The sequence below is a fragment of the Agrobacterium genomosp. 13 str. CFBP 6927 genome (genome assembly GCA_900012615.1).
GTDB lineage: Bacteria > Pseudomonadota > Alphaproteobacteria > Rhizobiales > Rhizobiaceae > Agrobacterium.
This window is the reverse complement of the sequence record LT009756.1, coordinates 1970484-2083933: the sequence shown is the minus strand read 5'-3', so window position 1 is coordinate 2083933 and position 113450 is coordinate 1970484. Positions and strand designations below refer to the sequence as shown.

The window sequence follows — 113450 nt, the reverse complement described above, 5'->3', positions numbered from 1 at the left end:
CGGCAAAGCAGATCACCTCGCGCTCGGGGAACAGATGCTTGGCGGCGACCGCCGCCGGCAGGCCGTAACCCATCGAGCCTGATGTCGGGGCCGATTGCGTGTTGAAGCGACGGAAGCGGTGGAAGCGGTGGACCCAGGTGGCATAGTTGCCCGCGCCATTGGTGAAGATCGCATCCTCGGGCACATTGGCCTCGATCCAGTCCATGATCGGACCCATCTGCACAGCGCCGGGGCCGGTCTTCGGCGGGGTGGACCAGGTGAGATAGGCCGCATGCATGGCGGCGGTGCGATCCGCCCATGCATTTGCGGAAAGCGTAAGCGAGGAGAGGGCGGCAACGAAGTCATCCGGTGCGGCGCATATCGCCAGATCCGGCCGATAGACGCGGCCAAGCTCTTCGGCTTCCGGATAGATATGGACGAGTTTCTGCGACGGGTAGGGGATGTCGAGCAGCGTATAGCCGGAAGACGGCATTTCGGAGAGGCGACCGCCGAGAAGCACCACGAGATCGGCCTCCTTGATCTCCTTCGCCAGCGCCGGATTGATGCCAATGCCGACATCGCCCGCATAGGAGGGGCTCAGGTGATCGAACAGCATCTGGCGGCGGAAGGAACAGCCGACGGGCAGCTTGTTTTTTTCCGCAAAAGCCTTGAAGCCCGCGACGCTTTCCTCGGACCAGCGCGTGCCGCCGATGATGAAGACCGGGCGCTTCGCCTCATCAAGCATTTTTGCGAAGGCGGCGATCTGTGACGGGCCGGGATGCGCTTCGACCGGAGTATAGGGCTTTGCCTTGGGCGCTTCGACCTCTTCCACCAGCATGTCTTCGGGCAGCGTCAGCACCACCGGGCCGGGGCGGCCGGAGGTTGCGACGGCAAAGGCGCGGGTGACGAATTCGGGAATGCGGCGGGCGTCGTCGATCTCACCCACCCATTTGGCGAATTCGGTGAAGGCGCGGCGATATTCCACTTCCTGAAACGCCTCGCGCTCACGGGCCTCGCGCTGCACCTGGCCGATGAAGAGGATCATCGGAATGGAATCCTGCCTTGCGATGTGCAACCCGGCCGAGGCGTTGGTTGCGCCCGGTCCGCGGGTCACCATGCAGATGCCGGGTTCGCCGGTCAGCCGACCCCAGGTGTCGGCCATCATGGCGGCGCCGCCTTCCTGGCGGCAAACCACGGTTTCGATGCCGCTTTCATAAAGCGCATCCAGCACGGCGAGATAGCTTTCGCCCGGAACGCAGGAAACGCGGGAGACGCCATTGGCCTTCAGCGCTTCGACGATCAATTGCCCGCCTGTTCTTTTCATTCCGGCTGCAGTCATGGCGTCGTGGTCCTTTCGATGTTTTCCAGTTCGGCCAGCACCTGCGCCTGATGTTCGCCGAGCTTGGGGCTCGGGCGTTCATAGCGCAGCGGCGTTTGCGACATGATAATGGGTGTGCGGACACCGGGGATGACGGTGCCGTCTTCCGCCTCCAGATCGACGCGAAGACCACGGGCTTTCACCTGCGGGTCGGCGAACATTTCCTCGATGGAATTGATCGGCCCGGCGGGGACGGCGTTCTTTTCGCAGGCGGTCAGAAGATCGCGCTTCTGCCATTTCAGCGTTTCGGTGGAAACGATCTGCCGGACTTCCGTTTTGTGGGCCACGCGAGCCTTGTTCGTCGCGTAACGTTCGTCATCGGCAATCGCGCCGATGCCGAGAATGGTGCAGAGGCGGCGGAACTGGCCGTCATTGCCGACCGCAAGGATCAGGAAACCATCGTCCGTCGGCACCACCTCATAGGGGGAAATATTCGGGTGGGCGTTGCCGAGCCGAACGGGCGGCTTGCCGGAAATCAGGTAATTCATGTTCTGGTTGGCGAGCACGGCCGATTGCACATCGAGAAGCGCCATGTCGATATGCTGGCCTTCGCCGGTGCGGATGGCGTGGATCAGCGCCGCCTGAATGGCTGACACGGAATAGATGCCGGTGAAAATATCGGCAACCGCCACGCCCGCCTTCATCGGCTGGCCATCCGCTTCGCCCGTGATAGACATGAAGCCGGACATGCCCTGCACGATATAATCATATCCGGCGAGATCGGCATAAGGCCCGGTCTGGCCGAAGCCGGTGATGGAGCAATAGATCAGTTTCGGATTGAGCACTCTCAGGCTCTCGTAGTCGAGGCCATATTTGGCAAGCCCGCCGTGCTTGAAGTTCTCGATGACGACATCGGCGGTGCGCACCAGCCGGCGCACCAGCTCGCAGCCCTCGGGCGTTTTCAGATCGGCGACGATGGAGCGTTTGCCGCGATTGGTGGCGTGGTAATAGGCGGCGGAGAGGTTTTCTCCATCATCGCTTTCGACGAAGGGCGGTCCCCATGCGCGGGTATCGTCGCCGCCCTCGGGGTTTTCGACCTTGATAACGTCAGCACCCATATCGGCCAGCATCTGCCCAGCCCAGGGACCGGCCAGAACACGCGCCAGCTCGATGACGCGAATGCCTGATAGCGGCGGTTTCCTGTTCGGCATGTCGGTCATCGGTCCCCCGGTATTTTGTGTCTGCCGGTTTATAGACCGCTGCTTGCCCCGCCGCATGTGATTTTATCTCATGGACTTATTCCGTTTCGGCAAAGGCCCCTCAATCGCCGACGATGCGGCCGCACCAGGCGGCAAAATCCGCCGCGACGGGTTGCCAGCCGATTTCGTTGAGCGTCTCGTGCCGCATGCCCTTGTAGATCGTGTGCTCGACATGGCTGAAACCCGCCTCGCGGAAACGCTCCGCCAGCCAGACGATCTCTTTGCCGTCATTGGTCGCCGCGTCCTGGTCGCCGCTGACGAGCAGAAGCGGCAAGGCTTTTGGCAGGCGCTCGATGAGTTTTGGTGCGCGATAGGAGAGTTCGAAGACATCCTGCCACAGGGAAACGCTCGCCTCGAACTGGCAGAGCGGGTCTTCCACATAGGCGTCCACCGCCGCCCTGTCGTGGCTCAGCCAGTCCGCATGGGTGCGTTTTTCCGGCATTTTCGCATTCCATACGCGGAAGGTTGCCTTCGGCAGAATGGCGCTCGGCACATCCGAGCCTTTCAGCATCTTTTCGAGACGCAGCAGAACCTGCGCGACACGGCCCATGAGGCCGGGATTGAGATTGGAATTCCAGATGGAGAGGCCATCGAAGGCATCCGGGTGACTGACGGCGGTGTTAAGGGCCACAAGGCCGCCCATGGAATGGCCGAACAGGATTACCGGCAGGCCGGGATGTCTTTCGCCGACCATCCGCCGCATCGCCATGACATCGGCGACGACCTTGCTGGCCCCGTCTTTCCAGGCGAAGCGACCGAGAGGCGCGTCGGCAGCCTTCGTGCGGCCATGGCCACGGTGATCGTGCGCATAGACTTCAAAGCCCTGCTTCGACATGACGTCGGCAAGACGGCGATAACGCCCGGCATGGTCCACAAGCCCATGGCAGATCATCAGCACGCCGCGCGCCGGGGTAAGAGCGGAGGGCTGGTGGCGAAAGGCGATGGAAGCGCCGGAGGGGGGCTCCAGCCTTTCAATCCGGCCGAAGGCGAAGTCGTCCGTCGTGTCGTTCGTTATCGCGCCTGCCATAATGTCCCTTGTCATAATCATGGGGTCATAATCGTGCCAGAGGTTGCCCCAAGGTCCTATTTACCCTACATAGCGGCAAATTTCCCGATACGTACTCTTAAAAATCCGATGTGGAGCATTCGCTACAATGGCACGTCAATTCATCTATCACATGGCCGGGCTGAACAAGGCCTATGGCGCGAAGAAGGTTCTGGAGAACGTTCATCTCTCCTTCTACCCCGACGCCAAGATCGGTATCCTCGGCCCGAACGGCGCCGGTAAGTCGACTGTTCTGAAAATCATGGCCGGTCTCGACAAGGAATATACCGGTGAGGCCTGGCTGGCCGAAGGTGCTACGCTCGGTTATCTCGAGCAGGAGCCGAAGCTCGACGAAAACAAGACCGTGATGGAAAACGTCATGGAAGGCGTGGCGAGCAAGACGGCCATCGTCGACCGCTACAACGAATTGATGATGAACTATTCCGACGAAACGGCGGATGAGGGCGCGAAGCTTCAGGACATCATCGACAGCCAGAATCTCTGGGACCTCGAAAACCAGGTCGAGATGGCCATGGACGCGCTGCGTTGCCCGCCCGGTGACTCGGCCGTAACCGGTCTCTCGGGTGGTGAACGCCGTCGTGTGGCGCTCTGCCGTCTGCTGCTGTCGCAGCCGGACCTGCTGCTGCTCGACGAACCGACCAACCACCTTGACGCGGAAACCATCGCCTGGCTTGAAAAGCACCTGCGCGATTACCCCGGCGCCGTGATGATGATCACCCACGACCGCTACTTCCTCGACAACGTCACGGGCTGGATTCTCGAGCTCGACCGTGGCCGCGGCATTCCTTACGAAGGCAACTACTCCGCTTACCTGCAGGCGAAAGCCAAGCGCATGCAGCAGGAAGCCCGTGAAGACGCCTCGCGCCAGAAGGCCATCAGCCGCGAAAGCGAGTGGATCGCCTCCAGCCCGAAGGCACGCCAGACGAAATCCAAGGCGCGTATCAAGGCCTATGACGAGCTGGTGGAAGCAGCGGAAAACCGTCGTCCCGGCGATGCGCAGATCGTTATTCCGGTTGCCGAGCGTCTCGGCCGCGTGGTCATCGAGGCCGAGAACCTCACCAAGTCCTATGGCGATCGCGTACTGATCGAAAACCTATCCTTCAAGCTGCCGCCCGGCGGCATTGTCGGCGTCATCGGTCCGAACGGTGCGGGTAAGTCCACGCTGTTCAAGATGATCACTGGTCAGGAAAAGCCCGATAGCGGTTCGGTCACGGTTGGTGAGACGGTACAGTTGGGTTATGTCGACCAGAGCCGCGATACGCTGGCGGGTGACAAGACCGTCTGGGAGGAAATCTCCGGCGGTAACGACATCATCAAGCTCGGCAAGTTCGAAGTGAACTCGCGCGCCTATTGCGGCGCCTTCAACTTCAAGGGCGGCGATCAGCAGCAGAAGGTCGGCAATCTCTCGGGTGGTCAGCGTAACCGCGTACACCTCGCCAAGATGCTGAAGGCCGGCGGCAACGTTCTGCTGCTCGACGAACCGACCAACGATCTTGATACGGAAACGCTGGCAGCGCTCGAAGAAGCGCTGGAAGCCTTCGCCGGTTGCGCCGTTATCATCAGCCACGACCGCATGTTCCTCGACCGCCTGGCCACCCACATCCTCGCTTTCGAGGGTGACAGCCATGTGGAATGGTTCGAAGGCAACTTTGAAGACTACGAAAAGGACAAGGTTCGCCGCCTCGGCCCGGAAAGCATCAAGCCCGGCCGGGTGAGCTACAAGCGCCTGACGCGCTGATCCCTTTCCAGATCTCTCAGAAAGGCCCGCCGCAAAGCGGGCCTTTTTCCGTGTAATAAGTAGACATGATCGTGTCCAACGACACTTTACGCTTGCATCGAACGCCACATCGACATAAAGATATCTTTATATCTTGATTAGCTTGCGAGGCGCGGCAGAGTGGCGTTCGGTCTGGACAAATTGGTGGATCTTCTGAAGGCGGCGGGTGAGCCCACGCGCTTTCGCTTGCTGGCGCTTTTGGCGGCCGGCGATCTGACTGTCACCGATCTTACCGAAATTCTCGGCCAGTCGCAGCCGCGTATCTCCCGTCATCTCAAGCTTTTGACGGAAGAGGGGCTGATCGAGCGTTATCAGGAAGGCGCCTGGGCCTATTTCCGTTTGCGGCAGGATGGCGAGCCCGCCATTGTTGTCCGGCAGCTTCTTGGCGCCGCGTCGCCCTCCGATGCCGTTCTCCAGCGCGACAGCGAGCGGCTTGCAACCGTCAAGCGGGTGCGGGCGGAGCGGGCGCAGGATTATTTCAGCCGCAACGCTTCCGCCTGGGACGAGCTTCGCCGCCTGCATGTCAGCGATGAGGCCGTGGAAGGTGCACTCCTGAAGCTGGTGGGCACGACGCCCATCGATTCGCTTCTCGATCTCGGCACCGGCACCGGGCGCATCCTGCAGCTTCTGAGCGGCATCTATCGCCGGGCGATCGGCGTTGATGCCAGCCGCGACATGCTTTCGGTGGCGCGCGCCAATCTCGACAAGGCGGGCGTGGTCAATGCATCCGTGCGCCATGGCGATATTCTCAATCTGCCGCTGGAAGGCCAGGATTTCGATCTGATCGTTATCCATCAGGTTCTGCATTTCCTCGACCAGCCGGAGATTGCGCTTTCCGAAGCCGCGCGCATGTTGCGTCCGGGCGGGCGGCTGATCGTCATCGATCTGGCGCCGCATTCCTTCGAATATCTGCGTGACGAGCATGCGCATGTGCGGCTGGGCTTTTCGCATCCGCTGATGGAAGAGTGGCTGAAGAAGGCCGGGCTTTCTCTGGAGCGCGCTGTCGATCTTCATTCTGAAAAAGCGTCCGACGAAGCACTGGATGTTACGATTTGGGTTGCCCGTGACCAGCGGCTGCTGATGGCAGACGATGTGGTGCAAGAGGCCGTTTTACTTGCTGCCGGGAGGGCATGATATGTTGAGGTCGGAAACCGCGCGCCAAAATGGCGATATCCGGTTATCTTTCGAATTTTTTCCGCCCAAGAATCCCGAGATGGAAACCCACCTCTGGGAAACGGTCGCCGAGCTTAAAAAATGGAATCCGGATTTCGTGTCCGTCACCTATGGCGCCGGTGGTTCTACCAAGGCGCCGACGCTGGATGCGGTGCGGCGGATGATCGGTGACAGCCATCTGTCGACTGCTGCGCATCTGACCTGCGTGGATGCCAGCCGTGACGACGTGCATCAGGTCATTGAAGAGTTTCGCAATGCCGGCGTTCGCCATTTCGTGGCGCTGCGTGGCGACCCCTCCACCGGCATCGGCACGGCCTACAAGCCGCATCCGGAAGGTTACGAGAACGCTGCGGCTCTGGTGAAGGGCCTGCGCGAGATCGGCGATTTTGAAATTTCCGTATCGGCCTATCCGGAGAAGCATCCGGAAAGTGCAAGCGAGGCTGTTGATATCGACATGCTGAAGCGCAAGGCGGACAATGGCGCGACCCGGGCGCTGACACAGTTCTTCTTCGATAATGACGTGTTCGAACGCTATATGGAGCGGGTGACGGCTGCGGGCATCACCATTCCGGTGGTTCCGGGCATCATGCCGATCCAGAACCTCACCCAGCTCAAGCGTTTCGCCGGCCGCTGTGGTACGAGCGTTCCCGGTTTCCTGGATGAGCGTTTCGAAGGCTATGACGACGACCTTGAAGGGCGCGCCCGTGTGGCGGCCGAGGTCGCTGCCGAGCAGATCGCCGATCTTCAGCGGCGCGGTGTCAACGAATTCCATCTCTACACCATGAACCGTGCGCCGCTGGTCGATGCGGTGCTTGAAAATCTCGGTCTGGAGCGTCTGCGCCGCAGCGCAGCCTGACTTCACACAGCAGATTACCGACATGAAAAAAGCGCAGGTCCCGTGGGGCCTGCGCTTTTTAAATTCGTGTCATCTACGGTTCTTAATTGCGTTTGGTCTTCACGTCTCGTCAGATGAAAAGCATCATCGCTACGAACAAAAACGCCAAACCGACTGCCAAGGCATTGAGAGATTTTGTAAGTCCCATGGGTGCCTCCTGTTGTTGACAGGTTCGATAATATGACCGTTTTGTGGCAGTTGAAAAGCGGTTTCTGTGATGCGGTGCAGCACGGTTTGCGGCGGAGTAAAAAAGTAATTTCTGCAAGTTATTGAAAATAAATATTTATTTTCCAATCACGCAGTGCTTCATATCTTTAAAAAAAGTAAATGACCGGGGTGTTATCCCCAGTCATCCGGTCGAGATTAACGATTTCGCCCTGATTCCGGCCGATAGATTAAGGGCCGGTATGGGACGTTAAGACAGGTTAAAGCGCCTGCAGAAGGGCAGTCGACGGCCAGCCATCCGCGGGGATGCCGAGGCGCTGCTGTTCCTTCTGGATGGCGACGCGGGTACCGGAACCCAGGATGCCATCCACTTTGCCGACATTGTGGCCCCGCGCTTCGAGCTTGGTCTGAAGCTCCTTCATCGTCGCGTCATCGAAGCCGGGCTCTGGATTGCCCTTGTTGTAGACGGGGGAGCCCATCAAGCGGGTGGCAAAATAGGCGGCGGAGGTCGTGTAGATGAACGACTGGTTCCATTCCAGATAGATGTTGAAATTCGGATAGGTGATGAAGGTCGGTCCCTTGCGTCCCTGCGGCATGATGAGGGCTGCGGGCAGGGCGGCAAAATTCCTGTTGCCGTCGCGCGGGGTGACGCCCAGCGCGAACCAGTCACCGGCGGTGAGCGGACCGCCGAGGCCGGATTTTTCCCAGGGCAGATTTTCCGGCACGGAGACTTCCTGGATCCAGGGCTCACCCTTCTTGAAACCGAGATGCTGGATGAACTTTGCGGCCGTCAGGATCGCATCCGGCCCGCTGCTCTTGACGTTGATATGCCCATCGCCATCACCATCAACGCCGAAAGCGATGATGTCCTTGGGCAGCATCTGCACCTGACCGATTTCACCGGCCCATGCGCCGGTATTGGCGGCGGGGTCGAGGTCGCCATGCTGGACCATTTCGATCAGCGCCAGCAGCTGCGGACGGAAGAGTTCCGGACGGCGGCAATCATGCGACAGGGTCACCAGCGCGTTGCGGGTGTTGAAATCACCCTGAACGGCGCCGAAATCGGTTTCCATCGCCCAGAAGGCGGCGATGACGCCGGCCGGTACGCCGAATTCGTTTTCGGCACGGGCAAAGGTCGATGACAGCTCCTGAAGCTTCTTGCGGCCGATATCGAGACGGGCCTGGCTGACGGTGCGCTGGGAGAATTCCAGGAAGGTCTGGCGGAAGACGCCCTGGGCGCGGTCACGCGAAAGCACTTTCGGGTCGATCTGCGCGCCGGCAAGCGCCTTCTGAATGGCGTCGGCTGGAATGCCCTTGGCCGCGGCATCTGCTTTCACGCCCTCGAGAAATGCGCCGAGATCACCGCCGCAGGCCACCTGCTTGGGATCCTCAGGCGAGGCAACGGGTGGCGTGGCGAAAGCCGAGCTGGAAGACAGAAGGGAGAGAGCGGCGGCAAAAAGGATGCTGCGCGACCGGAACGTGGGCATGGGAATTTCCTCAATAGGTTGTTGGCCCGCTTTACCCATATGTTTGCGACAAAAAAACGGACCGAGCGATCTGACGTTGCAGAACAACGCCGATTTTTCGAATGTGTTGCTTCTTGGCCGTGTTTATTTGGCGGAAGCGATCCATTTGCGCCAATTTTTCTCCGAGCCGGCAAAAACATTGATGTCTGTGGGGCCGTTGACGCCCGGCACGACACCGGTGGCCGTATATTGCCAGAAGGCCCATTGCCGGTCTTCGTAGATTTTTGCCGGATGGGCCGCGACGGAGCGCACCCAGAAATGGTAATTTTTGAACTGGCCGACGAGATTGTCGCGGTGGAAGTCAACCGAAGTATAGATGATCGGGCGCTTGCCGTAATGCGCTTCAAGGCGGTCGAGGAAACGCTGCATCTCAGCGCGAACGATACCAGGTGCCGGGCGTGTCTTGCAGGTTGGAGAGGACGGGTTCCACTCCACGTCGAGAACCGGAGGCAGCGTGACGGCTTCCTTCGGCACGTTGCTGATGAACCAGTCGGCCTGCGCGTCCGCCGTCGAGCAGAAATAATAGAAATGATAGGGCGCGTGCAGGATGTCCGCCGCTGCGGCGCTGCGCCAATGGTCACCGAATTTGGGATCGATACGGTCGGACCCTTCCGTCGCCTTGATGAAGACGAAGGAGACCCCGGATTTGCGCACGGTGCGCCAATCGACATCGCCATTCCATTTGGAGACGTCGATGCCGTGCACCTCATGGCGGTGCGGGTTGTTCATGCCGAAATCCTGCGGGTCGGTATCGGCGAATTTCGGCTTGGAAACGGACGCGGTTTCAAGCAGGTCGTAGCTCGTGGACGTGCAGCCGCCGATCAACAGCAAAGCCGACAGTAGTGCCGATAAACGCAGCCGCATTGGAACCCTGATGAAAGTGTTGTTGCCCATCCCGCAACCGCAAAATGGCGCGGCGCATCTCCCGATTTACCCATAACATGGTAAACAAACTGATATGGCAAGGGGCAATGGCCCTTTTCGGCTCTGCAAGCTGCTGGTTTTGAAGCGATTTAGGCTTCTCTGGCTGCAAAGACAGCAAGGCGCTCGACATGCGGAGCTGCGTTGGCAGCGCCACGCCTGCTCTAACGGAGGCGCGGAAATTTCTGAGGAGAATCAGGCGTCGGCGAGGATGCGGCTGATTTTCGGCTGTGTTTCTGCGACCGGGAGCGTGATGACGGCCCGCCAGGCATAACCCCGGGCGATCTCTTCGAATTCGAGATCGCCATCAAAGCGGCCGGCCATATTGGCGAGGACATAGCGAAGATTGGCGCGGGGCGTGACGTGAAAACGGGTGAGCCATGCCTGCAACAGCGAGCGGAACCACTTCGGCAATTGTTCCTGCTGGCCGAAATCGACGATGTGCAGGGAACCGCCGGGCTTGAGCGCGGTAAGCGCCTGTTCAATCGCCTTTTCCCAATCCGGTATCATCGACAGCGCATAGGGGATCATGACGCGGTCGAAACCATCGGGCTCGCCGAATTCGGCGGCGCGGAAGGCGGTGGCGTCGGCCACGCGCAGAATGGGGCGCTCCGCCTTGCCGGCAAAATTCTCGGATGCGGTCAGCAGCATTTCCGAGGAAATATCGAGGCCGAACAGTCTCGCCTGCGGAAACTTTCGGCTGGCCAGAAGCAGGTTACGGCCGGTGCCGCAGCCGACTTCGAGCAATGTGCCGCCTTTCGGCACGTCCAGGCTCGAAATGGTTCGGTCACGGCCCAGAAGATAATATTTGCGGGTAATGTCGTAGATATGCCGCTGGTGGCGGTACATGCGGTCCATCAGGCCCGCATGGGCTTCATCTGCAAGGCTCACATTCTCGCCGACGGTTTTCATGCCATGGCCCTCTGATAGATATGGAAGCCGCCATAGATGGCCGAACGGTCCATGACGTTCAGCTCCTGGGAGCGCTCCTCGAGATAGACCCACTGGTTGCGGATATCCGCAGAAAGCCGGCCTTCGATGACACTCTTTTCGGCGGCTGTGCGGAAGATGACGCGCGCACCGGGAGCGGCGGTACGGCTGATCTGCGACCACAATTCATTGAGCTGCACATCCGTCATCCAGTCCTGCGCGTCGAGGAGGATATAGCGATCGACAGCGCTTGCCGGCTTCTTGGAAAGAAGCTCGGTATAGGTGGCGTGATGGACAGCGACGCGGGCGGTGTTGTTGCGGATCGTCTCGTAATATTCCGGCTTGAGATAAGCGGGCAGGGCGCCTTCATGCGGCTCCGGATAACGGCGTGCAAAGGCCTGCCAGGCGAAATAATTGTCGCTGAGCGGGAAGTTGCAGGCGAGCTTTTCCAGCCGCTCCTTGAGCACGGAGGCAACCGTGCCATCATTCGAAAGGCTTGCCAGTTCGTCATATTGCCGGGGCGGAATGCCGAGACCGAAAAGCGAGCTTTTGCGCTTCGTCAGCCAGCGCACCACCGGCTTGTCGAACAGGGGAGCAACCTTGCTGTCGAAAAACTGGCGCTGTTCGGCAATCGAGCGGCTCTGGGCCATTTCCGTGAGCTTGACGCCGTGCAGGCGCGCCATCAGGTGGCCGGCGCCAATGAAACGGCCAAGCAGGCCGGTACGGTAGATATTCCTGTCGAAGACCGCGATGCGGCGACGGCCGGACAGCGTGCGCTTCGACCAGTAGCCCTTGGTGGTGTCGTCGAGATGCTCGGCGATGAAGCGGTCATAACCACGGCTGTTGCTGCGCGTATTGGCGCGGCCGAACTGGCGCACAACGTCCTGATGGGCGGGCAGGTGGCGGAAGGCAGCCAGCTTCAGCTTGTTGAGAGCGATGTGATGCGGGTTCAGATCCACCACATCTATGCTTGCCGGGTTGCGGGAGAGATAGGCCAGCATGTTGCAGCCACCCGAGCCGATGGTGACGATGCGGTGGCCTTCGCCAAGCTCCATCGCTTCCATGTCGATTTCCGGGTCTTCCCAGATCTGCGGATAAACGAGGCCGGAAAAGAGAACGCCGAAGAACCGTTCGGAGAGACCGCTTTTCGAGAGTGCCTTGTGCTGGAGCAGTGCGGACTTCAGTTTTGTGTTTTTGCTGAAGCCGGTCTTGGGTGCCGCACTCGTCATATGTTCCACCTCTCAGTCGATTGAGAGGCGTCTACAGCCGTGACGCTACAGTTTGATGACAGGGGCTGTGGGTGCCGATCTATTTGATGAAGTCACCCCACTCCGTCACCCCGGACTAGATTTGGGGGGCAGCGGGATCAAGCCCTTGATCACAGGACAATCCTTTCACGGCGCAGACGCGCCGTGGCTGGATGCCGGATCAAGTCCGGCATGACGGTGGAGAGCTTTGCACCTGCATCGAAAGTTCAGGTGTTTTCTGAACCAGCGGGGTTCTTAGGCAGTCACTTGCGCAGAACGTGCAGCATGCCCTTGCGCTTGGCGTCGTAATAATAACCGCGTGCATAAAGCCGAACCGCATTGTCGCGGTTGCTGTCGGCCACCAGCCATGCGCCGCGAAGATATTTGACGGCATATTTGAGGTTTGTTTCGGCATCGAACAGGCCGGAAGCGGGGCCATCAAAACCCATGGAGCGGGCCGTGGCGTGCTTGATCTGCATCAGGCCGAAGTGGCCGCCATTATAAGCGCCGGGATTGTACATGCTTTCACGCTGGACCACGCGGTGCACCAGATCTTCCGGCACATTATACATCACCGCATATTTCGAAATCAGGCCGCTCAGCTTTTCGCGTCCGGCCGGTGCCGACTTGAGAGGCGCCGTCACCGTTTCATTCTGCCGGATGGCGGCAAGGGCGGCGTTGGTGGGGCCGGCGGCATAAGCGAGAACCGTGCTGTCAGGTTTCGGCAGCGGAATGACCTTGCGTTCAGCCGTCAGCTCGGTGCCGATCGACGGTGTACCGGGTGGCGGCGGTGCGGGTGGGAAGCTGCCCTTGACGGCGACGACCTGGGGCAGATCGGCGGCGGCGTTGTGGGCCGGCGTTTGCGCTGCGGCTCCGGCTGTCTCGATGGCGGCGGCTGCCGGTGTCGTGGCATGCGGTGCGAGAGCAGCAGCCGTGGTCGGCGCGGATGTCGTCACCGTCGCCTGCGCCATCTCTGCCGGTTGCTGTTGCGGCTGCATCTGGGCGGCGATTGCCGCCGCCGCGGCGATTTCAGAAGCCGGCGGCAGTGCCACGCGGCCGCCCTTGACGGCGACGGCGGTGGGAAGCGTAGCGGCTTGTGGAGCGGTTGCGGTGTCTGCCGTCTGTGTTGTCGGTACGGCGGGCGTCACGCCTGCTGCCGCGTCGGCCGTTACCGGCTGAGTCGATGCCTGTGCAGGAGTGGCAGTGGGGTTTACTGCCGCGATTTTTGGGCCATCCGGCCCTTCCTTGGCGGTATATTCGACACTTGTGCATCCAGCCAATGCCAGTGCGAGGCCCACGGTGGAAGACAGAAGAACTGCACTTCTTCCGCGGAATTTGCCCGAATTTCGCATGTTGCCGCCTTCGTTATGCCTGTCTCTCGATACCCCCGCGTCAAGCGAAGCAGGCAGTGTCCCGTCGAGCCTTCATTAACCTATTGTAAGGATAGCGGCAAGCCGGGACGTGGCACCCCGGTTTCCAGGCGGTTTTTCAGGCCGCGATTCGCCTGTATCCGGCGCTGACGGCGCGGCCGGAAATGAAGTGGGTGCGGTATTTCGGCCGGATTTTTTTATTGCCGGACATACGGCGCACCAGTGCCAGCGTGGAGCCGAAAAACAGCGCCTGCATCGCCAGAACGACAATGGCCATCACGAGGATTACGGCCTGCGCGGTGGCGAATGTTTCGATGGCATTGCCGGAGGTCGAAACAAACTGGGGTAAGAGCGCCAGAAACAATGCGAAATAGCGCGGGCGCAACGCGGCAATGGCGTAACAGTCACGGAAAACACCGCTCCATGATTTGCCTGGCAGGTTGTCGTTATCGGCATTGGCGGCCTGTGCGGCCGGCGTGGCAAAGGTCCATAACAGGAACAGCATCAGCCAGCCGATACCGGCCCATTGAACGATGTCGAGAAAGGATTGCGGTAAATAAGCCAGCCCGGCCACGGGAATGGCCGAAATCGTCATGGCCGTGACGATACCGAGCGCTCCGCCGCTGACGGAGGCGAGGATCGTTTTCCTGCCGCGGACGCAGGCATAGGAAGCGACAGAGAATACAAGGGGAGAGGGAAGTGCGAACACAACGGCACATGCTGCACAAAAAATCAGCCAGGCCTGTCCAGACATTCTCTTCCTCCTTGCCCTCCCTGTCACCGCATTAATTAGCCTATCGTAAAATTAGGCCGCTGTGAACGGTTGACCGACGTGTTCCATCACTTCGGTAAACCATTTTGCAGAAAGGTCGAAATGCTTTCCGCCCTTGATACGCGGAAACTCGATGGTCCGCAATTTGCCGTTCTGGTCTTCATCATGACCGGTGACGCCCGAGACCTTGTTGAGCGCGCTTTCGACGGCGAGATCGACCATGCCCTGGATGAGGCGCAGATCATCGCCATTGGCGGGGGCGGAGCGGGCGAAATAGCCTGACTTCTGCACCATGGAACGTTCCGCGCCGATAAGGCTGGCGAATTGCTTCTGGAACCAGCCGCCGACATTGATGGTGTCGATCTTCACGTGGCCGAAGGCATCGCGCTTGACCGCTTCGCCGGAAGCTTCGCGCTCGGCAACAATCGAATCAAGGCCCGCACCTTCGGAAACGAACAGCGTGACATAGCCGTGCCTGTCCATGATCTCCTTGAGGCGCTCGGCCTCCGCCTCGATGTCGAAGGCCATTTCGGGCAGATAGATGCCGTCGATGTTCTTCATCTGCGTATTCATCATCAGGCCTTCGACATAGTCGTTGCCGCTGGTCTTCTGGATATAGGCGCGCGCGGTCGCAGCCGTCAGCCAGCCGCAATGGCGGCCCATGACTTCGTGGATGACAAAGGTCTTCGGGGCAGCGCTCTGTTCGTTACTGACATTGTCAAAGAACGAAGCGCCGACTTCGGCGGCGGTCCAGGCGCCGAGGGACTGCCTGATCGGCACGACATCATTGTCCACCGTCTTTGGCAGGCCGACGACGGTGAGGTTATAACCATTCGCGCCGAGATAGGCGGCAAGGTCAGCGGCCGTCGTATTGGTGTCGTCGCCACCGATGGTGTGAAGAATGGTGATGCCGTCAGCGGCCAGCCGTTCAGCGGCCACGCGCAGCGGATTTTCGCCTTCCTTGACCAGACCGCGCTTGGCGCAATCGGCGGCATTGGTCAGTTTGACACGGCTGTTGCCGATCGGCGAACCGCCATAACGGTGCAGCAGATGGGCCTTTTCGCGCATGTTCCTGGTGATCTCGATGCGATCGCCCAGAAGCACGCCCTGATAACCGGAGCGATAGGCCACGATGTCGATCTCAGGCGCAATGTCGCTGTAGCGCTCGATCAGGCCGCCAACGGCGGAAGAGAGACAGGGAGCAAGGCCACCCGCGGTCAGCATTGCGACTTTCTGTTTGGCCATCATGGCTCTCCTTTTGCATAAATCCAAAGACATGTCTGGCAAATGGATGCGACAGCAGCGTGTAGGTGTAAAGTGAATTTATCAAGAAAAACGGCGATTTCTCGCGGTTTTTCAGCGGCTTGAGGAAAGAGGTCGAATATAATCGTTTCAATCCGCATCGCAGGCGCCGTGTCCTGCCAGCCTGTGGAAAACCGAGGCCGCGTCGTTTGCCGCGCTCTTGTTCCTGAAGCAGAACTGTCGCAAAGATGAATAAAAGTTAATGCCGCGGCGTTGCCGGACATATTGCATTCACGGCGATATGCCGTCATGCTTGGCGTCATGATGTTCGATTTCGCCTGTCTGCAAATTTCATCCCTGTGGGAGCGACTGCTCGGCGCAATCGGCGACGCGGCAGGTGGCGCGCTCGGACGCGTGGTGGAAGCTATCCGCACCCTCTTCGAGGGAGATCCGGAGACCCGCCGCAAGGTTTCATTCTCGGTTGCAATCATCGCACTCTCCGCAAAGATGGCGAAGGCCGATGGTGTCGTCAACGATGCCGAGGTGCGCGCTTTCCGGCAGATTTTCGACTTTCCCGAAGAAGAAGCGAGAAACGTTGCGCGTCTTTATAATCTCGCGCGACAGGACGTTGCCGGTTATGAGGCCTATGCCGAGCGTCTTGCCGGTCTTTGCGGTTCCGGCCATGACAATTGCGAGATGCTGGAAAGCGTCATCGACGGTCTGTTCCACATCGCCAAGGCTGACGGGCTGATCCACGAGCGGGAACTGGCTTTCCTCGGCCGTATCGCGGAAATCTTCCATATCACCGACGATCACTTCGAAACGATCATGGCGCGGCACGTTCACATGGATGGGCGCGATCCCTACCGCGTGCTTGGCGTTTCGCCCTCGGACGACTTTCTGGATATTCGCAAGCGTTACCGTTCGCTGGTCGCCGAGCATCATCCGGACAAGCTCATCGCACGCGGCGTGCCGATGGAATTGCATGCCGCCGCGAATGAGCGTATGGCGGCTCTCAATGCCGCCTATGCGGCCATCGAGAAAGAACGCCGCGTCGCATGAGTGAATTTCTGCCGGATTTCAAGGGCGCAGCCGTTGCGCCTTCGCCCAACCATGGCGAAAGACAAGGCGTGGCAGGCCCGGATATCATTCTCCTGCATTATACCGGCATGACGACCGCCGATGGCGCTCTTTCGTGGCTCTGCAATCCCGAAAGCCAGGTCTCCAGCCATTATTTCGTCTTCGAGGACGGGCGCGTCATTCAGATGGTTGCTGAAACCCGCCGTGCCTGGCATGCGGGCAAAAGCACCTGGGCGGGCGATGAAGACATCAATTCCCGCTCAATCGGCATTGAAATCGCCAATCAGGGTCATCCCGGCGGACTGCCGGAATTTCCGGAAAAACAGGTGGCCGCCGTCATTGAATTGTGTCGCGATTGCGGCCAGCGCTGGAATATCGCCCCTGAAAGGGTGCTTGCGCATTCGGATGTAGCGCCGATCCGCAAGGTCGATCCGGGTGAAAAGTTTCCGTGGGACATCCTGTCGCAGCACGGTGTCGGCCATTGGGTTGAACCCGCGCCGATACGCGGCGGACGCTTTTTCCAGCGCGGTGATCATGGCCAGCCGGTGGAAGCGTTGCAATCGATGCTGTCCATATACGGATACGGCGTTGAAATAACAGGCGCTTATTGTGAGAAGACGGAGGGTGCGGTTGCCGCCTTCCAGCGGCATTTCCGCCCGGCGCTGGTGGATGGCATAGCGGATTTTTCCACCATCGACACGCTTCACCGGTTGATTGCCAGCCTGCCGAAATTTTCGGCCGCTTAAACGCGAATTCTGGAAAATAGTTCCCTGCTTTCGGGCCCTTCAAGTCGCTTTTTTTGTCGTGCCACAGTTAATCCGCATTGAGGAAGTCTAAGAACAGCACTGGACGCGGTGCTGTTCTTCAGGGGAACTTACCGTCAATATCAATCAAGGAGACTGGACTTCGGAAGGTCGTGATCGACTTTCCGCACGCTGGACATTTGTATCGTTTCATTGTTCCGGTTATCCGATCTGGAGACTTTTTCAGCATATGAACAGAGTTTTTGTTGCTGTCGCAGCGGGCGTTGCTATGCTCGTTTCGCAGGCGGGGATTGCTTTTGCCAAAGACGAGGACGTCAAGACCAAGACCGTGACGCTGGAGACCTTCTTCCGCAAACCCGGTTATCCCATTCCGGAAAAGAGTCTGCCTTCGTCGCTCAAGAATGATTATTCCGATCTGATCGTCAAATATGCCAAGCGTTACGGCGTTCCCACCAATCTGGCGCATGCGGTCGTTTCTGTGGAAAGCAAGTTCAATCCCAAGGCCCGCGGCAGCGCAGGCGAGGTCGGGCTGATGCAGATCAAGCCGGCAACGGCGCGCATGATGGGCTTTCGTGGCACGACCAAGGCTCTTTATGATCCCGAGACCAATATTCGCTGGGGCATGCAATATCTGGCGACCGCCCATCAGCTGGGCGGCGGCGAGGTTTGCAGCACGATCCTGCGTTACAATGCCGGCCATGGCGCCACGCGCATGAACCCGGTGTCAAAGCGTTATTGCGGCAAGGTGCAGGCGCTTCTGGCCAGCTGAGGTCTTTGCCAAGCCCGCCGCAATCTTTCAGATTCCCGCGCCACATGGTTCGGACTTGCGGAAATCGATTCCGGTTCATGCCCGCATGCTGTAGTCAGGAATAAATCTGATACGGAGCATGGCATGCCGGATTTCAAATATATCGTGGTCGGGGCTGGAATGATGGGTGCGGCGGCGGCGCGGCACCTTTCGGCGCAAACGGATGGCGTGGCGCTGATCGGACCTGCCGAGCCCGCCAATCGCAGGGCTCATACCGGTGTATTTTCAAGCCACTATGATGAGGCGCGGATTACGCGTGGCTTCGATGGCGATCCGGTCTGGGCAGAGCTCGCGCAACGCTCCATCCGGCGCTATGCGGAAATCGAGGCAAAAAGCGGCATCCGTTTCTTCACCGAAGCGGGCTGCCTGTTTTCCGGAAACGGCAAGGGGCTTGCCGGAGACTATGTGTCGCGCGCGCTTTCCGCAGCGGGCCGTCTTGATCTTGGTGTGGAAACGATCGGCAGCGGCGGGCTTGCCGGTCGCTTCCCGATGTTTTCACTGCCTGCTGATCACAACGGTTATTTCGAGGCGCGCAATGCCGGTCACGTCAATCCACGCGCCCTGGTGAAGGCCCAATGCACCATTGCCGGGGCACAGGGCGCGCGGCTGGTGCGCGAGACGGTGGCGCATATTCGCGATACCTCCAAGGGTGTGGAGGTTTCGACCCGGGAAGGGGCCGTGCACACCGCTGAAAAGGTCATCGTCGCAGCGGGCGGTTTCACCAACATGGCCGATCTTCTGCCGTCGCCAGTCGATATGGCGGCGACGGGCCGCACCATCGCCTTTTTCGAACTTGATGACGCAAGGCAGGGCCTTTTCGGCGGCATGCCCTCGACCATCGTGCTGGCGGAGACTGAGGACGATATCGTCTATATTCTTCCGCCCGTGCGCTACCCCGACGGCAAGGTCTATCTGAAGATCGGCGGTGAAAGCGAAAAGGGCAGGCTCGAAACGCTGGCCGAGGCGGTCGACTGGTTCCATTCGGACGGCATGCCAGACGAGGTCGAGTTTCTGAAAAAACGGGCGCTGTCGTTGATGCCGGAACTTGCAAGTTGCCCCGTGACATCCGGTTCCTGTGTCGCCTCTATCACCCGCAGCGGTTATCCCTATATCGGCTATACACAATCCTCCAATATTGCGGTTCTCACCGGCGGCAATTTCGTTTCGGCCAAGTCGTCGGACGAGATCGGACGGCTGGGTGCGGTGCTGCTTCTGGATGGCCAGCTGACCGAGAATGATTTTGCCGCCGAAATGTCGCCGGTTTTTATCTGACATCCTTCTGTGGAGCGGCTACAAGATTGCGACTGAACAGAGCGGATGAAGAGGGCGGCATGTCGGGGCATTTCAAATATATCGTCGTCGGTCGCGGCATGATGGGTGCCGCCGCCGCCCGCCATCTGGCGGAAAAGGTGGACGGCGTCGCGCTGATCGGCCCCGGCGAGCCTGCCGATATCACGTCGCATCAGGGTGTTTTTGCCAGCCATTACGATGAAGCGCGTATTACCCGCACCATCGACGGCGATGCGGACTGGGCTTTGCTCGCCAATCGCTCGATTGCGCGTTACGCCGATATAGCGGCAAGGAGCGGGGTGGAGTTTTATGCGCCTGTCGGCTGCCTGATCGTCGGGCCGGAACGGGGAGGCGACAATCCCTTTATCGACAATGTCCTCAAGGCGGCGGAACGGCTTGGCGTCTCCACGGCACTGATGGATGATGAGAGCCTGAAAAGTGACTTTCCCTATTTTTCCTTCGAACCGGGCTGTGAGGGCGTGTTCGAAAGAGACAATGCGGGTTACGTCAATCCGCGCGCCCTGGTGAAGGCCCAGAGCGTTCTGGCAGACAAGGCCGGTGTGACGCTTATCGACGATATCGTTGTTTCGACCCGGGAAGAGGATGGTCGCGCACGGGTAGAGACGGCCTCGGGTGCGGTTTACACTGCAGATCGCGTGCTGGTGGCGGCGGGCGGTTTTTCGATTACGAAGGATTTGCTGCCGCAGCCGGTTGCTCTCAATGTCTATGCACGCACGGTCGCCTTTTTCGAGGTCGATGAAGCGGATCTGGGGCAATATGCGGGTATGCCGTCGCTGATCTATGAGCCGAGCGACACGACGAAACATATCTATCTGCTTCCGCCCGTGCGCTATCCCGATGGCAGGTTCTACCTGAAAATCGGCGGCGATCCCGACGACAAACCTGTCAGTAGCGACCCGGAAATTCGCGCCTGGTTCCGTTCCGGTGGATGCGAAAGCGTGCGCGACCATCTCTCCGATATCATCGGGACATTGCTGCCGTCCATCGACCGTGCGCGTATTTCAATGGCTGCCTGCGTCGTGTCCAAGACGCCGGGCGGCTACCCCGCCATCGGCTTCGCCTCATCACCACGCATTGCGGTTCTGACCGGTGGCAATGGCACGGCGGCCAAGAGCTCCGACGAGATCGGGCGGCTGGGTGCTGCGCTGCTGCTTGATGGAGAAATTGGCGACGAAGCCTATGCCACGGATTTCAAACCGGCATTTCTTTGATCTTTGTCTTCGCTTTTCGGTGGCTTTCGCCTCTGAACATGGTTATGCAGCCCATGCCAGTTGGCCGGGCAGCCGCGCTTTACCAATGTCGAAAGACGGTAAGGTGAGGAAAGTCCGGGCTCCACGGAAATACGGTGCCGGATAACGTCCGGCGGGGGCGACCCCAGGGAAAGTGCCACAGAGAGCAAACCGCCATGCTTTGCATGGTAAGGGTGAAAGGGTGGGGTAAGAGCCCACCGCGCCGCTGGTGACAGTGGTGGCAAGGTAAACCCCACCGGGAGCAAGACCGAATAGGGATGACATGGGACGGGCGAAAGCCCGTTTACAGCCGGTTTCCGGGCCCGTCATCCGGGTGGGTTGCGCGAGGCGGCATGCAAATGCCGTCCCAGATGAATGGCTGCCACGTTCCGGGTCAAACCGGGGCCATACAGAACCCGGCTTACAGGCCAACTGGCGAATTTTCCTGCCGATTTTTCGGCGGGCATCAGCCCTCGATGATATGGGGAACGTAGCGGGAGAGATTTGCGGTGATGGGTGACGCGTCCTCGCGAATGCCAAGTCCACAGGGTCGATCGGCGACGATCCAGCTTCCAAGCACGGCATATCCGAACTCGCTCTTGAACAAGGGCGCGTATGCCTGAAAAACATATCCCTCTTCGCCGTAACTGCCTGGGGCCGATAAAATCTCGCGTCGGTTTCGGTAAAGGCTGACATTTTCGCCTTCACGCGAGAGAAGCGGTTTCACCACGTAATCCCGCAACTCATATATTTCAGGGTCGTCGGGAAAGAAACTCGGGAGCAGATTCGGGTGATTGGGATGCCGCTGCCAAAGCATGGGCAGCAGGCCCTTGTTCGATAACACGGCTTTCCAGGCTGGCTCGATGAAAATGCCATTCTGCGCAGGCAGATGCGCGGCAAAGGATTCCCGTAACATGAATTCCCAGGGGTAAAGCTTGAAGCAGCGCTCGATGACGCGACTTTGGAGGTCAGCAAAACGCCCGCTCGCATCGATGCCGATGTCCCTGATATCGAGAAACTGGGCGCGGTGGCCAGCCTGAATGGCGCAGTCCATGAGATATATCGTTGTGCCGCAATCCTCGGGGTCGTCGCTAATCGCCGCGAAATGGAAAATCCTGTCCCGCGAGAATTGCCCAAAGGCCTCGATCAGGGCCTCCTGAACCGAGTTGAACTGGTCGGTTTGCGCCGGTAGCGTTCCAAGGGCGACCTGATCCGTCAGCCAGTTATATTGGAAATATCCCGTTTCGAAGACGGAAGTAGGCGTGTCGGCGTTGTATTCGAGCAGCTTCGCCGGGCCATTTCCGTCATAGGCAAGATCGAAGCGGCCATATAGGTGCCGGTCGCCCCGCTGCCAGGAATTTCGGATCATGTCGTGATAATCGCGCGGGATGGCAAGGCGGGTTAGCGCCGCCTCACTGTTTACGATATCTGCGACGAGATCCATGCACATATCATGCAGGACTTGGCTCGGTTCTTCGATGTCGCGCTCGATTTCATCGAGCCCGAAGCAATAGGCCGCGTCGTCCACCCAGTAAGGCTCGCCATGCATTTCATGGAAGGAGAAACCCACGGCATTGGCTTTTTCGCGCCAATCCGGGCGTGGTGGGACTGTGATGCGGCGCATGTCACCCTCCGGAAAAGGAGTGGCCGCCGAACCCGCCACGGCCCTTGACGTTCGTTTTGGCGTTGAGCTGCTTTACGTCACTCGTCAGCGCGCCGCCTGGACCGCCCACGAATGAGCCGCCGCTCTGTTCGCCGGCGCTCACATCCGGCGTGACGAGGTCACCGTTGCGTTTTCGATAGGCCGACATCGCGCCCGCGGAACCCGCCTTGCTGTTTTGCTGACGGCGGCGATAGTCGCTATAGTCTGCAAAGTGTTCGATGTTCCGAGGCATCACAAATCCGACCGGTGACGGTGCGAAGGCGCTCGTGCCGGTCGCGTTATTGGAATTGAGATTTTGTCTCAGCTCAGAGCAGTTTCCCGCGCCGTATTCCATTTCACATGCAACCATGTTGCGAAATCGCGGCGCAGTAGCAAGGTGATGCTGGCTGGCGTCTTCGGATGCCGCCTGGCAAACCTTGGGATAGACCCCTGAGGCAAGGCACTTGTCAACGGAGGTGTAAAGGACCTCTTCCTCCGATGAAAATGCGAAAAAAAGGCCTATTGCGGCAATCGTACCGAGGGCAAGACGCGGATGTTCTGTCACGTCCAAGTACATGTCTGTTCCTCAATACGCCATGCAGGCGGCGTTCAAAGTCCCGATGACCACGGCGATGCCGCCGCTCCAGAGGCCGGCCGCGACATTACCCTCGGTGATTTTCAGGTGCAGGTCGGTCATGGTGAGCTTGGCGATATAGAATGCGAAGACCTGAACCAGCAGGCCGATCACCGCCCAGATCACGTAGTCGGGGATGCTGACGGAGTTGGCCGCCGCCGAGGCCAGCGGCAGGCTGAAGCCGCTCAAAGCCCCTAAAAAAGCGACTACGGCGGCGATGTTGCCGGCCTTGATCAACTCCCTTTCGCGGTGGGGTGTGAGGCGGGTGTAGATAGTGGAAAAAGCTGCCAGGCAGACCAGGCCAATCAAAAAATAACTCAAGAAGGCAGGCAAGCCCGCCACATAATTCGGCATCATTATCTCGCAATGAAAAACACAACTTCAAAAATCAAAATCAATCGAAAGTTTAAAAAGTCAAGCCGCCGCAGCGTTGTTGTTTGCTGACAATGACGGTTCTGGCTGAGATGCAAGATGTGCATTGCTTCGGCCTCAAATCGAATCCGCTGCAACTGGTCTGTCGCGCAATCATACAGATGGCCGTGATGCCAATCAGGCTGCCGTTGCCGCAGCGGCGTCAGAGCGCCTTATGCGATTTAAATTGCGTGTATCTGACCAAGATCGGCAAGCATCTGTTTCTCAAGCGGAAAATAGGCATATCGGCCCAAGCTTTAATTGTCTTTGCGGGCACATGAGCTCGCAAAGTAAACCATTCGTTAAACTTAACGGCTTATGAATTTCCGATGCGAAGTCGGCATCGTGCCGGCTTCTCCCATTGACGCCCATAGTGTCCCATGGTATCCCAAATGCACACCACATTGGGTCGTGTTTTTGACCCGCAATCGCTGAAACGAGTGAGGAGCCTGCGAGGGGCTGCTGCAGGGCATGTCGCCCTGGCGCTTGGCGATGTGTCGTGCGTACCGGTGTCGTCTGCGAAGTGGATGGTTTGCTTTGCGGAGTGCGGTTTTGGCGAGTTGAGTAATGGACCGCTTTTTATCGAACGTGACGAACAGGATCGACGCCAAGGGGCGCGTTTCGGTTCCGTCTCCGTTTCGTTCGGTGCTGGCCAGGCGCGGCATTCAGGAGCTTTATTGCCTTCAGGATTTCGCCTTTCCGGCAATCAGCGTTGGCGGTCCGGATTTGCTGGAGCGCTACGAGCGGCAGATAGCGTCCATGGATGCCTTCTCGCCGGAGGCGAACGCAATGTCGCTGCTGGTTCACGGCGGCGGCGTTTTCATGAAGCTCGACCAGGAAGGTCGGTTGATGGTGACGGATTTCGTGCGGGAATTTACCGGCATATCCACCGACGTCACCTTCGTTGGACGGGCGGATCATTTTCAGCTTTGGCAACCGAATGCGTTTTTGGCGGCGCAGGCGGAAGCAAGAGCGGGGCGCGGTTTTTCGGCTGCTCGCCCCGCATAGGACGGGGACACGGGATGGCGGCGAATTCTGGCGGACGATCTTCTGATGCCGGTGGCGGACCTCAACGCCACATCCCGGTTCTTCTTCGCGAAGTGGTCGCCGCGCTTGAGCCCGCATCCGGGAAGATCATTCTTGACGGCACCTTCGGGGCCGGCGGCTATACCCAGGCTATTCTTGACCAGGGCGCGAGCGTGATCGCGCTTGACCGCGATCCGACAGCGATTGCCGGCGGTCAGGCCATGGTGGCCGCCAATGGCGGCAGGCTTTCGCTTATTCAATCGCAATTTTCCGATCTGGCCAAACATGCGCCGCAAGGTGGCCTTGACGGTGTTGTTCTCGATATTGGCGTCTCTTCCATGCAGATCGACGAGGCCGAACGCGGTTTTTCCTTCCAGAAGAACGGCCCTCTCGACATGCGTATGTCGAGTTCGGGCGTTTCGGCGGCGGATGTCGTCAATCGCGCCAAGGTCGGCGATCTCATCCGCATCTTCGGCTTTCTCGGTGAGGAAAAACAGCCGGGCCGCATCGCCCGCGCCATCGAGAAGAAAAGGGCGGAAGAGCCTTTCCGCACCACGCGCGATCTGGCAGGTCTGATCGAGATCGTCACGCCGCGCAAGGCGAAGGACAAGATCCATCCCGCAACCCGCGTGTTTCAGGCGCTTCGCGTTTTCGTCAATGACGAACTGGGTGAGCTGGCGCAGGCCCTGTTCGCCGCCGAGCAGGCCTTGAAGCCCGGCGGCCGGCTTGTCGTCGTCACGTTCCATTCGCTCGAAGACCGTATCGTCAAGAAATTTTTCGCGGATCGGTCGGGTAAAGCCGCCGGTTCCCGGCACCTGCCGATGGTGGAAGACAGGCCCACCATTTTCGACACTATCGGCAAGCCGATGATTGCTGCCAGTGACGAGGAGGCGGAGCTCAATCCGCGTGCCCGTTCGGCCAAGCTGCGCGCCGGTCTGCGGACCTCAGCGCCGGCGCGTGCTGCGGATTTTTCGATTTTCGAGCTTCCTGATCTCGCCAGCCTTGAAAAGATGGGAGGCTGATATGCTGCGTACATTCGATATCGTCTTGGTGGGGGTCATGGTCGCGGCGGCTGTCGTGACCTATTCAATCAAGCACAAGGCCGATCTCAAACTGGAAGAGGTCCGCAAGCTCGAGGCCGAAATCAAGCTCGAGAAGGATACGATCGATCTTCTCAGGGCCGACTGGGCGTTGCTGACGCAGCCCAACCGCCTCCATCGTCTCGTCAATGCCTATCAGAATGAGCTCGGCCTTTCGCCGACGATGCCCACGCAGCTGGCGCAGCCGCGCGAACTTCCGATGCTGCGGTCGCAATTGCCGCAGCCGCCCGAGCCTGAAGGCATGAGCGTGGAAGATGTCATCGCCGCGGCCGTCAACGGTTCGAAGCCCGGCGCCACGCTCGGTGGAGCATCCAAGCCGAAGTCGCCGCCGGCCGGCCAGATCGCCGCCAATGGTGCGCCTATACCGACGCCCAGGGCGCGTGTTTCCCGTCCCCCGGCGGCTCCGGCCGTCTCCGCCGTCGCGGGCGATGAAGCCGACGATATGGATGACACGATAACAGGATCGGTGAACCGCTAATGTCTTTTCTCTCCCGTGTCATGGTTTTGAAGAGCAAGGCTCACTTTTCCGCCAGCACCACCGGCGTCTATACGGACCATGCCGCCTTTGAGGGCGCCCGCAAGAAAAGGGCGGCCCAGGCTAAGAGCCGGGTCGGCCTCATCATCTTCGGTTTCGTCGCCTTTTATGGTGTCGTCGGCGGGCGTCTCGTACAATATGGCATGGCGGAACAGGAAACGGTCTCGAGCATCGCGCCCGCAGACCGGCTGATGGCGTCGCGTCCCGACCTTCTCGACCGTAACGGCGAGGTTCTGGCCACCGATATCCGCACCGTCTCGCTGTTTGCCGAACCGCATCGCATCGTCGATATCGATGAGGCCATCGAGAAGCTGCGCACCGTCCTGCCGGACCTCGACCAGCGTGGCACCTATCAGAAGCTTACGTCCAATTCGCGCTTCCAGTGGCTGCGCCGTCAGTTGACGCCGAAGCAGCAGAGCCAGATTTTGGCGCTTGGCATTCCCGGCGTCGGTTTCCGCCCGGAAAAGCGTCGCTTTTATCCCGGCGGGCCGACGGCCGCCCATATTGTCGGTCACGTCAACATCGACAATCGCGGCGTTGCCGGCATGGAACGTTACGTCGACAATCAGGGGCTTGCCGACCTGACGGCTCTCGGCATGACCAGCGACCAGCCGCTGGAGCCGATAAAGCTGTCGATTGATCTGCGTGTACAGTCCATCGTGCGCGAAGTCGTGACCTCAGCGATCGCCAAATTCCAGGCGATCGGCGCCGGCGCCGTGGTGATGGATGTGCATACCGGCGAAATTCTCGCCATGGCCTCGGTTCCGGATTACGATCCGAACAATCCGGCCGAGGGCGCGAAAGAGGGTTGGCTCAATCGCATGTCGAACGGCACGTTCGAAATGGGCTCCACCTTCAAGTCCTTCACAATTGCCATGGGCCTCGATTCGGGTCGCGTGCGTCTGGGCGACAGTTTCGATGCCCGTTATCCGATCCGGATCGGCGGTTTCACCATCAAGGATTTCCACGGCAAGAACCGTGTTCTGTCGGTGCCGGAAATCTTCCAATATTCGTCCAATATCGGCACGGCCAAGATCGCCGATACGGTGGGCACCGAAGGTCACAAGGAATTTCTGACGAAGCTCGGGCTTCTGACCCGCATGCAGACGGAACTGCCGGAAGTGGCAATGCCCTCGCAGCCGCGTGAATGGAAGAAGATCAACTCGATTACCATTTCCTTCGGTCACGGTGTTTCGACGACGCCGCTGCAGACGGCGGTTGCCGGTGCGGCGCTTGTCAATGGCGGCAAGCTGATCGAGCCGACCTTCCTGCCACGCACCCGCGAGCAGGCGGATCTGGTGGCCAAGCAGGTTCTGAAGCCCACCACCAGCAAGGATATGCGCTTCCTGTTCGAATGGAACGGGGTCAATGGCTCCGGCCGTAATGCGCGTGTCGATGGTTTCAACGTCGGCGGCAAGACCGGCACGGCGGACAAGGTCGTCAACGGCCGTTATGTGCGTGACAAGAACTTCAACGCCTTCCTCTCGGCATTCCCGATCGACGATCCGCAATATGTGGTGTTGACCTTCATCGATGAACCGAAGACGGACAAGGGCAATGGCGCGGCACTTGCCGGCACGTCCGCCGCGCCGATGGTGCACGATATCATCACCCGCACGGCGGCGGTGCTGGGCGTGAAGCCGAAGTTCGGCAAGGATGGCTCGGCCTTGCTCGTGTCTTATTGATTGTTAGAGCTTATGATGTTCCGGCGATTCGCGCCGGGGGGACAAGACGGACACAGTCGATGAATTTGCGAGATATATCCGGAAACGCGTTTCCGGAATTGAATGAATTGCTCCTGTCTGAGATCGGGGCGATCGAAATCGGGGGGATAACCGCAGACAGCCGCAGGGCGCAGCCCGGCAGCCTGTTCGTGGCGGTTGCTGGCACCAAGGCGGATGGCGCGGCCTATGTGAAGGATGCGGTTGCCAAGGGTGCGGTCGCCGTCGTTTCCGGGCATCCCGTGGATGCCGACGTGCCGGTGCTTTCGGTGACGGACCCGCGCCTTTATCTCTCCCTTGCCGCTTCCCGTTTTTACGGAAAACAGCCCGAGACCATGGTTGCCGTCACCGGCACGGCGGGAAAGACCTCCGTTGCCTCCTTCGTACGCCAAATCTGGGCTTTCGCGGGCCATGCCGCAGCACAGATCGGCACGACAGGTGTGATTGCACCTGGCCGCGAAGACTACGGCGCGCTCACCACGCCTGATCCGGTGACGCTGCATGCGCTTCTGGCCGAGCTTGCGGACGAAGGCGTGACCCATGCGGCCATGGAGGCGTCCAGCCACGGCCTCGATCAGCGCCGTCTCGACGGCGTGAAGCTTGCAGCGGCCGGTTTCACCAATCTCGGCCGCGACCACATGGATTATCACCCGACAATCGAGGACTATATGGCCGCGAAGATGCGGCTCTTCGATACGCTGATGGAAAAGGGCGCGCCCGCCATTATCTTTGCGGACGATCCGTGGTCGGAGAAAGCAATCCGCGCGGCGCGCGAAGCGGGTCTCGATGTCCGCACAGTTGGTCGCAAGGGCGATTATCTGGCCCTGAAGCGTGTTGAGCACTTCCGTCACAAGCAGATGATCGAAGTGCACCATGACGGCGAGATTTATGAAGTCGACATCCCCTTGGCGGGTGATTTTCAGGTTGCGAACGCTCTCGTCGCCGCCGGTCTTGCCATGTCCACCGGCGTTCCCGCGGCGACCGCGCTGAAGGCGCTCGAGAAGCTGATCGGCGCTGCCGGTCGTCTGGAACTCGTGGGACAGACGAAGAACGGCGCGCTTGCCTATGTGGATTATGCGCACAAGCCGGATGCGCTGGAAAACGTGCTGACCTCGGTCCGGCCCTTCACCTCGGGCCGCATCATTACCGTCTTCGGCTGCGGCGGCGACCGCGACAAGGGCAAACGCCCGATCATGGGCGAAGTGGCGACGAGGCTTTCAGACATCGTCATCGTCACCGACGACAATCCGCGTTCGGAAGATGCCGCAACGATCCGTTCCGAGGTCATGGCGGCGGCGCCGGGTGCAGTGGAAATCGGCGACAGGTCGCAGGCGATCCACCATGCGGTGTCGCTGCTTTCCAACGGCGATACGCTGATCGTCGCGGGCAAGGGGCATGAAGAGGGGCAGATCGTCGGTTCCGTGACGCTGCCGTTTTCCGATCATGAACAGGTGCGCGCTGCGCTGGCAGGGCTGGAAGGATTGAAGATTTGAGCTGGTTATGGACAGTCGCCGACATGATCGCCATCACGGCAGGACGCCCCGTTGGCAACCTGCCGACCGGAATCACCGGCATTTCCATCGACAGCCGGACCGTCAAGGCAGGCGAAGCCTTTTTTGCCATCAAGGGTGATCGGGTCGACGGCCATGATTACACCAGTTTTGCTGTTGCCAATGGGGCCGGTCTCCTGGTCGTTGCCGAAGCCAAGCTGCCGGCTCTCGGCCGGCTCACCGTGCCCATGATCGTGGTCGAGGACGTGCTTGCCGCACTCGGCAAACTTGCCATTGCGGCGCGCGAGAGAACTTCGGCACGCATCATCGCGGTGACTGGCTCCGTCGGCAAGACGACCACCAAGGAAATGCTGCGGCAGGCTCTGGAGCCGTCCGGCCGGGTTCATGCAGCGGTCGCATCCTTTAACAATCACTGGGGTGTGCCGCTGACGCTGGCGCGTATGCCGGCGGATACCGAGTTCGGCGTTTTCGAAATCGGCATGAACCACTCCGGCGAAATTCGCCCGCTGGTCAAGATGGTGCGTCCGCATGTGGCGATCATCACGACCATTGCTCCCGCCCATCTCGGCAATTTCAAGAATATTGAAGAGATCGCCGCGGCCAAGGCGGAAATATTCGAAGGGCTTGAGGAGGGCGGCTCCGTCATCCTCAACCGCGACAATGCCCAGTTCGAGCAGCTTGAAGAGGCCGCACAGGAACAGGGTATAGAGCACATCCTGACCTTCGGGCAGCACGCCAAGGCCGATTTCCGGCTCGCCGACTTTGAAAGTACGCCTGCGGGTTCGACCATCTGGGCGATCCTGAACGGCGAGACCAGCGAATTGCATCTCAATGTTCCCGGACGTCACATCGCCGACAACGCCATGGCCGTGCTCGGTGCCGTCGCCGTGACCGGCGCCAATCTCGACCGCGCTTTTGAAGCGCTCGGAACGCTCGAGGCGGTGAAAGGGCGCGGTCAGCGCCACCGTCTGACGATTGAAAGCGGTTCGTTCCTGCTGATCGATGAAAGCTATAACGCCAACCCCGCTTCCATGCGCGCGGCGATTGCCGTGCTGGCGGAAACGGAAACGCAGGGCCACGGCCGGCGCGTTGCCGTTCTTGGCGACATGCTTGAGATGGGCGAGTTTTCCGCGCAGCTGCATGAAGAGCTGGCCGGGCCGCTGCTTGCGGCCGGCATCGAGCATGTCTGGCTGGCCGGGGAGGCGATGGCGGCGCTGCGCGATGCGCTACCGGACAGCGTCACCGTCATCTGGTTCCCGACGACGGCGGAACTCACCGATTTTGCGCTGCAATGGGTGCAACCGGGAGACGCGCTGATGGTAAAATCGTCACTTGGCCTCGGTTTCGGCAAGATTGTCGCCGCCCTGCTTGACAAGTATCCGGCATTCCCCGAGACGGAACGCCAAGTCTGAAATAGCCTTTTGAAAGGGCAATTATGCTGATCTGGCTCGTCGAACTGTCGGATAAAGTTCAAGTCTTCAACCTCTTCCGCTACATCACCTTCCGGGCGGGTGCGGCGATGTTCACCTCTGCGTTGATCGTCTTCCTGTTTGGACCGGCGATCATCAACTCGTTGCGCGTGCGCCAGGGCAAGGGCCAGCCGATCCGCGCCGACGGGCCGCAGACCCATTTCAAGAAGGCCGGCACGCCGACCATGGGCGGGCTCATGATCCTTGCCGGCATTCTCGGGGGCTCGCTGCTGTGGGGTGACCTGTCGAACGTCTATGTCGTTGCCGTGCTGATGGTGACACTCGGTTTCGGAGCCATCGGTTTCTACGACGATTACCTGAAGGTAACGAAGCAGAGCGACAAGGGCTTTTCCGGCAAGGCGCGTCTTGGCATCGAATTCCTGATCGCGGCGATTGCAGTGTTCTTCATGATGAAGATGGCGCTTGCTTCCGCCCCGCATGGCGGCACGCTCGGCAGCTCCATCGCGTTTCCGTTCTTCAAGGAATTCGTGATCAATCTCGGTTATTTCTTTGTGCTCTTCGGTGCTTTTGTCATCGTTGGCGCGGGCAATGCCGTGAACCTGACGGATGGTCTCGATGGTCTCGCCATCGTGCCCGTTATGATCGCGGCTGCTACCTTCGGGGTGATCGCCTATCTTGCCGGTAACGCGGTTTTCGCCAATTACCTGCAGATCAATTTCGTGCCCGGCACGGGTGAACTCGCCGTCATTGTCGGCGCGGTCATCGGCGCGGGCCTCGGCTTCCTGTGGTTCAACGCGCCGCCTGCCGCCATCTTCATGGGCGATACGGGTTCGCTGGCGCTTGGCGGCCTCATCGGCTCCATCGCTGTCGCGACCAAGCACGAGATCGTCATGGTCATCGTCGGCGGTCTCTTCGTCATGGAAACGCTGTCGGTTATCATCCAGGTTTTCTGGTTCAAGCGAACCGGCAGGCGTGTGTTCCTTATGGCGCCGATCCACCACCATTTCGAGAAAAAGGGCTGGACGGAAAGCCAGGTGGTGATCCGTTTCTGGATCATCTCCGTTGGCCTCGCGCTGCTCGGCCTCGCCACCCTGAAGCTGAGGTGAGCGATGATCCCGGTCACGTCGTTCAGAGGTAAGAAGGTCGCGCTTTTCGGGCTTGGCGGTTCGGGTCTCGTCACCGCCCGCGCACTGGTCGCGGGTGGGGCGGAGGTCGTCGCCTTCGACGACAATCCCGATAGCGTCGCCAAGGCTGAAGCCGAAGGCATTACGACGGCGGACCTGCGGACGATAGACTGGCCCTCCTTTTCCTCCTTCGTGCTGGCGCCCGGCGTGCCCTTGACGCATCCGAAACCGCACTGGTCGGTGGACCTTGCCAAGGCAGCGGGTGTCGAGATCATCGGCGATATCGAGCTTTTCATCCGTGAGCGCCGCGCTCATGCGCCGGATTGCCCTTTCATCGCGATTACCGGCACCAACGGCAAGTCCACAACGACGGCGCTAATCGCGCATATTCTCAAGGCATCCGGCCGCGATACGCAGCTGGGCGGCAATATCGGTACGGCGGTGCTGAGCCTCGATCCGCCGAAGGCGCAACGTTTCTATGTTGTCGAGTGCTCGTCCTACCAGATCGATCTCGCGCCAACGATTAATCCGACCGCCGGAATTCTTCTCAATCTGACGCCCGATCATCTCGACCGGCATGGCACGATGCAGCACTATGCTGACGTCAAGGAGCGATTGGTGGCTGGCAGCGGCACGGCAATTGTCGGTGTGGATGACAGTCATTCGACACTGATCGCCGACCGTATCGAGCGTGCCGGGGTAAAGGTCGAGCGCATTTCCAAACGCAATGTCGTTTCCGAAGGTCTTTATGCTGAGGGCAGCCGCATCCTGCGGGCGCATGGTGGCACGTCCGCGCTGCTGGTCGATCTCGACGGCATCCAGACCCTTCGCGGCAGCCACAATGCGCAGAATGCGGCGGCGGCAATTGCCGCCTGCCTTGCGGTCGGTGTTACCGAAGACGAGATTCGGGCCGGTCTCAAATCCTTCCCGGGCCTCAAGCATCGCATGCAGCCTGTCGGACGCCGTGGCAACGTCACCTTCGTCAACGACAGCAAGGCTACCAATGCCGATGCTGCTGCACCGGCGCTTTCAAGCTTCGACCGCATCTACTGGATCGCCGGCGGCCTGCCAAAAGCGGGTGGCATCACCAGCCTCTCGCCGCTCTTCCCCCGCATCGCCAAGGCCTATCTGATCGGCGAAGCGGCAGCCGAATTTGCGGCGACGCTGGGCGAGGCAGTACCTTATGAAATATCCGGCACGCTGGACAAAGCGATCCAGCATGCGGCGGCGGATGCGGAAAAAGATGCGACGGCCGGCAATATCGTGATGTTATCCCCGGCTTGCGCAAGCTTCGATCAATATAAGAACTTTGAGATCAGAGGTGATTCGTTCGTCGCGCAGGTTGCGGCGCTCGATGGCATGACGATGCTGGTTGACTCTGGAAAAGGGGGTGAAGGCCATGGTAAGCCGAGTTGATCGCGGTCCGGTCGCGGAATGGTTCTGGACCATCGACCGTTTCTTTCTGGCGGCGTTCATCGCATTGATGGGCATCGGACTGATGCTGTCCTTTGCGGCGTCACCGGCGGTTGCCGAGCGTATCGGTCTCAACAGCTTCTTCTTCGTCGAGCGTCAGGCGATGTTCATGGTGCCGTCGCTGGCGATCATGGTCGGCCTGTCCTTCCTGTCGCCCCGGCAGGTGCGTCGTGTCGCGGTCTTCATGCTCATCGCTTCGCTGCTGATGATGATCTTCGCGCTATTCTTCGGCATCGAGGTCAAGGGTGCGAGACGCTGGATTTCCATCGGCACCTTTTCCATCCAGCCATCGGAATTCATGAAGCCGGCCTTCGTGATCGTCTGCGCCTGGCTTTTCGCCGAGCGGGCACGTCATCCGGAAATTCCGGGCAACCTCTTTGCCATCATCACCTTCGGCATTGTGGCTGCATTGCTGATCGCCCAGCCCGACTTCGGCCAGACCATCCTGACCTCCGTGGTCTGGGGCGGCATGTTCTTCATGGCGGGCGTGCCGTGGTTCTGGATCATCATGCTTGGCGGTCTTGGCGTCGGCGGCATCATCTCCGCCTATTTGCTGCTGCCGCACGTTGCCGGTCGTATCGACCGTTTCTGGACGGGCGAAGGCGATACGTTCCAGGTGGATACGGCGCGTGAGGCGATTATTCGCGGCGACTGGTTCGGTCGGGGACCGGGCGAGGGTATCGTCAAGCGGATCATTCCCGACAGCCATACCGACTTCATCTTCTCGGTGGCGGCGGAAGAATTCGGCATCGTTTTCTGCATGTTCCTGGTGGCGATCTTCGCCTTCATCGTGCTGCGCGGCCTCTCGCACGCCTTCAAGGAAAAGGACGACTTCTGCCGCTTCGCCGTGGCCGGCCTCGTTTTGCAGATCGGCATGCAGTCGATGATCAATATCGGCGTCAATCTGGAACTGATGCCCGCCAAGGGCATGACGCTGCCGCTGATTTCCTATGGCGGTTCGTCGATGATGGCGATCTGCGTGACCGCCGGCTTCCTTCTGGCGCTGACACGCCACAGACCCGAAAAGCGGGCGCAGGAGCGGAGTTTCTTCCGCGTCGGTTCCGGCGTTCCCGCGGAGTAAAGTATCATGAGCAAGGGTATTGTTCTTCTTGCCGCCGGGGGAACCGGCGGCCATGTCTTTCCAGCCGAGGCCCTGGCGCATACGCTGAAAGAACGCGGTTATCAGGTGCATCTCGTCACCGACAGCCGCGCCGAGCGTTATGCCGGCAAGTTTCCGGCGGATGAAATTCATGTGGTGCCGTCTGCCACCATCGGTTCGAAGAACCCGATTTCCGTGGCGCGTTCGCTGTGGAAACTATGGACAGGGCTGCGTTCAGCGCGCCGGCTGGTCACGAAGCTGAAGCCGGTCGCGGTCGTCGGCTTCGGTGGTTATCCCACCGTGCCGCCGCTTCTGGCATCGACCGGGCTTGGCGTGCCGTCGATCATTCACGAGCAGAATGCGGTGATGGGCCGCGCCAACAAGGCGCTGGCCGGCCGGGTGAAAGCAATCGCCGGCGGTTTCCTGCCGCCCGCCAACGGCCAATATTCCGACAAGACGGTGGCCACCGGCAATCCCGTTCGCCCGGCGGTGCTGGCTGCGTCGGAGATACCCTATACGCCCTCGCAGACGGATGAACCGTTTCAGCTCGTCGTTTTCGGCGGCAGCCAGGGCGCGCAATTCTTTTCCAGCGCCGTGCCGGCAGCGATCTGCCTGTTGAAGAACGAGCAACGCAAGCGCATCGTCGTCACCCAGCAGGCTCGCCCCGAAGACAAGGACAGCGTGATCGCCTCCTATCAGAAGCTCGGCGTGAAAGCGGATGTTTCGCCCTTCTTCGGCGATATGGCCTCACGTATTGGCGAGGCCGATCTGGTCATCAGCCGTTCGGGTGCTTCGACGGTGTCGGAACTGTCGGTCATCGGCCGTCCGTCGATCCTCGTGCCCTATCCGCATGCGCTGGATCACGATCAGGCCGCCAATGCGGCAGCGCTTTCGGCGGCGGGCGGGGCAAGCGTCATCAAGCAGGCGGAACTATCGCCGCAGAAGCTTTCCAGCCTTTTGTCGTCGGCGCTTTCCGAGCCTGACCGTTTGAGCGCGACGGCGGCAGCGGCAAAGGCGACCGGCAAACCGCATGCGGCGGATGTGCTGGCCGATCTGGTCGAGGCTATTGCTTCCGGCCAGTCCGTACAGGAATTCAAGAAGAAGAATGAAGGAGTTGGGGCATGAAGATGCCGAAAGCCATAGGCCTTGTCCATTTCATCGGCATAGGCGGGATCGGCATGAGCGGCATTGCCGAAGTGCTTCACAATCTCGGCCATCGCGTTCAGGGGTCGGATCAGGCCGATAGCGCCAATGTGCAGCGCCTGCGCGACAAGGGTATCGAGGTTTTTGTCGGCCATACGGCGGATAATATCGGTGATGCCGAGGTCGTGGTGGTTTCCACCGCCATCAAGAAAAGCAATCCGGAACTCATCGCCGCGCGGGAAAAACACCTGCCGATCGTTCGCCGTGCCGAAATGCTGGCCGAGCTGATGCGTTTCCGCAATGCCATCGCCATCGGCGGCACCCACGGCAAGACCACGACCACCTCCATGGTCGCGACGCTGCTGGAAGCCGGCAATCTCGACCCGACCGTCATCAATGGCGGCATCATCAATGCCTACGGCACCAACGCCCGCATGGGCGAGGGCGAGTGGATGGTGGTGGAGGCCGACGAATCCGACGGCACGTTCCTGAAGCTGCCGGCCGATGTGGCTGTCATCACCAATATCGATCCCGAGCATCTGGATCACTACGGCAATTTCGATGCCGTGCGCGCCGCGTTCCGCCAGTTTGTCGAGAATGTTCCTTTCTACGGTTTTGGCGTCATGTGCCTCGACCATCCGGAAGTGCAGGCACTGGTCGGCCGGATCGAGGACCGCAAGGTCATCACCTATGGCGAGAACCCGCAGGCCGACGTGCGTTTTTCGAATGTGCGCATTGACGGCACGCGGTCGATCTTCGACGTGGAAATCCGTCGCCGCCGCACCGGCAAGATATTCTCCTTCAAGGACCTCGTCCTGCCGATGCCCGGCCGCCACAATGTGTCGAATGCGACGGCCGCGATTGCGGTCGCCAATCGTCTCGGCATTTCGGAAGCCGACATCAAGAAGGGGCTTGCCTCCTTTGCCGGCGTCAAGCGCCGCTTCACGCTGACGGGCGAAGCCAACGGCGTACAGGTCTTCGATGACTACGGTCACCATCCGGTCGAGATCAAGGCTGTACTGGCGGCGGCGCGCGAAGCCTGCAAGGGCCGCATCATCGCCGTGCACCAGCCGCACCGCTACAGCCGGCTTTCGAGCCTGTTTGACGATTTCGCGCATTGTTTTAACGATGCCGACACGATTATCCTTGCTCCCGTCTATGCCGCGGGCGAAGATCCGATCGAAGGCGCGAGCTCGGAAGCGCTGGTTTCGGCCATCAAGGCCGCCGGCCACCGCGACGCTCGTTTTCTCGAAAAACGGGAAGATCTCGCCTCAGTGGTTGCAGGCATTGCGAATCCGGGTGATTTCGTGGTTCTCTTGGGGGCTGGGAATATCACGCAATGGGCAGCAGCGCTGCCTTCGGAATTGAAGAGCATATCAGGAAAGTCTGAATGAGACAGGTCGATGGGGTTAAATTGCTGGGGAGGCTCGGCGACGGGGTAAATGAATTGCGGGGACGTCTGACACCGGATGCGCCCATGGACCGCGTGACGTGGTTCAGAGCCGGTGGTCTTGCGGAGGTGATGTTCCAGCCGCACGATGCCGACGATCTGATTGCCTTCCTGAAAATTCTGCCGGAAGACGTGCCGTTGACCGTGGTCGGCGTCGGTTCGAACCTTCTCGTGCGCGATGGTGGTATTCCTGGCGTCGTCGTCCGTCTGTCGGCCAAGGGCTTCGGCCAGGTAGAGCTTGCCGGTGAAAACCGCATCAAGGCGGGCGCGATCTGCCCGGACAAGCATATTGCGGCCATGGCCATGGATAATGGCATCGGCGGTTTCCATTTCTATTACGGCATTCCCGGCTCCATCGGCGGTGCGCTGCGCATGAATGCGGGCGCCAATGGCGGTGAAACGCGTGAGCGTGTCGTGGAGGTCTATGCGGTCGACCGTCAGGGCAACCAGCATGTGCTTTCCAATGCCGATATGGGTTACAGCTATCGCCACTCCGGCGCGGATGCGGGCCTGATCTTCACCGGCGCGCTGTTTGAGGGCTATCCCGAAGACAAGGCGAAAATCCGTGCCGATATGGATGCCGTGCGTCATCACCGGGAAACCGTGCAGCCTATCCGCGAGCAGACGGGCGGTTCCACCTTCAAGAATCCCGAAGGTCATTCCGCCTGGGAACTGATCGATGAGGCGGGTGGTCGCGGTCTGGTCATCGGCGGGGCGCAGATGTCGTCGCTGCACTGCAATTTCATGATCAATACCGGCCATGCGACCGGTTATGACCTGGAATATCTGGGTGAGACCATTCGCAAGCGCGTGTTCGAGAAGTCGGGCATCCGGCTGGAATGGGAAATCAAGCGGCTGGGGCTGTTCATGCCGGGCCGCGAGGTGGAACCGTTTCTAGGGGCATAAACCCGACGAACGCCTTTACCGCAAGAAAATTCTGCCGTTGAATCGGCCGTTTCGTGTATCGTAACGGTCGATCAACGGTTTTTCCTATATTGTTTCCGGGAAATACGTGAGCGGACGATATAACGTCTCGCTCTTTCAGCAATAAATGTTTTTTTTATTTGGAAATACCAACGACATTACGCGACTGGGCACTTTTGAACATGATGTTGGGTCTTTGGAAAAAAGCGATCGAAATGATAAGTTTTTCGGTCGCCACGCCGGAGGGCCGTCGCCGGCTTGAGCCGCTGGAATTCTCCATTCGTATCGCATGCCTCGTGACGCTCGTCGTTATCCTGATGTGCACGGGTGGTCTGGTGCTTCTGGCGCAGTTCGGGCTGGTGACCGATCTCTTCAACGGGATCATGCTGAGCACGACGCTCGGCGGGGCCGTTGCGTTTACGGTGACGTTGCTGGTCTGCTGGCTAAATGCCAGGGAGGTGCAAATTCTCGTGCAATCCCACGAGCGCTTCCTGCATCTGAGCCATACGGATGCCCTGACTGGCCTGAGCAACCGGCTCGGCCTTTATGCTGCATGCGCCGAACTCGGCAGTGACTATTGCGTCGCCTTTCTCGATATCGATCATTTCAAGTTGGTGAATGACAGATACAGCCATCTCGTCGGCGATCTCGTCATCTCGAGCGTCGCCCGCAGGATAATGGAGCATTTCGATCCTTCTGCCCATGTCGCCCGTCTGGGTGGTGAGGAATTTGTCGTCGTGCAGGAAACTAGCCCACTTGCCTTTCTGCAGATGTGCGAGAAGGTTCGTGCGGTTATCGAGACCACGCCGGTGGAGCATCAGGATCAGCGGATCACGGTGACGATTTCGATTGGTGTAGCCTTTCGCTGTGACGCCGACATTTTCGACAAGGTCATGCATAATGCCGATCTGGCGCTCTATCGGGCGAAAGGGGGAGGGCGCAATCGCGTCTGTGTGACGGGTCATGTGGAGCGGCGCCAGGCCGTGGCGTAAGCGTCGAAGCAGGCAAACAAAAGCCCGCGAAACGAAGGTTTCGCGGGCTTTTCAACGTCTTGCAATCCGTTCGGATCAGACTTCGTCCTTGCGGGACAGAAGAATGCAGGCCAGCGTGATGAGGGCGGATACGCAGAGATAATAACCGACATATCCCATGCCGTAATTCACCTGCAGCCATGTGGCGATGTAAGGCGCCAGCGATGCGCCGAAGATGCCGGCCATGTTAAAGGTGATGGACGAGCCGGTGTAACGCACGCGGGTCGGGAAGGGCGCGGCGAGCGCCGTTCCGATCAGGCCGTAGGTCATGCCCATCAGCATCATGGCCAGAGCCGCGAAAACGAAGATCGAACCTTCGCCGCCGGTCATCAGGCTTGGCAGCAGGAAGGAGAACAGGCCGATCAGCACCGTCGTCAGGATCAGGATTTCACGACGGCCGAATTTCTCGGCAAGCTTGCCGGCGATCGGAATGAAGATACCGAAGACGATGGAGCCGAGTATCTGCACTTCCAGCGCGTCGAGGAACGGGATTTTCAGGACCTTGACGTTGTAGGAGAGCAGATAAGCGGTGCCGATATAGAAAAGCACGAAGGTGGCCAGCGCCACGAAGGTGCCGAGCACGAGGCTGCGCTTGTGGTTGCGGAACAGTTCCGCGACCGGCACGGCCACACGTTCTTCCTTTTCGATCGCTTTCTGGAAATCGGGTGTTTCGGTGATGGACAGGCGAACCCACATGCCGACAGCGATCAGGATGATCGAAGCGACGAAGGGAATGCGCCAGCCCCAGCTCAAAAGTGATTCCTGCGACATGAAGTGCAGCAGGATCCAGAAGACGCCGGAGGAAAGGAACAGGCCGACGGGCGCGCCGAGCTGCGGGAACATGCCGTACCAGCTGCGCTTGCCGGGAGGGGCATTTTCCGTGGCGAGCAGAACGGCACCACCCCATTCGCCGCCAAGGCCGAAGCCCTGACCGAAACGGCAAAGTGCGAGGAACAGCGGCGCCAGAACGCCTGCCGTCTCATAGGTCGGCAGAAGGCCGATCACGACTGTCGATACGCCCATCGTCAGAAGGGCCGCGACAAGCGTGGTCTTGCGGCCGACACGGTCACCATAATGACCGAAAACGACGGCGCCGAGAGGGCGGGCGAAAAAGGCGATGGAGAAAGTGGCGAAGGATGCCAGAAGCGCCGTCATCGGATCGTTGTTCGGGAAGAACAATGCCGGGAACACGAGCACTGCGGCCGTGGCGTAAACGTAAAAATCGAAAAACTCGATGGTCGTGCCGACCAGGCTGGCAGTGAGAACTCGTGCAGGCGAATTTGTCTTTACAACGTTCGAATTGCCAGCTGTCGACGATACCTGAGATACCGCGTCAGTCATGGTTTGGGTTCCATTTCAGATGATTGGAATGTCATGCCTTGGGAGGCAAGGACTGCGTTAACGCAATTTTTGTTCCTATGGAATGCTAAAAAAGAAATAATGCAAATAATGTGATCTTTGAATGCGACGGGCCTGGTGTCGGGCATTCGGCATGCGCTCGGCTGATGAGAGACTGATTCAGGTCGCGGATTTAAAACGCTGAAACGCCAGATAATTTTCGCTGGGGAAAAGCGCCTCTCGTTAACGTTTCAGACTTGTCTTCTGCGGAGCAAGGTGGAGGCCGCGCGGCGATTTTATTTCCGATCATTGAAAAGCTGCATGTTGCAATCCGTGCAACTCTCTGATTCCAAGGAGGGAATCCGGATCGATGCTGATTCTTTAACGGAACTCGGCATGTTGGGCGCGGCGGTTAACGAAAGTAAACGATTCATTAACCTTAATGGCGTTTAACTGATCTCAAGGATCATGTGCCAGAATCACCGTTCGTCAATTTCGGCGGTTCGGGCGTGGTTCGTAACGGAGAGTTGGTGTCAGAGGTATCGATGAGCGGCAAGCACGTAGCTGTTCTTATGGGTGGGTTTTCGTCGGAGCGGCCGGTCAGCCTGTCGTCGGGGAACGCTTGCGCGCTCGCCCTGGAGGGTGAGGGGTACAAGGTTACCCGCGTCGATGTGGGCCGCGATGTCGCCGCCGTACTTGACGAATTGCGCCCTGATGTTGCCTTCAATGCTCTGCATGGCCCTTTCGGCGAAGATGGCACCATTCAGGGCATTCTCGAATATCTTGCCATTCCCTATACCCATTCCGGCGTGCTCGCTTCGGCGCTCGCCATGGACAAGGCGCAGGCCAAGAAAGTGGCCGCGGCTGCCGGTGTTCCGGTTGCCGTCGAGCGCGTCATGAACCGCTTCGATTTCACCAGCGAGCATCCGCTTTCGCCTCCCTATGTGGTGAAGCCGGTGCGCGAAGGTTCCAGCTTCGGTGTTGTCATCGTCAAGGAAGACCAGTCGCATCCGCCGCAAATCCTCACCTCGTCCGAATGGCGTTATGGCGATCAGGTAATGGTGGAGCGCTATATTCACGGCCGCGAGCTGACCTGCGGTGTACTTGATGGCGAGGCGCTGGGTGTCACGGAGGTGGTGCCGCTCGGTCACAATTTCTATGATTATGACGCAAAATACGCTGCCGGTGGCTCAAAGCATGTCATTCCGGCGGAAATTTCACCGAAAATTTACCAAAAAATTCAAACACTGGCGGTTATGGCACATCAGGCGATCGGGTGCCGTGGCGTAAGCCGTTCAGACTTTCGTTACGACGACCGCTTCTCAGAAGATGGCGAAGTTATCTGGCTTGAAGTGAATACGCAGCCGGGCATGACGCCGACCTCCCTGGTGCCGGAAATGGCGGCCCATGCTGGCCGCTCCTTTGGTAACCTTGTCAGCTGGATGGTGGAGGACGCTTCGTGTTTGCGGTGATCGGCAAAAAGTCGACGGCAAAAAAGCGCGAGCAATATGCGGTGGCGGCCAATGCCGACGATCGCAGGGTGCTGCCGCGTCCGATGCGTCGCGTCGTGCGCTTCTGCGTCAGCCTCGCGACCGGGCGCATCCACATTCCCGCCCATACCGGCACGATTGCGGCCGTCGCCTTTTACGCGGTGACCGGGCTTTACGGCATGTCGCTCGGCGGCCACACGACTATCGTCACCCAGACCACGACATCGGCAGCTGGCTTCGCAGTCGAGGACGTCAAGGTTTCGGGCAATTTGCAGACCTCGGAAATCGAAGTCTTCCAGCTTCTCGGCCTCGATGGCAGCACCTCGCTGATCGCGCTCGATATCGATGCGGCGCGCCGCAAGCTGGTGCAGCTTCCCTGGGTGGAGGATGTCGATATCCGCAAGGTGTACCCCAAGACCGTGGAAGTCCGGCTGAAGGAGCGTGAGGCCTTCGGTATCTGGCAGCATGGCTCGGAACTGTCGCTGATTGAAAAAAGCGGCAGCGTGATTGCGCCGCTGCGCGACAATAAATTTGCCACCCTGCCGCTCTTCGTCGGACGTGACGCGGAAACCGGGGCTGCCGGCTTCGTCGAGCAGTTGGCCGACTGGCCGGAAATCCGCAACCGTGTCCGCGCCTATGTGCGTATCGCCGGTCGTCGCTGGGATCTGCATCTCGATAATGGCATCGTCGTCAAGCTGCCGGAAGAAAACCTGCCGCAGGCGCTGCAATTGCTGGCGCGGCTCGACCTCGAGGAAAAGGTTCTGTCTCGTGATGTCGCCGCCGTCGATCTGCGGCTTGCGGACCGCACCACGATCCAGTTGACCGAAGGCGCGACGGCACGTCGCCAGACCGCCGTGGACGCACGCACGAAGGCACTCAAGAAAGCGGAGAAGAACACATGAGCTTTTTTGGTTCTTCCCATTTCGGCCTGCCGCGTCTGAAGCCGCTTTCCTCCAAGCGCAGCCATATCGTCTCGGTGCTGGACATCGGCTCGACCAAGGTCGTGTGCATGATCGGCCGGCTGACGCCGCGTCAGGAAAGTGAAATCCTTCCGGGTCGTACCCATAAGGTCGAAATCATCGGTATTGGTCATCAGCGCTCGCGCGGTGTGAAATCCGGCGTGATTGCCGATCTCGATGCGCTGGAAGGCGTGATCCGTCTGTCTGTCGATGCGGCCGAGCGCATGGCGGGGCTTACCGTCGACAGCCTGATCGTCAATGTTTCGGCAGGACGGCTGGCGAGCGATATCTATACCGCGAGCATTGATCTTGGCGGGCAGGAAGTGGAAGCAAGCGATCTGCGCAAGGTTCTGGTGGCGGCAAGCCAGCAGTCGATGCGTCAGGACCGGGCGATCCTGCATTCGCTGCCGACAGGCTATTCGCTGGATGGCGAGCGCGGCATTCGCGATCCGCTCTCCATGTATGGCGACCTTCTTGGCGTCGACATGCATGTCGTGACTGTAGAGCGCACGGCGCTGAAGAACCTCGAGCTTTGCGTCAACCGCGCGCATCTTTCGGTCGAGGGCATGGTGGCGACGCCTTATGCCAGCGGTCTTGCGGCGCTGGTGGACGATGAAGTCGAACTCGGCTGTGCGGCCATCGACATGGGCGGCGGCACCACGACGATCTCGGTTTTCGCCGAAGGTCGGCTCATTCACACCGACGCAATCGGCCTTGGCGGCCATCATGTGACGACAGATCTTGCACGTGGCCTCTCGACACGAATCGAAGATGCGGAGAGACTGAAGGTGGTGCATGGTTCGGCTTTGCTGAATGGCGCGGATGAGCGCGACATGATTTCGATCCCGCCGATTGGCGAAGATGATCGCGATCAACCATCGCAAGTTTCAAGAGCACTTGTAACCCGCATCGTGCGGGCGCGTATCGAAGAGACGCTGGAATTGATCCGTGATCGTATCCAGAAGTCCGGCTTCAGCCCCATCGTCGGCAAACGTGTCGTCCTGACCGGCGGCGCAAGCCAGCTGACGGGGCTGCCGGAAACGGCACGGCGCATTCTCGCCCGCAACGTTCGCATCGGCCGCCCCATGGGTGTGGCTGGTCTTCCGGTAGCGGCGAAGGGACCGGCATTTTCAACCGCCTGCGGACTGATGATCTATCCGCAGGTGGCGGACATCGAAATTCATGCGGCGCAAGGCGGAATGTTCTCGCCGTTTGGTACGGGTAGCGGCCGGATAGCCCGGGTGGGGCAATGGCTGAAAGAGAGTTTTTGAGTGGCCTCGTGGCGTAAGCCGGGGGTTTCAGAGTTGAGTTTTCAAGAATCGGCCAGCGGGGCGATGCGGCCAGAGAAAGAAGGAATGCTAAAATGACGATACAGCTGCAAAAGCCTGATATCACCGAGCTGAAGCCACGCATCACCGTTTTCGGCGTTGGCGGTGGCGGCGGCAACGCTGTCAACAACATGATCACGGCCGGCCTCCAGGGCGTCGACTTCGTTGTCGCCAACACGGATGCGCAGGCGCTGACCATGACGAAGGCAGATCGGGTCATCCAGCTCGGCGTCAACGTCACCGAGGGTCTCGGCGCCGGTTCCCAGCCGGAAGTCGGCCGCGCCGCCGCTGAAGAATGCATCGATGAGATCATCGATCACCTGAACGGCACCCATATGTGCTTCGTCACCGCCGGCATGGGCGGCGGCACCGGCACGGGCGCTGCCCCGGTCGTTGCACAGGCCGCCCGCAACAAGGGTATCCTCACGGTCGGCGTCGTTACCAAGCCTTTCCACTTCGAAGGCGGCCGCCGCATGCGTCTTGCCGAACAGGGCATCGAGGAACTGCAGAAGTCCGTCGATACGCTGATCGTCATTCCGAACCAGAACCTCTTCCGCATTGCCAATGACAAGACGACCTTTGCCGACGCCTTCGCCATGGCCGACCAGGTTCTCTATTCCGGCGTTGCCTGCATTACCGATCTGATGGTGAAGGAAGGTCTCATCAACCTCGACTTCGCCGACGTTCGCTCGGTCATGCGTGAAATGGGCCGTGCAATGATGGGCACCGGCGAAGCTTCCGGTCCGGGCCGTGCGATGCAGGCTGCGGAAGCGGCAATCGCCAACCCGCTGCTCGACGAAACCTCGATGAAGGGCGCACAGGGCCTGCTGATCTCCATCACCGGTGGTCGCGACCTTACCCTGTTCGAAGTCGACGAGGCTGCAACCCGTATCCGCGAAGAAGTCGATCCGGATGCGAACATCATCCTCGGCGCAACCTTCGACGAAGCCCTGGAAGGTCTCATCCGCGTCTCCGTCGTGGCCACCGGCATCGACCGCGTTGCCGGTATCGGCGAACAGAATGTTGCCGATATGCGCGCCGCAGCTGCCGCCAAGCCGCTTATCCGTCCTTCCGCGGCCGTTGCTCCCGCTCCGGCCGCAGTTCAGCCTGCCCAGTCAGTATCGCAGGCACCCAAGACCGTAGACCAGATCGCCCAGACCATCCGTTCGGCGGAAGCCGAAATGGAACGCGAACTCGGTTTCGCCGCGCACCAGCAGCCTGCCCAGGATTTCCGTCCGCAGAGCAAGCTGTTTGCATCGTCCCCGGCTGAAGCACCGGCTCTCCGTCCGGCCCAGCCGGTTCAGCAGGCCGCTCCGGCACCGGTCGCTCCGGCGCCCGTCTACCATGCTCCGGAACAGGTTGCTGCTCCGGCACCGCGCATGCAGCAGCCGCAGGCTCCTGTCTACCAAGAACCCGCACCGGTTGCCCGCCAGCCCGAGCCGGTACGCATGCCGAAGGTCGAAGACTTCCCGCCGGTCGTGAAGGCCGAGATGGAACATCGCACCCACGCCGCTCCTGCTGCTCAGGAAGAGCGTGGCCCGATGGGTCTTCTGAAGCGCATCACCAACTCACTTGGCCGTCGCGAAGAAGAAGAAGTTCCGTCCGACATGATGGATGCGCCGAGCATGGCTCCGCAGCGCCGCGCGCCGCTTTCGCCGGAAGCCAGCCTCTACGCACCGCGTCGTGGCCAGCTTGACGACCACGGCCGTGCAACGCCTTCTTCGGCCAGCCACCACGACGACGACCAGCTGGAAATCCCGGCCTTCCTGCGTCGCCAATCCAACTAAAGGCGATTCCATCCGCCTCTTCAAACGCCCGGGTTTCACGACCCGGGCGTTTTGTTTATTTTGCGTGATTAACACTAAATTAATTCGCTTTTTCAATAGTTTACGCGTGTAACAATCCGAAACGAACAGTGATTTGTCGTGGCACCTACATGTGCGTATGTATGAGGCTGGGTAAAGGGAAATACGACTATGCCGGTTGCCAAAACCGGCTTGAAAACTTGAACGGCGCTGGCCCAGGCGGCGCGGTTTGCAAAACAAGGCATATACGCATGACTATCGGACTGCTCGGATTTCAGACAACTATCGCAAATGCTGTTCAGCTTAAGGGCATTGGCGTGCATTCCGGCAATCCGGTTTCGATGACGTTCCAGCCTGCAGAAGCCGGAACGGGCATCGTGTTCCACCGCCTTCATGAGAATGGCAGTGTAACCGAGTTGAAGGCGGTTTCGGCCAATGTCGGGAATACCGATCTGTGCACCGTGCTCGGCCGTTCGCTATCCCAGTCAGTGGCGACGATCGAGCACGTCATGGCCGCCATCTACGCCATGGGTCTCGACAACCTCATCGTCGAGGTCGACGGTCCGGAAGCGCCGATCATGGATGGCAGCTCCGCGCCTTTCATTGAAGCGATCGAATCCGTTGGCATCAAGAACCTCGGTGCGAAGCGCCGCTATATTCGCGTTACCAAGCCGGTGCGCATCGATTCGGGTGCCTCCTGGGCGGAGTTCCGCCCTTATGACGGCACGCGCTTCGAGGTCGATATCGATTTCGACACGCCGCTGATTGGCAAGCAGTCCTGGAAGGGCGATCTGACGGCTGACAGCTTCAAGAACGAACTTTCCCGTGCCCGTACCTTCGGTTTCATGCGCGACGTGGAGCGCCTGTGGGCTGCCGGTTATGCGCTTGGCTCCTCGCTTGAGAATTCGGTCGTCATCTCCGACGACAACAGCGTCATCAACATGGAAGGCCTGCGCTACGCCAAGGACGAGTTCGTCCGCCACAAGACGCTGGACGCCGTGGGCGACCTGGCGCTTGCCGGCGCGCAGTTCATCGGTTGCTATCGCTCCTATCGCGGCGGCCACAAGGTCAATGCGAATGCGCTGAAGGCTCTCCTGAGCGACCGCTCGGCCTATGAGATCGTCGAGGCTCCGGCCGCCCGAAACCAGATGGTGCGCGCTCGCGAATTCGTTGCGGTCAACATGCCCGAATTTGCACCCTGGTCGGCTTGAGTTTGTTCGCAGGCTATTGATTGACAGGAAAAGCCGCTCCTTTCGGGGCGGCTTTTTCGTCGTGAGGGGCGATATGTTTCTTCATATCGCCTGATATTCATGCGATTGCGCGGGCGGATGCCATAAAAATGCGTTAATGCGTCATCATTGCGTTGCCCTGCGGATGCTTTTATGGCTAGAAACGCCAGTGCAAAGCCGATGCTTATGTATTTGCGCGGGAAGTGGGAACTGTCGAATGAAGCATGTAGGGTCTGGTGCGATGAAGGGTACGATACGGGGGATCGCCGTTTCGTTGTTGTTGGTCGGTGCCAGTGCGGCATTGACTGCCTGCCAGTCCGATCCGGATATCGACATCACCAAGCTTGGCTTCGAGTCGGATCCGCCTGACGTTCTGTACAAGCAGGGGCTTGCCAACATGAACGCCGGCAACATGACGGAAGCCTCGCGCAAGTTCGAGGCGATCGACAAGCAGTATCCCTTCACCGAATGGGGCCAGAAGGCTCTGGTCATGCAGACCTTCATTGCCACGCGCACCAACAAGAACGATGTGGCCATCACCAACGGCAGCCGGTTCCTGCGCCAATATCCGCGCTCCAAGGATGCCGCTTACGTTCAGTACATGATCGGCCTTGCCTATTCCAAGCAGATTTCCGACGTGACGCAGGACCAGCGCGCCGCGCAGCGCACCGTCGAGGCGATGAACAAGGTCGTCAACGACTATCCCGATTCGGAATATGTCGCCGATGCGCAGGCCAAGATCCGTTTCGCCCGCGACCAGCTCGCCGGCCGTGAAATGCAGGTCGGTCGTTATTACCTTGAGCGCAAGGAGTATCTCGCCGCCGTTTCGCGTTTCCGCATCGTCGTCGAGCAGTACCAGAACACCAACCAGATCGAGGAAGCGCTCGCGCGTCTGACGGAAGCCTATTATGCGATGGGTCTGGCGGATGAGGCGCAGACTGCGGCGGCCGTTCTCGGCAACAACTATCCCGACAGCCAATGGTATGCGGATTCCTACAAGCTGCTTAAGGGTCAGGGGCTGGAACCGCGGGAAAACAAGGGGTCCTGGATTTCGCGCGCCGGCAAGAAGCTTATCGGCGCCTGAGACGGGGCATAGGCCATGCTGGTCCAGCTCTCGATTCGCGATATCGTCCTGATTGAAAGGCTCGACCTCGGTTTTGAGGCGGGCCTTTCCGTGTTGACGGGTGAGACCGGCGCGGGCAAATCCATCCTTCTCGATAGTCTGTCGCTCGCCCTCGGTGGTCGCGGCGATGGTGGTCTGGTGCGCCATGGGGAAGAAAAGGGGCAGGTGACTGCCACTTTCGAAGTCCCGAACAGTCACCCGACGCGGCTTCTCCTGCGCGAGAACGGCCTCGATGACGATGGCGACCTGATTTTCCGCCGGGTGCAATCCTCTGATGGACGTACCAAAGCCTATATCAACGATCAGGCCATCAGTGTGCAGATGATGCGCCAGCTCGGGCAATTGCTGGTCGAAATTCACGGCCAGCATGATGATCGCGCGCTTGTCGATACCGATGCCCACCGCACGCTGCTGGATGCCTTTGCCGGGCTGAGCGATGAAGCCCGCAGTGTCCAGGGCCTCTACCGCACCTGGAAGGATGCCGAGCGCGCCCTGAAGACCCACCGCGCCAAGGTGGAGGCAGCGGCGCGCGAGGCGGATTACCTTCGCTCCTCCGTCGAGGAACTGGAAGGGCTTTCGCCACGTGACGGCGAAGAGGAGGAGCTTGCCGAGCGCCGGGCGGTGATGCAGAAATCCGAACGCATTGCCGGTGATATTGCCGAGGCCAGCGAATTCCTGAACGGCAATGCGTCGCCTGTGCCTGTCATCGCCTCGATGATGCGGCGTCTGGAGCGCAAGAGCCACGAAGCGCCGGGATTGCTGGAAGACACCGTGCAATTGCTGGATGCCGCGCTGGACAGCCTTTCCAATGCGCAGATGGAAGTGGAGGCGGCGCTGCGCCGCACCGAGTTCGATCCGCGTGAGCTGGAGCGGGTGGAGGAGCGGCTGTTCGCGCTGCGTGCCGCCGGACGTAAATATAATGTCGCCGTGCCTGATCTGCCGGCCCTTGCCGAAAAAATGGTGGCCGATCTTGCCGATCTCGATGCCGGCGAGGAAAAGCTCGGCAAGCTCGAGGCTAATCTCGGTGTGGTGAAGGCCGATTTCGACCGTGCCGCGCAATCGCTTTCCGACAAACGCCGCCATGCGGCGGATGCGCTTTCCAATGCGGTGATGGCAGAATTGCCGGCGCTGAAGCTGGAACGGGCGCGGTTCACCGTCGAGGTGACTTCCGATCCCGAGCAGGCGACGGCCGAGGGCATCGATACGGTGGAATTCCACGTTCAGACCAATCCGGGTACACGGCCGGGGCCGATCATGAAAGTGGCCTCGGGTGGCGAATTGTCCCGCTTCCTGCTGGCGCTGAAAGTGGCGCTGGCGGATCGCGGTTCTGCACCGACGCTGGTGTTCGACGAAATCGATACGGGCGTCGGCGGGGCTGTGGCGGATGCCATTGGCCAGCGGCTGCGCCGCCTGTCCAAGACCGTTCAGGTGCTATCCGTCACCCATGCGCCGCAGGTGGCGGCTCGGGCGGCAACCCATCTTTTAATTTCCAAGGGCCCCTCGGGCGACGGCAGCGAACGCATCGCCACACGTGTGGCGACGATGGAGCCGAAACACCGCACCGAAGAAATCGCCCGCATGCTTGCCGGCGCGTCGGTGACCGATGAGGCGAGGGCCGCGGCGGCTCGCCTGCTTGCCGCCAAGGATTAACGGCTGACGGCCACCGCGACGCCGGAGCCGATCATGATCCCGCCGGCCGCCCGGTTCACCCTACGGATGATTTTCGGCTCCCGCAGCAGTTTTCTCGCCCGTACGGCGAGAAGAACGTGACCACCAATAACAATCGCCTCCACCGCGATGATGACCGTTGCCAGGGCAGCAAGGTGATCGATCGTCAGCGAAGCGCCGACAATGTTCGGCAGCAGCGCGACGTAAAAGAGCGGCATTTTCGGATTGCCGAGGTTGAGCGCGGTTCCAGTCGCGAATAGCGAGATGAGGCTACGCCCGGCACTCACCGGCTGCAGATCGGGAACGATAGGTTCCGCCGTCCAGAGCCTGATGCCCATCCACACCAGATAGGCCGCGCCGCCATAGCGCAGTATCGTCATCAGGGTTCCCATTTCGGTGGCGAGGATGGACAGGCCAAAGGCTGCAAGCGTGAGGAAGATCAAAATTCCGGCCACGGTTCCCGCACCATAGGCGAGGCCGGAGGCGGCGCCATGGGTGATCGTGCGGGCAACGATCGTCATATTGTCCGGTCCGGGGCTGGCTGCGAACACAAAAAAGGCTGCCGCAAAGGCAATGAGGGTCATGACGTCCATTGGAAGGCTCCGGCATCTGTTTCATCCGGATGTTCAGAATAACGGATTCCTGCCTGTTGAAAAGCGAGGATGGTTTTGCGTTTGGCAATAATTCGCTAAAAGCATTGCAGATTCATCCGTGAGGCTTCTTCCATGTCGAAAGACCAGATTCCCGTCGAAAACCTGACCGAGCTTGAAGCCTCTTCCGAGCTTGCATTTCTGGCGGCCGAGCTTGCGCGCCACGATGCGCTTTACCATGGCAAGGATGCACCGGAGATTTCGGATGCGGAATATGACGCCCTGAAGCGGCGTAATGATGCCATCGAAGCCGCTTTCCCGGCGTTGGTGCGGGCCGACAGCCCGTCGAAAAAGTTGGCTTCACACCACTTCCGACCTTTGCGCCCATCGTGCATGCCCGGCCGATGCTATCGCTCGACAATACATTTTCGGAAGAGGACCTGCGCGACTTCGTCAGTTCCGTCTATCGTTTTCTTGGGCATCTGCCTGACGATTCCATTGCCTTTACCGCCGAGCCGAAGATCGACGGTCTTTCCATGTCCATCCGCTACGAGAACGGCAAGCTGAAGACGGCGGCGACACGCGGCGACGGCACGACCGGCGAGAATGTCACCGCCAATATAAAGACCATCAAGGAAATTCCGAACGAGCTGCCCGCCGATGCGCCCGATGTGGTGGAAGTGCGGGGCGAGGTCTATATGGCCAAGAGCGATTTTCTGGCGCTCAACGCCCAGATGGAGGCGGACGGCAAGCAGACCTATGTGAACCCGCGCAACACGGCATCCGGTTCGCTGCGCCAGCTCGACGCCAATGTGACGGCAAAACGCAAGCTGAGGTTTTTTGCCTATGCGCTGGGTGAGGTCTCGAATGGCGGCCAGCCGGCACGGATTGCGGATACGCAATATGGCATCGTGGAGAAATTCCGGGACTGGGGCTTTCCGGTCAACCCGCTGATGAAGCGATTCACCTCTGCCGAGCAATTGCTTGAACATTATAATGAAATCGGCGTCGCCCGACCCGATCTCGATTATGACATAGACGGCGTGGTTTATAAGGTCGACCGGCTCGATCTTCAGGAGCGGCTTGGTTTCCGCTCGCGCAGCCCGCGCTGGGCCACTGCGCACAAGTTTCCGGCTGAGCAGGCCTTTACCACGGTTGAAAATATCGAAATCCAGGTGGGACGCACCGGCGCTTTGACGCCGGTGGCGCGTCTGACGCCGATCACCGTCGGCGGTGTCGTCGTTACCAATGCGACGCTGCATAATGCCGATTATATCGAAGGCATCGGCAATAGCGGCGAGCGCATCCGCCCGGAAGATCACGATATTCGTATCGGCGACACCGTCATCGTGCAGCGCGCCGGTGACGTCATTCCGCAGGTGCTGGACGTGCTGCTGGAAAAGCGCCCGACTGACGCGGTGAAATATGCCTTCCCGGAAAAATGTCCGGTCTGCGGCAGCCATGCGGTGCGCGAGCGCAATGAAAAGACGGGCAAGCTTGATTCGGTCACACGCTGCACCGGCGGTTTCGTCTGCCGGGCGCAGGCGGTCGAGCATCTGAAACATTTCGTCTCGCGCAATGCCTTCGACATCGAAGGGCTTGGCACCAAGCAGATCGATTTCTTCTTTGAAAGCGACGATCCCGCTTTGTCGATCAAGACCGCGCCGGACATTTTCACACTGAAGGCGCGGCAGGAGGCGTCTCATCTCACCAAGCTCGAAAATATCGACGGTTTCGGCAAGGTCAGCGTCAAGAAGCTGTTCGACGCCATCGACGCCCGCCGCGAGATCGATCTGCACCGGCTGATCTTCGCGCTCGGCATCCGTCACGTCGGCGAGACGACGGCGAAGCTTCTGGCACGGTCCTATGGCACCTACGACCATTTCGAAGAGGCCATGAAGGCGGCGGCGGATCCGGCAAGCGACGCCTGGGCGGAACTCAACAGCATCGACGGCATCGGCGAGGTGGTGGCCCGCGCCATCATCGAGTTTTACAAGGAGCCGCGCAATCTCGATGTCATCGATCGGCTGATACGGGAGCTGCAGCCGAAGGAGGCGGAGAAGCCTTCTACCGAAGGCAGCCCGGTGGCGGGCAAGACGGTGGTGTTTACCGGCTCGCTGGAAAAATTCACGCGGGAGGAGGCGAAAGCACGGGCCGAAAGCCTCGGCGCAAAAGTGGCCGGTTCCGTCTCGAAAAAGACGGATATTCTGGTGGCAGGGCCCGGGGCGGGCTCCAAGCTTGCCAAGGCGGCGGAGCTTGGCGTGCAGACCATGGACGAGGATGAGTGGCTGGCGCTGATCGGCAGCTGAGGCGCCGTCATCGCCGTTTTGTTTTGCACGGCTACAGGTCTCATCCTGGAATGGGGAACGGGCCATGGATGATCGCATCGTCATCTCGACGCAGCAGGTAAGCAGGCTGATCGCGAGCCAGTTTCCGCAATGGGCGGGGCTCGATGTCAGGCCGGTGGAACTGAGTGGCTGGGATAATCGCAGCTTCCGCCTTGGCGATGATATGCTCGTTCGCCTGCCGAGCGCTGGCCGCTATGTGGCGCAGGTGGAGAAGGAGCACCGGTGGCTACCGAAACTGGCGCCTCTTCTGCCGCTTCCGATCCCGGTGCCATTGGCGCTCGGTGAACCGGGAGGGGATTATCCGTTCTTCTGGTCCATTTATGGCTGGCTTGAGGGCGAACCTCTTGCCCGGCATCTCGATCATATCGATCTGTCGCAAATAGCCATGGATGTGGCAGCTTTCTTGAAGGCCCTGCACGGCATCGATGCTTCGGATGGCCCGCTTGCGGGCGAACACAATTTCCATCGCGGTGGGTCGCTCGCCGTCTATGATAACGAGGCGAGGGCGGCGGCGCTGCATGTCGCTGATGAGGTGGATCAGGCGCTCGCCATGGAGATATGGCAGCTTGCCCTTTCCAGCCGCTGGCCGAGATCGGGTGTCTGGGTGCATGGCGATATTGCCGAAGGGAATCTGCTGGTCAAAGACGGTCGCCTTTCAGCGGTCATCGATTTCGGCAGTTCCGGCGTCGGCGACCCGTCTTCGGATCTCATTCTCGCATGGAATGTGCTGGATAAGGAAAGCCGCGTCGTTTTTCGTCATGCGCTGAATCTGGATGATGCCACCTGGCAGCGCGGGCGCGGCTGGGTGCTCTGGAAGGCGTTGATCGTGCTTGCCGCGGAGCGGGATCGCAACGGGAAAATGGCCGAATGGTCGCGCCGGACCATTCGGGAAGTGTTTGCGGATCATTGCCTGTCCGCCTGAACCGTCAGCGCAGGCGCGCCATCACGTATGAATCGGTATATTTGCCATCGCGATAGGCATAGTTGCGCATGGTGCCCTCATGCTCAAAGCCGAATTTTTCATAAAGCCGGATGGCCGCGAGATTGTCGGTGAAGACGTTGAGCTCGATGCGGCGAATGTCGTGCCAATTGTCCGCGGCATCAATGAGTGCAGCCAGAAGCCTCGATCCGATGCCTTTGCCAGCAAAATCGTCATGGATGCCGATGCCGAGGGTGGCGATGTGTTTCTGACGTCCGGTTCTGGCATGCAGCCCGGCATTGCCCAGAATCCCGCCGCGCCATTCCGCCGCCACCACGATATCGGAAGGGGAGAGGCCTTCGAGATATTTCCGGGTGAGTGCGACGCTCTGAAATGGCTGTCGTAATGTTCCCCAACGCACACCGGGCATGTTGAGCACCCGCGTCAAACCTTCGGCGTCATCGGGCGTGATGCCGCGGATGAGCAGGTCATCGATCTTGAAATCCTGAAAGGGCGGTAATTCGCTTTGCGGCTGGGGCACTGGCTGTTCTCCTTTGTGGCCGGAGAGCAGGGGACCATTCGCCCTGCTCTTGCGGCAGGGCATGGTGGACAAGGATCGCTAGTCTATCGCGACAATGCTCCACCGCCCGCCGGCTTTGCCGGAGGTGGTATTGATGAGCATGATGTTGTGCGACTGTGCGATCATGGCTGGCAGATTGGCCGGGGTCGCGAAGCTTGTCAATGTAATCTTCCCGGCCTTATGCAGTTCGAAAGCGTCTGAACAACCTGCCATCGATCGCCGCAAGGCCGGCCGCGATCATCGCCATGCCCGCGAAATGCTTGACCTCCAGCTGTTCTCCAAGAAGGAGCGAGCCGAGCAGGATGGCGCTGACGGGAATGAGGAAGGTGACGAGTGCGAGGTTGGTGGCGCCGGCGGTGGCGAGGATGCGGAAGAAGATGAGATAAGCCAGCGCCGTCGATAGCAGGGCGATGCCGATGAGTGCGCCCCAGGTGCCGAGGCTGGGCATGGCCAGCGTCCAGGGCTTGTCGATGAGGAGTGCGGCCGGGATCAGCATCAGCGTCGAAGACGATATCTGGCCAGTCGCCGTCATCAGCGGCGGTACGCCCATGGCCTTGAAACGCCGGCCGAATATGCCTGCGAAGGAATAGGAGATGGCGGCACCGAGAACGGCAATCTGGCCCCAGAGACCCGACGAACCGGAAAAGGCCGCCGGGCCGATCATGGTTGCCACGCCGCCAAAACCGATGAGGACGCCGGCCAGCTTGTTGCCGGTCATCTTCTCGTCGGCGGTGAGAAAATGGGCGACGATGACTGTGAAGAGGGGCGTGGTGGCGTTGAGGATCGAGGCCAGCCCGCTGGCAATATGGGTCTGGCCCCAGACGATCAGGCAGAAGGGGATGATGTTGTTAAGCAGGCCCATGCCGAAAAAGGCGCGCCACACGGCCCATTCACGCGGCAGACGCAGGCCCATGATGCGGCAGACGATGAGAAGCGCGATGGCCGCCAGGCTGACGCGCAGCGTGACAATGGTGACCGGCGGCAGTTCCTTGACGGCGATGCCGATGAAAAAGAACGATCCGCCCCACAGGAGCGAGAGCGCGACGAGCATCGCCCATTCGCCGGCATCCATCTGTTTCTGTATCGTCATCGTCATCTCCCAAAAGCATGAGTATCGACATGATCGCAGATGGGGTCGCCGCCATCCACCCGATATCGGTTGAGCTTGGCTCAAGCTGATAATGTGTGTCTCTCACTGCATTTCATGTCGTGTTGTCTCTATTTACTCCTTGTTTTATGGTGTCTTCAAACGATAGTTTCTCGTGCGATAATTGAGGTAAGCTAAACCATGGCGACCGAACTTCCTTCGTTGAAAGGGTTGCAGGCCTTCGAGGCCGCAGCGCGGTATCGCAGCGTCACACTTGCTTCCAATGAGTTGAATGTCACGCCCGGTGCGGTCAGCCTGCAAATCCGGGAACTGGAGGCGCGCCTTGGCGTGCAATTGTTTTTCCGCAAGCCGCGCAGCATCCAGCTGACGCGTGAAGGGGAGCGTTATTACGGCGCGCTTCGCACCGCCTTTCGGATGATGCGGGAGGCGACGGCGGAACTGACGGCGCGCTCCGAGATTACAGTGTTGACGCTGAGCTGCACGCCGACCTTCGCCGTGCAATGGCTGATGCCGCGATTGCCTGCCTTCCAGCAGCAACACCCGCATGTGGATGTCCGCATCAGCGTGACGAACCGGCTTGTGGATTTTTCGAGGGACGACGTCGATCTGGCGGTGCGGCACGGGTTCGGTCGTTATGAAGGGCTGGAGAGCATCCGCTTCATCGATGACAGCACCCTGCCGGTCTGCTCGCCACAGCTTCTGGAGAAATATGGGCCGCTTCAGGAAGCGGGGGACCTGAAATCCATTCCGCTTCTGCACGATGAAAACCGCAATGAATGGCGGCGCTGGCTGGAGGCGGCGGGAGCATCGGACGTGGATGCCTCCGGCGGCACTGTCTTCATCGACAGCAATGGTGCGCTGGATGCTGCCAAGGCCGGGCACGGCATTGCGCTGACCCGGCGTTCGCTGGTTTCCCGCGAGCTTGCGGAATGCGCATTGATTGCGCCCTTCGGCAAGGACATGGCCAGCACGCTTGCTTATTTCCTCGTCTATCCGCGGCGCATGCTTGATAATCCCGATTTGGTGATGCTCATCGACTGGATGCTTTCGGAAGCGGGCTCCGCCGAGGCCGGTTCTCTTTGACGTCAATCCGGTCTATGCCGGAATGAAACAACGGGAATCACTCTTGAAAACCATCGCCATCGATTTCGAGACCGCCAATGAGGAACGGGGCAGCGCCTGCTCCGTCGGGCTTGCATGGATAGAGGGCGGCGAGATCGTTCGCGCCGAGGAACGGCTGATCCGGCCGAAGGACATGCGGTTTTCGCCCTTTAACATCGCGGTGCATGGCATCCGCCCGGCCGATGTCGAAGATGCGCCGGAATTTCCCGAGGTGATGGAGGAGTTCATCGACGACTTCCACGGCGCCACCATGATCGCCCATAATGCCGCCTTCGATTTCAGCGTCATGCGGGCGTCTTTCGATAAATACCGGCAATCCTATCCCGATCTTTCCTATCTGTGCAGCGTCAAGATCGCCCGGCATGTCTGGCCCAATCTGGCGTCGCACAAGCTGAATGTCATCGCCCATCACCTGCAGCTGCGTTTCGTGCATCACAATGCCGCCGAAGACGCCGTCGTCTGCGCAGCCGCTTCGATTGCGGCGGCCAAGGCCTTGCGCGTCGCCCATATTCGCGAACTGCCGGAAAAGATCGGCATGGTCGCGGGGCGTCTCACCTCCACCGGTTACCAGCCCTGCAGCATGAAAAAACGCGCCGTTTCCCGGGTTGCGTAACCGTTCCGCGCACTTATGTTTGAAGCAGCGTAACGGAGAAGATGCGATGACGATGAAAACTCTGTCGGGTTTGTTTGCGGGCTTTCTGGCGCTGCTTCCGGTGACAGCGGCGCATTCGCAGGTGGTCGGTGAGGTCGGCGTCGACTGGATCGGCAATGACATCGTCATCGAGGCGATCGCCGATCCGAAGATCAAGGGCGTGACCTGCCATGTGACCTATTTCGAGCGCGGCGTCATCGACCGGCTGAAGAACGGTAACTGGTTTGAAGACCCCTCCAACAATGCCATTTCCTGCAGCCAGACGGGGCCTGTGGAGATCGGCGATATCGATCTGTCGAAGGGCGGGGAAGAAGTGTTCCGGCAGGGCATGTCGCTGGTCTGGAAGAAGCTCGTCGTCAGCCGCGTTTATGACAAGGCCAATGACACGCTGATCTATCTGGTGCATGCGCGGGAGCTGACCGACGGCTCGGCGAAGATGGCGATTTCCACGGTGCCGCTCTATAACCAGCAGGTCACATGGCAAAAGGGCAAGCCTTAAGGCTCGCCCCTCTCAATTTCGCATAGATGCCTGGATCAGGCTGCTTCGCGTGCCAGCTCGTCCGCAATCACGGTGTCGAGGTTGAGGAAGCAGACCATGCTCTTTTCCAGCGCCACGATGCCGCGGCAGAAGCTGCGCTGTTCTTCCGGAATGATATCGGGCGCGGGCTGCAGGTCTTCGGAGCGGATGGTCATCATGTCTGAGACCTGTTCCACCAGGAGGCCGACCAGCTTGCCGCCGATATCGGTGACGATGATGGCGGAGCGTTCGGACGGTTCGGTCATTTTCATGCCGAGGCGGCCGGCCATGTCGATGACGGGAATGACGGCGCCGCGCAGGTTGATGAGGCCGAGAACATAAGGCGGGGTGTGCGGCATCGGGGTAACCGGCGCCCAACCGCGGATTTCGCGGATCGCCATGATGTCGATGCAGAATTCCTGATCGCCCAGATGGAAGGAAACGATTTCGAGATATGCGCCGGATTGCTTGATGGCGTTGGACATGACGGCAGGTTTCCTCTGATGGCTCTCTAACAGGCCCGCGCAGGATTGAGCTTTATGCGGTGGCCGGAGAATGGACCGGGAGACATCATGTCGAGGCTTTAAAAACCGCTATGGTCATAATGCACAGCAAGATTTTAAACTTTCCCTAACAATTGCGCTGTTCCACCCCAAAAACCCAGTGTTTTGGCGGTTTTCGCGCTCGCGCAAACAGGTTATGATGGTGATATGAACGGGCTCGTCTCCAATCCGCTGAAGTTTATTCTGGCAAGTCTTGCAGCCATGGCTTCGCTTGCCATCGTGCTTCTTGCCTTCGATGGCTGGGTGCGGCACGGCACGGATATTTTCCTGTCCACGGTACAGAGCGGCATCGCCTGGTGCCTGTGACGTGTTTTCAGGCTGCGGATTTGTGACAAATCAGCGCGGTTCCCGCAAATACCGCCCAGTTGATTTGCCGTCCCCGTCGCCGTTCGCTATCTGTCGGCCAAAGCCCGCGCTATCAGGCCGGCCTTCGGGGTAGGATTGGACAATGAGAAATATTCGTATCGTATTGTGGGCCGTGGTGGTCGTTCTCGCCGGCGTCGTCAGCTGGCTGACGATCGAAATGACGAAGACGCGTGAGGAGATGGTGGAGACCGCCTATGGCGTGCCCTTCCAACTCACGGCGCAAAACGGCCAGCCGATCACCGAAAAGGCGTTTCAGGGCAAGCCGACAGCGCTTTTCTTCGGTTTCACCCATTGCCCGGAAGTCTGCCCGACAACCCTCTTCGAGCTGAACGGCTGGATGGAGAAGGTGGACCCGGCCGGTGACAAGCTGCAGGCCTATTTCGTCTCCGTCGATCCCGAGCGCGATACGCCTGAAATCATGCAGCAATATGTCTCCAACGTCTCGAAGCGCATCACCGGCATCACCGGCCCGGCCGACAAGATCGCCGAAACGCTCAAGGGCTACCGCATCTATGCCAAGAAGGTGCCGGTGGACGAGAAGGATCCGAATGGCGACTACACCATGGATCACACCGCGTCCGTCATCCTGCTCGACGCCAATGGCCGTTTTTCCGGCACCATCGCTTATGGCGAAAACCCCGAAGTTGCCGAGCAGAAGCTTCAGAATCTTCTGAAGGGCTGATAGAGGCGGCATAATTGCGCCGGGCTTATTGGACTGACCGAGGTTTTGTGGCAAAGGCAAGAACAATAACCTCATCCAGAGAAAGCAGCCCGCCGTGAGCGAAATCCGACTTTACGTCACCACGACCGAAATCAAGGCCGGTGAAATCCTCGATCTCATGTCGGACTATTTCGGCGAGGAGGATGTCGCGATTGCTACCACCGAGGTGGATGAGAAGCGCGACATCTGGGAAGCCTCCGTCTATCTGATGGCGGAGCAGGAAGAGGAGTTTCGCGAGCGTGTCGAAGCCTTGCTCGCTCCGGCCTTTCCCGGTCTGGTCATCGAGAAGGAAATCGTTCCTGATGTCGACTGGATCGCCAAGTCGCTCGAGGGGCTGAAGCCGGTCAGGGCAGGGCGTTTCATCGTTCATGGGGCGCATGATCGGGACAAGGTGCGGGCGAACGATCTGGCAATCGAGATCGAGGCGGGACAGGCTTTCGGCACCGGCCATCACGGCACGACGGCCGGATGCCTTGAGATGATCGAGGAGGTTCTGCGGGCGCGGACCGTGCGCAATGCGCTCGATCTCGGCACCGGCAGCGGTGTTCTGGCGATTGCCGTGCGCAAGATGCGTCCCATCCCAGTGCTTGCGACGGATATCGACCCCATCGCCGTAAAGGTGGCGAAGGAGAATGTGCGGCTGAACGGCATCGTCTCCGGGATGGCGCTGGAGACCGCGCCGGGCTTCCACTCGGACGCCTTCCGCAAGCACGGTCCGTTCGATCTCATCATCGCCAATATTCTGGCGCGGCCACTCATCAAGATGGCGCCGCAGCTCGTCACGCATCTGGCGCCCGGCGGCACCGTCATCCTGTCCGGCATTCTGGCGTCACAGCGCTGGAAGGTGCTTTCCGCCTATAATGGCGCCCGGCTTTCCCATATCCGCACCATCTGGCGCAATGGCTGGGTCACGTTGCATCTGCGCAAAGACTGAACCAGCGGCAATATTCCTTTCGGCCAAAAGAAAAGGCGGCGCTTTCGCGCCGCCTGGAAACCCGCGAGCATGGGAGGAGCTTGCTCAAGCGGGTCGACGTATTCCTGTTCGGCACGGTGGAGGGAGGATCGCCGCGCCGGACGTCATCAGAATACGTAGCTGGACTTTGCCTTGCGACGCAGATCGGCGCGGTTCATGCCGAGCGCTTCCAGCGACTTGTCGTCGAGGTTCAGAAGGGCTGCGTTGACATGGCGGCTGACCTGACGCTCGCGTGCTTCAACGACGCGATCGAAGGCGGTGCGGAGGAAAGATTTTGCCATTGCTTCAAATCCTTGTTTGCCAGGAGAGTGTCTCTCTCGCTGTGTTGATCCAAAGATAAGCGATGTGTTTTTGTTTGGTTAGGGGTAATGCTTCAGGGTTGATATGCGCAATACGCATGGCTTGACGTTTTCAGTATTACTTATTTTGTAAAATATGCACAATTTATCGCCGAAATAGGATCTGTCATATCTGGCTTGAAACCGGCTTTGTCCGCATGGCATTGTCGTTGCGCGCCAATGATTTGATGGCGTGACCGAACAGCTTTCCTCATGATAGTTCCAGAAAGACACCCATGTTCCAGACCTTCGAAAACAAATCCGCGCCGCAATTCGGCAAGGCTCGCGTCGAGGCGCTGCGCGCCAGTTTCGAGGCCCTCGGTATCGACGGTTTCCTGGTGCCGCGCGCCGATGAATATCAGGGGGAATATGTGCCTGAGTGCGCCGAGCGCCTGTCCTGGCTGACCGGCTTTACCGGCTCTGCGGGCATTGCGCTGGTGACGCGCACGGAGGCGGTGGTTTTTGTCGATGGACGTTATACGACGCAGCTCAAGTCGCAGGTCGACCAATCGGTGTTCAGCGGCGGCGATCTGGTCGGCGCGCCGCCCTCCGTCTGGTTGTCCGAACATGCGACCGAGGGCTTCAGGCTGGGCATTGATCCATGGCTGCATACCGGCGCTGAACTGAAGCGGCTGGAAAAGGCCGTTGCTGCCAGGGGCGGCTCCGTTGTCCTGCTTGAAAACAACCCGCTCGACGCCCTGTGGCAGGATCGTCCTTCCGAACCGCTGGAACCGGTCGTCATCCAGCCGGAGGCCTTTACGGGCAAGCTGGCGAAAGAAAAGATCGCTTCGCTGGCCGAGACGGTGTCAGCCAAGGGAGCGGACGCCCTGCTGGTCACCGATCCGTCCTCCATCGCCTGGATTTTCAATATTCGCGGCAATGATGTGCCGCATACGCCGCATCCGCTTGCGCGCGCCATCATCTATGCGGATGGCAGGGCGGATATTTTTCTCGATAAACGCAAGACGGGGATCGAGGCCGAGGCCTATCTGGCGCAGCTGGCGACCCAATTGCCGCCGTCGAAGATCGCCGATCGCCTGCACGCCATTGCCAGCGCCAAGGGCCGCATCATGGTGGACGCCGATCTGGCACCCGTGGCGCTGACAGGGGAGATTACGGCGGCGGGTGGCACCCTGATCGAGGAGGCGGATCCTGTCCGTTTGCCGCGTGCCTGCAAGAATGAGGCGGAGCTTGCCGGCTCTGCCGCAGCACATGTGCAGGATGGCGCGGCGATGGTTGAATATCTTTGCTGGCTGGACAGGCAGCAGCCGGGCAGCGTTACCGAAATCGCGGCCGTCAAGGCGCTGGAGGCGGCGCGCGCCAAGGTGGGGCAGGGGCTGCAAAACCCGTTAAAGGATGTGTCTTTCGACACGATTTCAGGGTCTGGCGCACATGCCGCCATCATCCACTACCGCGTCACCACCGACACGGACCGCACGCTTGCGGATGGCGAGATGTTCCTCGTCGATTCCGGCGCGCAATATGTCAACGGCACCACGGATATCACCCGTACCGTGGCGATTGGGAATGTTCCGGAAGAGCAGCGACGTTTCTTCACGCTGGTGCTGAAGGGTGTGATCGCCATCAGTGCCGCACGGTTTCCGAAGGGTACGCGTGGCTGCGATCTTGATCCGCTGGCGCGCATCGCGCTGTGGAAGGCCGGGGCGGATTATGCCCATGGCACCGGCCACGGTGTCGGTTCCTATCTTTCGGTGCATGAGGGACCGCAGCGTATCGCAAGGCTTTCGACGCAGGAGCTGCTGCCCGGCATGATCCTGTCGAATGAGCCGGGTTATTACCGACCCGGTGCCTTTGGCATTCGCATCGAAAACCTGATCTATGTGCGCGAGGCGGAAGCGGTTACGGGCGGCGATCAGCCGATGTTGTCCTTCGAGACCCTGACCTGGTGCCCCATCGACCGCAGGCTGATCGTGGCCGCACTTTTGACCGATGACGAGCTTGACTGGCTCAACGCCTATCACGCCGGCGTTCTGGAAAAGCTTTCGCCCTTGATTGCGGATGAGGATGTGAAGGCGTGGCTTGTCGCGGCCACGCTTCCCTTGACGCGGGTGGCTTAAAACAGCGGCCAGTGCCTTATCGCGATGACGATCGCCCAGCCGATGGCCAGCATCGTCAGGCCCGGAAAACGCAGGCAGACCAGAAGCGCTGCCACCATGCCGATCTTCACCTCGTATCCGCCTTCGAAAAAGGCGGGTGCGACGAGCGTGGTCAAGACCGCGACGGGAACCGCGTTCAGTCCCGCCTCCATGCGCGGCGGGATGGATTTCATCCGCGTCATCAGAACATAACCACCGATGCGGGTGAGATAGGTGGCGACGGCGGCGAGTGCGATCAGGATCAGTGTATCGGCGTGCAGAAAATCGCTCATGGCTTTTCCACCTTGCTTTCAGGATTGGTCTCGCCGGTCGGTTTGGGCGGATAGAGGACTGCAACGAGAATGCCGGCAACCGCGCCGAGGCTGACATGCCAGGGCGAACCGACGATGTGATAGGCGACCGTTGCGCCAATCGCGCTTGCCAGCATCACCGGGTAGAAATTTTCCCGCTGGCGAAAACTCAGGACCATACCCATGAAATAGATCGGCAGCAGCACATCGAGACCGATGGCTTTCGGATCGCCGACCATGTTGCCGAGCGACGCGCCGACAATCGTCATGGCCAGCCACAGGACATAGACCGGTGTGGCAAAGCCCATATACCAGGCAAAACCGACCGTGCCGGTATTTTCGTATTTCCTGACCGATTCGGCGAATTGCGGATCCACCAGCACGAAGAAGCCCGCTGCCTTTTGCAGGAAAGACCAGTTGGAGATCATTCTGGCGATGGCGGCCGAATAGAGGATATGGCGGAAATTGACGGCGAAGACCGAAAGAACGATCAGCCAGGGCGCGACCTTCTGGCCGAATAATTCGATGCCGACCAGCTGGCTGGCGCCAGCATAGACCGTGCCGCTCATGATCGTGGCCTCGACGATGCTCAGCCCGTTATCGACCGCGACCGCGCCGAACAGCGCGCCGAAGGGGGCGGCGGAAAGGGCGATCGGAAAGCCGGCCTTCAATCCCTCGCGAAAATCTGTTTTGGACATTTTTGGGAACTCCTTGCCGCCGCTCTATCGCCGTCCCGTCTGGCTGGCAAACAAATTGCATGAATGGATCGATTGATTCCCTTGAAGCATCCGTTACGTTAGCTGCATCCCGGCGCATCGGCGCCCAAATCACGACATGGCGGATAATGAATGCTTGAGAAGCAGGAAAAGGCGGTCCTGGCCGCGCGTATCAAGGATTATCTCGCCAGGGAGACCGAAACCGAGATGGGGCTGCTGCAGGCAGAGATTTTCGTGGAATTTCTGGCTGAGGAAGTCGGGTATGTCTTTTACAATCAGGGGCTCAAGGATGCGCATGCCGCGATCCTGAGGCGCCTGGAAGACGCGGCAGGCGATATCGACGTGCTGGAGAAGCCGAGGCTGCGCTGAAGGTTACTCAGTCGCGCAATATGTCGCGGCTCCTGAGAATGGCCACGCCTTTTTCCCGCATGGCGGTGATCGACGCCTTTATGCCCTGTGGATCGATGCCGCGGCTTGCGTCCTCGATAAAACGGATTTTGACGCCGGGCAGCATGTCGAGCGCATCGAGCACCGAGAAACTGACGCAATAATCGGTGGCGAGGCCGCAGACATCGAGCTGCGTCACGCCCTGGCGGGTCAGATAATCGGCAAGGCCGGTTGTCGCCCCCTGGTCGTTGTCGCGAAAGGCAGAATAGCTGTCGACAGCGGGATTTTCGCCCTTCTGCTGGATGTAGTCGAAAGCATCCGTCTTGAGGTCAGGGTGAAATTCCGCATCCGGCGTGCCCTGCACGCAATGGTCCGGCCACATCATCTGCGGTTTGCCGGAGAGTTCGCCCATGTCGAACGGTTTCTTGCCGGGATGCTGCGAGGCGAAACTGCCGTGGTTTTCCGGGTGCCAGTCCTGCGAGGCGACGATCAGGTCATAACCGCCATTGTCGATCAGGGCGTTGGCGACCGGCACGACCCTGTCACCCTCGGCAACGGCCAGATTGCCGCCCGGGCAAAAGCCGTTCTGGATATCGATGAGCAGCAGCGCCTTCATGATTTGCCTCCCAAATTTGCGAGCAGGATGCCAAGCCGGCACTGGCGGATCAAGTGCCCATTCAACCTTTGTGCCGGCATGACGGCGTTACGGCAAAGCGGTCTCGGTCGTTTTCCTGCCGCATTTGCAGCAAATTTCCGGCCAAGTCGGAATTTACCTGACGATGCGGCGACGGAAACTTTAAAGGCCGATGACGCCCTTGAGGGCATTTTTCCGGGACAAGGCGGTGCGGATGCACGCCTTATCCACGCAAGTCATTGTTTTGCCTTCGCCCGATAATGCGCAGACCTTAACGAATTATTTTTGCAGGGACTCGTAAACACTTTGGTTACCATAATTCGTCATGCTTCGAACCAGTCAGTTCCGAAACAGGCGTGGTGTCTGCCCGCTGTTCGGATGCCCCAAAATCCCTCCGGCGTTGCCCGGTTGTGCGTGAACGGTTCGAGTAACGAGTATCATGGCGTTTTCTGCTGCGGCCTATAATGGCGCCGGTCCTGCCCGGTCGTCCTGCCTCAAGAAGAGCAAATCCTTTTCGCTTGGCCGAATGTCGGCGCTGCTTGGCGGCGGTGCCTTTGCCGGTCTTTTCGCCTTTGCTGCCTTCGCCTCGCTTCACGGCATGGCGGCTGCTTCGCATGGCGTCGGACAGTTTGAAAAGACGCTGGTGGCCAGGCTCGATTCCGCGGAGACGGCGATAGACCGAGCGGTCGCACGGGATATTCATGTCCGCAAGTTTTCCCGCCTGAGCGACCACAGCCATGGCCAGCAGAAGGCTGTCCGCCTTGCCGGCATGATGCCCGAGATCGGCGCGAAGGAATTTGGCGAGCGTTTCGGTGCGGCTGCGAATGCGAAAGGGCAGGCGACGGTCAAGGAGCTTGCTGCGCTCCGGCCTTCGGCAATTGTCGATTCCGCGCTTGGGCGTACCACCGAGGTTGCCTATCAGAGTGCTGCTTCGCATCCGGCATTCGAAGTGGCGCTGGCGCGTCCGCAGATCGAGGAAGAGGCGAGCAGCCTGCTTCCGGATGACGTGCCGCTTCCGAGCTTCAGGCCCGAGGTGGCGGCTGCCGAGACCGTGGAGCCGTCGCCGCGTCCCGCCCTCTCCAAGGCCGACGTTGCTTCCGCGCCCGCATTCGACGCCCCTGTTCCGCTGCGTGCGCCGCAGCCGCCGAAACAGGGCACCGGCGCCATGCTCGCCTTTGCAAAGCCTGATAATCCGATACGTGAGCCGAGCAAGATGGATGCGGTTCCGTGGCCGGATCGCGGCAATGGCACGGCGATCTACGATATCTCCTCCGGCCTTGTGCACATGCCGAATGGGGAGAAGCTCGAGGCCCATTCCGGTATCGGCAAGATGCGCGACAACCCGGATTATGTTCACGTCAGAATGCGCGGCTCGACACCGCCTTCCAGCTACAGGCTGACAATGCGCGAGGCCCGTTTCCATGGCGTCGAGGCCATTCGGCTGACACCGGAAAACGGCGTCAATCCGCATGGCCGCGATGGCCTTCTGGCCCATACCTACATGCTGGCGAAACGCGGTGAATCGAATGGCTGCGTCGTGTTCCGGGATTATCCCCGCTTCCTCGCAGCCTTCAAGCGCGGCGAAGTCAAGCGCATGGTGGTGGTGCCGAAGCTCAACGGCAATCGTCCGACACTCGCCAGCAGCGGTGGGAAAAGTGGTGGCAAGACCCTGCTCGGCATGTTCTCGCGCGGCAGCGATTCCTGATTTTACACTGTCTTCCCGGATGTGCTCTAGCGGCCACGCCGCTGCGTCAGCACCATGCCGCCGAGGATGAGCAGAATGCCGAGCGCGCTCGCCCAGATTTTCGGCGGATGATCGCTGAAAAGATCGAGGACGACGCCTGACACCATCTGGCCGCTGATGACCAGAAGGGCTGTATTGACCGCGCCGATGCGGGGAATGAGCCAGCTGCCCGAGGCGATGAAGACGACGCCGATGGGGCCGCCGATAAAGGCGAGCCAGGGCGCATCGGCCGCACCCGGCGGGATGAGGCCGCCGACGATGAGGCCGATGACGGTCAGCACCGCGAAGCCGACGATGTGGTTCCAGAAGGAAGCGATGAGCGGCGAGTTCGACAGGCTGAGGCGGCCGTTGATCTGCCGGCTGAGCGCAACGAAGACGCCGCCGGTGAAAGCCATGGCGATCCAGACGATCATGCCGTTCTCCCGACCAGAATAATGAGGGCACTGCCGCAGAGGATCAGCGCTACCGCCGCCATGTCACGCAGGTCCGGCCGCCGTTTCGGCAGGCCGAAAAGGCCGAAGAGATCGGCCAGCAGACTGAAGATCACCTGCCCACCGAGACCCAGCGCAATGGTGCCGGAAAGCGCCAGCGGCGAATTGACGGCGGTGGAGGTGAGGATGACGATGGCGGCGCCGACGACGCCCCCGCTATAGGCCCAGAGCGGTGCCTTCGGCTTCTCTGCCACGCCCAAATCTTTCTTCGGGCGCATGATGGCGAGATAGATCAGCGCCGCTACCGTGCCGGTGCCATGCGCTGTCCATGAGGAAAATAGCGCGTTGCCGTAATGGGCAAGCTGACCGTTGAAATGCACCATCAGCGTCAGAAGGCAACCGCTGGCGAAAGCGGCGGCAAGATGCAGCGGGTTGAGGCGTGGATGCGTCGTGTCTGTCATGGCGGGCCGGCAAAGCTGAAGAGGAAACCGAGCTTTAGCCGATATGTGCCTGAAGCGGAATCGAATTACACGGTTTCACTGTTTTAGCCGACAATATCCTGTGCGCTGCGGAACAAGCGATGCGGCCACGCATTATTCCATCATGAAGAAAACGACGCGCAAACCATTGAACCGGATGACGATTTTCGTCATTTCGATTTTCATTCTCGCAGCCGTGATCGCGGCAGTCTATCTGGTCGGCTTTACACCCGGAGAGGTGTGATCCAGCGAGTTCAGTTGCCGGCCGGAACAGCCTTGCCCTTGCCGCCCTGCAGCGCGACGCTCAGCTTGGCGATGGCCAGGCGGATGCCACGCAGCAGGAAACGGCTGGTTTCCAGATAGGCGCGATAGGGCAGCACGGTGAAATAACGCCAGCGCGGCAGGCGGTATATCCGCAGATTGTTCTGGATCTGGCTTTCCCCGTCCGCATCCTGCGTGGCGCAGAGAGGGTAGATGAAGGCGCCCTTCAGGCCCGCGAGATATTCCAGATCGAATGCGATATCGTAAGCCAGCCGCATGGGAATGAGTTTCGATATCCATTTGCCGGCGCGGCGGTTGACGAGATAGGCTCCCGAACCCTTTTCCCGTGTCAATGCGATCGCGAGCGAGCGGCCATTGGACAGCGGGCGGAAGGCGAATTTCCGGCCGTTGCTGACGGTCGTCAGCCGCAGCAGATCCCAGTCGCTGCCATTCAGCACAGCCTCGTCGATCGCGTTGATAAAATCATTGTCGAAGATGACGTCGTCTTCGAGGATGAGGGCGATGTCGGCATCGCCGTCCATGAACCGGTTGGCGCAGGCGACATGGCTGAGATAACAGCCGATTTCCGGCGGCGAGGTGCGGCGGCCATGCATGAGCATGTAGGAAATCTCGCTGAATTCCGGGATCGGATAGTTCAGCTCCCTGCCATTGACGCCGGGAACGCGCTCCGCTTTCAGCCCGATGGCGTCTAGGCGAGTGTTCATGTCTTCAAGGCGCTTGGTGGCGCTGTCCATGTTGATCAGAAAAACGGCGAGCTTGCGCTGGCTTTTCGGTAAAATATGCAAAGCAGTCCTCACCCGGTTTTCACACCCTGTTGCAACTCCTTTATTGCAACAGCATGACGGGTGCCATGGAAAAAGCGCGCGCCCGGGCACTCGTGGTTGTCGAATCAGGCCTTTTCCACAAATCCATCCAGCACGCGCTTCTGGCCGGCGCGGTCGAAGTCGATGGTCAGCTTGTTGCCTTCGATGGCGGAGATGTTGCCATTGCCGAATTTGAGGTGGAAGACGCGGTCACCGACAAAAAACTTCGATGGTGTGTCGGCTACGGATTTCGCCACCAGTTCACCATCGATCGTGCGGGTGCGTGGGCCGCTTTCGCCATAACCGATCCGCTCGACCGCATGGCCGGAACGCGTGCCCCAATTGTCGCGGGTGGCGTCGGAGCGGTTCTGCTGCGCGCGTTTCCAGCCGGGGGTGGAATAATTATTGGCGAAGGGCTCGGCCTTGTCGAAACGGGACTGGCCGTAGCCGCCGCGTCCGCCATAACCGCCGTAATTGCTGTCGGATGCCGCAACGTCCACATGGGCGGGCGGCAGTTCATCGAGGAAACGCGAGGGCAGGGTGGATTGCCATAGGCCATGGATACGCCGGTTCGATACGAACCAGATATGGCAGAGCTTTTTGGCGCGGGTGATGCCGACATAGGCAAGACGGCGCTCTTCCTCCAGACCGGAGCGCCCGCCTTCGTCCAGCGCCCGCTGGTGCGGGAACAGGCCTTCTTCCCAGCCGGGCAGGAAGACGGTGTCGAACTCCAGACCTTTGGCGGAATGCAGCGTCATGATGGAGACGGCATCGAGATTTTCGTTCTGTTCGGCATCCATGACGAGGGCGACGTGCTCAAGGAAGCCGCGCATGCTCTCGAAGGCCTCCATGGAGCGGATGAGTTCCTTCAGGTTCTCAAGCCGTCCGGGCGCTTCGGCCGTCTTGTCGGCCTGCCACATGGCGGTATAGCCGCTTTCGTCGAGAATCTGCTCGGCAAGCGTGGTGTGTTCGGTGTTTTCCAGGAGGCCTTGCCAGCGGCGGAAATCCTGCACCACATCGAACAGCGCCTTGCGTGCCTTCGGCTTCAGTTCGTCGGTCTCGATGATGTCGGCGGCCGCCGCCAGCATCGGAATATCGCGGGCGCGGGCATAGTCGTGCAGATTGCGGATCGTCGTATCGCCAAGACCGCGCTTCGGCGTGTTGACGATCCGCTCGAAGGCGAGATCGTCGGCCGGTTGGCAGACAAGGCGGAAATAGGCCATGGCGTCGCGGATTTCGAGGCGCTCATAAAAGCGCGGGCCGCCGATGACGCGATAATTGAGGCCAAGCGTGACGAAACGGTCTTCGAATTCGCGCATCTGGAAGGAGGCGCGAACGAGGATGGCCATGTCGTTCAGATTATGGTTCTTGCGCTGGAGCTGTTCGATTTCCTCGCCGACGGCGCGGGCTTCCTCCTCGGAATCCCAGGCCGCATGCACCACGACCTTTTCGTCATCAGGGCTGCTGCGTTCGGTGAACAGGGTCTTGCCGAGACGGCCCTCATTGTGCGCGATCAGATGGCCGGCCGCGCCGAGAATATGCTCGGTGGAGCGGTAGTTGCGTTCGAGCTTGATGACCTTGGCGCCGGGGAAGTCCTTGTCGAAGCGGAGGATATTGTCCACTTCCGCGCCGCGCCAGCCGTAAATCGACTGGTCGTCGTCACCGACGCAGCAGACATTCTGCGGTTCGCCCTTGGCGCGCTGGGCAAGCAGCCTGAGCCACATATATTGCGCCGTATTGGTGTCCTGATATTCGTCCACCAGAATGTAACGGAACTTCTGGTGATACTCCTTCAGAATATCGGTGTGGCGGCGGAAGATGCTGATCGGATGCATCAGTAGATCGCCGAAGTCACAGGCGTTCAGCGTCTTCAGGCGGTTCTGATAGGCGGTGTAAAGCTCGCGGCCCTTGCCATTGGCGAAGGCGCGGCTGTCGCCCTCCGGAATATCCGGCGGCGTCAGGCCCTTGTTCTTCCATCCGTCGATCATACCGGCGAACTGTTTTGCCGGCCAGCGCTTATCATCAAGACCTTCGGCCTGAATGAGTTGCTTGATCAGCCGCACGACATCATCGGTATCGAGAATGGTGAAGTCCGATTTCAGGCCGACGAGTTCGGCATGGCGGCGCAAAAGCTTGACACCGATAGAGTGGAACGTACCGAGCCAGGGCATGCCCTCGACAGCGCCGCCGACGAGAACGCCGATTCGTTCCTTCATCTCGCGGGCGGCCTTGTTGGTGAAGGTCACGGCAAGAATCTGGCTTGGATAGGCGCGGCCGGTGGCCAGAATATGGGCGATACGGGTCGTCAGAACGCGGGTCTTGCCGGTGCCGGCGCCGGCGAGCACGAGAACGGGACCATCCAGCGTCTCCACTGCCTCGCGCTGTTCCGGGTTGAGACCGGAAAGATAGTCGGGCGCAGCACGCGTCTGATCGCGCGCCGCCATGGCGCGGGCGGCAATGCCAAGCCCGCCGCCGCTTTCCGCACCGGCATTGTTCGTCGCCTTGCGTGGCGCCACGGGTTCCTCATCGAAGAACGGCATATCGTCAAAACTGTTGCTCATGCGGCCCAATGTAGTGATTCGGGATATAAAGGCCAGAACCGTGTTCTGCTTTTATTCCGGTATCGTCAGTCAAAACGCCTATTCCAAGGCATTTTTTCACTTCATGCCTGCCTGTCGGCGTCGAAAGCGGCGTCAACGGGCACTTGCAGCGCCACCGCAAGCTGGTTGGTCTTGGCGGCAAGCGCGATGACGCGCAGCAAATCGGCATGCTGCTCTGTCGTCATGCCTTTCGCTTTGGCGGCTGCCGTGTGGGAATGGGCGCAATAGGAGCAGCCATTGGTGACGGAAACGGCGATATAAAGCATTTCCTTCACCACGGGATCGAGCGCTGAAGGGGTTGCCATCACCGCCTTGACCTCGCTCCAGGTCTTTTCAAGCAGATCGGCATCGAAAGCGAGGTAGAGCCACATATTGTTGATGAAATCCGATTTGCGGGTGGCGCGGATATCATCGAACACCGCTTTCACGCGCGGGTCGGTTTCCGGGTTTTCGGTTTTCGTCACGGTACTCATGGCTTCCTCTCATTGTGGTTCGCGGTGGCGCAGATTAGCCCAATGGCGGATATTTACGACAGGAATGCACGGATGGATTGCGGATTGGCTGCTTCTGGCGGCAATTGCGCCCAAATTACAATTACGTAAGGAACGGATTTGTGCGTTGCCTTGCCTTGGCCAAGCGGGAATACTGCACCTGTCCCGGAACGTGTCGTTTTCGGGAATATATCGTGCTGCGCGGATCAACCGGAGAAATATATGCGGGTCTGGAAACAGGTGGGTGTCAGTGTTGCCGTGGTGGGAGCGGGGCTCTGTCTCTGGGGCTTCTATTCGCCCGAAGCCCGCAATGTGCTGGCCAGCATCGGGATCGGCAAAACGCCTGCCGGCGCCATTGAGGTTGCTGCCGCCACGCCCGGTTCGGGTCAAAACGCCGGCGGTGGACGCCGTAATGACAATGCGACCCTGATCGTGACTGCTCCCGTCAAAAAAGGCACCGTCAATGACCGGCTGAATGCCATCGGCAATGGCGAGGCGATCCAGTCCGTCGTTGTCATGCCGCAGGCTTCCGGTACGCTTTCCGAAATCCGCACCTCTTCCGGCGCACGTGTCGTGAAAGGGCAGGTGCTTGCGCGGCTCGATGATGAAGAACAGGTGATCGAGCGCGACAAGGCACAGGTGGTGCTGCGCAGCGCCGTTGAAAAATCCAATTCCTACAAGAACCTGAAATCCGTTTCCCGCCTTGACGTGATGGATGCGCAGATTGCCGAAGAAGCCGCCAAGCTTGCGCTGAGCACCGCCGAACTCAATCTCAAGCGCCGCGACATCGTTGCGCCGATAGAGGGTGTGGCGGGTATTGTCGCCGCCAATATCGGCGATAATGTCACCACGCAGTCCACCATCGTCAGCATCGACGACCGGTCCGAAATTCTCGTCAATTTCTGGGCTCCCGAGCGGTTTGCAACCGCAATCAAGGTCGGCATGCCGGTGGAGGCCACGTCCATTTCCCGGCCGGGTGAGACCTTCAAGGGCGAGATCGAGGCCGTCGACAACCGCGTCGATGAGGCGAGCCGCACAATCCGCATCCGGGCGAAGTTCGGCAATGAGGAAGACGAGCTGAGGGCCGGCATGTCCTTCGGCGTCACCATGCGTTTTGCCGGGGAAACCTATGCCTCGGTCGATCCGCTGGCCGTGCAGTGGGATGCGGAAGGCTCCTATGTCTGGCGTGTGACCGACAATAAATCGAACAAGGTGCGGGTGCAGATCGTGCAGCGCAATCCCGATGCGGTTCTCGTCAAGGCGGAACTGGCGGATGGTGAGCCTGTCGTGATCGAGGGCCTTCAGCGTGTCAGGGAAGGCGGCGCGGTCCGCGTCGGCAACCAGCCGAAGCCCGAGGAGGTCGCCAGCCAATGACGACGCAGCCGCCCTCGGTTAAGGATTCCAAGCTCGCCTTTACGGCACTGTTCGTGCGCCGGCCCATTCTGGCGGCGGTTATCAATACGCTGCTGGTCGTTGCCGGCCTTGCCGCGCTGGTGGGCGTTGAAGTGCGCGAACTGCCTGACGTCGACCGGCCGACGATCAGCGTCAGGACCACCTATGAGGGGGCTGCGCCGGAAACCATCGATCAGGAGGTGACGCAGACTATCGAAGGTGCGGTGGCGCGTGTCAGCGGCGTCAAGTCCATTTCGTCCAACTCGCAATTCGGCACCAGCCGCGTGACGCTGGAATTCGGCGACAATGTCGATCTGGCGGTTGCCGCCAACGACGTGCGCGACGCCATCGGCCGCGTCACCAACCAGTTGCCCGATGATGCCGACGAACCGCAGATCATCAAGGCGGATTCCGACAGCCAGCCCATCATGCGCCTTGCCGTCACTTCCTCCACGCTCAGCATGGAAGACCTGACCAAGCTGGTGGATGACGAAATCATCGACCGTCTCGCCGCCGTCGATGGCGTTGCCGATGTGGAGCTTTACGGCGACCAGGAAAAGGTTTTCCGGGTCGATCTCAATCAGGCGGCGCTCGCCAGCCGTGGTCTGACCGTGACCGATGTTTCCAATGCGCTTGCCAGTGCTGCCCTCGATGTGCCGGCGGGATCGCTGAAAAGCACGACGCAGGACATCGTCGTGCGCGCCACGGCCAGCCTGACGAAGCCTGAGGATTTTTCCAACCTCCTCATCAAGGACAATATCCGCCTGCGTGATGTTGCGACCGTGATGCTGGGGGCGGACGACGAATCCACCTCGTTGCGTTCTAATGGCGTGCAGGGCGTCGGTCTCGGCGTCATCCGGCAGGCGCAATCGAACACGCTCAACATTTCCACCGGCGTGAAGGCCGCGGTCGATGCCATGTCGGCCAACTTGCCGGAAGGCACGCGCATCGTCATCACCAGCGATGACGCCGTCTTCATCGAAGGCGCATTGCACGAGGTTGAACTGGCGCTTGGTCTTTCTGCGCTGATCGTGGTCGTTGTGCTTTATCTCTTCCTCCGCGACTGGCGCGCCACCCTTATTCCGGCGATTACCATGCCGGTGGCGTTGATCGGTACCATCGTCGCTATCTACATGGTTGGCTTCTCGGTGAATATCCTGACGCTGCTCGCCATTGTTCTGGCGACGGGTCTCGTGGTCGACGACGCCATCGTGGTGCTGGAAAATATCGTGCGCCGCCGGGCGGAGGGCATGGGGCCGCGCGCCGCCGCCGTTCTCGGCACGCAGGAAGTGTTTTTCGCGGTCATCGCGACGACGGCGACGCTTGCCGCCGTGTTCATTCCGCTCTCTTTCCTGCCGGGCCAGCTTGGCGGCCTGTTCCGCGAATTCGGTTTCGTGCTGGCCTTCGCGGTGGGTTTGTCCTCCATCGTGGCGCTGACACTCTGCCCGATGCTCGCTTCGCGCATGCTGAAGGAGGGGCTGAAGGAACCGACGGGGCCGCTTGCCTGGTTCGGCAATGTCTTTGCCTCCACCTACAAAACGACGCTTTCCGCCTGCCTTAACAATCCGCTGATCGTCATCGTTGTTGCGCTCATCTTTTCCGGCCTGTCGTGGATCGCCTTCGGCATGATCCAGAACGAGCTGACGCCGCGCGAGGACCGCGCCTCGGTCATGATGCGGGTTACCGCACCACAGGGCGTCAGCCTCGAATATACCCGAGACCAGCTGCAGCGGATCGAAGAAAACCTGCAGCCGCTGCGCGACAGCGGTGAGATCCGCAATATCTACTCCATCACCGGCATGAACGGCTCGTCCAATACCGGTTTCATGGTGCTGACGCTGGCGCCCTGGGCCGACCGCGAGCGCACGCAGAATCAGATTGCCGCTGATGTCACCTCCGCCGCCAACAGGGTGCCGGCGCTGCGCGGCAATGCGATGCAGCCGAACAGCCTCAGAATTCGCGGTGCCGGCAACGGCCTGCAGATGGCGATGGTCGGCAGCAATTATGCGGCGCTGACCGAGGCAACCCAGAAATTGCTGCTTTCCATGGAGGAAAGCGGCCTGTTCGACACGCCTCGTTTCGACAATGAACCCAATCAGGCGCAGATTTCCGTCTCTATAGACCGCGAGCGTGCGTCGGATCTCGGCATCGATATCACCGGCCTGTCGCGCGCCATGCAGTCGCTGCTGGAAGGGCGCTCGATTGTCGACGTCTTCGTGGATGGCGATGCGATCCCGGTGCGTCTCCTGTCCTCCACCCGGCCGATCAACGATCCGACCGATCTGGAAAACGTCTTCCTGAAGACGGGCGACGGTAAGATCGTGCCGATGTCGGTCATCGCCACGCTGAAGGAAAATGCGGTTGCGCCGCAGCTCAACCGCGAGCAGCAACTTCCCTCCGTCGGCTTTACCGCCAATCTCAAGGACGGCGTTTCGCTGGGCGAGGCGCTGCAAAAGGTGAATGAGCTTTCGCAATCCGTCATGCCGGCCGGCGCACGCCTGCTGCCGCTCGGTGAAGCGGCGACGCTGGAGGAAAATTCGAGCGGCATGCTGCTGACCTTCGGTTTCGCCATTGCCATCATCTTCCTCGTGCTGGCCGCGCAGTTCGAAAGCGTACTGAGCTCGGTCATCATCATGACGACGGTGCCGCTCGGCCTTGCCTGCGCGGTCATCGCGTTGCTTGTCACCGGCTCGAGCCTCAACGTCTATAGCCAGATCGGGCTTGTGCTTCTTGTCGGGGTGATGGCGAAGAACGGTATTCTCATCGTCGAATTCGCCAATCATCTGCGGGATCAGGGGGCAACCGTGCGGGAAGCCATTGAAAAGGCAACGAGCATCCGCCTGCGCCCCGTCATGATGACGATGATCGCCACCATTCTTGGCGGTGTGCCGTTGGTGCTGGCGCAGGGGGCGGGCGCGGAAGCGCGCATCGCGCTCGGCTGGGTCATCGTCGGCGGCCTCGGCTTTGCGACGCTGGTGACGCTTTACATCACGCCGGTCTCCTACCTGCTGATCGCCCGCTTCGCCAAACCGCAGGCGGACGAGGAAATCCGCCTTCACCGCGAGCTTGAACTTGCCGCCCGCCGCAAGGCGCTGGAAGAGGACAAGCCGCTGCTGGCGGCGGAATAAAAACGGTTGCCGCCAAACAGTGTTTGGCGCAATCGCGATGCTGGACAAAGCGTTAACCTTATCCCATACCACCTGACGGAATTTCGTAACGGATCGAATCCGTTACGGGCAGATGTTGCGGTGGAGACGGACGATGGCGCTGAAAGATGTGGTGGCGGGAAAGCGGAACGAAGAGGGCATCGCGTCGGCACTCGCGGTGCTGAAGCAGCAGCTCGGCGACAGGCTCCAGACCGGACAGGCGTTTCGCGAACAGCACGGCCACACGACCACCTATCTGACGCTACAGGCGCCTGACGGTGTCGTTTTTGCCGAGAGCGCCGATGATGTGAAGGCCGTGGTGAAGGTCTGCGCGCAATATAAGGTGCCAGTCATTCCTTTCGGAACGGGTTCTTCGCTGGAAGGGCAGGTGAATGCGCCGAACGGCGGAATCTGCATCGATTTCAGCCGGATGAATCGCATCATTGAGGTGAATGCCGAAGATCTTGACGTGACGGTGGAGCCGGGCGTGACGCGCGAGGACCTCAATGTCTATCTGCGCGATACCGGCCTGTTCTTCCCCATCGATCCCGGTGCCAATGCCTCCATCGGCGGCATGGCCTCGACGCGGGCCTCCGGTACCAATGCCGTGCGTTACGGCACGATGAAGGACAATGTGCTGGCCGTTACCGCCGTCGTTGCCAATGGCGAGGAAATCCGCACCGCCCGCCGCGCCCGCAAATCATCTGCGGGTTACGATCTGACGCGGCTTTTCGTGGGTGCCGAGGGGACGCTGGGCGTCATCACTTCCGTAACGCTGCGCTTGCAGGGTATTCCTGAAAAAATCGCCGGCGGGGTGTGCACCTTCGACAGCGTCAAGGCGGCCTGCGATGCTGTCATCATGACGATCCAGATGGGGGTTCCGGTTGCCCGCATCGAATTGCTGGACGAAGTGCAGGTGCGGGCCTGCAACGCCTATTCCGGCCTGAACTATGCGGAGAAACCGACACTCTTCGTGGAGTTCCACGGCACCGAGGAAACGGCGGCGCTGCAATCGCAGCAGTTCGCCGAGATCGCCGCCGAATGCGGCGGCGTCGATTTCCGCTGGACGAGTGACGCGGCCGAGCGCAACAAGCTGTGGAAGGCGCGGCACGATGCCTATTGGGCTTCCCGCGCGCTTGCGCCCCATCTCGACGGGCTTTCCACCGATGTCTGCGTCCCGATTTCGCGGTTGGCGGATTGCGTGGTGGAAACGCAGCAGGATATCAAGGAAAACGGCTTTCTCGCACCGATCGTCGGCCATGCGGGCGATGGAAACTTCCACGTCCTCATCCTCTTCGACGGCAAGGACGCTGAAAGCGTTGCGAAAACCGAAGCCTTCGTCGCCCGCCTCAACCGCCGCGCCATCGCCATGGACGGCACCTGCACCGGTGAACATGGCATCGGCCAGGGCAAGATGAGTTTTCTGGCCGAAGAGGCGGGAAATGCGCTCGATATGATGCGTGCCATCAAAACGTCGCTCGATCCCGATAACATCTTCAATCCGGGCAAGTTGTTCCGTCTTGTCTGATCATTCTCATATTTGATTGGTACAAAAGGCTGCTTGCCGTTAAGGCAGAAAAGAATAGGTTTGCAGCGTTCGCGAAGGGAGATGCAGGTCAGTGCTCGGGCGTATTCTGGTTTTTCTGGGCGGACTGCTGGCCGTGGTGCTGTTTTCGGCGCTGCTTATTCCCTATTTCGTCGACTGGACGGATTTCCGCCGCGATTTCGAGGATCAGGCAAGCCGTATCCTCGGCAAGAAGGTGGTGGTGCATGGCCGCGTCGAAGCCCGTATCCTGCCTTTCCCTTCGGTGACATTGCATGATGTGCGCGCCGGAACGGATGCGGATGGATCGCCGCTCATTCAGGTCGCCCGTTTTTCCATGGATGCCGAGCTTGCACCTTTCCTCTCCGGCGAAGCGCGCATCTTCGACATGCGCATCGAGGAACCGAAAGCCAAGATAAGGCTGCTGAAGGACGGCACGCTGGACTGGATGCGCGGCAGCCGCGCGGAAATTCCCGCGCGCACCGTGGTTCTGGAAAGCGTGCAGATCGAAGGCGGGCAGATCGAATTCATCGACGAGCAATCCGGCCGCAACCGAGTCGTGACCGGTCTCAATGCCGACATGTCCGCCAATTCGCTGGCCGGGCCGTGGAAGGCCGAGGGACGCGCCGCCGTTGACGGGCATCCGGGCTCGTTCTCGCTTTCCAGCAGCGAGCCGGATTATGCCGCCGGCCGCATGGGGCTCCGGGTGCGGCTGGTGCCGGACGAACATCCGGTCGAGGTTGATCTCGATGGCGTGATTGCCGCAACAGCGGGAAAGCCGGCCTATAGCGGTTCTTTCTCCTTCAGTTTCCGTGAGGACGAAAAGCAGAAGCAGCAGGCCGGACAATCGCTGTTTTCCTCGCCGCGCACCCGCGGCAGTTTTGAACTCACCAATGAGAGTGTGCGCATCCCGAGCTACCGCATGGAACTCGGCGGCAGCGAAAATCCCTATGTCGTCACCGGGGAAGCGACGCTCGATACCGGTGCCAAGCCGGAATTCCTGCTGACGGCCGATGGCCAGCAGATCGATGTCGCCCGCTTCGCGCCACCTGTCGTGCAGACGGGCAAGACCTCGCGCCAGCCCACCGCCTCGGTGCGCCAGCGCATCGAGGCCTTTGCGGCCATGGTTGCGCGCATTCCGGTGCCGCCGGTGCCGGGCAAGGCGAGCATCAGCCTTCCGGCGCTCGTTTCAGATGATACGACCATTCGCGATATCCGCCTGGATGTGCGCCCGGAGGGGAGCGGCTGGCAGGTGGTGAATGCGGTTGCGACGCTGCCCGGCAGGACGCAGCTGGAAGCCAAGGGGTCTTTGACACTTCTCGGCGGCCCTGCCTTCAACGGCAATTTGCTGCTTGCCTCCAACCAGCCTTCGGGGCTGGCGAACTGGCTTTCCGGTTCCGTCGACCCGGCGATCCGCCAGTTGAATGCCGCCGGTTTTTCCGCCGATGTCTCGCTAACGACGCTTAACCAGCGTTTCGACAATCTGGAGCTTGCCATCGGCGATGCCTCGCTGAAGGGTGAGCTGGAGCGGCGCTCCGATGGCAAGACTTCCAATCTTTCCATCGATCTTGCCGGCAACGAGATCGACCTCGATGCCTTGAAAGCGCTCGGTAGCCTCGCGCTCGGCGATCAGGTGGGAAGTTCGGTTCTCGACCATCGCATCAATGCCAAGTTCAAGGCCGACCGGTTCAATATGGCGGGTGTAACCGCAAATCATGTGGAAACCGCCTTTACGATGGCGGGTGGCGTTCTTTCGCTTGAAAACATGACGGCCGGCGATATTGCCGGCGCGGAAGTACGCGCCAAGGGACAGTTGCAGGGCTCGCTGCTGAAATATGCCGGCAAGGGCACGGTGAATTTGCATGCAACGGACATGCAGCCTTTCTTCACCATGCTGCAGCAGAAATTGCCTGATCATCCGTTCCTCAGGCGTCTGGCGGCTAGTGCGCCCTGGTACGCCAATTCCGACCTTGCCATGGATGTTTCGGTCAATAGCGATAATGGCGGCGCAAATGTCGCGGTTTCCGGCACCGTCAATGGCAGCCGGCTTTCGGCCGTCGCCAAGATGCCGGATTTCCTGTCGATCACCGACGATACGGCGATGTCGCTGGAAGCGGTGTTGAAAAACCAGTCGACCGCGATCCTGTTCGGGCAGGCGGGGCTTGATCCGCTGCCGTTCGATGCGGATGGGGAAGGGCTTCTTTCCGTCAAGCTCAACGGCACGCTCGGTTCACCCGCGCAGACCGATATCCGCTTTTCGACCGAGCGCACGCATTTTTCGATGAACGGCTCCTTTGCCGTTTCGGCCGCCAATTTCGGTGAAGGCAGTGCGGATGTGGCGCTCGAAAGCGCTGATATCGAGCCATATCTCATCATGAATGCGGTCGGCCTGCCGCAGCTTGGCGGCGGCATGGCGCTGAAGGCCAACGGCAAGGTGGCTGTGGATGGGCAAAAGATCGCCCTTTCCGGCATAGGCGGGCAGGCGGGCGGTAATCCTTTCTCCGGCAATCTGACGGTTGACCGCGCGGCTCCCTATCCCATCACCGGTGCTCTTTCCGTCAGAACCGCCGATCTCGCCTGGCTGGGAGATGCGATCTATGGACCGGTGATCGATCCGGAAACCGGCGCACTCAATGCCAAGCCTCTGGCCATGCCGGCTTTCCCGCAGCTGAAGGCGTCGCTGTCGCTGAAAGCGGAGAGTTTCGAGGCTGGTCCTTTCGGTACGGTCACGGGTCTTTCGGCCAAGGTCACGCATGATGAGGGCAGCCTCGCGCTCGACGATGTTGCCGGCACCTTCATGGGTGGCAAATTGACGGGGCGGCTCGCCATGTCGACGGGCGGGGGTGCAGGCATTTTCCGCACCAAGATCGCGGTAGTTGATGCCAATCCGGAGCCGATATTGTGGGCGAACGCCAATGGGCCGGTCGCAACGGGGCGGGTCGCACTTGATCTTACGGCCGAATCGACGGGCAAAAGCCTTGCCGAAATCCTGAAATCGGCGGGCGGCTCGGGGGAAATCCGTGCCAGCGGGCTCGCGCTGAAGGGCCTCAATCCCGGTGCCTTTCCGCCGATATTGCAATCGGCAGACGGCCTGCAGCAGCCTATCGACGCACCCAAGGTGCGGCCGTTGGTGGACCAGAATCTGTGGCAGGGCGAAATAGCGCTCGGCGATGTGGCCCTGCCATTTTCGTTGAATGGCGGCGCGCTTCACTTCCAGAACCTGCGCGCCGGCATCGATCCGGTGCAGCTGACGGCTGATGCGACGGTGGATATTGCTGCTTCGACCGTGAATGGCGACCTGGATCTTCTCTTCAATCCCGGCACGGAGACGGTTGCCGGGGCCGAACCGTCAGTGCGCCTGAACTACACCGGTCCGCTTGCCGCACCGGCTTTGACGACCGATGTTTCGGCGCTCAGCAATTATCTGTCGCTCAGGGCTTTCGAGAAGGAGCGCCGCCGGGTGGAGGCCATGCAGGCGAGCGTTCTTGAAAAGCAGCGCCTGCGCCGTGAAGTGGCGCTTTACCGTTTTGAGGCGGCGGAACGTCAGGCGGAGAAGGATCGCCTGGAGGCGGAGGCCAAGGCCAAAGCGGAGGAGGAGGCGCGGCTGAAGGCTGCGGCCGAGGAGCGCCTTCGGCAGGAAAAGGAACAGCAGGAGCGGTTGCAACAGCAACAGCAACAGCAACAACCCGTTCCCGAGCCGCAGTCCGCACCGGTGTTGATTGTGCCGCCAACGGAGAACGCCATCAGGGAACTGGCGCCGGAAAACGCGCCGGCTAATCCGTAAGTTTCTCGCGACGGGCAGCAATCGTTCCGCCGGTTGCAGAAGTATTGAACTTCTCTCCCAAACGCGCATTTGAAACCCGCCGTCATCCTCGGGCTTGACCCGAGGATCCACAACCGGACGCGAGCATGGATCCTCGGGTCAAGCCCGAGGATGACGGTGCGTTTAGGAGAGAAGTTGAGGCACGCAACCCTGTCTCAGGGCACATTTCGACGCGCTCTGGAGTCTGCCCTTTCAGCTACTTTACCGTGCGAGCTCAGACAGCCCGTCAAATCCAGCTTTCGCGCTCGCCGAAGGGCGTGTCGGCGTCGAAATTTTTGGTACCAATCCTGCTGCTTTCGCCAGACAGGCTGGGCCTATCCGCGCTTTCGCCCGAGGAGGACGATTTACCGGCACTGTTTTCGAGGGTTTCGAGATCAGCCTGGAGCGATGCGATTGTGCTCTTCAGCTCTTCCTGGGCTTTCGCTTCGGTCGTCTGGGCGAGCTCCGACTGCTTTGCGGCAATCTGCGATTTCAGTTCGGAGACGGTTGAAGACGAGGTTGAGGACGAGAGAACGGAAGCAGCGATGTTCGTTCCCGAAACGGCAGAAACCATGGGTCGCCTCGTGGCGGAGGTGTGAAAGGGAAAGGGAAAGGTCTGAAACACAAATTGAAAGCAAGGCTACGCAATACGGGGATGCCTTGGAGCGCAGATTAATCAGCTAATGTTTAATGAATGCTTTCACGGCGTTACGAGTTTTCAGCAGGAATATTAGTAGTCGCCATAAAGCGGAATCCGGGAGCTGGCTTCGATCTCACACGCTGCCAGAAATGCTCAGCGTGTCTTGAGCCAGCTCAATACATAGACTCGCAAGGATGAGGACAGATTGCTGTCGGCGGGCCGGTTGTCGTCGATTTCCGCAAGCAGGGCGGCGAAACTGATCTTGCGCTTTTCGGCGATGATTTTCAGCTCGTCCCAGAAGGCATCCTCAAGCGAAATACTGGTCCGGTGGCCATGCAATGTCGTGGAATGTTTGCGGATCATCACATCGCTCTCCGGCTGGAAATCTGAATCATGTCTTGCCGGTAAGTCCCTGTTTTGTGATTCTCTTCTGATTTTCCCGGGGAGGAGTTCCGGTCAGCGGGATGATCAGTCCCTGTCGGTCCTGTCATCGTCCTTTTCGAGCCGTCCCTGATCCAGCGCCTTCTCGGCTTTCTCATTGAGGGCGGATGTGAGGTTTTTTTCCGCCTTGGTGCGGCCGAAAGACAGGCGGTTCTGTTCCGCCTGTTTTTCCTTTTCGCTACGGGCCTTCTGCTTTCGAAACTGACGCAGATTGACGATATCGGCGGCCATGCGGATATGTCTCCTTGAGTTTCATGCGGTGGGGCAGGAGGCTGTTATTGCTTCTTGCGGAAAGCATCCAGCGAGACGACGGAGCCTTCCTTCTTTTCCTCACCGGCCTTGGGCGCTTCCGCAGTGGAAGCGGGCTTTGCTTCATTGGAAACGGGGTAGGCGGTGATTTCGGCGTCTTCCATCTCTTCCTCGTCGGCCAGGGGCACATCGAATTCAAGTTCGAAATTGACGGAAGGATCATAGAAGCCACGAATGGCATTATAGGGAATGACCAGCTTTTCCGGCGTATCCGAGAAGGACAGGCCGATTTCGAAGCCGGTTTCGGTAACCTTCAGGTCCCAGAACTGATGCTGGATGACGATGGTCATCTGCTCGGCATATTTTGCCTTCAGGTGCTGGGAAATCCGCACCCCGGGCGCGCCGGTCAGGAAGGTGATGAAGAAATGATGGTCGCCGGGCAGGCGGCCGGTTGCGGCCACTTCACCCAAAACTTTACGAATAACGCCGCGAAGGGCATCCTGTGCGAGAATGTCGTAACGGATATGATCCTGCCCCATGCGGTCCTGTCTTTCCCTTATTCGAACGTCTTTTAATGCACGGCGCGTCATGCGCGCCAGGGACGCTGTAACACTTTGAATTTTTGCGTAATCCTTGAGCCAGGATCAATTTCGATCCTGACGGCTACGCGTTGCCCAAGTATACGCAATGTCCTGAACGGCAGCAACGGAAAAGCCGATGCCGATCACAAGTCAGCTATCATATAACCAATTCAGGCAAAATGGAGAAGGTGGAGGTTTCTGTTGCCAGGTACCTCCGAACCCCGCCTCACGGGGCTAACCGTGAGGACTTAGAGCGGAATTCCCGCACCGCCATTAGGCAGCGAGAGCGTATTCCTTAGCGTTGTTGTCGTTTGCAACTACACTTGTGACCCGATAACGGCGGTATCATGCCGAGCAAAAGTTCGATCTTTACGCCCTTGTCGATCCTATTTCGCCCCCATCAAAAGCCGGCCTCGATCTTGCAAAGCCCGTCGGTTTTTGGTGGAGGCGCCGGGTACCGCCCCCGGGTCCAATAGGTTTATTACACCGACCGTTTATCGCCATAGCCGGGTTGCCCCGGCAAGGCTCATATAGGCGTTTCCCGTCCCCGAGAAAAGGGGGGCGATGACAATTCCATGAAAAGGTTTCGTGTTTGGCCCCGGCAATTTAGACTATTCTTGACGACGGGAGATTGCTGACACATTCTCCATGCAACCGGTCACCAGAAGCAACACCGGGCCGGGGACACACGAAGGAGTGGACATGACCGACTATCTCGCAGATGTGAAGAAATACGATGCAGCAGCCGACGAAGCCATTGTCGGCAAGATCGTCAAACATCTCGGCATTGCCTTGCGCAACCGGGATTCCTCGCTGGTGTCCGCTTCCGATCCGGAAGAGCTTGCGCGTGTGAAGGCGAGCTGGTGCGGCAAGAAGCTCGGCGTGACCGATGGCAGCGCCGATCAGGCGATCGATGCTGTCGCCAAGGCCATGGCCGCAGACCGCTCCAAGTCGCGCGTGACCTTCTATTACCTTGTCGCCAAGGAACTGGGCAAACTCCAGTCGCTTTGATTTAACGGGGATAAGCCCGCATTAGATGATTGGTTCTGCCGCCCTGTGCTATTATATTCGCTGGATATCAGGGAATCGGCGGCAGAACGCATGAAACAATATCTCGATCTTCTCCGGCATGTGATGGAAACCGGTTCCGACCGTGGAGACCGCACCGGCACGGGCACGCGCTCTGTCTTCGGTTACCAGATGCGTTTTGACCTTTCCGAAGGTTTTCCGGTTCTGACCACCAAGAAGCTGCATCTGCGCTCCATCATCCATGAACTGCTTTGGTTCCTGAAGGGCGACACCAATATCGCCTATCTCAAGGAAAACGGCGTTTCCATCTGGGACGAGTGGGCCGACGAGAATGGCGATCTCGGCCCGGTCTATGGCGCGCAGTGGCGCTCATGGCCGGCCCCTGATGGCCGCCATATCGATCAGATCGCGCTTCTGATCGAGGCACTCAAAACCAATCCCAATTCCCGCCGTCACATCGTCTCGGCCTGGAACCCGGCGCTGGTGGACGAGATGGCGTTGCCGCCCTGCCATTGCCTGTTCCAGTTCTATGTCTCGGACGGCAGGCTGTCCTGCCAGCTTTACCAGCGCTCGGCCGATATTTTCCTCGGCGTGCCCTTCAACATCGCATCTTATGCGCTTCTGACGCTGATGGTGGCGCAGGTCACCGGCCTGAAGCCTGGCGATTTCGTCCACACGCTCGGCGATGCGCATATCTATGCCAACCATTTCGAGCAAGCGAAGCTGCAGATGACGCGCACGCCGAAGGCCCTGCCGACAATGCGCCTCAATCCTGACGTCAAGGACCTTTTCGCCTTTAAGTTCGAAGACTTTACGCTTGAGAATTACGAGGCCGATTCAAGCATCAAGGCGCCGATCGCGGTATGAGTGAGCCGCGCGTTACCCTCATCGTCGCGGTCTCGGAAAACGGCGTTATCGGCCGCGATCTCGACATGCCGTGGAAGCTTTCCACCGACCTCAAGCGCTTCAAGGCGATGACGATGGGCAAACCGCTCATCATGGGTCGGAAGACATTCCTGTCCGTCGGCGAGCGCCCTCTGCCGGGGCGGCCGCATATCATCGTCAGTCGCAATGCCGACTACAGGCCGGCGGGTGTGGATGTTGTTTCGTCGCTGGATGAGGCCCTGAAGCTTGCAAAAGCCAAGGCCGCGGAACTGGGCGTGGATGAGGTTTTTGTGGCCGGTGGGGGTGAGATTTACCGTCAGGCCATGCCCTTTGCCGATCAACTTTCCGTCACCCATGTGGCGGTAAAGCTCGATGGCGACACTTTTTTCCCGGAAATCGATCCGGCCGTCTTTGAAAAAATCGAGGAAAGTGCCGCTCCCGCAGGGGAAAGGGACAATTATCCGGTTCTGTTCACCACTTATTTGCGAAGAGCCGCGTCAAAGTGAACTATTTACCCTGATTGGGTATTTAGTTACCACCTCTGCGTTGAAACGGACGCTTCTCCTTCCTATAACGGGTCGATATTCCCGCCGCACGCGAGCATTCGCTTACGAACGGAACCGGGAGAGGCTTTTATAAAGAGGTATTGATGCCCTGGAGCAATCAGAATGGCGGCGGCGGCCCTTGGGGTGGCGGCGGTGGAGGAAACAACCAGGGCGGCGGTGGCGGCCCATGGGGGCAGGGGCCTAACCGGCCTCGCGGCGGTGGCGGCGGCGGCAATAATGGCGGCCCGCCCGATCTGGAAGAGATCATCCGACGCAGCCAGGACCGTTTCAAGAATGTCCTGCCCGGCGGCTTTAATGGCGGCGCCGTTGCGATTGTTGTTCTCGTCGTTCTGGTGTTCCTCGGAATCCAGTCCATCTATACCGTCCAGCCGGACGAGCGCGGCGTGGAGTTGCGTTTCGGACGTCCGAAGGACGAAATCTCGATGCCCGGCCTGCATTTCCATCTGTGGCCGATCGAGACGGTTGAAATCGTCAAGGTCACCGAACAGCAGCAGAATATCGGTTCGCGCGCTTCGTCTTCCTCGTCGAGCGGCGTGATGCTCACGGGCGACCAGAACATCGTCAACGTGCAGTTCTCGGTGCTCTATACGGTTTCCGATCCGAAATCCTATCTCTTCAACGTCGACAGCCCGGCCGAGACCCTGCAACAGGTTTCCGAAAGCGCGATGCGCGAAGTCGTCGGCCGTCGTCCGGCGCAGGATATTTTCCGCGATAACCGTCAGGCGATTGCGGGAGACGTGCGCACCATCATCCAGTCCACCATGGACGGTTATGGCGCCGGTATCTCCATCAATGCCGTGGCCATTGAAGATGCGGCGCCGCCGCGCGAAGTGGCCGACGCCTTCGATGAAGTGCAGCGTGCCGAACAGGACGAGGATCGTTTCGTTCAGGAAGCCAATCAGTACGCCAACCAGAAGCTGGGTGCCGCGCGCGGTCAGGCAGCGCAGATCGTCGAAGAGGCGAATGCTTACAAATCGCGTGTCGTCAACGAGGCTCAGGGTGAAGCGCAGCGCTTCGTTTCCATCTATGACCAATATCGCACGGCACCGGATGTTACCCGTCAGCGCATGTTCCTGGAAACCATGGAACAGGTCCTGAAGGGCTCCAACAAGGTGATCATCGACGAAAAGCAGGGCGTGGTGCCTTATCTGCCTCTGAATGAGATCATGCGCGGCAATGCCGGCGCAGCACAGCAGGGAGGCAACTGATATGAGCAACCGTCTTACGGCCGTTCTCGTCGGTCTCGCCGTTCTGCTTTTCTTCGGCTATTCCTCGATCTTCGTCGTCAACGAGCGCCAGCAGGCCATCGTCGTGCGCTTCGGTCAGATCCAGGATGTGAAAACCGCGCCGGGCCTCTATTTCAAGCTGCCCTTCGCCTTCATGGATGCCGACCGGGTGCAATATGTCGAGAACCGGGCCCTGCGCTTCGATCACGACAATATCCGTGTTCAGGTTTCCGGCGGCAAGTTCTACGAGGTTGATGCCTTCGTCGTCTATCGCATCACGGATGCGCGCCGTTTCCGGCAGACGGTCTCGGGTGACCAGATGTCGGCGGAATCACGGCTTCGCACCCGTCTCGACGCGTCGCTGCGCCGGGTCTACGGTCTGCGCGGCTTTGAATCCGCACTCTCGGATGCGCGTGCATCGATGATGCAGGAAGTGCGCGACGATCTGCGTCCCGATGCGGAATCGCTTGGCATCAGCATTGTGGATGTCCGCATCCGCCGTACCGATCTGACGCAGGAAGTGTCCCAGCAGACCTTCGAGCGCATGAAGTCGGAACGTCTGGCCGAAGCCGAACTGATCCGCGCCCGCGGTAATGAAGAGGCGCAGCGCCGCCGCGCTATTGCCGACCGTCAGGTGGTGGAATTCGAATCCGATGCACGTCGCCAGTCTGAAGTGCTGCGTGGTGAGGGCGATGCGGAACGGAACCGGGTCTTCGGTGAGGCTTTCCAGCGCGATCCGAGCTTCTTCGAGTTCTATCGTTCGATGGCTGCCTATGCCAATTCGCTGAGCGGAAACGGCACGACGCTGGTTCTGTCCCCGGATTCGACCTTCTTCCGTTATTTCAACGACATCAACGGCACGCCGTCTACGGCGCCTGCTGCGCCGGCACCGGCGAACTGATAGCGGATCAACCGATGTTGAAAGGGCCGGTTTTGACCGGCCCTTTCTTTTTGGCGGGACTGGTTTTGGCCAGCCCTTTCCTTTGACTCGGTTTTCGTGCCAATGCTGTGGGCAGGGCAAGGCGTCACCAGCCTGTTCACGAAAAGGTATTTTTACACTTCATCATTCCGCCTTATGCTTTGTCGATATATGCAAGGCGAGACTATTTGAAACGCGAGGACGCTTATGGCCGTGACCCTTCTTTCGCCTTTTCGCAGCAGCATTGCCGCAGTCGCGGGCATCGCGCTTGTGGCGGGTAGCCTTTCGGCTCCGGTTGCTGCGAGAGCGCAGAGCCATGGGCCGGAATCGGTGGCCGATCTTGCCGAGCCGCTTCTGGATGCGGTGGTGAATATTTCCACCTCGCAGAACGTCAAGACCGACGGCAAGGGGCCTGTGCCGCCGAAGCTGCCGGACGGTTCTCCCTTTCAGGAATTCTTCAAGGATTATTTCGACAGCCAGAAGCCTGAAGGCGGCGAAAAGGTCAGTTCTCTGGGCTCCGGCTTCGTTATCGATCCGGCCGGTTATGTCGTCACCAACAATCACGTCATCGAGGGTGCGGATGCCATCGAGGTGATTTTCCCGAATGGCTCGAAGCTCAAGGCGACGCTGGTCGGCACCGATACGAAGACCGACCTGTCCGTCTTGAAGGTGGAGCCGAAAGCGCCGCTGAAAGCCGTCAAGTTCGGTGATTCGCGCAGCATGCGCATCGGCGACTGGGTGATGGCCATCGGCAATCCCTTCGGCCTCGGCGGATCGCTGACGGTTGGTGTCATTTCCGCGCGCGGCCGCAATATCAATGCCGGTCCCTACGACAATTTCATCCAGACGGATGCGGCGATCAACAAGGGCAATTCCGGGGTCCGCTCTTCAACATGAAGGGTGAGGTAATCGGCATCAATACGGCGATCATTTCGCCGAGCGGTGGATCGATCGGTATCGGTTTCGCGGTTCCGACGGAGCTTGCGCAGAATATCGTGCAGCAGCTGATTGAATTCGGCGAGACGCGTCGTGGCTGGCTCGGCGTTCGCGTGCAGCCTGTCACGGATGACGTGGCCGCAAGCCTTGGCATGGAAAGCGCAAAGGGTGCGCTGATTTCCGGTGTCGCCAAGGGCGGTCCGGTGGAAAACGGCCCGATCGTGGCCGGCGATGTCGTGCTGAAGTTTGACGGCAAGGACATTCACGAGATGCGCGACCTCCTGCGGATCGTGGCGGAAAGCCCTGTTGGCAAGGAAGTCGACGTGGTTGTCCTGCGCGACGGCAAGGAAGAGACCCTCAAGGTGAAGCTCGGCCAATTGCTCGATACGCCGGACGAAAAGGCATCGACGGATGATCCGCAGGCCGAGGACGGCGACGGCGGCGTGGTGACACCTGATGATGGCGGCAGCGACGATCAGGCGCAGGACCAGACGCCTGAGGTGCGCGAAGCGCCACAGAGTGTTCTCGGCATGAACCTCGTTGTTCTGAGCAACGAGCTGCGGACGGAGAAGGGCATTGCCGAAAGTGTCGAAGGTGTGCTTGTCGCCAGCGTCGATCAGGGCTCTCCGGCCGAACAAAAGGGCATGAAGCCCGGCGACATCATCGTCGAAGTCGGGCAGGATTTCATGGAAGTTCCGGGCGACGTGCTGGTGCGTATCAACGGCCTGAAATCCGAAGGTCGCAAGAATGCCCATATGATGGTTGCCGATGCCCAGGGCAATCTGCGCGTCGTGGCGCTGCCGCTGGAATAAAGCGCCTTTCGCCCGGTTCGTCAGGAATCGGGTGGTTGTGATGCCGGCTGCTCTTTAATTCTTGGTCTCCATCGAACGGAGGCCAAGGATATGAAATTACTCGAAAACAAGGTTGCGATCGTTACCGGCGCGTCATCCGGCATTGGCCGGGCGACGGCAAGGCTGTTTGCCGAACAGGGTGCAGCCGTCATCATCAACGCGCGTGGCGCAGCGGCACTTGAGGATGTGGCTTCCGCCATTCGCCAGGCCGGTGGTCGCGTTCACACCGTCGTGGGTGATGTCGGCATTGCGGAAACCCATGCCCGCCTGACGGAGGCGGCCATGACCATCTTTGGCGGTCTCGATATCGCCGTCAACAATGCCGGTGCGGTTGGGGCGATGAAGCCGCTTGCGGAGATTTCGGTCGAGGAATGGGATCATGTGATCGCCGCCAATCTCACTTCCGCATTTCTCGGCGTGCGCAGCCAGATCCCCGCGATGTTGAAGCGGGGAGGCGGCTCGGTCGTCTTCATCTCCAGCTTCGTCGGCACCAGCGCCGGCATACCCGGCATGGCAGCCTATGGCACATCGAAGGCGGCGCTGATGGGGCTGGTGAAAGGCATTACTGCCGATTACGCCGTCAAGGGCATTCGCGCCAATGCGCTGCTTCCGGGCGGCGTCGATACGCCGATGGCGGGAGATGCAGCCCAGAAGGAGTGGGCCGCGGGGCTGCATGCGATGAAACGCATTGCGGAGCCGGAGGAGCTGGCGCAGGCCGCCCTTTTTCTCTCCAGCCCGATGTCGAGCTTCGTTGCCGGATCGGCCCTGTTTGCCGATGGCGGCAATGCGGCGGTAAAATAATTGCCGAACTGGCGGGCGGGGGGCGTTACTGCGCCTGTCGTGCCCGCCATTCCTCCAGCGTCAGCGCATAGGTGACGTGAGGACGCAGATGCGGATGGGTATCTTCCGGCACGCGCGGATGGTCGAAGTCGCGCGACGGGTCACGCTTCAGGCCGATGCGCTCCATCACGCGCGTCGAACGCTGGTTATCATGGACGGCAAAGGAGACGATTTCCGGCGTCTCCTTTTCATCGAAAGCCATGACGAGCAGCGATTGCGCGGCTTCGGTGACATAGCCATGGCCCCAGTAGCGGGTGGCGAGCCGCCAGCCGATTTCCATTGTTCCGATCGGGAAGGGCGGATCGAGGTTCATCACGGGGGAGATACCGCAAAAGCCCATGACTTCACCGGTCTCGCGCAGTTCCATGGCATAAAAGCCGTAGCCGCTGCCACGGATCATGCCATTGATGGTTTCCAGAACCGCGTCCGCTTCCGCATGGCTGCGACGGAAGGGGAAAAATTCCATCACCTTTTCGTCGGCATTGATTTCACGGAACAGATTACGGTCGCTCTCCTTCCACTCGCGCAGAATGAGCCTTTGTGTCTCACGGATGATCATGGAATGACAAAATCCGTCTTGCGGTAGCCCTGAATGTAAAGCAGTGCGGTGAGATCGCCATGGTCGATGCGCATCTGCGCCTCGGCGGCCACAGCCGGCTTGGCGTGCAGGGCGACGCCGGCACCAGCCAGGTGCAGCATGCCGAGATCATTGGCGCCATCGCCGACCGCCATCGCCTCTTCGGGCGAGATACCGAGCTTTGTGGCGATATCGTTCAGCGCATCCACCTTGGCCTGTTTGCCGAGGATGGGTTCGGCAACGGTGCCGTCAAGCTCGCCATTGGCTTCGCCGAGCAGATTGGCGCGGTTCTCGTCGAAACCGAGCATGGCGGCCACAGGGCCGGTGAAGACGGTGAAGCCGCCGGAAACGAGGGCGGTATAATAACCCTTCGCCTTCATGGTGGCGATCAGTTCCTTGCCGCCCGGGGTGAGGGTGATGCGCTTTTCGATGACATCATCGATCACCGAAACCGGCAGGCCCTTCAGCAGCGCCACACGTTCCCGCAGTGCCGGTTCGAAGGCGATCTCGCCATTCATGGCACGGGCGGTGATTGCGGAAACCTTTTCCTTGAGGCCGACTTCGGCTGCCAGCTCATCAATGCACTCCTGGCCGATCATGGTCGAATCCATATCGGCGATCAGGAGCTTCTTGCGGCGTTTATCCTGTTCCTGGATGACGATGTCGATTTTCCGATCAACGATTGTCATTCGCAGAAGACGATCCGCCGCCTCCATGTCCGTTCCTTCGGGCAGTGCAATATCGCAGGCAATGCCATCGGCCAGCCAATAAAGGCCGGAGGCGTTGACGGCCTTTGCGGCGGCTTCGCCGAGGGCCGGTGTCAGAACAGGATTTGACGGATTGGCGATAAGCGTGGCAACGAAAGCCATGATGAAAAACCTTGATGAGAATTTTGATGCGATCCTGATAACCGGCCCGACGGCAAGCGGCAAGTCCGCGCTTGCGCTTCGTTTGGCGCGGGAGCGGGGCGGTGTCGTCATCAATGCCGACAGCATGCAGGTTTACGACACGCTGCGGGTGCTGACCGCCCGGCCATCCGAAGACGAGATGGAGGGCGTACCGCATCTGCTTTACGGCCATGTACCGGCAAGCAGCCTCTATTCGACAGGCGAATGGCTGCGTGAGATTTCGGCCCTGCTTCCCGATTTGCGCAAGCAGGGACGCTTTCCGGTCATCGTCGGTGGCACGGGGCTTTATTTCAAGGCGCTGACGGGCGGCCTGTCCGACATGCCCGCCATTCCGGACGATATACGCGAGAGGCTGCGGTCCCGTCTGATTGAAGAGGGGCCTGCGGTTCTCTACGCGGAATTGTCGCGGCTTGATCCAGCTATGGCTGAAGGGCTTCAGCCGGGGGACGGCCAGCGGATCGTCCGGGCGCTGGAGGTCATCGAGGCGACCGGAAAGTCGATCCGGTATTTCCAGAAGGCGAGCGGTCCGATGATCATCGATCCCGATAGGGCGCAAAAAATCGTCGTTTTACCGGACAGGCCGGTGCTGCATGCGCGCATTAACCGGCGGTTTGAAGCCATGATGGAGAGCGGCGCGGTGGAAGAGGTGAAAGCTCTTCTCTCCCTCGGTCTTGCGCCCGATGCGACCGCGATGAAGGCGATCGGCGTTTCTCAGATTGCCGATATGCTGGCCGGCCGCATGAGCGAGGCGGAGGTGATCGAAAAATCGGCGGCTGCCACCCGCCAATATGCCAAGCGGCAGATGACCTGGTTCCGTAATCAGATGGGGGAAGACTGGGCGCGGCTCAAGCCATGAACGCCGGTGTCAATCCTTGCGGTAGAGGCTGCCGAGCGGCTTCTTCAGCAGACTTTCCCTCAGCGACGGGCGTGTATCGCCGGGAGGCGGCCCATTCTGCGTCTGCATCTGGAAACCGGCCCTGCGCAGGTCGTTGACGGCGTCGGAGGCGGTGTCGGCCCCTGTCGGCGGATCTTGCGGTGCTGACGGCGCACGTCCGGGCAGCATGTCCGGACGGTAAGGCTCGTAGCCTTCCGTCGCGGCAGTCCCCAATTCGCGTTTCCAGCGATCCATGTCGTCCGTTTCTTTGAGGCCAGCGATGGGCTCCGGCAGATCGGAAAAGGCTGCCTCGACACTTTGCTGAAAACCAGTGATGACCGGTTTGGCCGTGGCGCGCATGCGGGTGACGATGCTGTTCAGGTCGACCGTATCGGGCGTTTCATGGGGCGTGTGGCTGACCGCGCCGCTTGCCTTCGGCAATTTGGCCATGGGAACGCGGTCGAAGCGCATGCGCATTGGCACACCCACCGCTTCGCCAAAGGCGATGGCCTCGCCATTGCCGATGGACGACAAAAAGCTGGTGGTTGAGGTCGATGCATTCGGTACGGCGGACAGAATGATCTTCTGGTCGATCTCGTTCGACAGCCGCATGGCGAAAACGGTCGAGCATTGCGACAAGATGGTCTGGTCGAGTTCGCTCGGCCGCTGGCTGATGACGCCGAGGGAGATGCCGTACTTACGGCCTTCCTTGGCGATCTGGGCGATTGATTGACGGGTAGGGAAAAAGCCACGCTCGGGGTCTGCCGGAACATAACGGTGCGCTTCTTCGCAAACCACCAGCATATGCAGTGAACCGCGCGCCAATACTGCGAGCTCGAAGGACATGCGGCAGAGGACGGAAACCACCGAGTTCACCACCTCGGAGGGGATGCCGGACAGCTGGAAAACCGAAATCGGCCTGCCTTCTCCGGGAATACGGAAGATATGCGCCACCGTTTCCAGAATATTATCGCTGATCGTATTGCTGGAGAACATGAAATTATAGCGCGTGTCATTGATGGCCGAGAGGATGCGGCCCTTCAAGGAACGCAACACCGGTTTTTCCCCGCGCCCTTCCAGCCGTCCGATACGCTCGTCGACAAGGGCCAGGAGGTCGGCCATGCGGTAAGGAACCGGCGTATCCGGCGTGATCGCGCTCTTGTCCGTTGTCCGGCGCACGGCGGAGCCATCTGTGCCGCGAAATGCCTTTTTCGCTTCCGGAATGATCTCGCGCAGAACATCCATCTCTTCCGGAACTGGCTTGCGGCCGCGGAAAATCACTTCTGCGAATTCCTCGAGCCGCATCAGCCAGAAGGGAAGGTCGAGCGTATCGGTGTCGATAACAACCGAATGGTCGGGAAACGCGGCTGCAAATTCATTGTGCGGATCGAGAATGAGGACGCGCAGCTTGGGGTCCGTCTCGATCGCCTTGTTCAACAGCAGGGTAACCGCCGTGGTCTTTCCCACACCCGTTGATCCGACGACGGCGAAATGTTTGGCCAGCATTTGCGGGATGTTGATGGCCGCGCCGATCGTGTCGTCCTGTGTCAGCTTGCCGATGACGCAGCTGTCACGCTTGCCGCCATCATAGATCTTGGCAAGGTCGCCGGTGCGGATGCGATGCGCCACTGCGCCCAGATAGGGGTAACGAGAAATGCCGGAGGAAAAGCGTTCGCTGCCGTCCTCGGTGCGGTAAACTTCGCCCACGAGTTCCACGTCGATCAACAGCCTGTTCGGCCTGTCCGATGACCAAGAATCTTCGCCGGTGCGCATGGCATATACCAGCGCTGCGACCCGGCTCGTTCCCATTTCGATGGAAATCAGGCGGCCGACGGACCAGAGCTGGGCGACATCGGTTGAGCCGATCTCGGTTTCGGCGGCAATGGTCGCATGGGCGCCATCACAGGCGATGACGCGGCCCAGCATGCGGTTAGCCGGCTGCTGGCCGGACCGCCGTTCGTTGTCGTCCATACGGGACGCCTTATGAAACTCGTCGTTACTCACGTCTTATCCCGGTACATGCGGATGATCGCGGTGGTTCGGGCAGCATCTGCGTTTTCAATATTAAACGATTATACTTAACAACCGGTGTATCAGCTGCGTTCGAAAATTTCGTGGAAGCGGCCTTTCTGGTAATAAAAGAAGGCGACTCCGATTTTTTCCTGCAATATGCGTTGACGGCTGGCGCATTTCTGGCTAACACTCCGGCCCATGAAAAATCTTAACGTACTTATCGTGGTGGGACGGCGCATGGGCAGGATGGTGTAACCATCCGGCGAAAGCACCCATGCGCTGAACGAGGCTCCTTAAGGGGCCTTTTTTTATGTCTTCAAACAGGCCCTCGGGCTCTTCGATATCCAAAGCCAAAGCGGGATGGAAACAGGCAATGACGGATAAGGACAATACGGAAAACAGCAATCGCATGACAGGTGCGGAGATCGTTCTGCAGGCGCTGAAGGACAACGGCGTCGAGCACATCTTCGGTTATCCCGGCGGCGCCGTACTTCCGATCTACGACGAGATTTTCCAGCAGGAAGACATTCAGCACATTCTCGTGCGCCATGAGCAGGGCGCCGGCCATGCGGCCGAAGGTTATGCCCGCTCCACCGGCAAGGTCGGCGTCATGCTCGTCACTTCCGGTCCCGGCGCCACCAATGCGGTGACGCCGCTGCAGGACGCGCTGATGGATTCCATTCCGCTCGTCTGCCTGTCCGGCCAGGTTCCGACATCGCTGATCGGCTCGGATGCATTTCAGGAATGCGACACCGTCGGCATCACGCGCCCCTGCACCAAGCACAACTGGCTGGTAAAGGACGTCAACGAGCTGGCAGGCATCATCCATGAGGCCTTCCGTATCGCGCAGACCGGCCGTCCCGGTCCCGTCGTTGTCGATATTCCGAAGGACATCCAGTTCGCCACCGGCACCTACACACCGCCTTCCGCCGCCATTCAGCAGAAGAGCTACAAGCCGAAGGTCCAGGGCGATCTCAATGCCATTCACGCGGCCATCGAACTGATGTCGAAGGCAAAGAAGCCGATCTTCTATACCGGCGGCGGCGTCATCAATTCCGGCCCGGAGGCGACCCGGCTGCTGCGTGAGCTGGTGGAGCTGACGGGTTTCCCGATCACCTCGACACTGATGGGTCTCGGCGCCTATCCGGCTTCCGGCAAGAACTGGCTCGGCATGCTGGGCATGCATGGCTCCTACGAGGCCAACATGACGATGCATGATTGCGACGTCATGGTCTGCATCGGTGCGCGTTTCGATGACCGAATTACCGGTCGCATCAACGCGTTTTCGCCGAATTCCAAGAAGATCCACATCGACATCGATCCGTCGTCGATCAACAAGACGGTTCGCGTTGACGTGCCTGTCATTGGCGATGTCGGCCACGTTCTGGAGGATATGGTCCGCCTGTGGCGCGCCTTGCCGAAGAAGCCGGAAAAATCGCAGACAGCCGACTGGTGGGCGCAGATCGAGCGCTGGCGCGCCCGCAATTCCTTCGCTTACAAGAACTCCAATGATGTCATCATGCCGCAATATGCCCTGCAGCGGCTTTATGAGGCGTCGAAGGGACGCGACACCTACATCACCACCGAAGTCGGCCAGCACCAGATGTGGGCGGCGCAGTTCTTCGGCTTCGAGGAGCCGAACCATTGGATGACCTCGGGCGGTCTCGGCACCATGGGTTACGGCCTGCCGGCGGCCATCGGCGTACAGGTCGCGCATCCGGAAGCGCTGGTTATCGACATTGCCGGTGATGCCTCGATCCAGATGTGCATTCAGGAAATGTCCTGCGCCATCCAGTACGGTCTGCCGGTGAAGATTTTCATCCTCAACAACCAGTATATGGGCATGGTGCGGCAGTGGCAGCAGCTGCTGCACGGCAACCGCCTGTCGAACTCCTATACCGAAGCCATGCCTGATTTCGTCAAGCTGGCGGAAGCCTATGGCGCGGTCGGCATGTATTGCGACGATCCGAAGGAGCTGGACGACAAGATTGCAGAAATGATCGCGGTCAACCGACCGGTCATCTTCGATTGCCGTGTTGCCAATCTTGCCAATTGCTTCCCGATGATCCCGTCTGGTAAGGCTCACAACGAGATGCTGTTGCCGGATGAGGCGACGGATGAAGCTGTTGCCAACGCCATCGACGCCAAGGGCCGTCAGCTAGTCTGAGCCGGGAGAGGAAAAGGACATGAACGCACACCTACAACCCACCGGCTCCGCCTATTTCATCCAGAAGGAAACGGCTGCCGTCGAAAATCACACGCTGTCGGTTCTCGTCAGCAACGAGCCGGGCGTACTTGCCCGGGTCATCGGCCTGTTTTCCGGCCGTGGCTACAACATTGAAAGCCTGACGGTTTCGGAAACCGAGCATGAGGCGCATCTGTCGCGCATCACCATCGTCACGCGCGGCACGCCGATCGTGCTCGAGCAGATCAAGGCGCAGCTGGAACGCATCGTTCCGGTGCACCGCGTTCTCGATCTCACCGTTCGCGCCCGCGAACTCGGGCAGGAACGGCCGATCGAGCGCGAAGTGGCGCTCATCAAGGTCGCTGGCACAGGTGAAGTTCGCGCCGAAGCGCTGCGCCTTGCCGATGCGTTTCAGGCCAAGGTGGTGGATGCGACCGTTGAGCATTTCATCTTCGAAATCACCGGCAAGTCGTCGAAGATCGACCAGTTCGTCGCCATCATCAAGCCGCTCGGCCTGATCGAGATCTGCCGCACGGGTATTGCCGCGATGAACCGTGGCTCGCAGGGGATGTAATCTCCGCTAGCAAAGTCAGTGCCGTTGAATATCAAGCCCGCGCAACGTCGCGGGCTTGTCTTTTTCCACCTACAGTCCGGTGCGTTTTCCAAAGGGAACGACGCGTGCGTTTCCGGTCCGGCCGGGGTTCTGTGGTGGCTCATCCGCAGGTCGTGTCACGACGAGACGGCCGCCAATACCTTCGGCCAGCGCCTCGCTTTCGCGCATTTTGCGAAGCCGGGCCCGGGCTTCCGGCGTTTCCGTGCCGATCAGCTGTTCAACGCCGTTGACGCCACCGGGAACCGTCAGCCGGCGTTTGGCATCCTGTGTCGTATAGCCATGTTCACGGGAGTAGCGAAGGGTTAGTTGGTAGTGATCCGGCAAGCCCTGCTCGGCATTCGCTTCGACATGGCGAACCCGGAAAGAAACGGAATCGTCCTCTACCCCGAAGGTGTCATTATCGGGGATAATATATCCGTTTTCGTGGGTAGCAATTTTGATGAAACTCAGGGCGCCCGCATATAGCTCCGTCCAGGGAACCGGCGCGGCTTCCACGTGGATTTCCCGCCCGATATAATCTGCGGCCCCCAGCGTGTGGATGCCTATGCATTGTTCCGTAGTGCCCGGCGGCGGCGTTTCACTGTAAATGCGGGGATGAACCGTCAGCGGGCCTATCGGCTCTTCCGCAAATGCCGTGAAATTCTCCGCGGGAAACACCATGTTGCTCTGGGTCCAATGGACCAAGCCTGCCGGCGTGTTTGCGCAGATCGTTTCGCAGGCGATCGACAGGACCCTGATCCGCTCGATAAATTCGCCAAGCGAATGGCCAGGCTGGTGCATGCCGATCTGGTTGAACAGGTCCGCAATACCTTTTTCCTGCATCACTCCGCCAAACACACCGTGCTGGACATAGACCAGTATATGGGATTTGTGACGCCGGATCCGTTCTGCGGCATCGGGCACAAGCATGATCGAGATCGGCGAGCCAAGAGTGGGGGCGAAAACGCCATGATCCGCCGGCCCCGTCATAAACTCGATAGCGATCTGGAGATCGTTCGGCCCGAACATCTGAACATAAGCCGGAGATATTGCCGGGCATGTCAGGCCGATGCCGAGCCGGTTGAACACGGTCTGGAACTGTTTGACCAGGTCCGGCAATGGTGAGGAGGTGGTGTTGCCTTCCAAAAGGATGGCTGCCTGCATCTGGTTTGTATATTTTCCGATCATAATACTAGTGATCCCGATTAATTTACAATTATATTCACAAATCCGGGTTGATCTATCGTAAATAGAACTGGCGTTATTTAATCAATGTCAAATTTTATTTGCCTGCGATTGTGATTATTAGCATGTTTGTATGTTTATATGCGCCGGCGCCCATATTTCTCTCTTTTCGCCTCAACGCTTACATTTCAAAGAGCGTCCGGTTGGCATGAAGGTTCTACAAATCCGATTCCGGTCCGAAAGCATGATGCGTTGTCGCGCGGCCCGCGCTCTGTCGTAGCCATTCCCGCGCGTTTCCATTCGATGGATTTATATTCAACCATATGGTTGACTTTCCTTGCTGATGGCCTATATTCAACAACATGGTTGAATTATCTGTTCCACATCTCGATACTGTCTTTCATGCGCTTGGCGATGCGACGCGGCGCACGATGCTGCGCGATCTTTCCCGTGGGGAGCGAACGGTAAGCCAGTTGGCCGAGCCGTTCGACATATCGCTTGCGGCGGCCTCGAAACACATCAAGGCGCTGGAAAATGCCGGGCTAATCCGCCGTGAGGTGAGGGGGCGCACACATGTCTGCCGCCTTGCGCCGGAGCCGTTGGCAGACGCGCATGAATGGCTGGATTTCTACCGGCAGTTGTGGAACAGCCCCCTCGATATTCTTGAGCAGATGCTCAGGGAGGAAGATCAGGGAAAATCCCCTGCAGATGGAGGAAATGACAATGGCTGATATTGCAATGCCTGACACCTATGGCCGTCTCGTCGAGCCGACTACCCTGAAGATAGAACGGCTCCTGCCGGGGCCGATCGACCGGGTATGGGCCTATCTGACACAAAGCGAGCTTCGCCGCCGCTGGCTGGCATCGGGGGAAATGCGGCTTGCGCCTGATGCGCCTTTCGAACTGGTCTGGCGCAACGACGAGCTTTCCGATCCGCCTGGCCACCGTCCGGAAGGGTTTTCCGAAGAGAACAGGATGGCCTCGCGCATCATCACCGTCATTCCGCCGCATCGCCTCGTCTTCAGCTGGGGCGAGGGCGGAGAGGTGTCGATCGAGCTTCAGGCTCTGGGCAAGGATGTGCTTCTGACACTGGTCCATCGCAGGCTGGTGGACCGGACGACCAAGCTCAATGTCAGCGCTGGCTGGCACGCGCATCTCGATATTCTCGCCGCCCGTCTTCAGGAAAAGGAGCCCAAACCCTTCTGGGATAGCTGGCTGGGGCTGAAAGAGGAATATGAGCAGCGCATACCGTAATAAATACGGTTTGTTCCAAGGCATGGCGGCGCGGTTGGCCGCGCCGTCTCTTGCGGTTACAGCGAGTATCCAATGGGCGCGATTGCCCCGGTGGCCAAAGTACCCCCCAAGAAGCTCACATTTCGATTCAAAGGCTTGATTGCCTGATTCCGAAAAACCTCTCAATGCCCTGTTAGATCACAGCATTTCCAGCGGTATCCTGCGCGTCGGCGGCGGGAAGTCGGCGTCGAGCGCGGCCCAGTCCTCGTCGGTTATTTCAAGGTCCGTGGCGCCACGGTTTTCCTCGACTCGGGAGACGCTGGCGGATTTCGGGATGGCGATGACGCCGTCTCTTTCCAGCAGAAAGGCCAATGCCAGCTGTGCCGGGGTTGCCTGATAGGCCTTGGCGATGCGGATGAGTTCGTGGTTGTTGAGGATGCGGCCCTGCTCGATGGGGGAATAGGCCATCAGAGGCACGCCATGCTGCTGGCACCAGGGCAGAAGCAAAAATTCCGGCCCGCGTCGGGACAGGTTGTAAAGAACCTGATTGGCGGCGCAATTTTTGCCGTCGGGAACAGCAAAAAGCTCCTCCATGTCATCGGTATCGAAATTCGAGACACCCCAGTTGCCGATCTTGCCGTCTTTTTTCAGCCTCTCGAAAGCCGCAACCGTTTCTGCCAGCGGATGTTCGCCGCGCCAGTGCAGCAGATAGAGATCGAGACGGTCAGTGCCGAGCCTTGCGAGGCTGTTTTCGCAGGCCTCCACCGTGCCTCGGGCGCTGGCGTTCCAGGGATAGACCTTGCTGACCAGAAACACCTCGTCGCGGCGGCCGGAGATTGCCTTGCCCACCACCTCTTCAGATCGGCCGTCCGCATACATTTCAGCCGTGTCGATCAGTGTCATGCCGAGATCGATCGCCTTGCGAATGCTCTCAACCTCCCGGGCCGCGGATGATCGGCTATCACCCATGTTCCAGGTGCCAAGGCCAAGGGCTGGAACCTCATTTCCGGATGGCAGGGTGACGGAAGGAATGTCGTCATACATCGGTTTGCTCCAGCGCTTGTTGATGGGACAATAGTCCTTTGTTCCGACTTCTCAAACCCGGCATGGGAATGATCGATCCATCAAAAAATTTGACTTCGCCGATCGGGTGATCGGGCTGGTTTGATGGTGGGCCAGTGGATAGGGTCTTTTCACAGGAGAAATCATGAATCTCGAAACCCTCATCGCGCTGGTGCTGTTTGCGTTCACCACCTCCATCACGCCCGGCCCGAACAATATGATGCTTTTTGCCTCCGGCGTGAATTTCGGTTTCCGCCGCACCATTCCCCATATGCTGGGCATCGGAGCCGGTTTCCTGTCGCTGCTGATCGGCGTCGGATTTGGGCTCGGTGCGCTGCTGCATTCCGTGCCCCTGCTTTATACCGGGCTGAAATTCGCAGGCGGGCTTTATCTTGTCTGGATCGCCTGGAAGATCGGCACATCCCGCAGCCTGAACGAGGGGACGGCGGCCTCGGTGCCGATGAGCTTTATTGCCGCTGCCGCCTTTCAGTGGGTCAATCCCAAGGCGTGGGTAATGGCCGTGACCGCCATGGCGACCTACACGGATGAGGGACAATATTTTATCACCGTTCTAATCGTCGGTGTGGTTTTCGCCGCCGTCAATCTGCCCAGTGTTTCAAGCTGGGCGGGCTTCGGCTCGGCGCTGCGCGACTGGCTGTCCGTTCCCGTGCGGCTCAAATGGTTCAACATCACCATGGCGGTCCTTCTCGTCATCAGCCTCTGGCCGATGTTGAAATAGGTTTAAGCGGGAAACTGCCGGTAACACTCCTCTGCGATCGCCTGCACTTCGTCGCGTGTCAGTTCAGCCGACACGGCGTAACCGAGTTCGTTGTCGATCCAGTAGAAGGTCTCGATGCCATCGGCGCTGGCCATGCGGAAGCTGGTGGTGCGGTTTTCCTCATTATGGCCGATCAGAACCGTCACCCGGCGGCCGGTCTTGTCCTGATACATCAGCATCGCGCCGGGCTTGCCGCTGACGGGAATGAGGCGCCCGCCAACCAGGTCGTATCCGAGTTTGGAAAGATCGGGGATGGCGAAGGGATAACCGAGCCGCTTGCCGAGCCATGTCGCAAGGTGCTGCTGCTCTCCGGCTCCGACCTCGACGGGATGGCGCACCTCGCTCGCATAGATGAGATAGGCAGATTTTGCCTGTGCGGGAATATCCGTCGGCAGCGCTGCCAGCACCACGTCCTGCGGTGTGGAGAAGGACTGCGGCAAAAGCCTGCCGGCCACGGCACCTGCGGTGAAGATCAGCAAGGCGGCTGCCGTTCGCAGGAGAAGCGGTTTCAGCCGCCATGCGGGCCTGGTTTTCTTGGCAGCAAGCATCGACATGTCGTGCGGATGCGAAGCGGCATAGGCGGCGAATGTCTGTCGCAGGGTTTCTGCCTGTTTTTTCCAGTCCTCCACACGGCTCTGCTCTTCCGGCCTCTCGGTCAGCCAGGCCTCGACAGCCGCGCGGTCATCGTCGGACAAAAGTCCGTCGACATAGGCGTGCAGATCGTCTTCGGTTATGGCCTCTAGCCTTTTCATCGTGGTCTCCGCAGGGGAATGATATTATCCGCCGCCAGATGCTGGCGAAGGGTTTCGCGGGCGCGGGACAGTCTGGACATGACGGTTCCGACCGGTATCGACAACGTCTCGGCCGCCTCCTGATAGCTGTAACCTTCCACCGTCACCAGCATCAGCACGGCGCGCATGTCGGGTGAAAGAAGCGCCAGAGCGCCGTGCAGCCGGTCATTCTCCAGCGTATCGCCGAGGGTGTCGGCAATGGCGATGCTCTCATGGCCGTCGAGGCTCTCGGACGGGTGACGTTTCTCGGCGCGGTGGCGGTTGCGATAAAGATTCGTCATTATCGTGTAAGCCCATGATTTCAGGGCCGTTCCGCGCCATTGCCGCCTGTTCGTCAGCGCCTTTTCCACGCAATCCTGCAGAAGGTCTTCGCCATCGGCGTCGGAACGGGAAAGGCTGCGGGAATAACGCCGCAGCATGGGTATCAGCGCCAGCATCTCCGTTTCGAAGCTGCCGGTTGCGGGGGAGAGGCTCCCCCGCTTTTCGTCATTCATGCCATCAGGGTTTTGCGGCATCCCATACACCGTTCATACCGTCGCCGGTGGCGTCGCCTTTTTTCGTGTCCTTGACCCAGTAATAGAGCGGCATACCGTCCTTTGCCCATTGCATCTTGCCGTCCTTGCGCGTCACGATCGAATAGGCCCCCTCGGCCTTGTCGCCTGTGGCTGCAAAAAACGGCGGCCAGTTCACCGCGCATTTGTCATAGCAATTGGATACGCCCTTCTTGTCGTTCTTGAAAGTGTAGAGCGTCATGCCTTTGTCGCCGGCAAGAACATTGCCTTTTTCGGTCTTGACCGTTTCGACCGCAGGGGCCGCATAGGCCGTTCCGGCAAAAGCCAGAACGAGGGCGGGAACGATAAAGTGGATCTTCATGGACATATCCTCCTTGGTTCGGGCGGCCTCTGCCGCCAGCACATCAAGAGACACCGCATGATGCCGGTTTATTCCCCATTGCATCGCGATTTTTGCGTTTTTTAAACTTATCCATTGAGCTAAGTGTTTTGTCGTGATAGTTAGCCTTATGGAAAACTATTCAGAAGCGCTCAACGATATCTTCCAGTCTCTCGCCGATCCGACCCGGCGGGCCGTGCTTTTGCGGCTGGGGGACGGCGATGCGAGCATCGGCACGCTTGCGGAACCCTTCGCCATGGCCTTGCCGTCGTTCATGAAACACATCCGCCAGCTGGAAGAGGCCGGGCTGATCGTGACGCGCAAGCAGGGGCGGGTGCGGTTCTGCTCACTGGAAAAACAGCGGTTTTCGATGCTCGAGGACTGGCTGTCGCAACAGCGCGCCATCTGGGAAGGCCGCACCGACAGGCTCGAACAATTCGTCATGGCGCAACAGGACAGGCTGTCCAGCAAAGGGGAGAATGACCAATGACCGAGAGTTTCAATCCCGATCTCGACCTGAAGATTTCACGCATTATCAGGGCGCCGCGCCAGCTCGTCTGGAACGCTTGGGTCGACAAGACCAGCCTTGAACAATGGTGGGTGCCGCATCCCGGCCAATGCCGCGTCGAGAAAATGGAGCTTTACCCCGGCGGTGCGTTCGAGACGCGCTACAGTGAGGACGGCAAGGCATTCGGCGATCATATAAGCGGATGTTTTCTCGCGGTGGATCATGAGGAGCGTCTGGTCTTCACCGATGCGCTGACCGAAGGCTTTCGTCCATCCGCCCGTCCGTTTCTTACCGCCGTCATGACATTTCGCGACCACCCTGACGGTATGGAATACGTGGCCTATGCCATGCACCGAAATCCTGAAGATCGCGACAGGCATGCCGAGATGGGTTTCTTTGACGGCTGGAACACTGTTGCCGAGCAGCTGGCGCAGCTTGTCGAACGACAGGCGGTCCATTGAGCCGCATCAGCCGAACAGGGGAATGTCCGGCTTGTTGAGCATGAGCCAGATGATGCCGAGAACCGCGAAAAAGGCGGGAAAACCGCAGGCGAACCAGATGCGGTAAAGGCGGAACCATTGCGCCGGCAGGGCCTGTCCGGTGGCGGCGCAGTCGCGGGCGATATCGCGCAGCCTGATCTGTATCCACACCACCGGCAGCCAGAAAATGCCGGTGAAGACATAGAGGCCTAGCGAAAGGGCGATCCAGCCCTCGGTCAGCGGCCAGCCGATGATGCGCGCGAGAAAATATCCGGTGACCGGTTGGATGATCGCGGCGGTGGCGGTAAAGACCGTGTCGGCGATGACGACGGTGCCTGAGACATGGGCGATCAGCGCCGGGCTGGCCGTCCGCCGTGCCATCACCATGAAAAAGGCAATGCCCGCGCCGGTGCCGAACAGCACCGTCGCGCCGATGACATGGGCAAGCCGCAGCAGTTCCTCAAGTGTCATCAGCGTTCATCCAAGGTGGCGAGGGCAACGAGCGTCAGGGCGACAGAAGGCAGAACCTTGACCAGAGGACCGAGCGGATCGAGCCAAAGGGTCGGTTCCAGCAGGCTGCCGCCGGCCAGATAAGCGGCGCTGACCAGCAGCATGGCGACAAGCGCCTTTCTGGCGAGCGGCCGCAGCAGGACGGCGATGCCGAGGGCTATATCGATGAGGCAGGTGGCGAGTGTGAGGGCGATGGCCGACGTCTGCAGCATGAAGGGCAGGAAATGCGCCGCTGCTCCAGTGATATTCAGCAGCGGTATGAGGCCGGACAGCAGCCAGAATAAAGACAGGCAGAGAACGATCAGGGGTTTCAGCAGATATAATCTGGCAAACCACAGGTCCTGCACGCCGGAAGGGTGGGCGGCCAGCGTCTGTTCCAGGGTCTTGAGTGAGGCCATCGCCGGTCCTGCTTCATTCTCCGTTACGATGCCTTCCGACATGACCGTCATGGCGGTCGAACGCAGCGGCGACCGCCAGCCGAGTTTGCCTGCGGCATCCGCCACGAGGGCGACGGGGCGCATGAAGGCGGCGGGAAGATTTATGATCGGAGAACGGGGCAGGCCCAGCCATTGCCGGTGTCTGGCGACCACGTCCTGCAATGTCAGCGTTTCCTTCGCGGCGAGTTCGAGATCGCTGCCCGACGGGATTTCGCCGTCGATCGCCGCACATACCACGGCTGCCACATCCTCCACCGCGACCGTCCGGACGGCGATTTGTCCATTGACGAGCGGCACCACGAAGGGAAAGCCTGCAAGCGCGCGCACAAGTGCCGTGCCGCCATGCGCGTTTCGCCCAACCACTAGTGCGGGGCGCAGAATGACGTGAGGCAGACCGCTTGCGGCGAGCGCCTCATCGGCGCGGCGTTTGGTGGCGAGGAAGGGCAGGCCGGATGCGGCCCCCGCCGTGCGGGCCGATATCTGGATTATCCGTCTGCCGCCCGTCTGTGCCGCTTCTTCATAAAGCGCCATCATCGCCTTTTCCTGCGTCGCGGCAAGGTCATCCGACAGGCCGTCCTGCAGCGCGCCCGCACAATTGACAATGGCGTCATGGTCATGGACGAGCGATGACCAGTCTGTCGCGTGCTTCATCCTGGAAAGATCGGCTGAGACCCAGTTGGCGAAAGGCCATTTGTCGCGGGCGCGGGTGACCGAACGCGCCAGCGCCGTCACGGCATGCCCGCGGAGGTTCAGGCTTTTGAGAACCTCCGAACCGATGAAACCTGTTGCACCGAGAATCAATATCTTCATACGAGGGATGATAGCGACCACGGCTTAAAAACCAGCCGTGTTTTATTGCCGCATTCTCCCGCGGCGATTCATCTTTCGTTCTTTTTCTGTTGCGCATGGTGCTCGAATCCTGCGATGAGGGCGCATGTTATTTTCACCGCAACAGGACGAAGCGCTGAAGGCTGTTTCCCGCTGGCTGAAGGAAGGCCGGACGCCGGTTTTCCGGCTGTTCGGTTATGCTGGAACCGGAAAGACGACGCTTGCCAAGCATTTCGCGGAAAATGTCGATGGCGAGGTGCTGTTTGCGGCCTTCACCGGCAAGGCGGCGCAGGTGCTACGCTCACGCGGGGCGACCAATGCCCGCACCATCCATTCGCTGATCTATCGCCCGCGCGGCGAAGAAACGGTGGAAGATGAGGAAACTGGCAAGACATCCATCGCGCCGATGTTCTCCATCAATCGCCAGAGCCCGCTTGCCAAGGCGGCACTCATCATCATCGACGAATGTTCCATGGTGGACGAGCAGCTCGGCAAGGATCTGATGAGTTTCGGCACGCCGATCCTCGTGCTTGGCGATCCCGGCCAGCTGCCACCGGTTTCGGGTGGTGGTTTCTTCACCGAGCAGGAGCCCGATTATCTGCTGTCGGAAATCCATCGTCAGGCCAAGGACAATCCCATCATCCATCTTGCCATGGATGTGCGGGAGGGCCGTGAGATCATGCGTGGCGATTACGGCGCAGCACAGGTGATCTCCAAGTCCGAGGTGACGCAGTCGCTGGTGCTCGATGCCGATCAGGTTCTTGTCGGCACCAATCGTACCCGCCGCCGTTACAACCAGCGGCTTCGCGAGCTGAAGGGCTTTACGGCCGATTATCCGCAATCCGGCGACAAGCTGGTTTGCCTGAGGAACGATCCGGCCAAGGGCCTGCTGAACGGCTCGCTCTGGCAGGTCATGAGTTCGTCGCGCGAGACGGTGAAGCCCGGCATCAACCTGATGATCCGGCCGGAAGATGACGATATGGATCGCGGTGCGGCCAAGATCAAATTGCTGAAGGCGGCGTTCGAGGATGTGGAGACGGAAATTCCGTGGTCCACGCGCAAGCGTTATGACGAGTTCGATTTCGGCTATGCGCTGACAGTGCACAAAGCGCAGGGTTCGCAATGGAACAATGTGGTTCTCTTTGATGAGAGCTATGCCTTCCGGGACTCGCGCGAAAGGTGGCTTTACACCGCCATTACCCGCGCGGCAGAGACACTGACAATCGTTCGCTGATCGTGACTAAGCGCGGATGACACCGAGCAGGACCGCCTTGGCGACCGCCTGAAAGCGGTTGCTGGCATTGAACTTGCCGATGATTTTCGCTTCCAGCACATTGAGGTCGCTGCCTGAAATACCAAGGGCGCGGGCAAGCCGCACCGGTGCATAACCCTCCGCCATCAGCTCCAGGCATTTCCGCTCGGCGTCGGTCAGCGCGATGTCCCTGGTTGGCGCCCGTTCCCCGGCATCCAGTCCGTCCGCATCGCTATCGGTGACCAGCAGTTCCTCGATCTGCTGCGCCTGACGTTGAAGGGTGGAAAGCTCGGCCGTCAATTCCCTCTTTCGCTGCCTCAGCGCCGCGTGGAAGACGTCGTCCGCTTCTTCCTGCGAGAGCGAGCGGACCAGTTTTTCCATGATCTCGGTAATGGCGGCGACGGAAATGCCCACTTCGCGACAGACATTGATGACTGCCATGCGCTTGACGTTGCGGTGGGTATAGACCCGCATCTGTCCGATGCGCTTCGACGTCAGCAGCGCCTTCTCCTCATAAAAATGCAGGGTCCGGTGCGTTACTCCGAAGATATTGGCCATGTCGGCGATGGGGACTGGTTCCGCGGGCAGGGAGGAGGGCAGACTTATATCCGGAAGGAAACCGCTGTTTCTTGAATTGGGTTTGTCCTCGTCGCCGTGTTCAAACGGCATACGGCCATCCTGCATCGTCTCCCCCTTTGCGCTCTTTGACAGTGTGCCCGTTTTTTAACTGGCGTCGATCGCGTGTTCCCCTGCGATGACCCCTCTGATCAAGACATCATGCCAAACGCTACATAAGAACCGTAACGTGTATTGTGTGTTTTCGTTCCCGTATTCCAAAAAATTTTATCGGCCTCCTTGCGGTTGGCGTCAACCTGCGTGAAACAGGATGTCAATTCCGAACCGGAGCCCGATGTCATGCCCGCGAAACTTTCCGTCAATCTGAACGCAATTGCCATGCTGCGCAACCGTCGCGATCTTCCATGGCCGGATGTCGCGCATTTCGGGCATTTGGCACTCGCTGCGGGTGCAAGCGGGCTCACTGTACACCCTCGTCCCGACCAGCGCCATATCCGCTTTTCGGACCTGCCCGTCCTGCGCGCGCTGATCGATGACAGCTTCCCCAGCGCGGAATTCAACATTGAGGGGTATCCGACCGAGGACTTTCTCGTTCTTTGCGAAAAGACGCAGCCGGAACAGGTGACGCTGGTGCCGGACGATCCGTCGCAGGCGACCTCCGACCACGGCTGGGATTTCCGCAAGCACGGCGTTTTCCTGAAAGACGTTGTGGGGCGCCTGAAGGCTGGCGGCATGCGCGTCTCGCTTTTTGCCGATGGCGATGGGGAGCGCGAGCCGGTGGAACTGGCGGCGGAAACGGGCGCGGCGCGTATCGAACTTTACACCGGCCCCTATGGCGGCTGTTTTGACGATCCGCAAAAGGGCGAGGTGCTTCTCGAAAAGCTCGGACAGACGGCGGATCATGCCAGAGCGCTCGGGCTTGCCGTCAATGCCGGCCATGACCTCACCGTCGCAAACCTGCCCAGGCTGATGAAACGTATCCCTTATCTGGCCGAGGTTTCCATCGGTCACGGGCTGACGGCGGATGCGCTTGAATATGGCATGGCTGAAACAGTCCGGCGTTTTTGTCAGGCCTGCGGTCAGGCTATTTCATAACCAAAGTCAATTTTTTTGCCTATAGTTTGCCGGCGCATGCTCCGTGCGCGAGCTTATGAAGGCAGAGACATATGCAAGAACATCATGTTGTCGTCGTGGGTGGAGGCTTCGGCGGTTTGCAACTGGTACATGGGCTGGAGGGAGCCACTGTCCGCATCACACTGATCGACCGCCGCAATCACCACCTGTTCCAGCCATTGCTTTATCAGGTTGCGACGACGGCTCTGGCGACATCCGAAATCGCCTGGCCGATCCGCCATCTCTATCGCGACCGCAAGGAGGTCACGACCCTGCTTGCGGAGGTGAACGGCATAGACCGGGCGGCGCGGACCGTGCATCTGAATTCGGGTCAGGTCATCGGCTTCGATACGCTGGTGCTGGCCACCGGCGCCCGCCACGCCTATTTCGGCCGCGACGAGTGGGAGCGTTCCGCCCCCGGCCTCAAGACGCTCGAAGATGCGACGACAATCCGCCGCCGCCTGCTTCTGGCTTTCGAACGGGCCGAACTTGTCACCAGCGAAGAGGAACGGCAGGCGCTGTTGACCTTCGTCATTATCGGCGCAGGCCCGACGGGCGTGGAAATGGCGGGCATGATCGCCGAACTGGCGCATAAGGCGCTGCCGGCGGAATTCCGTAATGTGGATACCAGAAAGACCCGGGTGCTGCTGGTCGAGGCCGGCCCTCGCGTTCTGCCGGTCTTCACGGAAGACCTTTCTGCCTATGCGAAGGAAGCGCTCGAAAAACTCGGCGTCGAGGTTCTGCTTGGTACGCCTGTGACGGCGTGCAGCGATGAGGGCGTGACGGTCGGCGAGACCTATTATCCCTGCCGCACCGTTGTCTGGGCCGCCGGCGTGCAGGCGTCGCCAGCCGCGACATGGCTCAACGCCGCCGCCGACCGGGCAGGGCGGGCCATCGTCGGACCTCATCTCAATCTGGAAGACGATCCGAATATCTTCGTCATTGGCGATACGGCCGCCGTCAATCAGGAGAACGGCAAGCCGGTGCCGGGTATAGCCCCTGCGGCAAAGCAGCAGGGCGCCTATGTCGCGAAGGTCATCAAGGCGCGGCTGGCCGGCCAGCCGTCACCACCGCCCTTCCGCTACAGCCATCAGGGCAATCTGGCGACCATCGGCAAACGAGCGGCGGTGATCGATTTCGGCAGGTTCAAGCTCAAGGGCGTGCTGGCGTGGTGGATATGGGGGCTTGCCCACATCTACTTTTTGATTGGAACGCGATCGCGGCTTGCCGTGGCGTGGAGCTGGCTGTGGATTTACCTGAGCGGCCAGCACAGCGCGCGACTAATCACCCAGAAAGAGACGTTGAAGGACGAGGCCTGAGGGTCGGGCGGGCAAATGACAAGGGCGGGAAGCATGGCTTCCCGCCCTTGTGTTATGACAGCTGCGCCAAACTACTCCTCCGTCATGCCGGACTTGATCCGGTATCCAGCCGACGCGCGTCTGCGCGGCGAGAAGAGTTTTTTCAGCCCAAGGACTTGGGTTGGCTGGACCCCGGATCTAGTCCGGGGTGACGGCGTGTGGATGTGGCGTGTGTGCCTAATCCAACGCTCACGCGTCGAGCGATGCCATGTCGATGACGAAACGATACCGCACATCGCTCTTCAACACCCGCTCATAGGCTTCGTTGACGTCCTGGATGTTGATCGTCTCGATTTCCGAGACGATGTTGTGCTCGCCGCAGAAATCCAGCATGTCCTGGGTTTCCTTGATCGAACCGATCATCGAGCCGGACAGGTTCTTCGCGCCGATGATGAGCGAGAAGGCGTGCACCGGGATAGCATGTTCCGGCGCACCGACGACGACCATGCTGCCCTTGGGCTTCAGGAGGCCGAGATAGGCGTTCCAGTCGATGGCGACGCCGGCAGTGCAGATGATCAGGTCGAAGGTGCCGGCCAGCTTCTCGAAGGTCGAGGCGTCGCTGGTGGCGTAATAGTCCTTCGCGCCGAGTTTCAGGCCATCTTCCTTCTTCGACAGGGTCTGGGAAAGGACGGTGATATCCGCGCCCATGGCGGCGCCGAGCTTGACGCCCATATGGCCAAGGCCACCCATGCCGACAATTGCGACCTTCTGGCCGGGGCCGGCATTCCAGCGGCGCAGCGGCGAATAGAGCGTGATGCCGGCGCACAGCAGCGGTGCGGAAGCGTCAAGCGGCAGGTTGTCCGGGATCGACAGGACATAACCTTCCTTGACGACGATCGAGTCGGAGTAACCGCCATGGGTCGCGGTTTTCGTGAAGGGATCGACGTCATTATAGGTCTGGACGAGGCCGGGCATGTAGTGCTCGTTGTCGAGATCGCGGGTGGCGCAGCCGATGCAGGAATCGACGAAGCAGCCGACGCCGACATGGTCGCCGACCTTGAACTTCGTGACCTTGGAACCGACAGCTTTCACGACACCGGCGATTTCATGGCCGGGAACGATCGGGTAGACGGCGTTCTTCCATTCGTTGCGGACGGTGTGGATGTCCGAGTGGCAGATGCCGGCATATTTGATGTCGATGACGACGTCGTCATCATTCGGCTCGCGGCGTTCGAAGGTGAACGGGGTAAGCGGCTTCGACGCATCGGTCGCAGCGTAACCTCTAGCAATAGCCATCTGAATATCCTTTCGGGAGTTGGGGACGGCGGAATATGCGATGGAAGCGCGACGCGGCGTTAGAGCGATCCTCCAAGCTTTTTGCACGATCCTGCAAAAATATGGTGGGGCACTCTTTGCGCGGGCCGCGCGGCTTTCTAGATAAAAGGCATCAGCCGCATCTCTGCTTTCAGTTAAGGGATTTTCCCCATGTCCTTGCCGTTCAATGTCTATCAGGAGATCGCCTCCATCGCCGCGCGGCATACCGCCGAGGACGGCGAGGTGCAGACGGCAATCGACTCCCTCGGCATCAGCCGGCGCACGACGCCCAGCGCCCCATGCCACGGCAGCTATCGCCCCTGTCTCGCCATGGTGATCCAGGGCTCGAAAAGCGTTCAGCTGGGAACCGACACCATCAATTACGGCGCGGGGGATTATCTCCTGACCTCGCTTGATCTGCCGGTTGCGTGGCGGGTGGTGGAGGCGAGCAGGGAGGTGCCGCATTTCTGCATCGCACTTGCCATCGACAGCGAAAAGCTGCTCGATCTCATGCGGCGCGTGCCCATCGATCCGCCCGCCGAGCCGGCGAATGCGCAGCGCGGCATCGTCGTCAATACGGCCACGCCGGAACTTCTCGATGCGGCCATTCGCCTGTTGCGCCTGCTCGACCGTCCGGCGGACATCGCGGCCATGGCGCCGCTGATCGAGCAGGAAATCCTCTATCGCATTCTGACCGGACCGGCGGGCGGGCAGCTTATGAACATCATCGCGGCCGGCAGCCATGGCAACCGCATCGCCCGCGCCATCGCCTGGCTGCGCGAGAATTTCGCACGCCAGCTGCGTATCGAGGATCTGGCCGATCATATCGGCATGAGCGTCTCGTCCTTCCACCATCACTTCAAGACGATCACGGCCATGACACCGGTTCAGTACCAGAAGCAGCTGCGCCTGCATGAGGCGCGGCGGCTGATGCTGCTGGAGCGGCTGGATGCGGGCACCGCCGGCCACCGCGTCGGTTATCAGAGCCCGTCGCAGTTCAGTCGTGAATATAGCCGCTTTTACGGACTGTCGCCGTCGCGGGATATCGATGCATCGCGGGAGATCAGCGCGGCTGGGTAGTTGGGAAGGTTGTGCGTCGGTTAGTGGATCGTGGCGGGTGGGGCTTACCCCCCTCTGCCCTGCCGGGCATCTCCCCCTCAAGGGGGGAGATCGGCAGGAGGCCCTACCATGGCTCCATTCGCA

Annotated in this window: 105 protein-coding genes, 2 other RNA genes and 2 pseudogenes (1 of these 109 only partly in view); 63 read left to right on the top strand and 46 right to left on the bottom strand. The window is 59.8% G+C overall.

Going from position 1 to position 113450, the window contains the following annotated elements; genetic code table 11:
- From AGR13A_RS10435 to AGR13A_RS10425, 3 genes are all read right to left on the bottom strand, one after another.
- Positions 1-1318, bottom strand: the 5' portion of a protein-coding gene (locus AGR13A_RS10435; protein WP_167377466.1) for a thiamine pyrophosphate-binding protein. Its footprint begins 347 nt before the window's first position; only the first 1318 of its 1665 coding nucleotides appear in the window; the start codon lies at positions 1316-1318; its stop codon lies beyond the left edge, outside the window.
- Entirely contained in the window at positions 1315-2517 is a 1203-nt protein-coding gene (locus AGR13A_RS10430) for a CaiB/BaiF CoA transferase family protein (protein ID WP_080835228.1), read from the bottom strand. The genes AGR13A_RS10435 and AGR13A_RS10430 overlap by 4 nt, the downstream gene beginning before the upstream one ends.
- Before the next feature lie 100 nt (positions 2518-2617).
- Positions 2618-3583, bottom strand: coding sequence for an alpha/beta fold hydrolase (locus AGR13A_RS10425; protein ID WP_167377465.1), 966 nt, complete (start codon positions 3581-3583; stop codon positions 2618-2620).
- A 127-nt stretch (positions 3584-3710) separates the two neighbouring features.
- On the opposite strand from AGR13A_RS10425, the gene ettA reads away from it, so the two are divergent.
- The 3 genes from ettA to metF all read left to right on the top strand — a co-directional run bounded on the left by ettA (position 3711) and on the right by metF (position 7428).
- On the top strand, positions 3711-5360 hold the full coding sequence (gene ettA, locus AGR13A_RS10420) for an energy-dependent translational throttle protein EttA (protein WP_035220398.1): 1650 nt from the start codon (positions 3711-3713) through the stop codon (positions 5358-5360).
- 159 nt (positions 5361-5519) lie between these two features.
- Positions 5520-6533: an ArsR/SmtB family transcription factor gene (locus AGR13A_RS10415; RefSeq protein ID WP_035220401.1), complete on the top strand. Its 1014-nt coding sequence runs from the start codon at positions 5520-5522 to the stop codon at positions 6531-6533.
- A gap of 1 nt (position 6534) precedes the next feature.
- Positions 6535-7428, top strand: coding sequence for a methylenetetrahydrofolate reductase [NAD(P)H] (gene metF / locus AGR13A_RS10410; protein ID WP_167377464.1), 894 nt, complete (start codon positions 6535-6537; stop codon positions 7426-7428).
- A gap of 464 nt (positions 7429-7892) precedes the next feature.
- Here metF and AGR13A_RS10405 read toward each other — a convergent pair whose 3' ends face one another.
- The 8 genes from AGR13A_RS10405 to AGR13A_RS24615 form a co-directional block, all read right to left on the bottom strand.
- Positions 7893-9119: a lytic murein transglycosylase gene (locus AGR13A_RS10405; protein ID WP_080835225.1), complete on the bottom strand. Its 1227-nt coding sequence runs from the start codon at positions 9117-9119 to the stop codon at positions 7893-7895.
- Between the two features lie 123 nt (positions 9120-9242).
- Positions 9243-10022: a glycoside hydrolase family 25 protein gene (locus AGR13A_RS10400; protein ID WP_080836751.1), complete on the bottom strand. Its 780-nt coding sequence runs from the start codon at positions 10020-10022 to the stop codon at positions 9243-9245.
- A gap of 252 nt (positions 10023-10274) precedes the next feature.
- On the bottom strand, positions 10275-10991 hold the full coding sequence (locus AGR13A_RS10395) for a class I SAM-dependent methyltransferase (protein ID WP_035220410.1): 717 nt from the start codon (positions 10989-10991) through the stop codon (positions 10275-10277).
- Positions 10988-12238: a DUF3419 family protein gene (locus tag AGR13A_RS10390; RefSeq protein WP_080835220.1), complete on the bottom strand. Its 1251-nt coding sequence runs from the start codon at positions 12236-12238 to the stop codon at positions 10988-10990. Before AGR13A_RS10390 ends, AGR13A_RS10395 begins: the two co-directional genes overlap by 4 nt.
- Positions 12239-12519: 281 nt before the next feature.
- Complete coding sequence (locus AGR13A_RS10385) at positions 12520-13608, bottom strand: lytic transglycosylase domain-containing protein (RefSeq protein WP_035220416.1); 1089 nt, start codon at positions 13606-13608, stop codon at positions 12520-12522.
- Positions 13609-13744: 136 nt separating this feature from the next.
- Positions 13745-14380: a LysE family translocator gene (locus tag AGR13A_RS10380; RefSeq protein WP_080835215.1), complete on the bottom strand. Its 636-nt coding sequence runs from the start codon at positions 14378-14380 to the stop codon at positions 13745-13747.
- 51 nt (positions 14381-14431) lie between these two features.
- On the bottom strand, positions 14432-15643 hold the full coding sequence (locus AGR13A_RS10375) for a pyrophosphate--fructose-6-phosphate 1-phosphotransferase (protein ID WP_080836749.1): 1212 nt from the start codon (positions 15641-15643) through the stop codon (positions 14432-14434).
- Entirely contained in the window at positions 15643-15951 is a 309-nt protein-coding gene (locus AGR13A_RS24615) for a hypothetical protein (protein WP_139786047.1), read from the bottom strand. The genes AGR13A_RS10375 and AGR13A_RS24615 overlap by 1 nt, the downstream gene beginning before the upstream one ends.
- Before the next feature lie 10 nt (positions 15952-15961).
- Between AGR13A_RS24615 and AGR13A_RS10370 the strand changes: the two genes are divergently transcribed.
- From AGR13A_RS10370 to rnpB, 6 genes are all read left to right on the top strand, one after another.
- Positions 15962-16702, top strand: a complete 741-nt coding sequence (locus AGR13A_RS10370; protein WP_167377534.1) for a J domain-containing protein — start codon at positions 15962-15964, stop codon at positions 16700-16702.
- The gene (locus AGR13A_RS10365) at positions 16699-17466 is read left to right on the top strand and encodes an N-acetylmuramoyl-L-alanine amidase (protein ID WP_080835212.1); all 768 of its coding nucleotides are present in this window, start codon (positions 16699-16701) and stop codon (positions 17464-17466) included. The genes AGR13A_RS10370 and AGR13A_RS10365 overlap by 4 nt, the downstream gene beginning before the upstream one ends.
- A 247-nt stretch (positions 17467-17713) precedes the next feature.
- Complete coding sequence (locus tag AGR13A_RS10360) at positions 17714-18253, top strand: lytic transglycosylase domain-containing protein (RefSeq protein ID WP_080835208.1); 540 nt, start codon at positions 17714-17716, stop codon at positions 18251-18253.
- Between the two features lie 123 nt (positions 18254-18376).
- Entirely contained in the window at positions 18377-19564 is a 1188-nt protein-coding gene (locus AGR13A_RS10355) for an FAD-dependent oxidoreductase (RefSeq protein WP_080835205.1), read from the top strand.
- Positions 19565-19623: 59 nt separating this feature from the next.
- Positions 19624-20814 (top strand): NAD(P)/FAD-dependent oxidoreductase, encoded by a 1191-nt coding sequence (locus AGR13A_RS10350; RefSeq protein WP_080835201.1) that lies wholly within the window; start codon positions 19624-19626, stop codon positions 20812-20814.
- Positions 20815-20870: 56 nt separating this feature from the next.
- Positions 20871-21272, top strand: an RNA gene (gene rnpB, locus AGR13A_RS10345) — RNase P RNA component class A.
- A 26-nt stretch (positions 21273-21298) separates the two neighbouring features.
- Here the strand turns inward: rnpB and AGR13A_RS10340 are convergent.
- Genes AGR13A_RS10340 through AGR13A_RS10330 form a run of 3 tightly spaced genes read right to left on the bottom strand, consistent with a single transcriptional unit; the run spans position 21299 to position 23462 of the window.
- Positions 21299-22456: a glutathionylspermidine synthase family protein gene (locus AGR13A_RS10340; RefSeq protein ID WP_080835198.1), complete on the bottom strand. Its 1158-nt coding sequence runs from the start codon at positions 22454-22456 to the stop codon at positions 21299-21301.
- A gap of 1 nt (position 22457) precedes the next feature.
- Positions 22458-23051 carry a DUF1190 domain-containing protein gene (locus tag AGR13A_RS10335; protein WP_080835195.1) on the bottom strand — a complete coding sequence of 198 codons (594 nt, stop codon included), beginning with the start codon at positions 23049-23051 and terminating at the stop codon, positions 22458-22460.
- A 9-nt stretch (positions 23052-23060) separates the two neighbouring features.
- Positions 23061-23462, bottom strand: coding sequence for a DUF350 domain-containing protein (locus tag AGR13A_RS10330; protein WP_035220442.1), 402 nt, complete (start codon positions 23460-23462; stop codon positions 23061-23063).
- 624 nt (positions 23463-24086) lie between these two features.
- Between AGR13A_RS10330 and mraZ the strand changes: the two genes are divergently transcribed.
- The 13 genes from mraZ to AGR13A_RS10260 all read left to right on the top strand — a co-directional run bounded on the left by mraZ (position 24087) and on the right by AGR13A_RS10260 (position 39047).
- Positions 24087-24527 carry a division/cell wall cluster transcriptional repressor MraZ gene (gene mraZ, locus AGR13A_RS10320; RefSeq protein WP_080835188.1) on the top strand — a complete coding sequence of 147 codons (441 nt, stop codon included), beginning with the start codon at positions 24087-24089 and terminating at the stop codon, positions 24525-24527.
- A 14-nt stretch (positions 24528-24541) separates the two neighbouring features.
- Positions 24542-25567, top strand: coding sequence for a 16S rRNA (cytosine(1402)-N(4))-methyltransferase RsmH (gene rsmH / locus AGR13A_RS10315; protein ID WP_080835187.1), 1026 nt, complete (start codon positions 24542-24544; stop codon positions 25565-25567).
- A gap of 1 nt (position 25568) precedes the next feature.
- A complete protein-coding gene (gene ftsL, locus AGR13A_RS10310) occupies positions 25569-26123 on the top strand; it encodes a cell division protein FtsL (RefSeq protein WP_035220451.1) in 555 nt (184 codons plus the stop codon).
- Positions 26123-27865 carry a peptidoglycan D,D-transpeptidase FtsI family protein gene (locus tag AGR13A_RS10305; RefSeq protein WP_035220454.1) on the top strand — a complete coding sequence of 581 codons (1743 nt, stop codon included), beginning with the start codon at positions 26123-26125 and terminating at the stop codon, positions 27863-27865. Before ftsL ends, AGR13A_RS10305 begins: the two co-directional genes overlap by 1 nt.
- Positions 27866-27924: 59 nt before the next feature.
- Entirely contained in the window at positions 27925-29394 is a 1470-nt protein-coding gene (locus AGR13A_RS10300) for a UDP-N-acetylmuramoyl-L-alanyl-D-glutamate--2,6-diaminopimelate ligase (RefSeq protein WP_080835185.1), read from the top strand.
- Entirely contained in the window at positions 29391-30824 is a 1434-nt protein-coding gene (locus AGR13A_RS10295) for a UDP-N-acetylmuramoylalanyl-D-glutamyl-2,6-diaminopimelate--D-alanyl-D-alanine ligase (RefSeq protein WP_080835182.1), read from the top strand. The genes AGR13A_RS10300 and AGR13A_RS10295 overlap by 4 nt, the downstream gene beginning before the upstream one ends.
- A 23-nt stretch (positions 30825-30847) precedes the next feature.
- A complete protein-coding gene (mraY, locus tag AGR13A_RS10290) occupies positions 30848-31948 on the top strand; it encodes a phospho-N-acetylmuramoyl-pentapeptide-transferase (protein WP_003494882.1) in 1101 nt (366 codons plus the stop codon).
- A 3-nt stretch (positions 31949-31951) separates the two neighbouring features.
- Positions 31952-33382 carry a UDP-N-acetylmuramoyl-L-alanine--D-glutamate ligase gene (gene murD, locus AGR13A_RS10285; RefSeq protein ID WP_080835179.1) on the top strand — a complete coding sequence of 477 codons (1431 nt, stop codon included), beginning with the start codon at positions 31952-31954 and terminating at the stop codon, positions 33380-33382.
- Complete coding sequence (gene ftsW / locus AGR13A_RS10280; RefSeq protein ID WP_080836743.1) at positions 33366-34520, top strand: putative lipid II flippase FtsW; 1155 nt, start codon at positions 33366-33368, stop codon at positions 34518-34520. The genes murD and ftsW overlap by 17 nt, the downstream gene beginning before the upstream one ends.
- A gap of 6 nt (positions 34521-34526) precedes the next feature.
- Positions 34527-35663: an undecaprenyldiphospho-muramoylpentapeptide beta-N-acetylglucosaminyltransferase gene (gene murG, locus AGR13A_RS10275; protein WP_035220466.1), complete on the top strand. Its 1137-nt coding sequence runs from the start codon at positions 34527-34529 to the stop codon at positions 35661-35663.
- Positions 35660-37075 (top strand): UDP-N-acetylmuramate--L-alanine ligase, encoded by a 1416-nt coding sequence (gene murC / locus AGR13A_RS10270; RefSeq protein WP_003494890.1) that lies wholly within the window; start codon positions 35660-35662, stop codon positions 37073-37075. Before murG ends, murC begins: the two co-directional genes overlap by 4 nt.
- Positions 37072-38037, top strand: coding sequence for a UDP-N-acetylmuramate dehydrogenase (gene murB / locus AGR13A_RS10265; RefSeq protein ID WP_080835176.1), 966 nt, complete (start codon positions 37072-37074; stop codon positions 38035-38037). The genes murC and murB overlap by 4 nt, the downstream gene beginning before the upstream one ends.
- A 200-nt stretch (positions 38038-38237) precedes the next feature.
- The gene (locus tag AGR13A_RS10260) at positions 38238-39047 is read left to right on the top strand and encodes a GGDEF domain-containing protein (protein ID WP_080835173.1); all 810 of its coding nucleotides are present in this window, start codon (positions 38238-38240) and stop codon (positions 39045-39047) included.
- Between the two features lie 75 nt (positions 39048-39122).
- Here the strand turns inward: AGR13A_RS10260 and AGR13A_RS10255 are convergent, their stop codons facing one another.
- Complete coding sequence (locus AGR13A_RS10255) at positions 39123-40427, bottom strand: MFS transporter (protein ID WP_035220478.1); 1305 nt, start codon at positions 40425-40427, stop codon at positions 39123-39125.
- Positions 40428-40969: 542 nt separating this feature from the next.
- Here AGR13A_RS10255 and AGR13A_RS10250 point away from each other — a divergent pair.
- The 7 genes from AGR13A_RS10250 (at position 40970) to recN (ending at position 50008) form a co-directional block, all read left to right on the top strand.
- A complete protein-coding gene (locus AGR13A_RS10250) occupies positions 40970-41896 on the top strand; it encodes a D-alanine--D-alanine ligase (protein WP_035242234.1) in 927 nt (308 codons plus the stop codon).
- Positions 41884-42816 carry a cell division protein FtsQ/DivIB gene (locus AGR13A_RS10245; protein WP_167377463.1) on the top strand — a complete coding sequence of 311 codons (933 nt, stop codon included), beginning with the start codon at positions 41884-41886 and terminating at the stop codon, positions 42814-42816. The genes AGR13A_RS10250 and AGR13A_RS10245 overlap by 13 nt, the downstream gene beginning before the upstream one ends.
- Positions 42813-44144, top strand: a complete 1332-nt coding sequence (gene ftsA / locus AGR13A_RS10240) for a cell division protein FtsA (RefSeq protein ID WP_003513208.1) — start codon at positions 42813-42815, stop codon at positions 44142-44144. Before AGR13A_RS10245 ends, ftsA begins: the two co-directional genes overlap by 4 nt.
- Positions 44145-44236: 92 nt before the next feature.
- Positions 44237-45988 carry a cell division protein FtsZ gene (gene ftsZ, locus AGR13A_RS10235; RefSeq protein WP_080835167.1) on the top strand — a complete coding sequence of 584 codons (1752 nt, stop codon included), beginning with the start codon at positions 44237-44239 and terminating at the stop codon, positions 45986-45988.
- Between the two features lie 269 nt (positions 45989-46257).
- Positions 46258-47217 carry a UDP-3-O-acyl-N-acetylglucosamine deacetylase gene (lpxC, locus tag AGR13A_RS10230; RefSeq protein WP_080835162.1) on the top strand — a complete coding sequence of 320 codons (960 nt, stop codon included), beginning with the start codon at positions 46258-46260 and terminating at the stop codon, positions 47215-47217.
- Positions 47218-47452: 235 nt separating this feature from the next.
- Complete coding sequence (locus tag AGR13A_RS10225; RefSeq protein WP_035220494.1) at positions 47453-48319, top strand: outer membrane protein assembly factor BamD; 867 nt, start codon at positions 47453-47455, stop codon at positions 48317-48319.
- Between the two features lie 15 nt (positions 48320-48334).
- On the top strand, positions 48335-50008 hold the full coding sequence (gene recN, locus AGR13A_RS10220; RefSeq protein ID WP_080835159.1) for a DNA repair protein RecN: 1674 nt from the start codon (positions 48335-48337) through the stop codon (positions 50006-50008).
- On the opposite strand, the gene AGR13A_RS10215 is transcribed toward recN, so the two are convergent.
- A complete protein-coding gene (locus AGR13A_RS10215; protein WP_080835156.1) occupies positions 50005-50619 on the bottom strand; it encodes a LysE family translocator in 615 nt (204 codons plus the stop codon). The genes recN and AGR13A_RS10215 overlap by 4 nt on opposite strands.
- Positions 50620-50751: 132 nt before the next feature.
- On the opposite strand from AGR13A_RS10215, the pseudogene ligA reads away from it, so the two are divergent.
- Both ligA and AGR13A_RS10205 read left to right on the top strand, forming a co-directional pair.
- A pseudogene (ligA, locus tag AGR13A_RS10210) lies at positions 50752-52925 on the top strand (NAD-dependent DNA ligase LigA).
- Between the two features lie 64 nt (positions 52926-52989).
- Positions 52990-53886 (top strand): aminoglycoside phosphotransferase family protein, encoded by an 897-nt coding sequence (locus AGR13A_RS10205; RefSeq protein WP_080835154.1) that lies wholly within the window; start codon positions 52990-52992, stop codon positions 53884-53886.
- Positions 53887-53890: 4 nt separating this feature from the next.
- On the opposite strand, the gene AGR13A_RS10200 is transcribed toward AGR13A_RS10205, so the two are convergent.
- The 3 genes from AGR13A_RS10200 to AGR13A_RS10195 form a co-directional block, all read right to left on the bottom strand.
- Complete coding sequence (locus AGR13A_RS10200; RefSeq protein WP_237681007.1) at positions 53891-54424, bottom strand: GNAT family N-acetyltransferase; 534 nt, start codon at positions 54422-54424, stop codon at positions 53891-53893.
- A gap of 78 nt (positions 54425-54502) precedes the next feature.
- Positions 54503-54625 carry a hypothetical protein gene (locus tag AGR13A_RS25140; protein WP_308384979.1) on the bottom strand — a complete coding sequence of 41 codons (123 nt, stop codon included), beginning with the start codon at positions 54623-54625 and terminating at the stop codon, positions 54503-54505.
- Between the two features lie 16 nt (positions 54626-54641).
- Positions 54642-55553 carry a DMT family transporter gene (locus AGR13A_RS10195; protein ID WP_167377462.1) on the bottom strand — a complete coding sequence of 304 codons (912 nt, stop codon included), beginning with the start codon at positions 55551-55553 and terminating at the stop codon, positions 54642-54644.
- Between the two features lie 198 nt (positions 55554-55751).
- Here AGR13A_RS10195 and gcvA point away from each other — a divergent pair, with 198 nt between their 5' ends.
- The 3 genes from gcvA to AGR13A_RS10180 are packed head-to-tail and all read left to right on the top strand — an operon-like array spanning position 55752 to position 57844.
- Positions 55752-56654, top strand: a complete 903-nt coding sequence (gcvA, locus tag AGR13A_RS10190; RefSeq protein ID WP_080835147.1) for a transcriptional regulator GcvA — start codon at positions 55752-55754, stop codon at positions 56652-56654.
- A 43-nt stretch (positions 56655-56697) separates the two neighbouring features.
- On the top strand, positions 56698-57306 hold the full coding sequence (locus tag AGR13A_RS10185) for a 3'-5' exonuclease (protein ID WP_080835144.1): 609 nt from the start codon (positions 56698-56700) through the stop codon (positions 57304-57306).
- Positions 57307-57352: 46 nt separating this feature from the next.
- Positions 57353-57844, top strand: a complete 492-nt coding sequence (locus tag AGR13A_RS10180; protein WP_035220532.1) for a CreA family protein — start codon at positions 57353-57355, stop codon at positions 57842-57844.
- Between the two features lie 35 nt (positions 57845-57879).
- Here the strand turns inward: AGR13A_RS10180 and AGR13A_RS10175 are convergent, their stop codons facing one another.
- Positions 57880-58347 carry a chemotaxis protein CheW gene (locus AGR13A_RS10175; RefSeq protein WP_003522339.1) on the bottom strand — a complete coding sequence of 156 codons (468 nt, stop codon included), beginning with the start codon at positions 58345-58347 and terminating at the stop codon, positions 57880-57882.
- A 225-nt stretch (positions 58348-58572) separates the two neighbouring features.
- Here AGR13A_RS10175 and AGR13A_RS10170 point away from each other — a divergent pair, with 225 nt between their 5' ends.
- The 3 genes from AGR13A_RS10170 to AGR13A_RS10160 all read left to right on the top strand — a co-directional run bounded on the left by AGR13A_RS10170 (position 58573) and on the right by AGR13A_RS10160 (position 60446).
- Positions 58573-58731, top strand: a complete 159-nt coding sequence (locus AGR13A_RS10170) for a hypothetical protein (RefSeq protein WP_237681008.1) — start codon at positions 58573-58575, stop codon at positions 58729-58731.
- A 142-nt stretch (positions 58732-58873) separates the two neighbouring features.
- On the top strand, positions 58874-59473 hold the full coding sequence (sco, locus tag AGR13A_RS10165; protein WP_035220536.1) for a cytochrome oxidase assembly protein Sco: 600 nt from the start codon (positions 58874-58876) through the stop codon (positions 59471-59473).
- A gap of 94 nt (positions 59474-59567) precedes the next feature.
- Complete coding sequence (locus tag AGR13A_RS10160) at positions 59568-60446, top strand: 50S ribosomal protein L11 methyltransferase (protein ID WP_080835141.1); 879 nt, start codon at positions 59568-59570, stop codon at positions 60444-60446.
- 146 nt (positions 60447-60592) lie between these two features.
- Here the strand turns inward: AGR13A_RS10160 and AGR13A_RS24925 are convergent, their stop codons facing one another.
- Complete coding sequence (locus tag AGR13A_RS24925; RefSeq protein ID WP_003522343.1) at positions 60593-60766, bottom strand: hypothetical protein; 174 nt, start codon at positions 60764-60766, stop codon at positions 60593-60595.
- 293 nt (positions 60767-61059) lie between these two features.
- Between AGR13A_RS24925 and AGR13A_RS10150 the strand changes: the two genes are divergently transcribed.
- Positions 61060-62901 (top strand): aminopeptidase P family protein, encoded by a 1842-nt coding sequence (locus AGR13A_RS10150; protein WP_080835138.1) that lies wholly within the window; start codon positions 61060-61062, stop codon positions 62899-62901.
- Here AGR13A_RS10150 and AGR13A_RS10145 read toward each other — a convergent pair.
- Entirely contained in the window at positions 62898-63212 is a 315-nt protein-coding gene (locus AGR13A_RS10145; protein WP_035220541.1) for an AzlD family protein, read from the bottom strand. The two genes, AGR13A_RS10150 and AGR13A_RS10145, sit on opposite strands and share 4 nt — an antisense overlap.
- Complete coding sequence (locus tag AGR13A_RS10140) at positions 63209-63928, bottom strand: AzlC family ABC transporter permease (protein WP_080835136.1); 720 nt, start codon at positions 63926-63928, stop codon at positions 63209-63211. Before AGR13A_RS10140 ends, AGR13A_RS10145 begins: the two co-directional genes overlap by 4 nt.
- A 150-nt stretch (positions 63929-64078) precedes the next feature.
- Here AGR13A_RS10140 and AGR13A_RS10135 point away from each other — a divergent pair, with 150 nt between their 5' ends.
- Positions 64079-64315 (top strand): DUF2164 domain-containing protein, encoded by a 237-nt coding sequence (locus AGR13A_RS10135; RefSeq protein ID WP_035220545.1) that lies wholly within the window; start codon positions 64079-64081, stop codon positions 64313-64315.
- Between the two features lie 7 nt (positions 64316-64322).
- On the opposite strand, the gene pncA is transcribed toward AGR13A_RS10135, so the two are convergent.
- On the bottom strand, positions 64323-64949 hold the full coding sequence (gene pncA, locus AGR13A_RS10130; protein WP_035220547.1) for a bifunctional nicotinamidase/pyrazinamidase: 627 nt from the start codon (positions 64947-64949) through the stop codon (positions 64323-64325).
- Between the two features lie 457 nt (positions 64950-65406).
- Here pncA and AGR13A_RS10125 point away from each other — a divergent pair, with 457 nt between their 5' ends.
- Positions 65407-66672: a DUF2778 domain-containing protein gene (locus AGR13A_RS10125; RefSeq protein ID WP_080835133.1), complete on the top strand. Its 1266-nt coding sequence runs from the start codon at positions 65407-65409 to the stop codon at positions 66670-66672.
- A 26-nt stretch (positions 66673-66698) separates the two neighbouring features.
- Here the strand turns inward: AGR13A_RS10125 and AGR13A_RS10120 are convergent, their stop codons facing one another.
- The 5 genes from AGR13A_RS10120 to AGR13A_RS10100 form a co-directional block, all read right to left on the bottom strand.
- Entirely contained in the window at positions 66699-67124 is a 426-nt protein-coding gene (locus AGR13A_RS10120) for a DMT family transporter (RefSeq protein WP_035220553.1), read from the bottom strand.
- Positions 67121-67603, bottom strand: a complete 483-nt coding sequence (locus AGR13A_RS10115; RefSeq protein WP_080835132.1) for a DMT family transporter — start codon at positions 67601-67603, stop codon at positions 67121-67123. Before AGR13A_RS10115 ends, AGR13A_RS10120 begins: the two co-directional genes overlap by 4 nt.
- A 272-nt stretch (positions 67604-67875) precedes the next feature.
- Positions 67876-68688 (bottom strand): glycosyltransferase family 25 protein, encoded by an 813-nt coding sequence (locus AGR13A_RS10110; protein ID WP_080835129.1) that lies wholly within the window; start codon positions 68686-68688, stop codon positions 67876-67878.
- A 104-nt stretch (positions 68689-68792) separates the two neighbouring features.
- Positions 68793-71267: an ATP-dependent helicase gene (locus tag AGR13A_RS10105; protein ID WP_080836739.1), complete on the bottom strand. Its 2475-nt coding sequence runs from the start codon at positions 71265-71267 to the stop codon at positions 68793-68795.
- Between the two features lie 101 nt (positions 71268-71368).
- Positions 71369-71779, bottom strand: coding sequence for a carboxymuconolactone decarboxylase family protein (locus tag AGR13A_RS10100; protein WP_080835126.1), 411 nt, complete (start codon positions 71777-71779; stop codon positions 71369-71371).
- A gap of 240 nt (positions 71780-72019) precedes the next feature.
- On the opposite strand from AGR13A_RS10100, the gene AGR13A_RS10095 reads away from it, so the two are divergent.
- From AGR13A_RS10095 to AGR13A_RS10080, 4 genes are all read left to right on the top strand, one after another.
- Positions 72020-73171, top strand: a complete 1152-nt coding sequence (locus AGR13A_RS10095; protein WP_080835122.1) for an efflux RND transporter periplasmic adaptor subunit — start codon at positions 72020-72022, stop codon at positions 73169-73171.
- Positions 73168-76317, top strand: coding sequence for an efflux RND transporter permease subunit (locus AGR13A_RS10090; RefSeq protein WP_080835120.1), 3150 nt, complete (start codon positions 73168-73170; stop codon positions 76315-76317). The genes AGR13A_RS10095 and AGR13A_RS10090 overlap by 4 nt, the downstream gene beginning before the upstream one ends.
- A 133-nt stretch (positions 76318-76450) precedes the next feature.
- Positions 76451-77863, top strand: coding sequence for an FAD-binding oxidoreductase (locus tag AGR13A_RS10085; protein ID WP_080835117.1), 1413 nt, complete (start codon positions 76451-76453; stop codon positions 77861-77863).
- Between the two features lie 91 nt (positions 77864-77954).
- Positions 77955-81662, top strand: a complete 3708-nt coding sequence (locus AGR13A_RS10080) for an AsmA family protein (protein WP_080835114.1) — start codon at positions 77955-77957, stop codon at positions 81660-81662.
- A gap of 265 nt (positions 81663-81927) precedes the next feature.
- On the opposite strand, the gene AGR13A_RS10075 is transcribed toward AGR13A_RS10080, so the two are convergent.
- From AGR13A_RS10075 to ssrA, 5 genes are all read right to left on the bottom strand, one after another.
- Positions 81928-82254: a hypothetical protein gene (locus AGR13A_RS10075; RefSeq protein WP_035220585.1), complete on the bottom strand. Its 327-nt coding sequence runs from the start codon at positions 82252-82254 to the stop codon at positions 81928-81930.
- Between the two features lie 219 nt (positions 82255-82473).
- The gene (locus tag AGR13A_RS10070; protein WP_035220590.1) at positions 82474-82683 is read right to left on the bottom strand and encodes a ribbon-helix-helix domain-containing protein; all 210 of its coding nucleotides are present in this window, start codon (positions 82681-82683) and stop codon (positions 82474-82476) included.
- A gap of 105 nt (positions 82684-82788) precedes the next feature.
- On the bottom strand, positions 82789-82992 hold the full coding sequence (locus AGR13A_RS10065) for a DUF4169 family protein (RefSeq protein WP_003494961.1): 204 nt from the start codon (positions 82990-82992) through the stop codon (positions 82789-82791).
- Between the two features lie 44 nt (positions 82993-83036).
- Positions 83037-83549 carry an SspB family protein gene (locus tag AGR13A_RS10060; protein ID WP_035220594.1) on the bottom strand — a complete coding sequence of 171 codons (513 nt, stop codon included), beginning with the start codon at positions 83547-83549 and terminating at the stop codon, positions 83037-83039.
- A gap of 229 nt (positions 83550-83778) precedes the next feature.
- Positions 83779-84151: a transfer-messenger RNA gene (gene ssrA / locus AGR13A_RS10055) on the bottom strand.
- A gap of 142 nt (positions 84152-84293) precedes the next feature.
- Between ssrA and AGR13A_RS10050 the strand changes: the two genes are divergently transcribed.
- From AGR13A_RS10050 to AGR13A_RS10020, 7 genes and pseudogenes are all read left to right on the top strand, one after another.
- The gene (locus AGR13A_RS10050) at positions 84294-84602 is read left to right on the top strand and encodes a DUF2853 family protein (RefSeq protein WP_035220597.1); all 309 of its coding nucleotides are present in this window, start codon (positions 84294-84296) and stop codon (positions 84600-84602) included.
- A 90-nt stretch (positions 84603-84692) separates the two neighbouring features.
- Positions 84693-85487, top strand: coding sequence for a thymidylate synthase (locus AGR13A_RS10045; protein WP_035220600.1), 795 nt, complete (start codon positions 84693-84695; stop codon positions 85485-85487).
- On the top strand, positions 85484-86011 hold the full coding sequence (locus AGR13A_RS10040; RefSeq protein ID WP_035220603.1) for a dihydrofolate reductase: 528 nt from the start codon (positions 85484-85486) through the stop codon (positions 86009-86011). The genes AGR13A_RS10045 and AGR13A_RS10040 overlap by 4 nt, the downstream gene beginning before the upstream one ends.
- A 143-nt stretch (positions 86012-86154) precedes the next feature.
- Positions 86155-87279, top strand: a complete 1125-nt coding sequence (gene hflK / locus AGR13A_RS10035) for an FtsH protease activity modulator HflK (RefSeq protein WP_080835111.1) — start codon at positions 86155-86157, stop codon at positions 87277-87279.
- 1 nt (position 87280) lies between these two features.
- A complete protein-coding gene (hflC, locus tag AGR13A_RS10030; RefSeq protein WP_003494972.1) occupies positions 87281-88198 on the top strand; it encodes a protease modulator HflC in 918 nt (305 codons plus the stop codon).
- 225 nt (positions 88199-88423) lie between these two features.
- Positions 88424-89964, top strand: a pseudogene (locus AGR13A_RS10025) (Do family serine endopeptidase).
- A 90-nt stretch (positions 89965-90054) separates the two neighbouring features.
- Positions 90055-90804, top strand: a complete 750-nt coding sequence (locus AGR13A_RS10020; protein WP_035220608.1) for an SDR family oxidoreductase — start codon at positions 90055-90057, stop codon at positions 90802-90804.
- Between the two features lie 25 nt (positions 90805-90829).
- Here the strand turns inward: AGR13A_RS10020 and AGR13A_RS10015 are convergent, their stop codons facing one another.
- Both AGR13A_RS10015 and serB read right to left on the bottom strand, forming a co-directional pair.
- Positions 90830-91402, bottom strand: a complete 573-nt coding sequence (locus tag AGR13A_RS10015; RefSeq protein ID WP_035220611.1) for a GNAT family N-acetyltransferase — start codon at positions 91400-91402, stop codon at positions 90830-90832.
- Positions 91399-92289 (bottom strand): phosphoserine phosphatase SerB, encoded by an 891-nt coding sequence (serB, locus tag AGR13A_RS10010; RefSeq protein WP_080835108.1) that lies wholly within the window; start codon positions 92287-92289, stop codon positions 91399-91401. The genes AGR13A_RS10015 and serB overlap by 4 nt, the downstream gene beginning before the upstream one ends.
- Here serB and miaA point away from each other — a divergent pair.
- Positions 92288-93184: a tRNA (adenosine(37)-N6)-dimethylallyltransferase MiaA gene (miaA, locus tag AGR13A_RS10005; RefSeq protein WP_080835106.1), complete on the top strand. Its 897-nt coding sequence runs from the start codon at positions 92288-92290 to the stop codon at positions 93182-93184. The genes serB and miaA overlap by 2 nt on opposite strands.
- A 9-nt stretch (positions 93185-93193) precedes the next feature.
- Here miaA and AGR13A_RS10000 read toward each other — a convergent pair whose 3' ends face one another.
- A complete protein-coding gene (locus tag AGR13A_RS10000) occupies positions 93194-95206 on the bottom strand; it encodes an ATP-binding protein (protein WP_080835103.1) in 2013 nt (670 codons plus the stop codon).
- A 382-nt stretch (positions 95207-95588) separates the two neighbouring features.
- Between AGR13A_RS10000 and AGR13A_RS09995 the strand changes: the two genes are divergently transcribed.
- Positions 95589-97382 (top strand): acetolactate synthase 3 large subunit, encoded by a 1794-nt coding sequence (locus tag AGR13A_RS09995; RefSeq protein ID WP_080835101.1) that lies wholly within the window; start codon positions 95589-95591, stop codon positions 97380-97382.
- A 19-nt stretch (positions 97383-97401) separates the two neighbouring features.
- Positions 97402-97974, top strand: coding sequence for an acetolactate synthase small subunit (ilvN, locus tag AGR13A_RS09990; protein ID WP_003507555.1), 573 nt, complete (start codon positions 97402-97404; stop codon positions 97972-97974).
- A 69-nt stretch (positions 97975-98043) separates the two neighbouring features.
- Here the strand turns inward: ilvN and AGR13A_RS09985 are convergent, their stop codons facing one another.
- Positions 98044-99156, bottom strand: a complete 1113-nt coding sequence (locus tag AGR13A_RS09985) for a hypothetical protein (RefSeq protein WP_080835098.1) — start codon at positions 99154-99156, stop codon at positions 98044-98046.
- A gap of 383 nt (positions 99157-99539) precedes the next feature.
- Between AGR13A_RS09985 and AGR13A_RS09980 the strand changes: the two genes are divergently transcribed.
- The gene (locus tag AGR13A_RS09980) at positions 99540-99908 is read left to right on the top strand and encodes an ArsR/SmtB family transcription factor (protein WP_080835096.1); all 369 of its coding nucleotides are present in this window, start codon (positions 99540-99542) and stop codon (positions 99906-99908) included.
- Positions 99901-100431, top strand: coding sequence for an SRPBCC family protein (locus AGR13A_RS09975; protein WP_080835093.1), 531 nt, complete (start codon positions 99901-99903; stop codon positions 100429-100431). Before AGR13A_RS09980 ends, AGR13A_RS09975 begins: the two co-directional genes overlap by 8 nt.
- Positions 100432-100608: 177 nt before the next feature.
- Here AGR13A_RS09975 and AGR13A_RS09970 read toward each other — a convergent pair whose 3' ends face one another.
- Positions 100609-101454 (bottom strand): aldo/keto reductase, encoded by an 846-nt coding sequence (locus tag AGR13A_RS09970; RefSeq protein ID WP_080835090.1) that lies wholly within the window; start codon positions 101452-101454, stop codon positions 100609-100611.
- Between the two features lie 163 nt (positions 101455-101617).
- On the opposite strand from AGR13A_RS09970, the gene AGR13A_RS09965 reads away from it, so the two are divergent.
- Positions 101618-102211 (top strand): LysE family translocator, encoded by a 594-nt coding sequence (locus AGR13A_RS09965; RefSeq protein ID WP_080835088.1) that lies wholly within the window; start codon positions 101618-101620, stop codon positions 102209-102211.
- A 2-nt stretch (positions 102212-102213) separates the two neighbouring features.
- Here the strand turns inward: AGR13A_RS09965 and AGR13A_RS09960 are convergent, their stop codons facing one another.
- Genes AGR13A_RS09960 through AGR13A_RS09950 form a run of 3 tightly spaced genes read right to left on the bottom strand, consistent with a single transcriptional unit; the run spans position 102214 to position 103920 of the window.
- On the bottom strand, positions 102214-103002 hold the full coding sequence (locus tag AGR13A_RS09960) for an anti-sigma factor family protein (RefSeq protein ID WP_080835085.1): 789 nt from the start codon (positions 103000-103002) through the stop codon (positions 102214-102216).
- A complete protein-coding gene (locus AGR13A_RS09955) occupies positions 102999-103556 on the bottom strand; it encodes an RNA polymerase sigma factor (protein WP_035220641.1) in 558 nt (185 codons plus the stop codon). Before AGR13A_RS09955 ends, AGR13A_RS09960 begins: the two co-directional genes overlap by 4 nt.
- A complete protein-coding gene (locus AGR13A_RS09950) occupies positions 103540-103920 on the bottom strand; it encodes a COG4315 family predicted lipoprotein (RefSeq protein WP_080836737.1) in 381 nt (126 codons plus the stop codon). Before AGR13A_RS09950 ends, AGR13A_RS09955 begins: the two co-directional genes overlap by 17 nt.
- 142 nt (positions 103921-104062) lie before the next feature.
- Between AGR13A_RS09950 and AGR13A_RS09945 the strand changes: the two genes are divergently transcribed.
- Together AGR13A_RS09945 and AGR13A_RS09940 are read left to right on the top strand one after the other, a co-directional pair.
- On the top strand, positions 104063-104422 hold the full coding sequence (locus AGR13A_RS09945) for an ArsR/SmtB family transcription factor (RefSeq protein ID WP_035220645.1): 360 nt from the start codon (positions 104063-104065) through the stop codon (positions 104420-104422).
- Entirely contained in the window at positions 104419-104901 is a 483-nt protein-coding gene (locus AGR13A_RS09940; RefSeq protein WP_080835082.1) for an SRPBCC family protein, read from the top strand. The genes AGR13A_RS09945 and AGR13A_RS09940 overlap by 4 nt, the downstream gene beginning before the upstream one ends.
- 6 nt (positions 104902-104907) lie before the next feature.
- Here AGR13A_RS09940 and AGR13A_RS09935 read toward each other — a convergent pair whose 3' ends face one another.
- Together AGR13A_RS09935 and AGR13A_RS09930 are read right to left on the bottom strand one after the other, a co-directional pair.
- The gene (locus AGR13A_RS09935; RefSeq protein ID WP_080835079.1) at positions 104908-105390 is read right to left on the bottom strand and encodes a DUF2269 family protein; all 483 of its coding nucleotides are present in this window, start codon (positions 105388-105390) and stop codon (positions 104908-104910) included.
- Positions 105390-106676 carry an SDR family oxidoreductase gene (locus tag AGR13A_RS09930; RefSeq protein ID WP_080836735.1) on the bottom strand — a complete coding sequence of 429 codons (1287 nt, stop codon included), beginning with the start codon at positions 106674-106676 and terminating at the stop codon, positions 105390-105392. Before AGR13A_RS09930 ends, AGR13A_RS09935 begins: the two co-directional genes overlap by 1 nt.
- Positions 106677-106800: 124 nt before the next feature.
- Here AGR13A_RS09930 and AGR13A_RS09925 point away from each other — a divergent pair, with 124 nt between their 5' ends.
- The gene (locus tag AGR13A_RS09925; RefSeq protein WP_035223958.1) at positions 106801-107928 is read left to right on the top strand and encodes an ATP-dependent DNA helicase; all 1128 of its coding nucleotides are present in this window, start codon (positions 106801-106803) and stop codon (positions 107926-107928) included.
- A gap of 6 nt (positions 107929-107934) precedes the next feature.
- Here the strand turns inward: AGR13A_RS09925 and AGR13A_RS09920 are convergent, their stop codons facing one another.
- Positions 107935-108630 (bottom strand): MerR family transcriptional regulator, encoded by a 696-nt coding sequence (locus AGR13A_RS09920; RefSeq protein ID WP_080835076.1) that lies wholly within the window; start codon positions 108628-108630, stop codon positions 107935-107937.
- Positions 108631-108861: 231 nt separating this feature from the next.
- Here AGR13A_RS09920 and AGR13A_RS09915 point away from each other — a divergent pair, with 231 nt between their 5' ends.
- Both AGR13A_RS09915 and AGR13A_RS09910 read left to right on the top strand, forming a co-directional pair.
- Positions 108862-109617, top strand: coding sequence for a pyridoxine 5'-phosphate synthase (locus AGR13A_RS09915; protein WP_080835073.1), 756 nt, complete (start codon positions 108862-108864; stop codon positions 109615-109617).
- Positions 109618-109688: 71 nt separating this feature from the next.
- Positions 109689-110954 (top strand): NAD(P)/FAD-dependent oxidoreductase, encoded by a 1266-nt coding sequence (locus tag AGR13A_RS09910; protein ID WP_080835072.1) that lies wholly within the window; start codon positions 109689-109691, stop codon positions 110952-110954.
- A gap of 228 nt (positions 110955-111182) precedes the next feature.
- On the opposite strand, the gene AGR13A_RS09905 is transcribed toward AGR13A_RS09910, so the two are convergent.
- On the bottom strand, positions 111183-112229 hold the full coding sequence (locus AGR13A_RS09905) for an NAD(P)-dependent alcohol dehydrogenase (RefSeq protein ID WP_035223964.1): 1047 nt from the start codon (positions 112227-112229) through the stop codon (positions 111183-111185).
- A gap of 189 nt (positions 112230-112418) precedes the next feature.
- Here AGR13A_RS09905 and AGR13A_RS09900 point away from each other — a divergent pair, with 189 nt between their 5' ends.
- Positions 112419-113327, top strand: coding sequence for an AraC family transcriptional regulator (locus AGR13A_RS09900; RefSeq protein WP_080835069.1), 909 nt, complete (start codon positions 112419-112421; stop codon positions 113325-113327).
- The last annotated feature ends 123 nt before the right edge of the window (positions 113328-113450 follow it).

Bases quoted from the DNA above. Each gene is read 5' to 3' on its own strand.
- AGR13A_RS10430 (WP_080835228.1), bottom strand. From the start codon at position 2,517: ATGACCGACATGCCGAACAGGAAACCGCCGCTATCAGGCATTCGCGTC.
- AGR13A_RS10425 (WP_167377465.1), bottom strand. From the start codon at position 3,583: ATGGCAGGCGCGATAACGAACGACACGACGGACGACTTCGCCTTCGGC.
- ettA (WP_035220398.1), top strand. From the start codon at position 3,711: ATGGCACGTCAATTCATCTATCACATGGCCGGGCTGAACAAGGCCTAT.
- metF (WP_167377464.1), top strand. From the start codon at position 6,535: ATGTTGAGGTCGGAAACCGCGCGCCAAAATGGCGATATCCGGTTATCT.
- AGR13A_RS10405 (WP_080835225.1), bottom strand. From the start codon at position 9,119: ATGCCCACGTTCCGGTCGCGCAGCATCCTTTTTGCCGCCGCTCTCTCC.
- AGR13A_RS10400 (WP_080836751.1), bottom strand. From the start codon at position 10,022: ATGCGGCTGCGTTTATCGGCACTACTGTCGGCTTTGCTGTTGATCGGC.
- AGR13A_RS10395 (WP_035220410.1), bottom strand. From the start codon at position 10,991: ATGAAAACCGTCGGCGAGAATGTGAGCCTTGCAGATGAAGCCCATGCG.
- AGR13A_RS10390 (WP_080835220.1), bottom strand. From the start codon at position 12,238: ATGACGAGTGCGGCACCCAAGACCGGCTTCAGCAAAAACACAAAACTG.
- AGR13A_RS10385 (WP_035220416.1), bottom strand. From the start codon at position 13,608: ATGCGAAATTCGGGCAAATTCCGCGGAAGAAGTGCAGTTCTTCTGTCT.
- AGR13A_RS10380 (WP_080835215.1), bottom strand. From the start codon at position 14,380: ATGTCTGGACAGGCCTGGCTGATTTTTTGTGCAGCATGTGCCGTTGTG.
- AGR13A_RS10375 (WP_080836749.1), bottom strand. From the start codon at position 15,643: ATGGCCAAACAGAAAGTCGCAATGCTGACCGCGGGTGGCCTTGCTCCC.
- AGR13A_RS24615 (WP_139786047.1), bottom strand. From the start codon at position 15,951: ATGACGGCATATCGCCGTGAATGCAATATGTCCGGCAACGCCGCGGCA.
- AGR13A_RS10370 (WP_167377534.1), top strand. From the start codon at position 15,962: ATGATGTTCGATTTCGCCTGTCTGCAAATTTCATCCCTGTGGGAGCGA.
- AGR13A_RS10365 (WP_080835212.1), top strand. From the start codon at position 16,699: ATGAGTGAATTTCTGCCGGATTTCAAGGGCGCAGCCGTTGCGCCTTCG.
- AGR13A_RS10360 (WP_080835208.1), top strand. From the start codon at position 17,714: ATGAACAGAGTTTTTGTTGCTGTCGCAGCGGGCGTTGCTATGCTCGTT.
- AGR13A_RS10355 (WP_080835205.1), top strand. From the start codon at position 18,377: ATGCCGGATTTCAAATATATCGTGGTCGGGGCTGGAATGATGGGTGCG.
- AGR13A_RS10350 (WP_080835201.1), top strand. From the start codon at position 19,624: ATGTCGGGGCATTTCAAATATATCGTCGTCGGTCGCGGCATGATGGGT.
- AGR13A_RS10340 (WP_080835198.1), bottom strand. From the start codon at position 22,456: ATGCGCCGCATCACAGTCCCACCACGCCCGGATTGGCGCGAAAAAGCC.
- AGR13A_RS10335 (WP_080835195.1), bottom strand. From the start codon at position 23,051: ATGTACTTGGACGTGACAGAACATCCGCGTCTTGCCCTCGGTACGATT.
- AGR13A_RS10330 (WP_035220442.1), bottom strand. From the start codon at position 23,462: ATGCCGAATTATGTGGCGGGCTTGCCTGCCTTCTTGAGTTATTTTTTG.
- mraZ (WP_080835188.1), top strand. From the start codon at position 24,087: ATGGACCGCTTTTTATCGAACGTGACGAACAGGATCGACGCCAAGGGG.
- rsmH (WP_080835187.1), top strand. From the start codon at position 24,542: ATGGCGGCGAATTCTGGCGGACGATCTTCTGATGCCGGTGGCGGACCT.
- ftsL (WP_035220451.1), top strand. From the start codon at position 25,569: ATGCTGCGTACATTCGATATCGTCTTGGTGGGGGTCATGGTCGCGGCG.
- AGR13A_RS10305 (WP_035220454.1), top strand. From the start codon at position 26,123: ATGTCTTTTCTCTCCCGTGTCATGGTTTTGAAGAGCAAGGCTCACTTT.
- AGR13A_RS10300 (WP_080835185.1), top strand. From the start codon at position 27,925: ATGAATTTGCGAGATATATCCGGAAACGCGTTTCCGGAATTGAATGAA.
- mraY (WP_003494882.1), top strand. From the start codon at position 30,848: ATGCTGATCTGGCTCGTCGAACTGTCGGATAAAGTTCAAGTCTTCAAC.
- murD (WP_080835179.1), top strand. From the start codon at position 31,952: ATGATCCCGGTCACGTCGTTCAGAGGTAAGAAGGTCGCGCTTTTCGGG.
- ftsW (WP_080836743.1), top strand. From the start codon at position 33,366: ATGGTAAGCCGAGTTGATCGCGGTCCGGTCGCGGAATGGTTCTGGACC.
- murG (WP_035220466.1), top strand. From the start codon at position 34,527: ATGAGCAAGGGTATTGTTCTTCTTGCCGCCGGGGGAACCGGCGGCCAT.
- murC (WP_003494890.1), top strand. From the start codon at position 35,660: ATGAAGATGCCGAAAGCCATAGGCCTTGTCCATTTCATCGGCATAGGC.
- murB (WP_080835176.1), top strand. From the start codon at position 37,072: ATGAGACAGGTCGATGGGGTTAAATTGCTGGGGAGGCTCGGCGACGGG.
- AGR13A_RS10260 (WP_080835173.1), top strand. From the start codon at position 38,238: ATGATGTTGGGTCTTTGGAAAAAAGCGATCGAAATGATAAGTTTTTCG.
- AGR13A_RS10255 (WP_035220478.1), bottom strand. From the start codon at position 40,427: ATGACTGACGCGGTATCTCAGGTATCGTCGACAGCTGGCAATTCGAAC.
- AGR13A_RS10250 (WP_035242234.1), top strand. From the start codon at position 40,970: ATGAGCGGCAAGCACGTAGCTGTTCTTATGGGTGGGTTTTCGTCGGAG.
- ftsA (WP_003513208.1), top strand. From the start codon at position 42,813: ATGAGCTTTTTTGGTTCTTCCCATTTCGGCCTGCCGCGTCTGAAGCCG.
- ftsZ (WP_080835167.1), top strand. From the start codon at position 44,237: ATGACGATACAGCTGCAAAAGCCTGATATCACCGAGCTGAAGCCACGC.
- lpxC (WP_080835162.1), top strand. From the start codon at position 46,258: ATGACTATCGGACTGCTCGGATTTCAGACAACTATCGCAAATGCTGTT.
- AGR13A_RS10225 (WP_035220494.1), top strand. From the start codon at position 47,453: ATGAAGCATGTAGGGTCTGGTGCGATGAAGGGTACGATACGGGGGATC.
- recN (WP_080835159.1), top strand. From the start codon at position 48,335: ATGCTGGTCCAGCTCTCGATTCGCGATATCGTCCTGATTGAAAGGCTC.
- AGR13A_RS10215 (WP_080835156.1), bottom strand. From the start codon at position 50,619: ATGGACGTCATGACCCTCATTGCCTTTGCGGCAGCCTTTTTTGTGTTC.
- AGR13A_RS10205 (WP_080835154.1), top strand. From the start codon at position 52,990: ATGGATGATCGCATCGTCATCTCGACGCAGCAGGTAAGCAGGCTGATC.
- AGR13A_RS10195 (WP_167377462.1), bottom strand. From the start codon at position 55,553: ATGACGATACAGAAACAGATGGATGCCGGCGAATGGGCGATGCTCGTC.
- gcvA (WP_080835147.1), top strand. From the start codon at position 55,752: ATGGCGACCGAACTTCCTTCGTTGAAAGGGTTGCAGGCCTTCGAGGCC.
- AGR13A_RS10180 (WP_035220532.1), top strand. From the start codon at position 57,353: ATGACGATGAAAACTCTGTCGGGTTTGTTTGCGGGCTTTCTGGCGCTG.
- AGR13A_RS10175 (WP_003522339.1), bottom strand. From the start codon at position 58,347: ATGTCCAACGCCATCAAGCAATCCGGCGCATATCTCGAAATCGTTTCC.
- AGR13A_RS10170 (WP_237681008.1), top strand. From the start codon at position 58,573: ATGAACGGGCTCGTCTCCAATCCGCTGAAGTTTATTCTGGCAAGTCTT.
- sco (WP_035220536.1), top strand. From the start codon at position 58,874: ATGAGAAATATTCGTATCGTATTGTGGGCCGTGGTGGTCGTTCTCGCC.
- AGR13A_RS24925 (WP_003522343.1), bottom strand. From the start codon at position 60,766: ATGGCAAAATCTTTCCTCCGCACCGCCTTCGATCGCGTCGTTGAAGCA.
- AGR13A_RS10150 (WP_080835138.1), top strand. From the start codon at position 61,060: ATGTTCCAGACCTTCGAAAACAAATCCGCGCCGCAATTCGGCAAGGCT.
- AGR13A_RS10145 (WP_035220541.1), bottom strand. From the start codon at position 63,212: ATGAGCGATTTTCTGCACGCCGATACACTGATCCTGATCGCACTCGCC.
- AGR13A_RS10140 (WP_080835136.1), bottom strand. From the start codon at position 63,928: ATGTCCAAAACAGATTTTCGCGAGGGATTGAAGGCCGGCTTTCCGATC.
- AGR13A_RS10135 (WP_035220545.1), top strand. From the start codon at position 64,079: ATGCTTGAGAAGCAGGAAAAGGCGGTCCTGGCCGCGCGTATCAAGGAT.
- pncA (WP_035220547.1), bottom strand. From the start codon at position 64,949: ATGAAGGCGCTGCTGCTCATCGATATCCAGAACGGCTTTTGCCCGGGC.
- AGR13A_RS10125 (WP_080835133.1), top strand. From the start codon at position 65,407: ATGGCGTTTTCTGCTGCGGCCTATAATGGCGCCGGTCCTGCCCGGTCG.
- AGR13A_RS10120 (WP_035220553.1), bottom strand. From the start codon at position 67,124: ATGATCGTCTGGATCGCCATGGCTTTCACCGGCGGCGTCTTCGTTGCG.
- AGR13A_RS10115 (WP_080835132.1), bottom strand. From the start codon at position 67,603: ATGACAGACACGACGCATCCACGCCTCAACCCGCTGCATCTTGCCGCC.
- AGR13A_RS10105 (WP_080836739.1), bottom strand. From the start codon at position 71,267: ATGAGCAACAGTTTTGACGATATGCCGTTCTTCGATGAGGAACCCGTG.
- AGR13A_RS10100 (WP_080835126.1), bottom strand. From the start codon at position 71,779: ATGAGTACCGTGACGAAAACCGAAAACCCGGAAACCGACCCGCGCGTG.
- AGR13A_RS10095 (WP_080835122.1), top strand. From the start codon at position 72,020: ATGCGGGTCTGGAAACAGGTGGGTGTCAGTGTTGCCGTGGTGGGAGCG.
- AGR13A_RS10090 (WP_080835120.1), top strand. From the start codon at position 73,168: ATGACGACGCAGCCGCCCTCGGTTAAGGATTCCAAGCTCGCCTTTACG.
- AGR13A_RS10085 (WP_080835117.1), top strand. From the start codon at position 76,451: ATGGCGCTGAAAGATGTGGTGGCGGGAAAGCGGAACGAAGAGGGCATC.
- AGR13A_RS10075 (WP_035220585.1), bottom strand. From the start codon at position 82,254: ATGGTTTCTGCCGTTTCGGGAACGAACATCGCTGCTTCCGTTCTCTCG.
- AGR13A_RS10070 (WP_035220590.1), bottom strand. From the start codon at position 82,683: ATGATCCGCAAACATTCCACGACATTGCATGGCCACCGGACCAGTATT.
- AGR13A_RS10065 (WP_003494961.1), bottom strand. From the start codon at position 82,992: ATGGCCGCCGATATCGTCAATCTGCGTCAGTTTCGAAAGCAGAAGGCC.
- AGR13A_RS10060 (WP_035220594.1), bottom strand. From the start codon at position 83,549: ATGGGGCAGGATCATATCCGTTACGACATTCTCGCACAGGATGCCCTT.
- AGR13A_RS10050 (WP_035220597.1), top strand. From the start codon at position 84,294: ATGACCGACTATCTCGCAGATGTGAAGAAATACGATGCAGCAGCCGAC.
- AGR13A_RS10045 (WP_035220600.1), top strand. From the start codon at position 84,693: ATGAAACAATATCTCGATCTTCTCCGGCATGTGATGGAAACCGGTTCC.
- AGR13A_RS10040 (WP_035220603.1), top strand. From the start codon at position 85,484: ATGAGTGAGCCGCGCGTTACCCTCATCGTCGCGGTCTCGGAAAACGGC.
- hflK (WP_080835111.1), top strand. From the start codon at position 86,155: ATGCCCTGGAGCAATCAGAATGGCGGCGGCGGCCCTTGGGGTGGCGGC.
- hflC (WP_003494972.1), top strand. From the start codon at position 87,281: ATGAGCAACCGTCTTACGGCCGTTCTCGTCGGTCTCGCCGTTCTGCTT.
- AGR13A_RS10020 (WP_035220608.1), top strand. From the start codon at position 90,055: ATGAAATTACTCGAAAACAAGGTTGCGATCGTTACCGGCGCGTCATCC.
- AGR13A_RS10015 (WP_035220611.1), bottom strand. From the start codon at position 91,402: ATGATCATCCGTGAGACACAAAGGCTCATTCTGCGCGAGTGGAAGGAG.
- miaA (WP_080835106.1), top strand. From the start codon at position 92,288: ATGATGAAAAACCTTGATGAGAATTTTGATGCGATCCTGATAACCGGC.
- serB (WP_080835108.1), bottom strand. From the start codon at position 92,289: ATGGCTTTCGTTGCCACGCTTATCGCCAATCCGTCAAATCCTGTTCTG.
- AGR13A_RS09995 (WP_080835101.1), top strand. From the start codon at position 95,589: ATGACGGATAAGGACAATACGGAAAACAGCAATCGCATGACAGGTGCG.
- ilvN (WP_003507555.1), top strand. From the start codon at position 97,402: ATGAACGCACACCTACAACCCACCGGCTCCGCCTATTTCATCCAGAAG.
- AGR13A_RS09985 (WP_080835098.1), bottom strand. From the start codon at position 99,156: ATGCAGGCAGCCATCCTTTTGGAAGGCAACACCACCTCCTCACCATTG.
- AGR13A_RS09980 (WP_080835096.1), top strand. From the start codon at position 99,540: ATGGTTGAATTATCTGTTCCACATCTCGATACTGTCTTTCATGCGCTT.
- AGR13A_RS09975 (WP_080835093.1), top strand. From the start codon at position 99,901: ATGGCTGATATTGCAATGCCTGACACCTATGGCCGTCTCGTCGAGCCG.
- AGR13A_RS09970 (WP_080835090.1), bottom strand. From the start codon at position 101,454: ATGTATGACGACATTCCTTCCGTCACCCTGCCATCCGGAAATGAGGTT.
- AGR13A_RS09965 (WP_080835088.1), top strand. From the start codon at position 101,618: ATGAATCTCGAAACCCTCATCGCGCTGGTGCTGTTTGCGTTCACCACC.
- AGR13A_RS09960 (WP_080835085.1), bottom strand. From the start codon at position 103,002: ATGAAAAGGCTAGAGGCCATAACCGAAGACGATCTGCACGCCTATGTC.
- AGR13A_RS09955 (WP_035220641.1), bottom strand. From the start codon at position 103,556: ATGCCGCAAAACCCTGATGGCATGAATGACGAAAAGCGGGGGAGCCTC.
- AGR13A_RS09950 (WP_080836737.1), bottom strand. From the start codon at position 103,920: ATGTCCATGAAGATCCACTTTATCGTTCCCGCCCTCGTTCTGGCTTTT.
- AGR13A_RS09945 (WP_035220645.1), top strand. From the start codon at position 104,063: ATGGAAAACTATTCAGAAGCGCTCAACGATATCTTCCAGTCTCTCGCC.
- AGR13A_RS09940 (WP_080835082.1), top strand. From the start codon at position 104,419: ATGACCGAGAGTTTCAATCCCGATCTCGACCTGAAGATTTCACGCATT.
- AGR13A_RS09935 (WP_080835079.1), bottom strand. From the start codon at position 105,390: ATGACACTTGAGGAACTGCTGCGGCTTGCCCATGTCATCGGCGCGACG.
- AGR13A_RS09930 (WP_080836735.1), bottom strand. From the start codon at position 106,676: ATGAAGATATTGATTCTCGGTGCAACAGGTTTCATCGGTTCGGAGGTT.
- AGR13A_RS09925 (WP_035223958.1), top strand. From the start codon at position 106,801: ATGTTATTTTCACCGCAACAGGACGAAGCGCTGAAGGCTGTTTCCCGC.
- AGR13A_RS09920 (WP_080835076.1), bottom strand. From the start codon at position 108,630: ATGCAGGATGGCCGTATGCCGTTTGAACACGGCGACGAGGACAAACCC.
- AGR13A_RS09915 (WP_080835073.1), top strand. From the start codon at position 108,862: ATGCCCGCGAAACTTTCCGTCAATCTGAACGCAATTGCCATGCTGCGC.
- AGR13A_RS09910 (WP_080835072.1), top strand. From the start codon at position 109,689: ATGCAAGAACATCATGTTGTCGTCGTGGGTGGAGGCTTCGGCGGTTTG.
- AGR13A_RS09905 (WP_035223964.1), bottom strand. From the start codon at position 112,229: ATGGCTATTGCTAGAGGTTACGCTGCGACCGATGCGTCGAAGCCGCTT.
- AGR13A_RS09900 (WP_080835069.1), top strand. From the start codon at position 112,419: ATGTCCTTGCCGTTCAATGTCTATCAGGAGATCGCCTCCATCGCCGCG.